Below are 113,934 nucleotides of genomic sequence, written 5' to 3'. Positions count from 1 at the left end.
CAAACGTTTCCCGTGGCTACGCCATGTCTTTGCGGATGGAGGCTATGCCGGCGACAAGCTCCGTGCAGGCCTCCTTGGATCGGGAACCTGGACGATCGAAATCATCAAGCGCTCTGACAAGGCAAAGGGCTTCCAGGTTCTCCCTCGGCGATGGGTCGTCGAACGCACCTTCGCTTGGCTTGGCCGATGCCGCCGCCTCGCCAAAGACTGGGAAGCCACCATCGCATCGTCAACGGCATGGGCCACCATCGCCTCCATCCGCATGCTCACCCGCAGAACTGCAAGGTATTGCTACGGTTGAGGAACTTCCGAGTCAGGCACTAAGGGAAAAGGGGGAGCGCCGATGGCCTCCCCCTTTTTTGTCAGATCAGTTGTCCTGCGGCTTGCAGGGCATCGAGGTCGTCCCGGGACACGCCAAGCTCCTCCGTCAAAAGCGCGCGCCCATGCTGGCCCAGGCTCGCGACGAGGTTTCGAGCCTCCACGCGCGAGCCGCTCATCCTGAACGGCGGGTTGGGAACGGCATAGGCGCCCGCAGCATCGTTGATGGTTGTAAGAGCCTGGCGGGCGGCAAGCTGCGGGTCGGAGAGAACCTCGGCCATTTCACGATAGCGGCCACATGGTACGCCGTGCCCGGAAAGAATCTCCTCAGCCTCCTCAGACGATCGCAGGCAGGTCCATTCCTCGGCGAGGGCCAGCAGGGTCGCCCAATTCGCATTGCGGTCGGCAACGGTCCGAAATCTTGGATCCTCCCGCCATTCGGGATGTCCCACTGCATCGCTGAGCTGCTCGAAGTTGCGAGGACTGGTTGGCGCGATCATGATGAAGCTGTCCCGGGTCTTGAGCGGCGTGTACAGCGGCCGGCGCGCTCCACCGGGGAATTGAGCCTCCTGCGTCTCATAGACCAGCATTCCGACCATCGCCTCCAGCATGGACAGGTCGATATACTGGCCCTTGCCGGTCTTCTCTCGTTGGTAGAGTGCGGCCTGGATGGCGCCGAAAGCGTGAACGCCCCCCAGCACGTCGGCGATGAAGATGCCGCTGGCCGCCGGGCGCGATGCGTCATCCTGATAGTGCATGTTGACCATGTCGAACCCGCTGGTCGCGTGGATGACCGGCGCATAAGCCGGATGGTGCGCCTTGGGGCCCTGCTGCCCATAGCCCGAGATCGAACAATAGATGAGCCGCGGATTAATCGCGGACAACGCCTGATAATCAAGCCCGAACCGTTGCATGACGCCAGGGCGGAAATTCTCGACCACAACGTCGAAGCGCTTGACGAGGTCAAGGATAAGGGAGCGAATCTTGGGCGACTTGAGATTGCAGGCCATGCTGCGTTTGCCTGCGTTCAGATGACCGAAATAGGCGCTGCAGCCTTCCCGAACGGGAGGGCGGGAACGCACCTGATCGCCGTCGAGCGATTCGATCTTCACGACATCCGCGCCGAGATCTGCGAGCATCCGGGTCGCGAAGGGTCCCGCCATCACGCTCGTGAAATCCAGTACACGGACCTCGTCGAGTGCGCCGTGGCTCTCATTTCCAGCAGAGTCGGTCATCACATCACCTGTCGAATAGATAGATTGAATGGTCCTACCTATCTAAGGATTGTAGGCGTCCGGTCAACGCGCCTTGCGAGAGCCGCGGGTCGCCTCGGTGGTTTCCTGATTGGGCTTCGCGGCAGCTTTGAGATTCTTTCGTACGTGACGATGTACCCGCTCAAGATGCCGCCGCATTTCGCTCGCAGCAGCCTCGGCGTCACGTTTGCGCAGATACCCGATAAGCCTGAATCGCGATTCGATCAGCGATTTCTGCAGCGTCTCATAATCAGGTCCGCGCACAAATTCGTGCAGAATGGCAGAGAGGGAATCGACGAAGATCCCGAACATGCGATTTTTCGTGGCCCGGGCGAGCACCGCATAATATTGTACGGCACACTCGTAGCGCGCATCCACCGTCGTTTCACGACGGGTCCGCTCGGCCACCGCCTCGAGCTCGATGAAATCAGCCTCTGTGGCGCGTTCGCAGACAAGCCTTATGATGATGTCCTGGATGGCGAGACGGGCTTCGGTAAGCTCATCGAGCGAGACGTTTCCCAGATGCACATAGTCCTGCATCGCCTGCACGATGCGGTCGGGCTCGGCCGACTGGATGAACGCGCCGCCCTTGACCCCTTTGACATTCCGGATGATGCCCGCCACCTCAAGACTGCGCAGCGCTTCGCGCAGCGCGCTGCGGCTCACCTGAAACTCGGCGGCAAGCTCGCGTTCGGCCGGAAGCTTGTCGCCGGATTTGAGCAGGCCGCTGGCGAGACGTGCCCGAATTTGCTCGCAGATGACCTCGAAGGCGCGCTGCGTTTTTATGGGAGCGAAGCCCAGCTCATCCGCCGAAATTTTCGATATCATCCGTTCTGAGTCCAGTTTCATGTCCAAGAGATGCCTCCTTCCGCTACCACAGCGGGCATCGAACTGCCTAAAGCTTCTTGACCTCTACCATAGTCACACATAATGGTTAGACCATTATCACTTTTTGAGGTTTCTTATGAAAATCCTCGTGCCCGTTAAGCGGGTGATTGACTACAATGTGAAACCCCGCGTGAAGGCCGACGGGACAGGCGTCGACCTCGCCAACGTCAAGATGTCGATGAACCCGTTCGACGAAATCGCGGTCGAGGAAGCCATCCGCCTCAAGGAAAAGGGCGAGGCGACGGAGATCGTCGCGGTCTCCATCGGCGTCGCCAAGGCGCAGGAAACGCTGCGCACCGCGCTCGCCATGGGCGCGGACCGCGCGATCCTCGTCCAGACCGACGATGAGGTCGAGCCGCTCGGCGTCGCCAAGCTGCTCGCCAAGATCGTCGCGGAAGAGGCCCCCGGCCTCATCATTCTGGGCAAGCAGGCGATCGATGATGACAGCAACCAGACCGGCCAGATGCTCGCCGCGCTGCTGAACCTGCCGCAGGGCACCTTCGCATCCAAGGTCGAGGTCGAGGGCGACAAGGTCAGCGTCACGCGCGAAGTCGATGGCGGTCTGGAGACGGTGAAGCTCAACGTTCCGGCGATCGTCACCACCGACCTGCGCCTCAACGAACCGCGCTATGCCTCGCTGCCCAACATCATGAAGGCGAAGAGCAAGCCGCTCGCGACCAAGACCCCTGCCGATTATGGCGTGGACATCGGCGCCCGGCTGGAAACGCTCAAGGTCACCGAACCGCCCCAGCGCACCGCCGGCATCAAGATCGCCGACGTCGACGAGCTGGTCGCCAAGCTCAAGGTCATGGGCGTCGCCGCCTGAGGCAGGTTTCAATTCCGTTCGTCCTGAGCTTGTCGAAGGACAGTCCTTTTCAAGAAGAACAGGGCTTCGACAAGGATCAGCCCGAACGGGGATAGAGGATTGAAAAGATGAAAACTCTCGTATGGGTTGAGCATGAGGCCGGCGCCGTCAAGGACGCCACCCTCTCCGCCGTCACTGCCGCGTCGAAGCTCGGCGAAGTTCACCTGATCGTCGCCGGCAAGGGCGTGGACGGCGTCGCCGCCGAAGCCGCCAGGATCGCCGGCGTAGGCAAGGTCCATGTCGCCGATGACGCGGCATTCGATCATGCGCTGCCGGAGAATGTCGCGCCGCTGATCGTTGAGTTGATGGGTAGCCACGACGCATTCGTCGCGCCCGCCACGTCGAACGGCAAAAACATCGCGCCGCGCGTTGCCGCGCTGCTCGATGTCATGCAGGTGAGCGACATCCTATCGGTCGAGAGCGACGACACCTTCACCCGCCCGACCTATGCCGGAAACGCAATCGCGACGGTCAAGTCAAGCGACGCCAGGAAGGTCATCACCGTGCGCGGCACGGCGTTTGAAAAGGCGGCCAGGGACGGCGGTTCGGGCGCGGTGGAAGCCGTGGCTTCGACCGGGGACAAGGGCCTTTCCGCCTTTGTCGGCGCCGAAATCGCCAAGCTGGAGCGCCCGGAACTGACCTCGGCGAAGATCATCGTATCGGGCGGCCGCGCGCTCAAGGACGGCGAGACGTTCGAGGCGACCATCTTCCCGCTCGCCGACAAGCTGGGCGCTGGCGTAGGCGCCAGCCGCGCGGCGGTCGATGCGGGCTATGTTCCTAACGATTATCAGGTCGGACAGACCGGCAAGATCGTCGCGCCCGAAGTCTATGTCGCGGTCGGTATCTCCGGCGCCATCCAGCATCTGGCCGGCATGAAGGACTCCAAGACCATCATTGCCATCAACAAGGACGAGGACGCGCCGATCTTCCAGGTGGCCGACATTGGTCTTGTGGGGGATCTCTTCAAGGTCGTGCCCGAACTTACAGAGAAGCTTTCGGGCTGAGGGTATACCATGTCGACACTGAACATTGTCACGAGAGACGGAAGCGCGGTGCGGGTCACCCCAGAGCCGGGTCTGTCGGTGATGGAAATAATTCGCGAGAATGGCATCGATGAACTGATGGCGCTGTGCGGCGGATGCTGCTCCTGCGCGACGTGCCATGTCTTCATTGCGGAGGATTCGTACGATCAGCTTCCCGCGATGAGCGCAGACGAAGACGACCTTCTCGACAGCTCCGAGCATCGCAGACACGTCTCCCGCCTCTCGTGCCAGATCCCCTGGTCCGACGTGCTCGACGGACTTACGATCACCATCGCCCCGGAAGATTGAGACCCAGATCATGCAAAGACGCGCTTGCGTTGAGTTAAATGGACGGCATGGGCAATGAATGAGACGGGAAGCGATCGGGAATCGATGCCCTACGACGTCGTCATCGTAGGCGGCGGGCCAGCCGGGCTGTCAGCGGCAATCCGGCTCAAGCAGCTCGCCAATGACGGGGGTATGGAGCTGGCTGTGTGCGTGCTCGAAAAAGGCTCCGAGATCGGCGCCCATATCCTCTCAGGTGCGGTGATCGATCCCAAAGCGTTGGACGAACTGCTCCCGCAGTGGCGCGACATGGGGTGTTCGCTGGCCGACGTGCCGGTGACAGACAACCAGCACTGGTTCCTGACCAGAACCGGCAAGATCGCGATGCCGCACATCATGACGCCGGCCTGGATGCACAACAAGGGCACCTATACCGGGTCGCTGGGCAACCTGTGCCGCTGGCTCGCCGAACTAGCCGAGGGCATGGGCGTCGAGATCTTCCCCGGCTTCGCGGCAGCCGAAATCCTCTACAATGACGACGGGTCAGTGAAGGGCGTTGCAACCGGCGACATGGGCATCGACCGGGAAGGCAATCGCAAGGCTGATTATCAGCCCGGCCTGGAACTGCATGCCAAATATACTTTCTTCGCCGAGGGCGCGCGCGGGCACCTTACCAAGACATTGAAGCGCCACTATGCACTCGATGCCGACAGCGAACCGCAGGTCTATGGCCTGGGGATGAAGGAATTGTGGGACATCGATCCCGCGCTGCATCAGCCGGGTCTTGTCATCCACTCGCAGGGCTGGCCGCTGACCGATGCTTATGGCGGGGGCTTCCTCTACCATCAGGCAAACGGCCAGGTGGCATTGGGTTTCGTTGTCGGTCTCGGCTACCGGAACCCGCACCTCTACCCGTTCGAAGAGTTCCAGCGCTGGAAGCAGCATCCGGCGATCCGCAAGTTCCTGGAGGGCGGCCGCCGCGTGTCTTATGGTGCGCGCGCGATCAATGAGGGCGGCTGGCAGTCGATCCCCAAGCTGGTCTTCCCCGGCGGCGCGCTGATCGGTTGTTCGGCGGGCTTCGTCAACGTGCCGCGCATCAAGGGCACGCACACCGCCATGAAATCCGGCATGTTGGCGGCCGAGGCCGCGTTCGCGGCGGTGCAAGCCGATCGAAACGGTGATGTGCTCGCCCAGTATGAGGACGCTTTGCGGTCGAGCTGGATCGCGAAGGAACTGCAACTGGTCAAAAATGCCGAACCTCTGCTCGGCAGATTCGGCGGCACGATCGGTACGCTGCTGGCGGGCATCGACATGTGGATGCGCACGCTCAGGATCGGCCTGCCCTTCACGATGAAGCACAAGCCCGACAATGAGAAAATTCGGCGTAGCGACGCCTGCGCCAGGATCGACTATCCCAAACCTGACGGCAAGATCAGCTTCGACCGGCTGTCATCTGTGTTTCTCTCGAACACCAATCATGAGGAAGACCAGCCGGTTCACCTGCAACTGAAGGATCCGTCGATCCCGATCAGTTACAACTTGCCCTTTTATGATGAACCGGCGCAGCGTTACTGCCCTGCCGGTGTCTACGAGGTGGTCGGCCAGGATGACGGCGATCCCAAATTTCAAATCAACGCGCAGAACTGTGTCCATTGCAAGACCTGCGACATCAAGGATCCGACCCAGAACATCAACTGGGTCGTGCCCGAAGGCGGCGGTGGGCCGAATTATCCCAACATGTGACGATCGCGGTCGGCGGGGCCGGCACCACTACCGGCTCGCCTGCCGTGCCTGTCCGCCGACGACAGCTTGCGGCGTCATTCATCACGTTCTCGACACAGAGAAGTCGGCAGCTTCCATCAGGGCAGTCTTCAGATCGGAAGCGGGAAAATACTGGATGGCCTTCTTTGCCGCCTCGGCATGGCATCTTGCACGGGCCAGGGTTTCTGCGATCGCGCCGCGCGTCTCCAAAAGGTGCAACGCGTGTTCGAGCGCGGCCTCATCTGCGGGCGTACGTCCGGAAATGACGTCCTGCCAGAAGCGGCGGACCTGCGGGTCGCCATCGCGGTACGAGAGGATGACCGGGAGGATCACCTTTCCCTCGCGAAAATCGTCTCCCGCCGCTTTCCCCATGGCAGCATCGCTGGAGGTATAGTCGATCGCATCGTCCACGAGCTGAAAAGCTATTCCGATGTTGCGGCCATAGCTATCCAACGCTGCTTCGCGGCGCTCATTCTCCCCGGCGATCACCGATGCCATGCGGCAGGCAACGGCGAAAAGATCGGCGGTCTTGGCGTTGATGACGCCATCGTAATCGGCCTCGTTGCTTGCCAAACGCCGTGCGGCGCCCAATTGATCAATTTCGCCGCGCACCATCTTCGTCGTCGCCCGGCTTAAAAGCTCGATGGCGCGAGAGGATTGCGTTTCGATCATCAATTCGAAGCTCTGCGACAGCAGAAAATCGCCGACAAAGATGGTCGCACGATTTCCCCAGACCAGATTGGCGGTTTTGCGACCACGGCGCAGCGAAGATCCGTCCACTACATCGTCATGCAGGAGGGGGGCGCTATGCAGAAACTCAATCGCAGCCGCCAGACTGTGGTGCAGCGTGCCTTCGTATCCGACGAGAGGCGCGCAGGCCAAAGTCAACATGGGCCTAAGGCGTTTACCTCCGCTATCGATCAGGTGTCCTGCCAATGTCGGGATCAGAGCCACCTCGCTTTGCATTCGTCTGCGGATGATGTCGTTCACAATGCGAAGATCATCGCCCATCAGTGCAGCAACGGCGTTTAGTGTAGGGCCGGCCTGACGAAATTTATTGCCTTGGATCACGGTTCTGCACCCCTAGACATAGAACCCGCCTCTATCGCGAGAGCAGAATGGGCACTTCCGCATGACGCAGGACATAGCACGTCGCGCCGCCGAATATCGCTTCACTCAGCTTGGAATGCCCATAGGCGCCCATGACCAGAAGATCGGCGTCGCGTTCGATGCAAAAGTCGAGGACGATATGGCCGGCCTCGCTCCCTTCGAGGGTGAAGAGGTCCGCGACGACGCCATGACAGCCGAGATGGCGAACGATCGCCTTACCCGGATCTATCCCGTCCGGCACCGGAAGGCCCGCCTGAGGGACAACAACGACGGAAACCTGCTTGGCGCTGTACAGAAGCGGGAGCGCGCCCGCGACCGCTCTGGATGCCTCGGCGCTCGCGTTCCACGCGATGACGATATGATCCGCCTGTCTATCAGACCGCCATGCTGAGGGAACGAGGAGAGTGGGTCTGCCCGATGCGAAGATCATGTCTTCGGACAGACTCAATGGCGTTTTGCGACGGGATGGCCCATCGGCCGGGCCTACAACCGCGAGATCGGCGTGGCGCGCATGGATCATTAGATCCTCACCCCAGACCGTCTGGAGCCAAAACGATGCCCGCTCATGCCGAAATCTTCCATACGCCCCTAACCCTTGCTTCTGGTCGAAAAATCGAGGTTAGCCCTCATCCCATATGATGGCGAACCTCGTTATGGATTGGGCTTTCAGGCTTGCGGCGCGCTCTTCTGATCGGACCTTGGCGGTGTCACGGGTCTCGCGATCGGCGTGGCAGCCGAGAACAGTCCGGACCAGGGCTGGAAAAAGCTCTGAGGCTGGAGAAGGCTCTGGAATTTATCAGTCAACTCTTTCACCGTCGAGGTGTCGGAAATGACATCCTTCCAGGTCGATTGCCAATCCTCGACGACAGTCTTGGCCCTGGATAGCGTGTTTCGCGGATTTTCTCGATCTCCGACAGAATGGAGGCGCCGGCCTTGCTCTTGAAACCGGGGCACTGGCCGGGTTTGATCTCCTGCACCTGTCCGAGAAAGCCGCTCGCAATCTTGCCGCTGAGCTGCAGATATTCCTCGCCGCTAGTCCGGGCAATTTCAGCAAGTTTCAGGGCGCGCTGGCCATTCGCCTTGAGCAGATCGACAGGGTAGATCATGGAAGATTCCTTTCGGGCAGAACTGAGAGCGTAAACGTGCAGCAATATCGTCGACCTTCAGGTACTTTCGAAATAGCGGGCCTGATGCCGCACGTTTCCCCGATGACTAATGCGAATCCAGGCATGACGACGTTCCTGCTCTGCGTTTCACTCCCTTGGCCGATGACCCGAACTCGCACGGCCTGCCATGCATATGTATACGTAGCGGTTTTGTTATCGGAAGAAATCTGGATTGACCAAGCCAAATGTCATGGAATCCGGTGAAGATGCCGCTAGGGTTTTCCTCATGACACAACAATCCCCCAAGGCGAGCAGCACGTCCCTCCCGCCGCGCGATCCCAAGGGTGGCAGGCCGCCCCAGGATATCGCGGCGCAACTCGGGGCGCATATTCTCGATGTAGCGCTTGAACAATTTATCCATCGCGGTGCCGACGGCGCAAGCATGGAAGCCATCGCCGCCGCCGCCAACGTATCGAAGCGCACACTCTATTCGCGTTTCGGCGCGAAAACCAAATTGCTGCGTGCAGCGGTCGAGCATGGCGTTTACCGGCATCTCAGGCCCATTGCGACATCGATCCCGAACGGTTCGTTGCACGACCGGCTTCTTTATGTCGGCATGAAGATGTTGGACTCTTCTCTGAAACGTGAGGTGATCGGCCTCGAGACGCTCGTTCTATGGCTGGTGGATCACGAGGTGGAATCCTTGGCGAATACCACGATGCCCGGCGCACCCGACGGCATCCGTATCATCCGCTCCATCCTTGACAACTCTGCCTTGCCCGCGACGATGGACGATGATGCGCTGCAATTCCTGGCGCGCCACATTTTTGACACGCTGGTGACGGTCCCACGCAACCTGATCCTTATACGCCGAGAATTTCCCAATACCACTGCCGCCAAAAGAGCCTATCTCATGCGGGCACTCGACGTCCTGCTCTGGAAGCGGGACATCGCCTGACAGACAGCGGGGATAATTCTTGGCTATCAGGGCTCAGCTTTTGCGGTAGCAGGTGATGGTGCCGACCAGCCCCCGCCCAGTGCTCGATAGAGGGTGATGATGTTATCGAGTTGATCCTGCCGCACGCCGATCGCATCCAGTTCGGTCGAATAGAGGTTGCGCTGGGCGTCGAGCAGTTCGAGATAGGAGGCATAGCCGCCACGGTAACGATCCCGCGCCATGGCGACGGACCGGATGAGAATCTGCCGGCGGTTATGAAGCCGCTCGATCTGCTCGGCGAAGCGCGACACGCCGCTAAGGCCTGTTTCCACTTCCCCGAATGCCTTTAGCGCCGCGCCCCGGTAAGCGAACGCCGCCTGGTCGCGCTGCGCTGTCGCCGCATCCACCTGCGCGCGCAGGCGCCCGCCTGCAAAAAGCGGTGCAAGCGCACTCGCGCCGACATCCCAGATCGTCACCGGATCATAATCGAGACCGTTCACGAAGAGCTGGCCGAGGCTCGCGGAGAGCGCCACCTGCGGCAGGAACTGGGCGCGGCGTGCGGCCAGACTGGCATCGGCGGCCGCGACCATCGCTTCGGCTGAGACGATGTCCGGACGGCGACGCAGAAGATCGGCCGGGAGCGTCGCCGGAACGGTCGGTGGAGTCGCGGCGAGCAAAGCGCCATCGCTCCGCGTCACCGGGCCCGGCATTTCACCGGTGAGGAGCCGCAAGGCGTTCTCCTGCGCACGGATCGCCTGCTCGAACTGCGGAATGGCCTGGCTCACCGCCTCATATTCGGACTGGGCCTGGGTCAATTCGAACTGCGAGGTATAGCCCACCTGGGCTTGGTCGGTGGCGAGCCGCAGCGCCTCGGCTCGGGATTTGACCGTCTCGCGGGAGACGGCAAGCTGGGCATCGAGCGCGAGCAGGCCGATATAGGCCTGCGCCGTCTGCGCAGCGACTGAAAGCGCGACCGCGTCCCGGTCGGCCTGGCTCGCGACATATTGCTGTCGCGCCGCCGCTGTCAGCCGCGACAGCCGGCCGAACATGTCCAACTGCCAGCTGAGTTGGATCTCGGGCTGCAGCGCGGTACTGGTGGCGGTCCCGGTGGTGCCGAGGCTGCGCGAGCGCTGCGCCGCCCCGACCGCATCGAGCGAGGGGAGCAGCGCGGAGCGCGCGAGCCGGATGTCGGCTGCGACTTCCTCGACGCGGGCAGTCGCAGTCAGCACGTCGGTGTTACGGACAAGCGCCGCCTCGATCAGCCGGGTCAGCGCCGGATCGCCGAACGCCTGCCACCATGCCGGATCGACCGTGCCGTTGCCACTGGATGTATCGCGCCAGGCAGTGGGCAGTGCGACCGCCGCGGATGCGGGCGACGGGCGATCAGCCGGCATGCACGCGCAGAGCGACAGGACAGGCGCCAGGAAGATGAAATATCGCGCGGGTGTCAACGCGGGTCTCCAACGCCGCTCGCCACCGACGTATCCACCCGTGTGATCACCGACATTCCCGGACGCAGGTTGCGCGCCGCCGGCTGGTCCGGATCAATTGTGATGCGGATCGGCAGGCGTTGGACAACCTTGGTGAAGTTGCCGCTGGCATTGTCCGGACGAAGGACACTGAACTCCGAGCCCGTCGCGGGCGCGAAGCCCTCGACGTGGCCTTTCAGCCGCTCGCCGCCCAGCGCGTCCACCGTGAAGGTCACCGGCTGTCCGGGGCGGATGCTGGCTGTCTGGGTTTCCTTATAGTTGGCGACGATCCAGAGGGCGTCCGGCACAAGGAACAGCAGTTGCGAGCCGGCGGAGACATATTGGCCCTGGCGCACGCTCGCCTCGCTCAACTGGCCGTTCCTGGGCGCATAGATCACGGTATTGGCAAGGTTGATCCGCGCCAGATCCACGGCGGCCTGCGACGTCTTGACCTGAGCCTGCAGCCCTTCACGCGACACCGATGTCGCCTTGCGAGTCTCGGTCGCGATGCGCAGCGCCGCTTTGGCCTTGAGCACATTGGCGACGGCCGCGCGGGCCGTCGCCCGGATCTGGTCTCGTTCGCGCAGCGATACCGACCCGCGCGAGGCGAGTTCATCGACGCGGTCCTCGTCTGCCTTGGCGCGATCGCGTTCCGCCTCTGCGGCAAAAATGTCGGCCCGGCGCGAATCCAGTTCCGCGTCATTCTGGGCGATCGTCTGCTCGGCATTGTCAAGATTGGCCTTAGCCGCGTCAAGCTGGCCGAGTGATTGATCGAGCTGCTGGCGATAGATGCGGTCGTCGATCCGGATCAGGGCCTGCCCCGCCTTTACACGCTGGAAATCGCGGACTAGCACCTCCTTCACGTAGCCGTTCACCTGCGGCGCCAGCACCGTGATCTGGCCGCGGACATAGCTGTTCTCGGTGGTCACGACGGCGCTCGTGAACGGCCAGATCTGCCAAGCGGCCAGAACGATAAGAACGCCCGCGCTCGCCACCGCGGCCATGACGATGACCGTTCGCCGTTTGGGTTTGATGATCTTGGGCGGCTCCCCCTCCTTGGACGCGTCCTGCGCCACTCCGCCGATTGGGCGGCCCTGAGCATCCACAAGGTCGGGCCTGGGTTGATCGGGTGCGGCCGGCTTGGGGTCGGAACGGATGATCTGATTGTCTGCCATGATACTCTTTTACGATGCTGCCTGGAACCCGGCCGCTTCATCGGGCGTCGGCTTGTGGGACTTGTCCTTGAGTGCAAGGCGCAGGACATGAAACAGAGACCAACTGAGCAGCACCAGCGAAAGCATGCCGTTCAGCAGGAAGATGTCGTTGAAGGCCCGTACATTTGCCTCACGCGTGGCGATCTGCGCAAGCTGCGCCGTTCCCTGTGCCTGCCGCAGGATAGGATCGGTCATCACCCGGCCATAGACCTGACCCTGGACCTGAAGGCGTTGTGCCACCACCGGGTCCGTCGGATCTAAGTCGGCATTGATCAGCGCCGAATATTCATGCTCGCGAAACTGCTGAATGGTTCCGAGCACCGCCGGCCCCGCCAGCCCGCCGAAGCTCTGGCTGATTGAAAATAGCACCACGAAGCTGACGATGTAATTAGGCCCGTTCTTGAGCGCCTGCATAATGCCGACGAGCAGCAGCGGTCCCATAAACATCGCGCCCGCCACCGAAATCAGGAACTGGCTGACGAACATGTCGTGCGGACGCGTCAGGCTGGTGGAATCCCTGTCGAGAAAGCTCGCGATCGCGATCAGCACGATCGACAGAAGTATCTGCGGGATCACTGTCTTCTGGTTGAAAGTGAGCGCACTTGCTGCAATGCCAAAGATGATACCCGCCAGGATCACGGCATAGAATGGCTGTAACTGGTCCGGCCCCATACCCAGCGTCCGCAGAAACCCAGTCGCGCCATAGGTCTGCTCCGAAAGTATGAAGCGGATACCCATGGCACCGATCGCGAAGCGGATCGTCGATTTCGTGCCCAGCCAACGGGTCTGTATTAAGGGATTGGTGCGATGATGTTCGACCATGAAGGCCGCCGCCGTCAGCACGACCGCGCCGATCCAGGCATAGCCGATCCAGGGTTGGGCAGTCCACCATTGCACCCGGCCCTGGGCGAGTACGGCGCCGAACAATGCAAGCGCCGGCGCCAGCAGCAGGAAGGTCAGGAAATCGAGGCCCTCGAACACCTTGATCCGGATGCCGGGCGGCAGTTTCAACACCACCACCGCGGCGAGACAGCAAAGCGAAAGGCCGGATTCGAACAGGTAGAGCGTTCGCCATTCGCCCAGATCGAGCAGCGCGGGCGAGAGCAGCCATGCCAGCGGCGCGGAAATCTGCGACAGGCCGAGTCCGACGACGAGCCCTTGCCCCATATGTGCCTTTCCGAATGCCTGCAGCATGTACATCGTAGCGAGCGTACTGACGGTCGCGCCGGCGAAACCGCTGACGGCGCGCACGAACAGCGCCATAGGATAGCTGTCTGCGAACAGATGGAGGAAGGTGACGAGTGCATAGATCGGCAGCCCGATCTCGGCGAAGAGCCGTAGCCCATATTGTTGCCGCACCTTGAACAGCAGCAGGTTAGCCGAGATGTTGACCATCAGGTAGATCGCCGGCAGCCACGCGCCTTCGACCGGCGTGAGGCCGAGATGGCCCTGAATATTGGGAAGATTGGTGCTGACCAATGCGGTGCCAAGGCCTGCTGTCAGCGAAAGAAGAACTGCAACACCTGCATAGGCGAAGCGGACCGGCCAGCTGTGCCGGGGGGTCGATGGCGACCCCGGCATGGAGGGCTTTTCATGCTCCTCCCAGCGTGGGATCGGCTCAAGGGGTTCAGGCGCAATGACCATCACGCCTTCACCGCGACGCTGTAGGTGAATGCAAGAGACTGGTCGCCGGCAGTCCCCGCGTACCAACATCCTTGTCCCGGCCACCGGCTGCCCCCGAGAACGACGTTCCAACCGGTCGATAGAGGGAGCTTCCTCGCTCAGAAGGGTCCCCCTTGCCCAGGTCTCATACGGCAACTCATTATTCTTCAGGCCCCATTTAACGATACCGACCGTTGCACTTATTGCGCGACGCGCCAAAAAATGCCAGCAGTATGATGAAGGGATAGGCTGGCCCTTTTAGCGCGGCCTATATCGCGATGATCCGTTTCAGCTCTGGCCGCCCGGTGCGATACCGGCCGCCCCGCAGACCGCCGGATTGCCAAAGGGCACCCCTCGGTGTCGTGCAGGGCAGCGATGGCGTAATCTTAAGGAAAGGTCGCAATGATCGAAGACCATAAGCTTGTGGTGGTGGGCGGCGGCGTCGCGGGCCTGGAGATAGCCACGCGTCTCGCCGGGAAAAAGGCCAATAGCAAGCGCCTCTCCGTCACCCTGATCGATCGCGAAGCCGCCTATGTGTGGAAACCGATGCTTCATACGATCGCAGCCGGTACCGCAGACGCGGGTTTGCAGGAAACGGTCTTTGCAGCCCAGGCGCTGACGCACGGTTTTCGCTATGAATTCGGGGAAGCGATCGCGATCGATCGGAAACACCGCACCGTGTCTTTGGATGCCTTGCGGATCGAGGGAGAGATTATCGCACCCGAACGGCAGGTTTCCTATGACACGCTGGTTCTCTCGGTCGGCAGTCGGGCAAATGATTTCGGCACCCCAGGCGTCAGCGACCATTGCATGCGGATCGACACCCGGTCTGACGCCATAGGCTTCAACGATCGGCTGCGGGTCCACTTGATCAGGAGCATAGTGCTCGGCAAGAAGCTCAGGGTGGGCATCGTCGGCGGCGGGGCGACCGGCGTGGAACTGGCGGCGGAACTCATTCAGGTCGCGACGGTCGCTGAACGGTACGGCATGTCGGGCGCTTCGGCGCATCTCGAGGTCATCCTGGTGGAATCCGGGCCGAGGCTGCTCGGGCCATTTCCCGAGCGGGTCGCCGATGCGGCGCTTGAGAAGTTGAAACAGCTGGGCGTCATCGTGCGTGTGGGAAAGCGCGTATCGTCGGTGAACGAAAACGCCTTCATGTTGAACGGCAACGAGGCCGTGGACGTGGACCTGAAGATATGGGCCGCAGGCGTGAAGGCGCCCCCACTGATGGATACGCTGACCGATCTTGAACGAACGCGCAGCGGTCAATTGGTCGTGGGACCAACCCTGCGGACGCTGGCGGACGACCACATCTACGCCCTTGGCGATTGCGCGAGCCCTCAGCTACCGGGTCGTGACATGCCCGTGCCCACCACCGCGCAGGCAGCAAGCCAGCACGCCCGATTTCTTTCACGCCATCTGCCCGGCCTCATAGCCGGCAAGACCGGGCCCGTTGCAAGCTATAAGGACTTTGGGAGTCTCGTCGCGTTGGGGGGCTATGACGCCTATGGGACGCTCGGCCGCTTCGGCTTTTACGAGGGCGGCTTTATCGAGGGGCGGATCGCCCAGCTCGGACATGCGATGCTCTATCGAAGATATCAGGCCAGTCTACATGGAATCTGGCGCGGCACGCTTCTCTGGTTGCTCGACACGGTCGGCCGGAAAGTGAGGCCGCGCGCCAGGCTGTCCTAGCCTGTAAAACTCATCGGCTTGGTCGGTGCATGCCAAGGCTTGGATTCTACAGACTAGCGACCTCACAAATTTGGCCACCTCCAGTGACTAGGGGCTTGCCACATATCTCTCCTACGCAGTACCTTTATGCGATTGGGGTGAGACTCGACCACGTGACGTGGGGCGTGAGCCTGCGTCCAATGGTTCGGGATGTCCATCAAGGCCGCAGTGCTGACCGCAAGTCGACCGGGCGGATAATTACGTACAGCAGGGATCGCTGCAACGCAGCATTGGGAGCTCGTTTCAACTGGAGTAAGCACGCATAGCCGCATTCGATGCTCAGTCATCGCCCGATCCTCTTGATGGCATCGCCGAAACCCTCGATCGTGCGGCCGTCGCGGCGATCGCGCAGGCCACCTCTCCGGCCTCTCCCTGGCCACGTTAGCCCAGGCGTTTTTGGACTCGGCACTTCACCTCGCCAGTTCGCCCGGCAAGCAGTTGCAGCTGAGCGCGAAAATGACGCGAAAATATGTGCGCCTGTTCGACTATGCGCTGCGCAGTGCCGGCGACGGCGATACCGCCCCCGCCATCGAACCTCTGCCCCAGGACCGCAGCTTTGCTGACCTGGCGTGGAAGCAGCCTCCGTTCAACATCCTGTCTCAGACATTCCTTCTCAACCAGCAATGGTGGCACGCGGCGACCACGGGAGTCGGCGGCGTCACGAAACATCATCAAGACATGGTCGAATTTGGCGCGCGGCAATTGCTCGACACGCTGGCGCCCACCAATTCCCTGGCGACCAACCCCGTTCTCCAGCGCAAGATCATGGAAACCGGCGGCACATGCCTTGTCGACGGTTTCCAGCATCTGCTCGAAGACATGCAGCATATGGTGCGCGGCCTGCCGCCGGTGGGGACCGAGGAGTTCACGGTTGGCGAAAATGTCGCCACCGGCAAGGGGAAGGTCGTCTTCCGCAACCGGTATTGGGAATTTGTCGTACGGTTTGGAGCGAATATCGTAATTCCGAAACGCCTTCGCATGTGCCCGGCTACAGAAGCAGTGTATCGTCGTTGTCTCCACATTATAGGACTATGATACAGGCCCACCGCTTTCCAATAATCATCTGTGGCCCGCAAAGCCGACAGGAACACCCAGCGAGCCGCCTCCGCGTTGAAGCAGGCATCAAATTGCAGCCAATGCCGCACATGGGCTGTAGGCTTCCCGACCTGAGCTGCGATTCTTGGAACCCACCAACTGTTTACCTGCATCGGCCCGAGATCGTGGCTCCCATTGGTGTTTGCGACCTCTGCGCCGATCCAGCCCGCCTCCTGGTCGCGCAGTCCCCAGAGGGTCTTTTCCAGCCAGGGCCGCCCGAGTGATGCACGGTGGATACATGCTGCAATGACACGCTCGTCCTGCGCGTCGCTCGTTTTCGCCCAGGCGAGTTGCGGTACAAGCGTCCCTACAACTATGGCTGGCCACAAGAGTTTGGTTATGCCCCACATCATATCCATCTCCCACTCTGCGATATTGGTCGGGGTAATTGGCGAGGGGTTACCAGATCAGGCAGTGGACCACCGGTCAGGAGAGACAGCAGCGCACGGCCGGAGACGATTGCGACCCGGTCGCTGCCGGCCGCCATGACGCGGCTTTGCGGGCCTGTACGGCCGGTATGGATGAACAGGCCCCGCCGGCCTTTCGCACGACACAGCGCATCGAAAGCAGCGACATGCTCGGGACGGATAGCGTCGGCATAGCGTTTGGCCTGGATCAGCCAGATCTCGCCTTCGATCATGACCTGCCCATCAATTCCGCCATCACCAGTGTAGCGGCGGTTTCGAACAACCCCATGCCCGCGCCGCTCGAAACATTCGAGCAGCAGTTCCTCGAACGCCAAAGGATCCATGGCCCGCAGACGCGCATAGAGAAGCTGGGGTGGCTGCAGACGGTCTCGGCCGCTTAGCTGAAGCGCCATGGCCCTCGCCTGTCGGCGGCGCCAGCGATGGCGTATCGGCACCCGGGCGCGGTGGAGCAACAGAGCTACGACAATAACGCAGAGGGCAAGCAGCATGGCGGCGACCTTATCGTTCGGGCCCATGGCCAGGTTCGGAATGAGGCTGTGGTGATCGCGGCTGCTCTGCCACCGGGGGCGGCGCCTCGATGTGAGGGGCATCGCGCTGCGCGCGCGCATGATCGAGAATACCGCCCAGAAAGTGGTCGAGAACCTGCGCGATGCTTCGGGCGCCTTCGGCGAGATGTTCGGCTGCCCCTCGCGGCGGCGCATCACGGCGATTGAGGTAATGTTCAAGCGCACGATCGCGACGCTGCGTGCGCATCTGTTCCTGTTCGGCCTTGAGCGTTGCAAGGCGGTATTCGTGGCGCGTTCCGAAGGCAACGACCTGATTTTGCTTCATGCGCCCCAGCCCTTCGGCGGAAGAGGTCTTCTCCCCGGACTGGCGTTCCAGCTTGGCGATCAATTCCTTGACGTCATTGGTCCATAACCGCACGCCGTACATCGCGCGGGTAATGGCGGTGTAGAAATTCTGGGCGTTGACCAACGGCGACTCGACGGGTGCCAGAACGAAAACGCGCGGATAGGTCTTCGACTGAGAGGAATAGACGGTCTCGGCATAGCCATGATCCCAGGTTCGGTGTTCGGACAGGTTGATTTGCTGGACACGCCCGCCGCGATCCCAGCGGATTGTGGCCATGTCTCCGTCCAGCTTCTCCACCGTGCCGCGCTCGGCGTTGCGCAGATCGAGATCGCGATTGACGAGACGCCATTGGATGCGGTCGCCTTGTGCCAGTTCCCGTTCTTCGGGATTGAACACATTGATATGCCGCGCCTTGGTGGTCTGCGGATCCCATCTGATGGTGCGTCCCTGCTCATCGACAAGACGGACGACCTGGCGGCCATTACCGTCCCGCCCTAGTCCGACCACACGATAGTCCGCGCTGCGCGCTACACCCAGGCTGGCAATGTCGCGGTCGAACCGCACGACCTGCCCCGCTCCGTAGAAGCGGGCCATATGCTTCTCGATGTCGGTAAGGCCGGCAGGGGCGAGGATGGAGAGCCGGCTATCCTCGGCAGCGAGCGCGCTTTCATTTCTCAGCGCCTCGCGGATCCTGCTGTTGACGATCAGCCGCGTGGCGTTGTCGAGAACCAGGATGTTCGTTCCGGTCCGTGTTTCCGCCTTGAGGCGGACCCAGGCGTTAACGACCTGGGTGGCCATCTCCTCATTGTCGCGAGCCGTGCTGACGCTGTCGAGTTTGCCCAGGGCGGCTGCGAAATTGCCTGCGCGGGCCGCGGTCACGGCGGATTTGATGGTCCTGGTTTCCTGTCGCATCGCCTCCGTGAGTTCGACGGTCGGGAGACCGAGGCGACGCATCAGCCAGAAGGGTTTGCCCTGCTCGATGGCTCCGGTCTGCTTCTCGTCTCCCAGCAGCAACAGCCGCGCACCTGTCGACCTGCTAATCTCCAGCAGACGGCGGGCCTGACGGTTACCCAATTGGCCCGCCTCGTCGAGGACCAGCACATGACTGTCGGTGATCCCCTGCCCGCCACGGGCAACGAAACTCGCGACGGTATGGGAAGCGATGTTCGCCTTGGTCCCCAGTTCCGCCGCCGCTGAGGATGTGGGCGCGAGCGCGATCAGGGTCGTGCCGGGTTCGGCCGCCTCGCCGAGAATCTTCACCAGCGTCGATTTGCCGGAACCCGCGACGCCGTGGATACCAGTGATCCGGTCACGCGTCAGCGCCGTTTCGACAAGCGCGCGTTGCTGTTCCTGATTCAATATGGCGTCCTCGAGGGCACGCAGAACACGGTCGCTCGATGCGATGGGCCGGGCATCGCCAAGGCCAAGGGCGATATGCTGGGTCAGGGCCAGTTCAAGCCGCCAGGACTTGCGGCTGGTCCGCCCGCGCGTCAGGATCTTGTCGCCAGTTTGCTCGTGCGTCGGCAGCAGTTTGCGGATCGCTTCGTGGTTTTCGATCCGCGGCCGCACATCCTCCAGCCGAACCTCTCCGACATGGGCGGCAAGACCGGTGCGCAAGATATCGCCCAGGTTGTTGACCGCTTCGGTGGTTTCCAGTTGCCGCAGCCCGAAGAGCGCTGCGCGGGACGCTTCCCTGTCCGTGGGAGACAGGTGCTCTCCTTCGCGCTCCCTGCCGGCGGCAACGATCTTCTCCAGCACGTCGAGCAATGCGCCGGTACGCTGGTGCCACTGTGCGAAGAGTTCGTCATGACCGATCTTCACCTTGGCCTTGCGCGTCGCATAGAAGGAGGCGCGCTGCGCCTTCTGGCCGACCAGGCCATGCTCGCGTGCATGCTCCTCGATCTCCTCGGCGCGCTGTGAGAATTTTTCGATCAGGGATTGGGGAACGCCGCGTATCTCGAACAGGCCGGTGCGCGGATCAAAATCGATCTGGTGCCCCGCTTCGCGCAAGGCGAAGGCCAGCGCATTGCGGTAGATCTGTCCGGCAACGCGCTGCTCGCCATACATGACCCTGCTTTCCAGGCTCGCCATCGGATCGCCATCCTGGCGGTTGGTTATGTTGAGGACGACGACATGGGTGTGGAGATGCGGGTCGAGTTCGCGGCTGCCATGTTCGGTGAACCGGGCTACGAGGATGCGCCCGGTCGTTTCATGGACGATCTTGCCCTCCTCACGGCGGCGCAGTTGCGCCTGGCCCTCCAGATAGCCGATCGCTGCCGTCACCGCCTGTTCATGAGCTGCCAGCACACGCTCATCGCCGGCGACCAGTGCCATGATAGAAACGGACTTGGGCGCATTGACCGCGAAGTCCCAGCCTGGATGATGCTGGATTGTTCCGTCGGCGCGGTAACGGCCCAGTTGTTGGTCGCCGACGTTGCCGGCCAAGAGCTCGCGGAACATTTTGGGATCGACCGGCCCGGAGAGACCGAGATCGGCGGCGAGTTTTCCGCCCCATTCGGAAGGCTCATCGCCGCCCTTGGTGTAATAGTCCCCGACCGTATAGTAGCGGGCGATATTAGCAGGCTTGCCGTACAGACGCTGAGGCTGGATCATGCCGGCTTCGCGGGTTCACGTGGCCCATCATCGCGGCCATGCTGGACAAGATCGGAGCGAATACCCCCCTGTCTACCGGCGAGGATGGTCCAGGCCTCGCGTGGCGGGACGGGCAAGTCATCACCTTCCCTGGCGTGCAGGATGTCTTCCACGAGCTTCGGATCGACCTTCGCCTGCGGCGGATTGAACAGGTCGGGTTGCCGTGGTGGCGTTCGGGGAGCCTTCGACGACGGCGCCGACTTCTCCGGCACGTCTGCAGCCGCTTGCGGATGTGTCGGAGGTGGCGGATTCTGTGCACTTTCTCGCTCGATGGCTTCCCTCACCCGGGCTTCGGCATGGGCGATACGAACCAGGTCCCTGGCTTTGTCGACCAGCACCGGTGGATCGGTGCGTTCGAGAAAGGCCGGTCCGAGCGACGGAACAGCGTTGAAGGCGCTGTCGAAACGCACCACCGGAAGATTGCGGCCAAAGCGAAGGAAGCCGACAAGATTGGGAAGGTTGGTGACCTCGGTCGGCATGACCAGCGGCCGGGTCACCTGCATGCGTGACAGGTTGACGCCGTCCCGCATGTCGTTGACGCCATAGGACATGCCCTCGTTCGCCTCGACCTGTTCGACCTGGCCGAGATTTTCCGAGACATGTTTTGCCGTCGCTGTATCGTTGGCTCGCAGCGCGACCCAGGTCGAGCAATAGCCGGTGATGGCGGCGGCATCCTGGATGCCATAGGTCGCTTCGAGTTGCGGATAGGACTGGAAGCCCAATATGCCGCACCCGCCATATTTACGGGCACGGGCAAGGAAGTCCGAGAGCGATGGCAGCTTCTGCAGCGTCGGCAATTCATCGATCACGCAATAGAGGCGGCGGTCGCGATCGGGGGTCAGGCTCATGATCGCGCTGATCGCGATATCGAGCCAGACGGTGATGAGCGGGCGCAGCGAGGGAAGCTGGTCGGCTTTCACCGTAATGAAGAGCCAGCTTCCCTCCTCGCCCTTCTCGACCCAGTCGCGGATCGAGAAGCCGTCGTCAGTATCGTCAAGATAGCCGAAACTGCGCATCACCGAGGCGAGCTCGGCCTGGATGCCCGCGGATGTGCGCTCGCCCTCAGTGCTGATGAAGGCGGCGGCATCGGTACCGCTGACAAAGGCCGCAAGGTCCTTGAGCTTCGAGCGGAGCAGCCTGTCGAGCAGGACGGAGACATAGGTGTGTTTCTGGCGGGCGAGCTTGCGCATCACCGCTACCAGCGTGCCTCTAGCCGCCTTCGCCCAGAAGGGATCGCCATGCTTGTCAGGAATGGTGGATTCGGCGATCTGGTCGTAATGATAGTCGCGCGGCACATCGACCCAGGGCGACCAGCGCGCCGTACGCTGATCAAGCGGGTTGAGGAGCATATCGGTGCCCTGCCGGTAGAATTTCTCGACGAAGGTGCCGGCGGTGTCATAGACGATGGCGCGCCGGCCCGATTTGCGGATGCCCTCGAGCATGCCGACGATGAGGTTGGTCTTTCCCGTGCCCGGCGCGCCGCACAGGAGAATATGTTCGGGCTCATAGGCTTCCGGCACCGGCACTTTGCCGATCAGGAGCGGTCCTTTGGTCTGCCGCCAGAGTGCGCGCTTGACCTGCCGGATCGTGCCGAAGCGCGCCCCGCGCAGATATTCATTGGAGCCAAGCCCCCTTCCCGTTCGGGTGAAATAGAACCAGGCCCAGGCGAGCATGACGAGGCTGAACAGTCCCGAGATCAGCGCTCCGTGGAGCAGATAGACCTCGAACGCATGCAAGGTCTTTTTGGCCAGGTTGGAGGCGACGAGCCAGTCCGCCGAAGTCCAGTAGGACTGGCCTTCGGGCTTGCGGAACTGCACAAGATCGTTGGTACCGGCTGCCGCGTCGACCTTGATCATGGCCTCGGCGAGTTTGAGCAGGACGAAGCGTTCATACTCCGTCGATTTCTCGAAGGCGTACCAGAAGGTGCCGATGATCCAGATGATGAAGCCGGCCAACAGCGTCTGGTAGAAGACCTGCGTCGTCATTCGGACGTTATGGACGATCGCTTGTCCGCCGCGGGTCCATGAGCCCAGCGTATCGTTGCGGAAAATGCTCACCGGCCATCCTCCCCGCCCAGCAGCCCACGCTCGGCGAGAATGGCGCGCGCCTGCGCCATGCCCTGCTCAAGTGCTGCGGGAGATTGCTGACCGACGGATGTGGCGACGATCGAGAGGATCTGGATCGTGGTGGCGAGTATCTCGTCCTGAGAGGAAAAGACATAGCGCTTGCGCTCATCGACGGCCTGCTCGAGCACCTGGCGGATGAAGACCGACAAGGGCAGGTTCGCACCGCGCGCGCGGCGCATCAGAGCATGATGGAGCGCCTCATCGAGACGGAAATTGAGCTTGGGCAAACGAAGGGTCTCCCCGTGTGGAGACCTTCCCAACTGTCATAAAGCGCAGCTACATTACTGGAAGGGCGACTGCCGCGCAAGTAGTGTTCATACTTGCAATTTCAGGTCGCTCGATTCGATGATAAGCGGTCGATTCTTACAGCGTGATGCGTGAAAATTGAATCTGTCGATTCCCAAGGTGCGAGATTTATGATTCTCTCGGGCTGGAGGTGGCCGATGGGAAAATCGCATTCGATGGATCTTCGCAAGCGCGTGTATGGAGGCATCGAGACGGAAGGGTCGGCACGCGCTGCGGTGCGCCGTTTTGGCGTCAGCGCGAGCACGGGTGTGCGTCTGGCCCAACGCATGGCGAGGACAGGGTCGCTGGAGCCGGGTCGGCAAGGCCGTCCTGCGGGCGGGGGCAAGCTTGCGGCCTGGCGTGACCGGCTGAGTGGCTGGTCAAAGTGGAACCGGACATCACCATGCCTGAACTGGTTGCGAAACTGCAGGCGAACGGTGGCCCTGCAGTCCACCCCAGCACGCTGTCGCGTTTGCAGTGCGCGGCGGGCTATTCTTACAAAAAACGGCGCTGATAGCGACAGAGGCCACCCGCCAGGAGGTGGCTACGAAACGGCGGGACGGGCGTCAGCCGCGCTGCGCGAACAAGCGCACAAGCTGGTGTTTATCGACGAGACGGCAACCGCGACCAATATGACGCGACAACGTGGTCGCGCCCCGAAGGGGAAGAGGTTGCGCGCGCATGCCCCCTTTGGAAATCGCAACACCCGCACTTTCATCGCGGCTCTGCGGCACGATGGGTTGACTGCACCGTGGGTCATCAACGGCGCCGTGAACCGCGATCTGTTCGAAGCCTATGTCGAAACGCAGCTCGCCCCCACGCTGGAACCCGGTGACGTGGTGATCCTCGACAATCTCTCGAGCCACAAGAGTGAAAAGGCCAAGGCAATCGTCAAGGAGCGCGGCGCGTGGTTCGTCTTCTTGCCGCCCTACAGCCCTGACCTCAATCCAATCGAATTGGCGTTCTCAAAACTCAAGGCGCATCTGCGCCGGATCAAGGCCCGCACCATCGACGACCTCGTCCGCGCCGTGGGCGATATATGCTCCTTGTACACATCCGAGGAATGCATGAACTATTTCAAGCATGCCGGATATGCTTCAGATTAAATGCACGGTGCTGTAAAGCCCGCCCCGAGAGTTGTTGAGCAATACCTGCATGTTGTAATGTAAGCGAGGTCTGACGGCCGCCTTGCACGGCGCCCATTCGCGGGGATGATTGCCGCTCTTTGAGCGGGGTGGCCGGTGTCGGACGAGATTGAGGATTCAGCGAGCGGCGCAGCGACTGCTCATACGAGCGGTCGTATGAGTAGTCGGATAGAGATCGTTAGCCGTGTGTCAGGCCGGCGGCGGTGGACGGTAGAGCAGAAGCTGGCCGTGCTGCGGGATGCATTCGGGCCGGAGGGCTGCGTGCGCGCGGCCTGTGAACGCCATGATGTCGGCAGCGGCTCGATCTACACTTGGCGGCGCCAGGCGATGTCCGGTGAGCTTGCCGGGGTTCGCAAGTTGGCCGAGCCGGCATTTGCGGAGGTGCAGATCAGCGAGCAGCCAGCCTTGCCTGCCCCGACAGTTGCAGCGAGCAGCGGCGGCGTGATTAGCATCGAACTGCCGTCTGGTATCAGGGTGAGCGTGGATGCCACGGTCGATGCCAATGCCCTGTCACGGGTGATCGGTATCCTGACGCGATGATCCCGCTGCCGCCATCGACGCGGATCTTCCTGGCCTGCGGTGCGACCGACAGGCGTAAGGGTTTCGACGGCCTGGCGGTGATGACGCAGCAGGTTCTGGAGCAGAGCCCCCATTCCGGTGCGCTGTTCGCTTTCCGGGGCAAGCGCGGCGATCTGGTGAAGCTGCTTTGGTACGACGGCCAGGGCATGTGTCTGTTTTCCAAGCGGATGGACCGGGAGCGCTTCGTGTGGCCGTCGACCAAGACGGGGTCGGTGGTGATGACGGCGGCGCAGCTTTCGATGCTCTTGGAAGGCATCGACTGGCGGCGACCTGAACGCACTTTCACTCCTTCATTGGCGGGGTAAAACGCCCATTTTCTGGTGCTTTTATTAGCGTTTCGACCATCGATCTGCTATGTGACCGTGGTGTTGGACGCAGGCCTTTCCACCCCTGATAAAGACGCTCGGATCGCCGAGCTTGAAGCTGCATTGGCAGCTGCCCACGCCGATATTTCCGCCCGCGACATCCTGATCGATACGCTGCGCGTGCAGATTCCGCGCCTCAAGCGGATGCAGTTCGGCAAGTCGTCCGAGAAGCTCGATACCCAGATCGCTCAGCTTGAGCTGGCGCTCGAAGAACTCGAAGGCGAGGCCATCGTCGCTGCCGCGCGTCGAGCCGATCTGGCAGAGGCTGATCGGCCGTCGCCTGTTCGGGCGCTGCCCGCCCATCTGCCACGCGAAGAGCAGCGGATAGAACCCGAGCAGGGCACCTGCACCTGTTCCGAGTGCGGCGGTGCGCTGCGGCCGCTGGGGCAGGATAGCGACGAGATGCTCGATGCCGTGCCGGTGCAGTGGCGCGTCGTTCGGACCATCCGCCCCAAGTATAGCTGCCGCGCCTGCGAGAAGATCGTGCAGGCGCCCGCACCGGTAAAGGCGATAGCGCGCGGCAAGGCGACCTTCGGCACGCTGGCCCACGTCGTCGTCTCCAAGTTCGATCATCATCTGCCGCTTTACCGCCAGGCCGAGATCATGGCTGCGCAGGGGGTCGAGATCGACCGCTCGACGCTGGCAGGCTGGGTGGGACAGGCATCCGTGCTGCTCGACCCGATCGTCAGTCGCATTCGCGAGGTCGGCTTGACCGCCTCGAAGATCCATACCGACGATACGCCGGTTCCCATGCTTGATCCGGGACGCGGCAAGACGGCGACTGGCAGGCTCTGGGCTTACGCCGTCGATGATCGTGGCTCCGGTGCCACGACCCCGTCGCTGGTCTGGTATGAGTTCACCACCGACCGCACCGGCGCGCATCCTCAGCGGCAGCTGGCCAACTTCACCGGCTATCTCCAGGCCGACGGCTATGCCGGTTATGACAAGCTCTACGACACGAACCGCGTCACCGAGGTTGCTTGCTGGGCGCATTTCCGGCGAAAGATATTCGACATTCACGCCACCAAGCCGACGTCGCTCACCACTGATCTGCTGGAACGCATCGGCCAGATCTATGAGATCGAGGCAGAGGTTCGAGGCCAGCAACCCGATATCCGACGACGAAGCCGGCAGGACCGCACCCAGCCATTGATCGACGAGCTGCGCCAGGCACTCGACGATGCCCTGCGCCGTCTCTCGCCCAAGTCCGAGATGGCCAAGGCGATCGCCTATGGCCGCAAGCGCTGGGTCGCGCTGACGCGCTTCCTCGACGATGGGCGCCTGGAAATCGACAACAACATCGCGGAGCGCGCCATGCGGTGCGTGGCCATCTTGCAGACATTCTGCCCATGTCGGGCACGACGTTGTCGTGTGGTATCGGTGGCACCCCTATTTCGAGCGTACGGTCCGGTGCGAGTATACCGAGGAGCGGGCGAACGGCAGAGTCGCCCACATTGTGGTGAGCCCCGGCGAAGTCATCGTAGTTCCGGCATGGATGTTGGATCGCGAGGTGTGCGCTGCATTCAGCTTGGGTAGCCCTCAGGTTGCCGTTGATGCGTTGATCGATCTCCATAGCCTCTTGATCGACGCTGACCTTCGTAATGCCCTGCTGAGCGGTTTGAACGCTCAGGAGGTAGACGATGAAGACCTTGCCCCCACCAACGCGGCTGCCGGCGCTGTGAAGCACCCCGGCTTTTCAGGAGGCTCCAACTTGTGAGAAGGAGCATCCGTGATGAGCAAGACGACGAACAAATTTTCTCCTGAGGTCCGGGAGCGGGCGGTCCGTATGGTGGCGGAGCAGCGAGCTGAATATGGCTCGGAATGGGAAGTGATGAAGTCGATCGCGGCGAAGATCGGCTGCTCGCTGGAGACGCTGCGCCGCTGGTGCCGTGAGGAGGCGAGCCGACGAGCGGGGCCAGCGGCGCCTGCCGCCGATGACCGGGAACGGCTGAGGCTCCTTGAGCGCGAAGTGAAGGAACTGCTCCGAGCCAACGAGATTTTGCGCAAGGCATCAGCATATTTTGCGATGGCGGAGCTCGACCGCCCCGGCAGATGATGATGGCGTTTATCGACGCCCATCGCGAGGATTTGGGGATCGAGCCGATCTGCCGCGAGCTGGCAATGGCCCCTTCCTCTTACCGCGAACATGCCGCGCGCCGTGCCGATCCCGGGAGGCGTCCGGCATGTGCCCGGCGCGATGAGGAGATCAGGGAGCAGATCAAGCGGGTCCATGAGGCCAGCTTCGGCCTCTATGGCGCACGCAAGGTCTGGCACCAGATGCGGCGTGAAGGCATCATGGTGGCGAAATGTACGGTGGAACGGCTGATGCGCGCCATGGGGCTGGCGGGCGTCCGGCGTGGAAAGAAGACAATCACCACCATCAGCAACCCGAAGGCGCCGTGTCCGCTGGACAAGGTCAATCGGGAGTTTCGGGTCAGCCGGCCCAACGCTCTGTGGGTTGTCGATTTCACCTACGTGCATACCTGGGCGGGCTTCGTCTACGTCGCCTTCGTGATCGACGCTTTTGCTCGGCGGATTGTGGGGTGGAAGGTCAGCACATCAGCCACTGCAGGCTTCGTTCTGGATGCCCTGGAGCAGGCGATTCATGCCCGCAGGCCACGTCCCGATGACCGGCTGATCCATCATAGCGACAGGGGAGTCCAATACCTTGCCATGAACTACACTCAGCGCCTGGCTGAAGCTAAACTCGTTCCCTCGGTTGGGAGCGTCGGCGATTCCTATGACAACGCCTTGGCCGAGACGATCAACGGCCTTTACAAGGCCGAGGTCATCTGGCGGCAGCGGTCATGGCCAACTGCATCGGCGGTCGAAATGGCAACGCTGCGCTGGGTCGATTGGTATAACAATCACCGGCTATTCGGCCCTATCGGGCACATCCCGCCCGCTGAGGCCGAAGACAATTACTATGCAGCCCTCGAGAACCTCGATATGGCTGCATAGCCCAATGAAAACTGCCTCCTGAAAAGCCGGGGCGCTTCAATTTGCAGCAAGCCCGTTACGAGGCCTCGCTTGCCGAGCGACGCTATGCCGCCTGCGACCCCGATAACCGGTTGATCGCCGCTCAACTGAAGAAAAGCTGGGAAGCGACGCTGCGCCGTGTCGAGGCCTGCGAGGCGCGGCTCAACGAACGACAAGTGCGCGATGACGCCGCCATGCCTGATTTCGCCGGCCTGGCTCACGATCTCAAAGCTGCTTGGAATGCCCCAGACGTTGATATGCGGTTCCGGCAACGGCTGTTGCGAGCGCTGGTGAAGGATATCGTCGCCACCGTCGACAACGATGGGCAGGAAGTCGAGCTTACCATTCACTGGCAAGGCGGGCAGCATTCCCAGGTTCGCATCCGCAAGCCCAAGACCGGCGAACATACCAAGCGCACGCCCGAAGAAGCGATGGCGATCATCCGGTCGATGGCGGCGCGGTGGTCCGATGCCGATGTCGCCGCGACCCTTAACCGTATGGGCATGCGGACGGGTCAGGGCAAGACATGGACCGGGCATCGCGTCAGCTCGCTGCGCCGTGTCCATAAGATTGAAGGCTATCGTTCCGCCGGAACCACGGGTGGTGAATGGCTCACCATGTCGGAGGCGGCAGCCAAGTTCGGCGTCACAAACCACAAAATCCGCCGTGTCGTCGACGCTGGCTTACTCCCGACCGAGCAGGTTATGCCCGGTGCACCGCATCAAATCCGCGCCGCGGACCTGGCACAGCCCGAAATCCAAGCCGCGATCTCGCGAAAAGGCCCGTGTCGCACTCAAGACGAGAACCAAGAATCCCTGTTTTCCGCAATTTGAAGAGGAGCAGCACAATGAATCAGGCATCGCCCTGGGCCGCAAAAACTGGCTGTTTGCCGGGTCAAAGGCCGGCGGTGATCGCGCCGCTGCCGTCTATTCCGTCATCGAGAGCGCCAAACTCAATGGCCTCGAACCACAGGCATATATCGCCGACGTCATCGCCAAGATCGCGGACGAATGGCCTGCTGCCCGCTGGGATGAACTCATGCCGTGGAACTGGCGGCCCGATCAGCAACCGATCGCCGCAGCCGCCTGATCTGCGGTCTCCAGCCCACGCTTACGTTGTAATTCACGCCGTACTGCGAGAGATGGAGTGATGATGGCATGGACTGGTATTGCCCGACAGGAGCATAGCCGAAATGGATTGCGCTATTCCAGCGATATGACGAACCCGAGATCTGGCGCACCGTCGACATGCAGCTCACCGGCAGCCTCAGGATGCTGCACGATGTAATCCAGGCTGCGATGGGCTGGCAGGAATGTCACCTGTGGCAGTTCGAGGCCGGCGATCGGCTCTACGACGCTACCGATCCCCATTGGCTCGACTATGATCTCGCCGCCGTCCAGCGACGTCAGGTTTGGTGCACTGATCGAGCGCGGGATCCGCGACCTGACCTACACCTATGTAATGGGGGACGACCGGCGCCGCACCGTCACTGTCGAGAACGTCGGCCCAGGCAATCCCGACATCCATTACCCGCGTTTCGTGACGGGCGAACACCCCCGCCCGCCCGAAGATATTGACGGCTTCCCGGGCTTCGAGATGTTCCTCGACGCTATGGTGGACCCGTCGCACGAAGAGCATATGCCCTTCCGCTTGGCCTCGCCCATGCTTAGCGGAGCTTTTCCATGCCAGTTCGCGCCACGCGCAAAACACGCCCCGAGAAGACCGGGCGATGGTGCATGACCATTCCACACCTTGGCGTTGTGGAGGCGTCCAATAATCAGTCGATTAAAATCGTACGTCGTTTCTCTTCTTCCTTTGCACGATCGGATGCTGAACACGTGCCGGGCGAACGCTTCGAAGCCCCCATCAGTCCGGTGGTGTGTCGCGCGCAGACCGCCGCAATATCTGTGAGCCCAAAATGCGCGAGCGACCGCCTGCCGGCTCCGGGCAGCACGTGTTGGAATTGATGAAAATACTGGTCGAAATTGATCCCGCCCGACTGAATTTGCGCATAAACTAGCGAAACCACTGCGGCAGCAAGCAGGATGGGCGAGAGAATCCAGCCGAAGGCCAGCGAGACAAGCAAAAAGACGACGAGAAAGCTCCTGTCCTCATAAACATCCGTCCTACGTCCGTGGCGGGACAGGTTCATCGGACATGAGCGGGTTATCCGGCAGTCGCCCAGGCGGAAACGGATGGGCCGATGAGGGTGAGCGCCGATCACTGCCCTTCCTCACTGGAAATCACGGTCAACTGCTCGCCCGCGCTACCGCTTGCGAGGCTGTCGGGAGTTACGATTGCCACAGTACCAGGCGTCAGGATTGCGCGCATCTTCTGCTGGAAGGCTGCGGGCAACCTGAGGCGCGCCCGCTCCTCCTGGCTCACCGCGCTTTGCGCTCCGGCTGGCTGATTGGGCAGCGCCAGGCGGACCCAGCGAAACTGGTCGCCCTCAATGCCCGTGAGCGAATAAGCGGCGGGCTCGGTCACAGCCCCCTCTATCCGCACCCGCGCCGCGCCGATCCGCACGCCGTTGCGCAAGACAAGGATGCGCTGGTCTGCAGCACTGATGACGATCGAAAGAGGTCCGCTCGGCGCTGCCTGCGGAGTCCATATCTCGCCAGCGTCTTCCTCCCTGCCGGCGGCATCGCCGCGCAGAAAGTCCGGCGTTGGCGCCAGTCGCGGAACGGGCTGATCCTGGGCGATGAACACGGTCATGCCCAGCCGGCTCACGCCGAACAGAAGGCGCGCAAACGCCAGCGGGAGCCGGATGCAGCCATGCGAGGCGGGATAACCTGGGACATTGCCCGCATGGAGCGCCACTCCGTCCCAGGTAAGGCGCTGCATGAACGGCATGGGTGCGTCGTCGTAAAGATTGGACTTGTGATCGACATGCTTCTGCAGGATCGTAAAAATCCCTGTCGGCGTCTCGTAGCCTGCCTTTCCCGATGAAATGGTCGTCACCCCGATCGGCACGCCGTTGCGATAAACATATGCGCGCTGCGCCTTGAGGCTCACGACTAGAAGGACGGGCCCAGCGGGCGCGACCTCTGGGAACCAGAGATATTTCCCTGGCTTCAGTTCCTGGATCGCCTGCGCCATCGACGGTGCTTCGATGTCCTGTGCCAGAGCGCGCGCCGCTCCGAACAAAATCGGCGTTCCCAGCAAAAGGATCCTGCATAAGGTCGAGCGGCGGCTGACCAGCCGGGCTGCAAAATGGCGTGTTGGTCCTGCGGTGCGGTGGTTTGGTGTCATGCCATCGCCCCGATGGTCTTGCGGAACCGCGAGAGCGCAATGGCGAAGAAGGTCGCACCGATGGCGATGATCGCCAGGAACTGGGGCCAGACGACATCCAGGCCGGCGCCACGATACAGGATCGCCTGGGCCATCTTGACGAAGTGCGTCGTCGGTGCCGCCAGCATCAGCGTCTGGACGATCTCGGGCATACTCTCGCGGGGGGTCATGCCGCCCGACAGCAGTTGGAGCGGCAGCAGGACCAACATCAGCAGCAGACCAAATTGCGGCATCGAGCGCGCGATTGTTCCCATGAATATACCGATCGACGTCGTCGCGAACAGATGGAGGGCGGCCCCCAGCAAGAACAGCGAGACTGACCCTTCGATCGGCACTTTGAGGATGCCCTGGATCATTATGAGCAACGCGAAGGCACAAGAGGCCAGCACGACAAGGCCCATCGCCCAGACTTTGCTGGCCATGATCTCGAACGGGGTGACCGGCATCACCAGCAGATGCTCGATCGTGCCGTGCTCGCGCTCGCGGATCAGCGCTGCGCCGGTCAGCACGATCGAGAGCATCGTCACATTGTTGATGATCTCCATCACCGACCCGAACCAGCTTTGGGCGAGCGTCGGATTGAAACGCGCTCGCAGGGCCAGATCGACGGGCGCGGCGGCTGTCGCGCGGGTGCCCTTCATGAACTCGGATACCTCTCCCTGGACGATCTGCTGGATATAGCCGCCCCCGGTGAAGGCCTGGCTCATCCGCGTCGCGTCGATGTTGAGTTGCACCCCGGGCTTTCGTCCCGCCAGTACGTCGCGCTGGAAATCGGGCGGGATGTTGAGCGCGAAGGTATAGCGGCCAGCATCCATGCCCTTGTCGACCTCATCGAGCCCGACGATCGAGGGCTGGGAAAAATGGGGCGGGTAGAAGGCCCCGGTGATCCGGTTCGAGAGGGGTGACTGATCCTCGTCGATGATCGCGATCGGCGCCATGTGAAGCGATTCGGGCATTGCGCTCGCGGCGACATAGATGCCGAGCGAAAAGGCGTAGACGATCAGCACCAGCATCATCGGATCGCGCCACAGGCTGCGCAGTTCCTTGATGCCGAGGCGATAGATGTTGGCAGCGTGCTGCATGGCTCAGTTTTCCTGCTTCTTGAGCAACACGACGCACAGGCCCAGAATCACCGGGAAGGCCACGGCCAGCGCTAGCAGCGGTTGGGCAAGGTCGCCGAAGCCGAGGCCCTTCGAGAACACACCGCGACAGATCGTCACGAATTGGGTAGTCGGGAAGAGATTGCCGATGAAGGCTCCCGCTCCTTCGAGCGACGAAACCGGATTGATCAGACCGGAGAACTGCACCGCCGGCAGGATCGTGCCGATGGCGGTCGAGAACAAAGCTGCGATCTGGCTGCGCATGAAGATGGAGAAAAGTAAGCCGATCGCGGTGGCGGAGAGGGTGTAGAGGAAGGCGCCCAGCGTCATTGCCAGGATATTGCCGGTGATGGGCACCCGGAAGACCAGCCATGCCAGGAGCACCAGGAGCACATAGTTCGCCATAGCCAGGGCCACATAGGGTAGCTGTTTGCCCAGCAGAAACTCAAAGCGGCCGATCGGCGTCACATAGAAATTGATGATCGATCCCAACTCCTTCTCGCGCACGACGCTGAGCGCGGTCAGCATCGCGGGGAACAGCAGGAGAAGCACAGGGATGACGGCCGGCGCGATTGCGACAAGACTCTTGACGTCGGGATTGTAGCGATAGCGCATCTCGACATCGATCAGGCCGCTCGACGGCCGCGCGCCCAGTTCCTGCACGGCCATTTCGCTCAGCCACTGCGCGTGCATCGCCTGGATATAGCCCTGCACGGTCTCGGCCCGCTGCGGCATCGCGCCATCCATCCACACACCGATCTGAACGGGGGTGCCACGCCGGATATCGCGCGCGAAATTGGGCGGGATCTCGATGGCGAGACTGAGCTCTCCGGAGCGCATGCGCCGGTCGAGCTGGGCATAGTCGCTGATTTGCGGCCGCTCGATAAAATAACGGGAACCCGCAAGGTTGAGCGCGTAATTCTCGCTCGTTGTTGTCGCATCCCGGTCGAGCACCGCGAACGGCAAATTCTCGACATCCATGCTGATGCCATAGCCCATAATGAACATGAGCAGCACGCTCCCGAGCAGAGCCAGCGTTGCGCGGATCGGATCGCGGTTCAACTCCAGCGCCTCGCGGCGGGCATAGCTCATCACCCGGCGGCGACTGAAGACGCGCGAAGAGGAGCCGGGTGCGCGATCGTGAGTATCCGCCTGCGGTGCAGCGACGGCGCCAGTCGGTGCATCGCTCCCTGTCCCTGCGGCGTCCTCCAGATAAGCTATAAATGCGTCTTCGAGATTGGCGCTGCCGCGCTTTTCGATGATGGCTGTCGGTGTGTCGCTGATCAGCACCTTGCCCGCGTGCATCAGCGAGATGCGGTCGCAGCGCTCGGCCTCGTTCATGAAGTGGGTCGAGATGAAGATCGTTACCTTGTCGTTCCGCGACAGGTCGATCATCATCTGCCAGAACTGGTCGCGCGCGATCGGATCGACGCCCGAGGTCGGCTCGTCGAGGATCAGCATCTCAGGCTTGTGGATCATCGCAACGGCGAGGCTGAGCCGCTGCCGCTGCCCGAGCGGCAGCGCATCGGGCAGTGCCTCCATGATATCGCGTAGACCGAAGCGGTCGGCGATCTCTGTCACCCGCCCGGGAATCTCGGCCGATGGTACATGGAAAAGCTCGGCGTGGAGCACGAGATTCTGGCGGACGGAGAGTTCTGAATAAAGCGAGAAGGCCTGACTCATATAGCCGACCCTTTTGCGCGTCGCCATGTCGTCACTCTCGACCTCGCGGCCAAACAGCCAGGCCTGCCCTTCGGTCGCCTTGAGCAGGCCGGTCAGCATCTTCATCGTCGTCGACTTGCCGCAGCCGTTCGAGCCCAGGAAGCCGAATATCTCACCGCGCTCGATCCGAAAATCGACATGATCGACGGCGGTGAATTCGCCAAAGCGCATCGTCAGGCCCTTCGCCTCGATCGCGACGTCCTCGGCGCCGGTATCGCGCGGCGGGATCGTCACGGGCTTGTGGCCGCGCCGGCGCTCCTCGGGCAGCAGTGCGATGAACGCTTCCTCAAGGGCCTTCGTGCCGGTGCGCTCGTAGAATTCCTCCGCCGTACCGGTGGCGAGGACCTTTCCCGCGTCCATCGCGATCAGCCAGTCGAAGCGAGCGGCTTCCTCCATATAGGCGGTGGCGACCAGCACGCTCATCTGTGGCCGGTCGGCGCGGATACTATCGATCAGATCCCAGAATTGCGCGCGCGACAGCGGATCGACGCCCGTGGTCGGCTCATCGAGCAGCAGAAAATCGGGATCGTGGATGAGCGCGCAGCACAGGCCCAGCTTCTGCTTCATGCCGCCCGACAGCTTGCCTGCGGGACGCTTGCGAAATGGTTCAAGGCCGGTGCTTTGGGTCAGCTGTGCTATCCGCCGCTCCCGCTCCCGCGCGCCCTGACCGAACAGTCGCCCAAAAAATTCGAGATTCTCGTCGATCGAGAGCGTCGGGTAGAGATTCTTGCCCAGGCCCTGCGGCATATAGGCGATGCGCGGGCAGACGGCTTCGCGATGATGCCCGTCGGCCATGTTGCCGCCCAGCACCTCCACCAGACCGTCCTGAATCGCGCGGGCACCGGCGATCAGCGAGAACAGGCTGGATTTGCCGACGCCATCGGGACCGATGAGCGCAACCATCTTGCCGGGCGGAATCTCGATATCCACGCCATCGAGCGCCAATGTCTTGCCATAGCGCAGGCTGACACCGGCGAGACGTGCCGCTGGCCCGGCGTCCAGGCTCGGCTCGTTTGCGTTGCCCGTCACCGGATCGCTCAACGAACGGTCCGGATCGCGAGCTTCTCCGGCCACGCCACGCCTGGATCGATGCGCACATAAGCCATGCCCGGCAGCCCCGTCTTGACCTGGCTGATGTGTTTTTCGAGCAGCGCGGGATCAATCCGCGCCTTGACCCGGAACATCAGCTTCTGGCGCTCGCTCTCCGTCTCGACCGTCTTGGGCGTGAACTGCGCCACGTCGGCGACGAACGAGACCTTGGCCGGGATCACGAAGTCGGACGCGGCATCGAGCACGATGCGGACGTCGGTGCCAAGCGCGACCCGGCCTGCAACCGTTTCGGGCAGGAAGAAGGTCATGTAGACGTCGCCCAGATTGACGAGGTTGAGCACCCGCCCGCCGCCGGCGACGATCTCGCCCGGCTGGGCCACGCGATACTGAACGCGCCCGCCGGTGGGCGCGCGCAGGTCGCTGTCGCGGATATCGGCATCGATCCGCTCGATCGTCGCCTTCACCGCATCGACATTGGAGCGTGCGCCGATGACCTGACTGCGCGCCGTACCGATCGCGGCATCGACCGCGGCAAGCTGGGCCCTGGCCGCTTCGACCGCCGCAGCGGCGCCGTCTACCCGCGCCTGATCATCGTCGCGCTCCTGCACCGCGGTCGCGCCTTCGCGCGCCAGCGTCTCTGAACGCCCGAACCGCTTGCGCGCGGCATTGAGTTCAGCCTCACGCTGGCGGACGCTGGCAAGGGCTGCCGCGCGCTCACTCTGCCGCTGCGACACCTGGCTTTGTGCTGTCTGAATGGCGTTGAGCGCCTGGGCGAGTTGCGCCTGCGCTTCGGACCGCTGAGCGCTCAGGACATCGACGTCCATATGCGCAACCACTTGCCCCGCCTTCACGAAGTCGCCTTCATCGGCAACGATGTCGCGGATCCGGCCGGGCGACTTTGCCGCGACGTCGATCTCGATCGCCTCGATCCGGCCATTGCCGCTGACGATGCCTTCCGGCAACCCCGCGGGCTTGAGCATTTGCCAGAGCAACAGACCGGCGGCGACCACCGCCACGAGGATGCCGCCCCGGATAATCCATGTTTTTTTCGGGGTCGTCATCGTGCCAGGTTCCCGGTTTGAGGTGCGTTGATATCGAAGGCGGGGTTCGCGACGAACCCGCCGCCCAGTGCAGCGTAGAGGGCGATCGCGCTCGCAAGCTCGGCGCGACGCAGTTGTACCAGCGCCTGCTCGGTATCGAACAGGTCGCGCTGCGCATCGAGCACCTCGAGATAGGCCGATCGACCACTGTCGAAGCGCAATTGCGCCAGCCGGGCCCGCTCCCGCAGCGCGTCGAGCATCGTCCGCATGCTGTCGATCTGCAGCCCCAGCTGGCGACGGCGGACAAGCGCGTCGGAGACGTCACGGAACGCTGACTGGACAGTGCGCTCATAATCGGCGACCGCAATGTCTCGCCGCGCCCTGGCGACGTCGAGATTGCCCTTCAACTGACCGGCGTTGAAGATCGGCAGGCTGATCGTCGGGGTGAAGCTCCACGCGCGGCTGCCGTCCTTGAACAGGCCATCGAGTTCGCTGCTGGCCGTGCCGAATGCGCCCGTGAGGCTGATATTGGGCAGGAAGGCCGCCCGCGCCGCACCGATATTCGCGTTGGCGGCGCGCAGCGCATATTCGGCGGCGACGATATCGGGCCGGTTGACCAGCATATCGGAAGGCAGGCCGGCAGGCAGCACGACATCGGGCGCTGCCTGGATCAGGCCCAGGGGACCGGGCACAATCTCGACCGGATGCCCGACCAGCAGCGCCAGCGCGTTGCGGTTGATTTCGCGATCCTGATCGAGTGCCTGCAACGTCGTTCGTGCCTGGGCTAGCAATGTCTGCGCTTGCGTCATCTCGAGTTTGGAGCCCGAGCCGACCTCGTAGCGCCGCCGCATGATCCGCAGCGACTCTTCACGCGTCGTAATGGTGCGGGTCGCGATGGCGACGCGCTCTTCATATTCGCGCTCGAGCAGATAGCCGTTGGCGACCTGCGCGATGAGATCGGTCGCAACCGCGCGCCGCGCCTCCTCGGTCGCCAGATATTGCGCTCGCGCCGCCTCGCGCAGGTTGCGCAGGCGACCCCAGAAATCGATCTCCCAGCCCGCGCTCAACTGGGCGTAGATCTGATTGCCTGTGATCGGCCGCCCGATGAGGGACAGATCGGCCGGCGTCCGGCTCCGGGTTCCCGTCGCCACCGCGTCGAGCTGGGGATAGAGCGCCGATCCCTCAATTCGCCAAGCCGCCCGCGCCTCCGCGACACGCCCCGTCGCGATGCGGATGTCGCGATTATGAACCAGCGCCTCGCCGATCAACGCCTGAAGTTGCGGCTCCCTGAAAAAGTCGTGCCAGCCGATGCGCGCGATCACGGGGGCCTCGCTCTCCTGCGCGGCATAAGTGTCGGGCACAGGCAAGGCCGGGCGGACATGCTCTGGCGCGAACGAACAGCCGCTGACGAGGAGGAGAAGCGATGCCGAGAATATTGGCACGCATCTGGAGCAAAAATGATGCCCGCTTATGCCGGAATCTTCCATACGCCCCATATGCACCCTGCTGCTTTTCGAAAAGGTTGGGGTTCACCTTCACTCGCATGTGAAGGTGAACCTCGTTGTGCGTAAGGCTTTCAGGCTTGCGGCGGCGCTTTCTGGGCAGGCTTGGGCGGTGTCACGGGTGCCGGAGCCGGCGTCGCCGCGGAGAACAGGCCGGACCAGGACTGAAACAGGCTCTGGGGCTGAAACAGGCTCTGGAACTTATCGGTCAGTTCCTTCGGCGCCGAAGTGTCGGAGACGACATCCTTCCAGGTGGATTGCCACTCCTCGACCGCGCCCTTGACCTTGGAGAGCGTTTCCTCGCGGCTCTTCTCAAGATCCGACAGAATGGCGGTGCCTGCCTCGCTCTTGAACCCAGGGAACTGCCCGGGCTTGATATCCTGGATCTGGCCGGCAAAGCCGCTGGCCGCCTTGCCGCCGATCTGCAGATATTCCTCGCCGCTGGTTCGTGCGATTTCGGCGAGCTTGAATGCGAGCTGGCCATTGGCCTTTAGCAAATTGACGATCTGATCAACCGGATAGGTCATGAGAAGAAACTTTCTGACAAAGTGGGGGGAGAGAAATTTGCCGGTGTTTGTTGCGGCGCAATATCGGGGATTTCCGAAAGGCCCGCAGCGAGTGCCACGACGTTTCACCCGTTGGCGATATATTGGCCGCCGTTGATGGAGAGGACTGCGCCGGTACAGAAGCCGGCTTTTCGCGAGGCCAGATAACAGACGGCTTCGGCAATCTCATCGGGTGCACCGAGACGCCCGACCGGAATACCCGCGATAATCCCGTCGCGGACCTCCTGCTTGACGGAGGCGACCATCTCGGTGTCGACATAGCCAGGACATACCGCGTTGACGGTGATGCCACGCGACGCATTTTCCTGGGCCAACGCCTTCGTGAAGCCGATCACGCCGGCCTTGGCAGCGGAATAATTGACCTGTCCCACCTGACCCTTCTGCCCGTTGATCGAGGAAATATTGACGATCCGGCCATAGCGCCTCTCGCGCATGCCCTCGATGATCGCGCGGGTCATGGTGAACATCGAGTCGAGATTGGTGCCAAGCACCGCACGCCATTGCTCCCAGCTCATCCGGTGAAACATGCCGTCGCGCGTGATCCCGGCATTGTTGACCAGCAGATTGACCGTTCCAAGCTCGGCCTCGACGCGGCGCACACCTTCCAGACATTCTGCCTCGTCCGCGACATCCCATTTAAAGACAGAAATACCCGTCTCCTGCATGAACCGCTCTGCCGCCTGGTCGTTTCCATGATAGATCGCAGCAACTGCATAGCCCTCGGCTTTCAGGCTTTTCGATATGGCTGCGCCGATGCCACGCGTTCCACCAGTGACCAGTGCGAGTCCAGACATTGTCCTATGTTTCCCGTTCCTGTTTTCCGTCCTCTCCCGCAATGATGAACGATCCCCCGGATCGCCATTCGTATGTATACTTAGTAGTTTTATTATCGGCTCGTTCTCCGGCCCTGACAAGTCAAATATCATGGAATTTGACGCAGACGTCGCTAGGGTTGGCATCATGAAGCAACAAACGCCGAAGGGTCGCGATATTCCGCTTCCACCGCGCAACCCAAAAGGCGGCCGGCCGACGCAGGAGGTCGCTGCGCAACTTGGCGCCCATATTCTTGATGTGGCGCTCGAGGAGTTCATCAACCGTGGCGCTGACGGCGCGAGCATGGAATCCATCGCCGCCAGCGCCAACGTCTCCAAGCGCACTCTCTATTCGCGCTTTGGCTCCAAGACAGAACTTTTGCGCGCGGCTGTAGAGCACGGCTTGTGCCGCCATCTCCGACCGATCGCCTCCACGATCCCGAAGGGGCTACTTCGCGACCGGCTGTTGTTTGTCGGCAGGAAGATGCTTGATTTGTCGCTGAAGCGGGAGGTGATCGGCCTGGAAGCACTGATCCTCTGGCTGTTGGACCATGAATCTTCTCCAACGGCTGCACCAACGCTTGGTGCGTCCGAAGGCATCAGAATTGTTCGATCGATCCTGGAAAGCTCTGAGTGGAACCACAGCATGGACGAGGACGCGCTGCAGTTCTTTGCGCGCCATATATTCGACACACTCGTTATGGTACCCCGCCACCTTATCCTCGTCCGGCGCGAGTTTCCAAATACACCCACTGCCAAGCGCGCATACCTTACTCAGGCGCTCGACATCCTGCTCTGGAAACGAGACACCACCTGATCGGACTGCCAAGCGGGACGTCACGGGAGGAAGTTCTCGCCTAAATATAGGCGCCTGACTTCAGGATCACGCAGCACGGCCTGCGGAACACCCTCGAAGAGAACCTTGCCCTCATGGATGACATAAACACGGTCGATCAGTTCGAGCATTTCATGGACGTTGTGGTCGGTGATCAGGACCCCGACATCGCGATGCTTGAGGTCGCGCACCATGAGTTTGATATCGACGATCGACAGCGGGTCGATGCCGGCGAACGGTTCATCAAGCGACATGATCGCGGGTCCGGCCGCCATCGCCGGGGCGATCTCGCAGCGCCGACGCTCGCCGCCCGACAGCGCCATGGCAGGGGTGTCGCGAACATGGACAATGTTGAACTCGGCCAGAAGCTGTTCGAGATTCTCGTGGGCAGAGGCGCCATCTTCGGTAGTCGCCTCCAGCACCGCCATGATGTTCTGCGCCACGGTCATGCCCCGGAAGATCGATGCTTCCTGAGGAAGATATCCAAGCCCCCGCCGCGCACGGCGATCCATCGTCATGGCGGTTATATCTTCCCCGTTCAGCAGCACGCTGCCCGCGTCGATCGGCGTCAGACCGACAATGGCGTAGAAGCACACGGTCTTGCCAGCGCCATTGGGGCCCAGGAGGCCGACGATCTCGCCAGCACCCACCGTCAGCGAAATGCCCTGGATGACCTTGCGTTTGCCATAGGACTTCTCGATGCCAACGATGGCCAGGCGTTGATGCGCGGAGGGACCGGCGCCTGGATTATCCATCGCGCCGGACACCTGCGCCGACATTGTCATCGCATGCGAATCGGCGTAGTTCAGGACACGCTCTCGAGGAGAAGCGCAACCCCCTGCCCGCCGCCGATGCAGAGCGTCACCAGGCCACGCTTCAGTCCGTCGCGACGCATCGACTGCAGCAGGCGCGTCGTCAGCACCGTGCCCGTCGCGCCGATCGGATGGCCATGGGCGATGGCGCCGCCTTCGACATTGACGATGTCCTCGGGGAGGCCAAGTTCCCGGGTGACGGCGATCGCAATGGCCGCAAACGCCTCATTGATCTCGACCCGCTCGAGATCGGCCACCGCCCAACCCGCACGATCGAGCGCCTGACGGACAGCCGGCACCGGGCCAAGGCCGAACATCCCAGGTTCGACAGCGCCGACACCAAAGGCGACCAGACGCCCGAGCGGCGTGACCCCATGCTGCTGCGCCCATTGCTCGCTGGCGACGACCATCGCCGCCGCGCCGCTGTTGAGACCGGGCGCATTACCCGCGGTAATGCTGCCTTCAGGGCGGAAGGCCGGTTTCAGCCGTGCGAGGCTCTCCAACGTCGTGTCCGCGCGGTTCTGCTCGTCGCGCGCGAAGATCGTCGGTCCTTTGCGACCAGCTATCTCCACCGCCACAATCTCGGCGTCGAATTTACCTTCGGCCTGGGCAACGCTAAAGCGCTGCTGGGACCGCATCGCCCAGGCATCCTGCGCCTCGCGCGTGATCTGGAACCTGTCGACAAGATCTTCGGTGACCCAGCCGGAATGCTGGTTGCAGAAGGCGTCGTTGAGACCGTCGTGTAGCATCGCGTCATGGAGCTTGCCATCGCCCATGCGGTAGCCCCAGCGGCCCTTCTCGATCAGGTAGGGCGCTTGGTCCATATTCTCCATCCCGCCGGCAATCGCAGCACTGGACAGCCCGAGCATGATTTCCTGCGCGGCAGTCGCGATGGCCTGGGCGCCCGAGCCGCAGACCCGGTTGACGGTCATCGCCGGCACATTGTCCGGAATGCCGGCACCGATGGCCGCCTGCCTAGCCGGGTTCATCTTTGCGCCAGCTTGCACGACCTGTCCCAGAACGACAGTATCGATGGTGTCACCGCCCACGCCCGCGCGTGCCAGTGTCTCGCGAACGGCTATGCTCCCAAGGGCAGGCGCAGCCATATCCTTAAGGGTGCCACCATAGGCGCCGATCGCGGTACGGACCGGCGCACAAAGAACGATATTGGATGCCATGATTAGTGTCCTTCCAGTGCAGGCCGTTCAGGCCATATATTTGCCGCCATTGATCGAAAGGGTGGCGCCGGTGATGAACCCCGCCTCGTCCGCCACCAGGTAGAGAACCCCGCGCGCGATCTCCTCGGGATGGCCGAGCCGACCGATCGGCACGCCCGAGAGAATGCCCTGCATTGCCTGCTCGGGCACTGCGGCGACCATTTCGGTATCGGTATAGCCTGGCGCGATCGCGTTGACCGTGATGTTTCGCGCGGCGCCCTCAAGCGCCAGCGCCTTGGAGAAGCCGATAACGCCGGCCTTGGCTGCGGCATAGTTGGTCTGTCCAAACTGTCCGGAGAGACCGTTGACCGAGCTGATGTTGACGATACGGCCAAAGCGGCGCTCGCGCATCCCCTCGATAACTGCCCGGCACATGTTGAAACAGCCACTCAGGTCGACATCGATGACGCTGCGCCATTGTTCCTCGGTCATCTTGTGCAGCGTGCCGTCGCGGGTGATACCGGCATTGTTGATGAGCACATCGACCGGACCGAAATCGGCGACGACCTGCGCGACACCGGCCTGGCTGGCGGCGAAGTCGGCAACGTTCCAGCTGTAGACAGGGATACCGGTTTCTTTTGAAAAGGCTTTCGCCTCTTCGTCATTGCCGAAATAATTGGCGGCGACGGTAAAACCCGACTTTTGAAGCAGCGTCGATGTAGCGGCGCCGATGCCGCTGACGCCACCGGTGACAAGAGCGATGCGAGACATGAGTATTCCTTTCTGACATCAGAATTCGTTCTGAGCGAAAACGCGCGCGGGCGCGGTCTTGGGCGCGCCGCCACCCGATCAGGCGAAGACCCTATTGGGCCAGATAGCCTCCATCGACGGGGTAGTAGCCACCAGTCATGAACGACGCCCGGCCGGACAGCAGAAAAGCGACGAGAGCTGCCACTTCCTCGGGCTGCCCGAGCCGTCCGAGCGGATGCCGCTCGACGAGTTCGGCCGCGGGTTCGCCCTGCGCGCGGATCAGGGGGGTATCGATCACGGCAGGGCCGACAGCGTTGATCCGGATGCCCTGCCGCGCATAGTCCATCGCGGCGGTCCGGGTCATGCCGACCACTGCGTGCTTGGCCGCGGTATAGGCGATCGTGCCCGGCAGGCCGATCATCCCGCAGATCGAACTCATGTTGACAATGGCGCCGCCGCCCGAGCGCAGCATCGCAGGGATCTGGTAGCGCATGCCGAAAAAGACACTGTCGAGATCCACGCTCATCACGCGCCGCCACTCGTCGAGAGCATATTCCCCGGCAGGCGCAGAGGCGCCGCCCACGCCGGCATTGTTTACGGCGAAGTCCAGCTTGCCGAAGTTTTCCAGAGCGAAGGCAACCATGGCTTCGACCGCCGCCGCGTCCGAGACATCGACCCTGATGGCGATTGCCTGTTCGCGACCGATTTCCGCCGCGAGAGCATCTGCACGGTCCATGTCGAGATCACCCAGCACCAGCCTAACGCCGGATACGGCAAGCTCGCGAGCAATTGCCGCGCCCAAACCCATCGCGGCCCCGGTTACGATTGCCACCCCTCCTTCGAAGTCTGTCATGCGTCCTCCTTGTCCGATCAAGAATGCTGAACGTGCCAACGTCCGCCAGAACGATGCTGCCGACGATCGGCCGGAAGCTGTAGACGGGCCTGCTCCCCGAGGGCCAACGCCGCCATTGGTAACTATACCTATGCGTTTCGTATTGGCGCAGGGTTCGGAGCTGTGCTTCTGAGCGAAACTTGGACCAAAGCGGCCATACCGCACCGGCTCGTCCAACGAGTCGGCCCTTATGCCGCGCCAATGTTTACGCCATCGGAATCCGCCTGCGGCGGTTCAGCTGCATTGCTAAAACCGGTTCTGGCCTAAATGGCACTTGCCAATATCTATCCTACACAGTACCGTTATCCAGCCGGGCGGGAGACTGGGTTTGGGGTGGGCGCGAGCTTTCGCTCTCGAACCAGTTGATGGCGGCCAGGCGAAGCAACGCAGTTTGGCAAAAAGGTAAACCGGAGGGGATAATTACGTAATGCGAGCTTTCGTGTGACGCCTCACAGGGGAGATCATCCCCAACTGGAGTACAAGTTCATGGTCGCTGCGGATGCTCACCCATCGCCAGATCCCCTTGATGGCATCGCCGAAACCCTGGATCGCGCGGCTGTCGCCGCGATCGCGCAAGCCACCTTCGGCCTTTCACCGGCCACGCTCATCCAGGCTTTCTCAGAATGGGCGCTCCATCTCTCCATCTCTCCCGGCAAGCAGCTGCAACTGGGCGCCAAGGTGGCGCGCAAATATGCCCGGCTGTTCGACTATGCCTTGCGCAGCGCCAGCGATGCCGATGCCGCGCCCGCCATCGAACCGCTGCCGCAGGACCGGCGCTTCCGGGACCCGGCATGGAAGCAGCCGCCGTTCAACATCCTCTCGCAGGCTTTCCTGCTGAACCAGCAATGGTGGTACGCGGCGACGACCGGGATCGGCGGCGTCTCGAAGCATCATCAGGAGATGGTGGAATTCGGCGCACGACAGATGCTCGACATGCTGGCGCCGACCAACTTCCTGGCGACCAACCCGGTCCTGCAGCGCAAGATCGTCGAGACCGGCGGGAAATGCCTCATCGAGGGTTTCCAGCATCTGCTGGAGGACATGCAGCATAGCGTGCGCGGCCTGCCGCCGGTCGGAACCGAGAATTTCAAGGTGGGCGAAAATGTCGCCACTGCGAAGGGCAAAATCGTCTTCCGCAACCGGCTGATGGAACTGATCCAGTATGAGCCGACGACCGAGACGGTGCGTCCCGAGCCGATCCTGATCGTGCCCGCCTGGATCATGAAATATTACATCCTCGACCTGTCGCCTGAGAACTCGCTGGTCAAATGGCTGACCGGCCAAGGCTATACCGTGTTCATGGTGTCCTGGCACAATCCGGGCAGCGAAGATCGCGATCTCGATATGGAGGCCTATCGCCAGTTGGGGCCAATGGCGGCGCTCGACGCGGTGAACGCCATCACCGGCGCGCCCACCGTTCACGCGGTCGGCTATTGCCTGGGCGGCACGTTGCTCTCGATCGCGGCGGCTGCGATGGCGCGCGATGGCGACGATCGGATGGCCAGTATCACGATGTTCGCAGCCCAGACCGAATTCAGCGAGCCCGGCGAGCTCGGCCTGTTCATCGACGAGTCGCAATTGAACGTGCTCGAGAACATGATGTGGAGCCGTGGCTATCTCGACAGCAGCCAGATGGGCGGCGCGTTCCAGATCCTCAAGTCCAACGATCTTGTCTGGTCGCGCATCCTGGGCGAATATCTGATGGGCGAGCGCCCGCCGATGAACGATCTGATGGCCTGGAATGCCGACGGCACCCGTATGCCCTATGCGATGCACAGCCAGTATCTGCGTCGCCTGTTCCTCGACGACGATCTCGCCGAGGGCCGATACAAGGTCGATAGCAAGACCATCAGCCTGTCGGCCATCCGCACACCATTGTTCGTAGTCGGCACCGAACGCGATCATGTGGCACCCTGGCATTCGGTCCACAAAATCCATTTGCTCAGCAGCGCCGAGACTACCTTCGTGCTGACCAGCGGCGGGCATAATGCCGGGATCGTCTCGGAACCGGGCCATCGCGGCCGTCGCTACCATGTGATGACCCGCGAACTCGACGGTCCTTCCTATGATCCCGAGGACTGGCTGGCACGCGCAACGCCGAAGGACGGCTCCTGGTGGCTCGAATGGGGCGCCTGGCTGGATGCGCGCTCGGGTAAAGCTATTGCCCCGCCGCCGATGGGCAATGCCGACAAGGGCTATGCGCCGATCGGCGATGCTCCGGGCCATTATGTGCTGGAGCATTGAGCGATGAGCGACGAACCGATGATTGAAAACTACACCTATGACGAGATCGAGGTCGGGCAGACGGCGAGCGTCACGCGCACGCTGTGCGAACAGGATATACAGCTCTTCGCGCTTGTCTCGGGCGATGTGAACCCGGCGCACCTCGATACCAGCTATGCCGCAACCGACATATTTCACCGCGTGATCGCGCATGGCATGTGGGGCGGCGGCCTGATCTCGGCGGTGCTGGGCACCGAACTTCCGGGACCCGGCGCCATTTATCTCAACCAGTCGCTTCGCTTCACGCGGCCGGTCGGTCTGGGCGACACGATCACGACATCGGTGACTGTCGCGGAGAAGCGCGATCACCACAATATCCTGTTCGATTGCCGCTGCGTCAATCAGGACGGCGACGACGTGATCACCGGCCAGGCCGAGGTCAGGGCACCGACCGAGAAGGTCCGCCGGCCGCGTATCGCCCTGCCCGACGTGCACCTTCGCGACCACGACGGCTATCGCCGGCTGATCGAGCGCACGGAAGGCCAGGGGGCGGTGGCTACCGCTGTGGCGCATCCATGTAGCGCGGCGGCAATTACCGCCGCAATCGAAGCCGCCGAAGCCGGATTGATCGTTCCGATCCTGATCGGTCCCGAAACCAGGGTCCGCAAGGCTGCCGAGGAAGCTGGCAAGGATATCTCGGGCTTCCAGCTGATCGACGCCGCCCACAGCCATGATGCCGCGGCCAAAGCCGTCGCGCTCATTCGCTCCGGCGAGGCGAAACTGCTGATGAAAGGATCGCTTCACACCGACGAACTCATGGGCGCGGTGGTGGCATCCGCCACCGGCCTGCGAACCGAGCGCAGGATCAGCCACGCCTATGTGATGGACGTGCCCGATCACCCGACGCCGTTGATCATCACGGACGCCGCGATCAACATCGCGCCGACGCTGGAAGGAAAAGCGGACATCATCCGCAACGCGATCGACCTCGCGCATGTCATCGGCATCGAACAACCTCGCGTCGCGATCCTCGCGGCCGTCGAGACCGTCAATCCTGCCATGCAGTCAACGCTGGACGCCGCCGCGCTGTGCAAGATGGCCGATCGCGGACAGATTACAGGCGGGGTCCTCGATGGCCCCCTCGCCTTCGACAATGCGATCAGCGAGGCCGCAGCGAAAGAAAAAGGCATTATCTCATCCGTCGCCGGCAAAGCCGAGATCCTCGTCGTGCCCAATCTGGAAGCGGGCAATATGCTCGCCAAGCAGCTCACCTTCCTCGGCGACGCCGATGCGGCCGGAGTGGTGCTGGGCGCCCGCGTGCCGATCATCCTCACCAGCCGGGCAGACAGCCTGCGCACCCGGCTCGCTTCCTGCGCGGTCGCGGTTCTGCTCGCTCGTGCCGCGACGAAGGCTGCCCCGGGGTTGCTGGAGTCGCAAGGCGCATGAAGGCAGTCGTCAGCCTCAATTCGGGATCGTCGAGTATAAAATTCTCGCTGTTCGTGCTCGAAGGCGATGGTGCGCTGCAGCTATCCGCCGGCGGCAAGATCGAGAAGATCGGCATCGCTCCGACAATAATTGTGCGTTCCGTCGAAGGCGGCGTGCTGCTCGAACGCGACTGGCAGGATGGCGCAGCGCTCACCCATGCGCACCTGCTCGCTCATTTGTTCGCCTGGGCGGCCGATCATCCGCTGAAAGGGCGCGAGATCATCGCGATCGGTCACCGGGTGGTGCATGGCGGAACCGAATTCGCGGCTCCGCGCCTGATCGATGCGGCGCTGCTCGACAAGCTGGAGGCGTTGTGCCCGCTGGCCCCGCTCCACCAACCCCACAACCTCGCGGCCATCCGCGCAATTGCAGCACTACGGCCCAACCTGCCGCAGGTGGCCTGCTTCGACACCGCTTTCCATCATGACAAGCCGGAGATCGCTTCGCGCTTCGCGATCCCCCGTGCGCTGCATGACCAGGGCATCCGCCGCTACGGGTTCCATGGCCTGTCCTACGAATATATCGCCCGGCGCCTCGCGCAAATCGATCCCGTGCTGGCCGGGGCCCGGGTGATCGCCGCGCATCTGGGCAATGGCGCGAGCCTATGCGCGATGCAGGCCGGCAAGAGCATCGACACCACCATGGGCTTCACTGCGCTCGACGGCCTGATGATGGGTACGCGCTGCGGCAGCATCGATCCAGGTGTCGTCCTCCACCTCCAGACCCAGCTTGGCATGAGCCCGGCTGAGATCGAGGATCTATTCTACAAGAAATCCGGGCTGCTCGGTGTCTCGGGTATTTCCAGCGATATGCGCACGCTCGCGGCCAGCAAGGCGCCTGAAGCGACCGAAGCGATCGACTTGTTCGCCTGGCGTGTCGCCCGCGAAATCGCTGCCCTCGCCGCCTCGCTCGGCGGGATCGACGGTCTCATCTTTACGGCCGGGATCGGCGAGAATGACGCCGATATCCGCAGCAATATCTGCCGCCGGCTCGCATGGCTCGGCGTGCAGATCGATGAATTGGCAAATGCGGGCAATGGCCCCCGGATCAGCATGCCAGACAGTCCGGTCGCCGTGCTGGTCATTCCAACCGATGAGGAACGTATGATCGCTCACCATAGCCTCAATGTCATCGGCACCGGCATATGAGCCCGCTCGTCGATCTCACCGGCAAGCGCGGCCTCGTCGTCGGCATCGCCAATGACAAGAGCATCGCGGCCGGGTGCGCCAATGCGTTCGTGCGATGTGGCGCCAGACTCGCGGCGACCTATCTGAACGAAAAGGGCAAGGCCTGGGTCGAACCGGTCGCCGAGCAGCTGGGCGTGGAATGGATGGCCCCTTGCGATGTGCGCGTGCCGGGCCAACTCGAAACGCTGTTCGCGCAGGTCAAAGAACAATGGGGCGGCCTCGACTTCCTGCTGCACTCGATCGCCTTCGCGCCCAAGGAGGATTTGCACGGCCGGGTGGTCGATAGCTCGGCCGAAGGTTTTGCCATGGCGATGGACGTGTCCTGCCACAGCTTCCTGCGAATGGCCAAGCTCGCCGAGCCACTGATGAGCGAGGGAGGCTGCCTGCTTTGCGTCACCTTTTACGGCTCTGAGCGTGTGGTTGAGCATTATAATCTGATGGGGCCGGTGAAGGCGGCGCTGGAAAGCGCCACTCGCTATGTTGCCGCCGAGCTGGCTCCCAAAGGCATCCGCGCCCATGCCATTTCGCCTGGTCCTATCGCGACGCGCGCCGCCAGCGGCATCGACCGGTTCGACGAACTGCTCGCCCGCGCAGCAGCCGAAATACCAGGGCATCAGCCGGTCGACATCGAGGATGTCGGGGCGCTGGCGGCCTTTCTGGTCAGTGACGCGGCGAAGCGGATCACCGGCACGATCATCCCCGTCGATAGCGGCCAGCATCTACGCGCATGATGGGGCGCTCCCTCCCTTGGCTGCTGGCGGGCGCTGCCACCGCTCTGGCACCGGCTGCACATGCAACCTCTCCGGTGGAAATCCTGATCGGCGACGCGGGACAGCGAGATGCCGATGGGGCAGTGCTGGTCGAAGTGCGCTTTCTCAATGGAGGAACCGAACCGCAGACGGTCCCCCTGCCCGACCGGATCGAAGCGCAGCTTACAGCCAACGGCGCACGCCGTACCCTCTGGCTGGAGCGGACGGCGGACATGCCGGCCGATCTGATTGTCCCGCCCGATGGTTTCAGGCGCGCCCGCTATCGCCTGCCGGATGCGGACGAACTTCCGCTGGATGGCGCGGTCTTTTCCATACCGGCCTGGAGCGCGCAGCAGACCGCCATCGCCTTGCGGCCCGCGCCGATGACGCAATCGGCGCAGGCCGAACTCGCCCCCGCGCAGGCTGCAGCCCGCGCAGCATCCGAGCCGGCGGCGCCCCCATCGGACCGATCGGCGGGCAATCCTTTTCTCGCCAACCTTTCCGCCTATGAGCCGATCTATGCCGTCTATGGCCCCGGCACGAACAGCGAGGCGCGGATCCAGATCAGCTTCAAATATCAATTGTTCGGCACAAGGCGCGCCGAGGGCCTACCGCGTTCCTGGCGTGATGGTCTCCATTTCGCCTTCTCGCAGCGCATGTTCTGGGACCTGGGCGGCGACTCCTCCCCGTTTCGGAATATCGATTATCAGCCCGAGCTGTTCTACCTGACACCGTCGGCGACGCTGTCGAGCGGCGTTTCGCTCAGCGCGCAGGGCGGCATCCGCCACGAATCCAACGGCCGCGACGGGACAGCCTCACGCAGCATCAATAGTGTCTATATCGCGCCGATGGCGGCGATCCCACTGGGGGGCGGCTATCGTTTCTCGGTCGCGCCTCGCCTGTCGCTGTTTGTCGGCGACAAGTCCGACAATCCCGATATCCGCCGGTATCGCGGCAATACCGCTCTGTTTATGGAGGTCGGGGAGGATAAAGGATTGCGCCTCTCCACCTCCACCCGGTTTAATTTCGGCAGCGGCAAGGGTGCCTTCAGCGCCGATATCTCCTATCCCCTCCCCCGCCTGCTGGGTGGCGGACCAGACTTCTATCTCTTCGGCCAGAGCTTTGTCGGTTATGGCGAAAATCTGCTCGACTATGATCGGCGGATGACCCGCTTCCGGATCGGCGTGGCGCTCGTGCGATGAACGAGCAATCCGTCAGCCCGGCCGCGGTCGCCCTATATCCCTATGATCTGGACGGCGAGCGAAGGGAACACATTGCCGAGCGCGATGGCGACAAGATTTGGAACGTGGTCTGCGACCATGCGCCCAACATGAACGACAAGCCAATCGACCGCTATATCGAGCCGCCGCTCGAGATCGAGCGCCTGACCGGGCTGTTTCAAGGCGATGGGACCCATCTCGAGTTTGGCATGGCCCAGATGTTTACGTTCCGGCCGCCGCCAGAGATTTCGGGCAATAAGGGTCCGGTGGACGGCACCTGCCTCACGGGCGCCAGCACCGACCCGGGCGGAGGCGTCTGGAGTGCCGGCGGGCGTGGTGCTGCCAAGGTCATGCTGAAGGTGCTGCGATGAGCGCCGGATCCATGACCTTGGCACAATATAGCCTTGAGGACCCCGAGGATGGGGTTGCGCTACATCTCCAGGGCGACTGGACCGCATTAGCCCTGGGTGATGCGTCGCGCCGCCTCGATGTGGATCTCGACGGGCGCAAGGCCAGGACGGTGGATATCACGGCGCTTGGCCGCCTCGACACGGCCGGGGCCCTGGTTCTGCTGCGGGCCATGGAAGAGAACGCGACTGTCGCCGGCGGTGAGCGCGAGGACTTCGCGCAATTGACGACGCTGGTACGGCCCGCACTCGAGCAACCATCACCCGAAAAGGTGCGCCGCACCGGTCTGCCGGCCTTCTTCGACCGGTTCGGGCGGCAAATCGTCGGGATTGCGCGCGATGGCTACGAAATGCTCGTGTTCACCGGCGAAATGATGACAGCGCTCGGGCGCAGCCTCATCCACCCGTCGCGCCTGCGCGTGACGCCGCTGGTCGCGACGATGCAGGAGGCCGGGATCAACTCGCTTCCCATCGTCTTCATGATGACCTTCTTCATCGGCGCCGTAATTGCCCTGGTCGGCACCAATCTTCTGACGACGCTCGGAGTCGGGGTCTTCACCGTGCAACTGGTCGGTGTGGCGATCCTTCGCGAATTCGGTGTGGTCATCGCCGCCATCCTGCTTGCCGGTCGATCCGCCTCGTCGTTCGCCGCCCAGATCGGCTCGATGCGGATGAACCAGGAAACCGATGCGATGCAGGTCATGGGGGTCGACCGGTTCGACGCGCTGGTCGTGCCCCGCATTCTCGCCGCCTTGCTGATGATACCGCTGATGACTTTTGCCGCCGATATCGGCGGCATCATTGGTGGTCTGCTGGTCAGTTGGGTGACGATGGATATCCATCCGATCTTCTTCGTGCAGCGCATGCTCGATACGGTCAGCATTACCCACTTCTGGATCGGCATGAGCAAGGCCCCGTTCCTGGCGCTGGTGATCGCCGCCGCTGGTTGCCGACATGGCCTGATGGTCGGCGGCGACGTCCAGAGCCTTGGGCGGCAGGTCACGTCCGCCGTGGTGCAGTCGGTATTCCTCGTCATCATGTTCGATGCGATCTTCGCGGTGATTTTCATGGCGCTCGATCTGTGAGCCGCCCGGGCACCGAACCGGAGACGCCGCCGATCCGCGTGACGGGGCTCCACACTGCCTTTGGAGATAAGGTCATCCACGAAGGTCTGCACCTTGAGGTCCGACCTGGCGAGATTCTGGGTGTCGTGGGCGGTTCAGGCTCAGGAAAATCTGTTCTGCTCAACTCGATTCTCGGCCTTAGGCAACCCGATGGCGGCTCGGTCGAGCTCTTCGGCCGCGACATCGGCGAGCCATCCGCGCTTTCCGAGGCGGAACGGCGCATCGGCGTAATGTTCCAGCAGGGTGCGCTTTTCTCGTTCCTGACCGTCCAGGAAAATGTCGAAGCGCCGTTCCTGGAGCATAGCAGGCTGCCCCCGCAACTTATCGGGGACCTTGCCAGGCTCAAGATCAAGCTCGCCGGTCTGCCCGACAATGCCGGTGCGCTGCGCCCATCGGAATTGTCGGGCGGCATGCGCAAGCGCGCTGGCGTAGCCCGCGCGATCGCGCTCGATCCAGACATCCTGTTTCTCGACGAACCCACAGCTGGCCTAGACCCGATCGGCGCCAGCGAGTTCGACGATCTCATCCGCAGCTTGCGCGATGCGCTCGGCCTTACCGTGTTCATGATCACCCATGATCTCGACACGCTTTACGCCATCTGTGACCGAGTCGCTGTAATTGCCGACCGCAAGGTCGTCGCCGTGGCCCCGGTCGCCGAACTCGAAAAGTCGGACCACCCCTGGATCAAAAGCTATTTCCTGGGGCCGCGCGGACGCGCCGCCGCCGGGGCGAAGGACCGCTGATGGAACGCCATGCCAATTATGCCCTCGTCGGGATCATCTCGATCATTCTCCTGATCGCCGGACTCGTATTCGTGGTGTGGCTTGGCGGCACGCGGTTCGGGCAGGAAAATGATGAGTATCGCGTTATTTTCCGCGGGCCCGTACGCGGGCTCAGTGTCGGCGGCGAAGTCCAGTTCAACGGCATCAAGATGGGCCAGATCCAGCGGATCACACTCGACGAGAACGACCCCAACCGGGTCCTGACTGATATAGAGATCACGCACAAGACACCGGTGCGGATCGATTCGGTCGCCTCGACCGAAACGCAGGGCATATCGGGTGTGAGCGTCGTGCAGATCAGCGCCGGGACACCGAGCAAGGAACTGCTTCGGAGGGCCAATCGGGGCAGGCGTCCAGTCATTTCCAGCAAACCCAATGCCCTGTCATCGCTCCTTCAAGGCGGCGGCCAGATGGTGGAGAGCGCGACATCGGCGCTGCAACGGGTCAACAAGGCTTTGTCGGATCAGAACATCCAGAATCTCGGCGCCACTCTTCGCGATATCCGGCTGACCACCGGGGCGATCGCCGACAACCGGGCGATGTTCGCCAATGCGGCGTCCGCGCTCGGTAAGCTGGATCGGGCAGCCGAGGATATCCAGCATGCGGCCGCCTCGGTGCGTGACATCGCCGACACCGATGGCCGCAAGGCCTTTGCCGACATCTCGGACACGGCGGCCGAACTCAAACTCGCTATCGGCGAGGCGCGCGGCGCTTTGGCCAACGTCAACAAGCAAAGCGCGACGATCGGCGCGACAACATTGCCGGCAATCAACGCCAGTATGAGCAGCCTGCGTGAAACTGCCGATTCACTCGACGGGCTGATCCGCCAGATCCGTCAGAATCCCCGGCAGGCCTTGGGTAAAGACAGCGGTCTGGAACTGGAGCTCCCCGAATGACTCTCGTTAAGCCTTACAGATACCTTCTGACCGTTTCCGCGCTGCTCCTGCTTGGTGGCTGCGGCGGCCTTTTAGGGAGCAGCGGCAAGCGCGACACCTTGTTTCGCTTCGGGATTGCCGAACAAAATAACGCGACGGTCGCGGAACGCCCTGCCGCGGGCCGACCGCTCACCCTGGCCCGTATCCGCTTCGCGCCCGAGATCGAGGGCGACCGCATATTGACCGCCCGTGGCTCCAGCGTTTTGTACGTCAAAGACGCACGCTGGGTCGCACCGGCACCGGATTTGTTCGCCCAGGCCATGACCCGCCAGTTCGATCAGCGGGCTTCCAATATCCGGATGGTATCCTGGCGGGGCGGGGGCGCCGGAGCGGTCGCGCTCCAACTGAACCTCGACCGCTTCGAGGCCCGTTATGCGCCCGAAAGCGACAAGCAAAGTCCACCGACGATCCTCATATCGGGCGATGCCACCCTCACCGCGCTAACCGATCGGCAGATGAAGGCTTCTCACCGCTTCCTTGAAGAAGAACCCGCCCGCCAAAACAGCAAGGCCGAAATCGCGGCGGCATTCGATCGTGCGACAGCGCGCTTCACGGCCGCCGTGGTCGACTGGACGAGCCAGACGCTAACAGACTAGTCGGTTCCACTCGAATGCATCAGATCGGCTGCTCCAGTTCTTTGTTTTGCCGCATTTTCTTCGACGGCAGGCTTTCTACCTGCTGACCGAGAAGACTCTCTGGCCGGCCCCACAAGCCAAAGCAGGGTGAATGATAATCGATGAAAATGAACGATGATGCTGTACATTGATGCCCTGACCACCTCGACCATTGCGATCCTTTTGCTATTCGCGGGAAAGGCCCTCGTCAGCCGTTTCGATCTTTTCAAGCGCTACAGCATTCCCGAACCGGTCATAGGGGGAATAGTCTGCGCTGCTGTGGTCAGCGGCATTTATCTTCTGCACGGCAGCAAGATAGAGTTTGACATCGGTATCCGCGACACCTTGCTGCTCTATTTCTTCGCAGCCATCGGGCTCAATTCCGACGTCCGGACGATCCGAAGCGGCGGATGGGCGCTCATAATCCTCACCGCGCTCGCAAGTCTCTTCATTTTGCTGCAGAATTTGCTTGCCATGACGATCGCCAGCGCGTTCGGTCTGGATCCGCGCGCCGGACTGATGGTCGGGTCGATTTCGTTGACCGGCGGGATCGGCACTACGCTGGCTTGGGCACCGCATTTCGTGGAAACGCTGGGGATCGCCAACGCCGCGGAAATCGGAACAGCGGGCAATATGTTCGGCCTGATAGCCGCCTGCCTGATCGGTGGCCCTGTAGCCGGCTATCTCATTCGCGCACGCAATATCCCAGTTTCAGGGGCCTCTATGCTCGAGATCGGTACGCTGCACGAGCCGCAGCGGACGCTCCTCGACTATTATGGTGCCCTCCTCGCGCTCTTCTGGCTCAATGTCACGCTCCTGCTTGGTCAATCCTTGACTTTGGCAATCAAGAGCAGTGGCCTCAATCTTCCTGATTTTGTCGGCTGCCTCCTGGCGGGCATTATCCTTCGCGGCGTCACCCCTCATCTAACCACGCGAAAACGCAGGTTATGGGATTGGCCACGCATGCAACGCGGCGTCGCGTTGATCTCTGAGATCAGCCTGGGCATCTTCATCACCATGGCATTGATGAGCCTGCAGCTATGGGCTCTCGATGGCATGGTCGCATTTCTCGCCGTTGCCCTGTGCTTGCAGATAACAATGGCCATCGCTTTCATGATCTTCATTCTCTTCCCCTGCCTTGGGCGCGACTATGAAGCAGCCGTCATGAGCGCAGGGTTCGGGGGAATAGGGCTTGGATCGACCGCGACAGCGATTGCGAATATGAGCGCCGTCACACGGCAATATGGTGCGGCACCCAAGGCTTTTATCGTCGTGCCCCTGGTCTGCGGCTTCTTCATCGATCTCGCCAATGCCATCCTGGTGGGCATCATGATCTAAAAACACACGCAATCATCATCATGTGAGCGTTCACTCCAGGTCAAACGTCGCGAAAAACATCAAGGGGCTAGCGGCTGACCGGGATATCGCAAAAAATGGCACGAACTTCCCATTCCTGGGCAGTCCTAGGCGGCCGTCTGATCCAGCCCCAAATGTGAGGAAGACTATTGGAAACCATCACGATCATCCTGCTGCTGCTGCTTGCCGTCATCCTGAGCGGCATTTTCTCGCGCATGGTTCCCCTGCCCCTGCCACGACCTCTGTTTCAGATCGCCCTGGGCGCAATGATCGGGCTGGCCGCTGACTGGCGCGTCACGCTCGATCCGGAGATTTTCTTTCTCCTGCTCCTGCCGCCGTTGCTGTTCCTCGATGGCTGGCGCATTCCCCGCGAAGAGCTGTTCAAGGACGGCAAGACCATCGTCGAGCTCGCCCTTGGCCTGGTCGTCGCTACGGTCGTCGGCATGGGCTTTTTCATCCACTGGATGGTCCCGGCGATGCCGTTGGCTGTCGCGTTCGGTCTCGCCGCCGTCGTCTCCCCCACCGACCCGATCGCGGTGTCCGCGATCGCCCAGCGCGTCTCCATCCCCAAGCGCATGATGCATATTCTCGAAGGGGAATCGCTCTTGAACGATGCCTCCGGACTCGTCTGCCTGCGCTTTGCAATCGCCGCAGCGTTAACCGGAGCATTCTCAGTCCAGGACGCAGCGCTCAATTTCCTGTGGGTCGCGTTCGGGGGCATCGCGATCGGTGCCGGCTTCACCTGGATTGTGTCGCGCGCGAAAAGCTGGGTCTCACGGCATTATGGAGAGGAGGGCGGCGCGCAGATTCTCATAAGCCTGCTCATCCCATTTGGCGCCTATCTCCTTGCCGAGCATCTCCATTGCTCCGGCATTCTGGCCGCAGTCGCCGCCGGCCTCACCATGGGCTTTGTCGAAAGCACTGGCGAACTGGAGGGCTCCACACGCATACGCCGCAACACAGTGTGGGATATGATCCAGTTCAGCGCCAACGGGGTCATCTTCGTGCTGCTCGGCGAGCAGCTGCCCGCCATTCTCGCCAGCTCGGCCGAAACCGTTCGCGCGACCGGCCATCAGGAACCTTGGTGGCTGGCAATATATGTCATCGCAATCAACCTTGGGCTCGCCGCCCTTCGCTTCCTGTGGGTCTGGGCATCCCTTCGTCTCACCTTCTTTCGCGAAGGGGACTGGCGTTCCACGCCCAATTGGCGGATCGTCGCCGCGATCTCCTTTGCCGGCGTTCGCGGCGCCATCACGCTCGCCGGTGTCTTGACACTGCCTCTGGCAATGAACGATGGCTCGCCCTTTCCGGCAAGAGATCTGGCTATTTTTCTGGCGATGGGCGTCATCATCGTGTCGTTGCTAGCTGCCAGCCTGGGGCTACCCCTTCTGCTCAAAGGTCTCGAGATGCCGGCCGAACATGACCATAAGGCGGCCGAGGATGCGGCCCGCGTCAAGGCGGCAGAAGCTGCGATCGCGGAGATCGAGAAGGTCCAGCATGCGCTGGCAGAGGGCCGAAGCGACGCGGATCTCTATGTCTCGACCGCATCCCGCATTATGGATGGTTACCGGCAAAGGATCGAGAGCCGGGTTGGTAGCCCGGAAAACAATGCGCTGGGGCGGCGAGCAGAAGAGATTGAGCGCCGCCTTCGTCTGGCAGCGCTGAAGGCCGAACGCGCGCAAATTTTCCGGATGGTGCGCAAGCGCGAACTGGACAGCGAGCCCGCACGCAAGCTTATCCGAGAGCTTGATCTGCTCGAAGCACGCTATACCGTCGCGGCTTAACCCAGGAGAAAAGCGATCAGAGAGGTTGGCAAGCTGTACCGGCTTGAAGGCGTACTTGCCGGCAATGGTCATGGACTCGCATTCAGGCGCCCCTACCAGCCGGGGTCCGGCAGTGCGAAGGCGCCCATCATTGATGACATTCCCCAGTGAGCCCGAGCACCCGACCGTTCAATGCCGATTTCATCAGCCACTTGGAAAAGGGTCATTTGCTCAAGCGCGTGAGCCTTCGCAAGCGCTCCGGATATGTGATCGTTGCGTTGCTACTGCCGCGTGCGACGTGGCCAGAGGCGAAAGGCCGGTACGTAGATAGCAATGCAGCATGAAAGCGCGATGAACACCAGCGCGATTACCATCGCCACCACCCAGTATCGGGGGTCCTCTTTAGAGACGAACCATCCGGCGATCAGCGCCGGCACAAACAGCATTATCCTCGCGAGCCACGCCATATTCCGACCTTCATCGTAAGAGAGCAACTGCCATCACTCCCGACCGTCGTGATGCCATAGCGCCTTCATTACGATTATCTGTCCCGACACATAGCAAGTATACGTAACAGTACCAATCACGGTCGGGGGAAGGCGCATGTTCCAGTCTCCCCCGTCGCCGTTACTGCTGAAGCGCAATCAGATGTCGTCAAAGGCTCGCATGGACCGTACTTGGGATCCGGACACGTGCGCGTAACGCCAATGCGTCGAACTATCTCAGCTTTCGCGGCAACTCTTCTCGCCTTCCAGCACGACAAAAAGCGGCAAGCCGAGGCCGGTGATCTCGGCGCCAACAGGCATGTTTATGACCATTGCCCGGACTGTCTGGGCATCGCCCCATGCCCAGAGCATGCAAAAAGTCGCCGAGGACAAGGCCCACCTACAAGCCGGACGCGAGCAGAATCAGTTATAAAAGAAAATGGACAGCAGCGGCGCATTGGCCGCGCGTGGCCGCCGCACCATGATGCTGACCCCGATGGCTCAAATACGAGCACGAAACGCAGGATCGCTATCAAGCGGTCAGTCGAGACCACATAAGCAATGTGCGAGTTGGGCCAGTTAGCGGATACGCAACAGCGTCGTAACCGCCGGATCGAAATGGATGCAGCGTATCGCGGGCGCTCCCGCTTCGGCTGGCACCACATGGCCTGTTCGACGCCCGGGCGTCTTTCGAGCGAGCCGATGAGCCTGTCGACACAAGCATCTGCCGCGTCCGGCACGTCAGGGAGAAGAACGGGAATGTCGAGACGGAGTTTTGGATCATGGCTTGTACCTTCGCGGTGCAAGATCTCATAGTGAAGTCGGAAGCGCCCTTCAGGAAGGCAGCTGCGACGATCAACCCTCAGCCAGTCGATCGATGATCGGGCAATCCGACCGTTCGTCTCCGGTACAGCTGTTGGCTAGTTCCATCAGCGCCCGGCGCATACCGTCCAGCGCAGCCGCCTTGCGGCCAAGCTCGTCGGCTCGGGAAGTGCCAGCGCCTTCACCTCAGCGCTCGATCGGCAACGGTCCTGCCAGAGGTCCAGAAGCGAACGGATTTCCTCGATCGGGAAACCAAGGTCGCGCGCGTTTGCGACGAACCGGAGGCGGTGAACATCGGCGTCCGAATAGTCCCGATAGCCGCTGCCGCGCCTTGACGGTGTCGGGATCAGCGTGATCTTCTCATAGTGGCGGATCATACGCTGCGACACGCTGCTTGCAGCGGCGGCCTGACCGATATTCATGGCTTGCGCGCTTCCAGTCGTACAGCGTTCAAGCGGAGCGCGTTGACGACGACGGTGAATGACGACAGCGCCATCGCGGCCCCTGCGAACATGGGCGACAGCAGGATGCCGGTCACCGGATAGAGCACACCCGCCGCAATAGGTATGCCCACGCCGTTGAACAGGAAGGAGAAGAACAGGTTCTGCCGTATGTTGGCCATAGTGGCACGCGCTAGCCGCCGCGCACGTACCATCGCCGAAAGGTCGCCCTTTGTGAGCGTCAGCCCAGCACTCTCGATCGCCACGTCCGTCCCCGTTCCCATCGCCACGCCGACATCGGCGGCCGCGAGCGCCGGGGCATCGTTGATACCGTCGCCCGCCATAGCGACCCGAGCGCCGTTCGCCTTGAGGTCGACGACGATCCGCGCCTTGTCCTCCGGCTTGAGATCGGAATGGACCTCGTCGATCCCGCCGATCGCCCGAGCGACGGCCTCTGCCGTGCCGCGGCTGTCGCCGGTCAGCATGACGATGCGCAGCCCCTCGGCGTGAAGCGCAGCGATCGCGCCGCGCGATGACGCCTTGACAGGGTCGGCGACGGCGATCAGCCCGGCCGCTTCACCATCAACGGCAACCAGCATGACGCCGCCGCCTTCAGCGCGATGCCGCGAGGCCGATGCCTCTAGCGCTGTGGCATCCGCTCCGGCACTCCGCATCTGCGCGGCATTGCCGATCACGACCCTCCGACCGTCGACCCGGCCGCTTATGCCCATGCCGGTCTGCGAGTCGAAGTCCTCGACCGCCGAGACGGTCAGCCCGCGTTCTCTGGCGCCGGTAACAATCGCGACCGCCAGCGGATGCTCGGAGCGAGCCTCGACCGCTGCCGCCAGCGCCAGCACCCGATCAGCGTTGAACCCTTCAGTTGGCTCGACCGCCACGAGCTTGGGCTTGCCTTCGGTCAGCGTCCCGGTCTTGTCGATCACCAGTGTATCGACCTTGTCGAGCGCCTGCAGCGCCTCGGCATTCTTGACGAGCACGCCGGCCTGAGCCCCGCGTCCCGTCCCGACCATGATCGACATCGGTGTGGCAAGCCCGAGCGCGCACGGACAGGCGATGATCAGGACCGCGATGGCGTTGAGCAAGGCATGGCCGAAGCGCGGCTCGGGGCCGACAAGGTTCCAGACGGCAAAGGTCAGCAGTGCGATCAGCACCACCAACGGCACGAACCAGCCGGAAATACGATCCGCCACGGCCTGGATCGGCGCACGGCTGCGCTGCGCCTCCGCGACCATCGCGACGATGCGCGCCAGCATCGTGTCGGCGCCAACCGCCTGCGCCTCAATGACCAGGCTACCAGTGCCGTTGACGGTGCCGCCGGTAAGCGCGGCGCCCGGCACCTTGAGCACCGGCGCCGGCTCGCCGGTCAGCATCGACTCGTCGACCGACGAGCGGCCGTCGATCACGGTCCCGTCGACCGGGACCGCCTCGCCGGGACGCACGCGCAGACGATCGCCGGCCGTGACCTTGCCGAGATCGACTTCCTGCTCCTCGCCGTCCGGACCGATCCGCCGCGCGGTCTTGGGCGCAAGGTTCAGGAGAGCGCGGATCGCACGTCCGGTCGCGGCGCGCGCGCGCAGTTCCAGCACCTGCCCGAGTAGCACCAGCGCAACGACCACGCCGGCCGCCTCGTAATAGACGGGCACCATGGCGCCATGGTCGCGGAAGCTTGCCGGAAACACCCCGGGCGCGACTGTCGCCACCACGCTGTAGAGGAAGGCCGCGCCGACCCCGATCGCGATCAGCGTAAACATGTTATAGTGGCGCGACTTGAGCGACGCCCAGCCTCGCTCGAAAAACGGCCAGCCTGCCCACAGCACGATCGGCGCAGTCAGCGCGAATTGCACCCAGGGCGACCAGCGCATCGGCACGAGGTGCAGACCCGCCATCTCGGCGCCCATCGAAATCAGCAGCAGGGGCACGGCAAGCATCGCGCTCACCCAGAAGCGGCGAGTGAAATCGACCAGTTCCGGGTTTGCTCCCTCGTCGGCGCTCGGCTCCGCCGGCTCCAGCGCCATGCCGCAAATCGGGCAGATGCCCGGGCTAGGGCGCCGGATCTCGGGATGCATCGGGCAAGTCCACACCGATAGCGAGGACGGGGGCGCTGCCGTTAAAGTATCGGCCTCGCCATTTGTGAACCTGGCCGGATCTACGACGAACTTTGCACGGCAGCCGACGCTGCAGAAGTGATATGTCACACCGCCATGCTCGGCATGATGCGCGCTCGTCGCCGGATCTACCGTCATCCCGCACACGGGGTCCTTGATGGCGGCGGGCGCAGTGGACGGTTTCGAACAGCAATGGCCGCCATGTGCATGAGGATCGTTCATCGTCTTGCTCCTTCGCACTGGCAGATAGGGTCTGACATCATGTCAGGGTCAAGGTCTTTCGACTTTGACCGGTATCAAGGCGCTGAGACCGCTCGACCCTGACATGATGTCAAGCGACAGGCCCGCCCTGACTCGCGCTGTTGCGATCGAAATTGGACAGGTGAGACACGTCGATCGACCGTCGTGGCGTGTTGCGCGGTGCTGCGGTCGTCGGCCGCGGCACGCCTGGCCTGGCACCGCTGCCGGCGCTCGCGGGTGAGACATTACCCTCACCATCGCTCGGCAGATATCGGAAGCGGGGCGGCGATTGTCGGAGCCGTCGTGCTCGCGCGCGATCGACGGCTCCGCATTTTGAATGCATTACCAGTGAGTCCAGAGCAAACAACTGTGCCTACCCGCCGAAGTTGGATCACAGGGATGCACTGGATACGTATTGTTCCCGATAGCCCGAATATATCCGTCTTATAACTTGGTTGCGACCTGCTATCGAGGAGCCGGAAAATGCAATTTCTCAATCGCCTGCGCGGCAACGTGGATGTGGCTTTCCTGACTGCTCTGACCTTCGGACTTTTGGCTTTGATTCTCTGGATGATTGACGCAAAGCTTCCATGACGGGACTGGCTCAATGCCAGTCAGCGATGTTTTGCCAGTCCAGTCGTTTTAAAATCCCAGGTCCATCATGCCAGTTCGCGCTCCAATCGCCTGATCTCGGCATTCTTGGTTACATCGTCTGACGCGGCCCTTGCCAGCGGTTGCCCAAGAACAGAGCGAATGCTGGCTGACCCTGAGCCGCTATGAAATTTCCGCTATCGGGTAACACCGCTACCCGATCCGCGACACAGCATTGCGCTTGAACTCGTCGCTGCAATTCCCCTCACCCATCATCGCCTCCTATCCTCAAAATTAGGATCGAAGGCGTCCAGAAGCCCGAGGGCTATTCACTGGCCCTTGCCCGGCCGATAGTGAACGACGAGCAGGTCACCCTCGAGACTCTCGATCAGGCTCTGTGCGGTGCTGCCGATCAGCGCGTCGAACAGCACGCCGCGGCCATGGCTGCCGATTACGGTGAGGTCGGCATGCTCGTTTTCGACATAGTCAGCAAGAAGCCGTCCGGGCGTTCCATGCTCGATGATGACATCAGCGCTAGGCGTCGTGGACAAAGGGTAGCCAGAGCAGTGATGAAGCGAGGCTGACGAAGCCGAGGTATGATCCTCTGGTTTTGTCGTAGCGGGTTGCGATCCGCCGCCAGGTCTTGAGCTTGCTGAAGAGTTGCTCGATCCGACTGCGCAGGCGGTATTTGTCTCGGTCATGGGCGGCAGGGTTGCGGCGTCCGCGCTTGGCAGGGATCACCGCTTGTATGCCGTGGAAGGCGATCTCGGCGCGGATGGCATCGGCGTCGTAGCCGCGATCGGCCAGCAGCGCCTTCACCTTGCCGCTGATCATGCGGAACAGCGGGCCGAAGCCGTGTACGTCGTGCGCCTCGCCAGGCGTCAGCACGAAGCCGAGCGGTCGCCCCTTGCCGTCACATCGGACGTGCAATTTGGTGGTGAAGCCACCGCGCGAGCGGCCGAGGCCCTCGGCCGGGCCAGTTCCTTTTTTATACCTACCGCGCAGTGGTGTGCCCGAACGATGGTGCTGTCGATCATATCGGCAGAGCGATCCCGCCCGGCCATCTCCGTCAGCGTCTCCAGCATGGCATCGAACACGCCGGTCTCAATCCAACGCCGATAGCGGCGGAAGACACTGTTCCACTTGCCATATTCATCCGGCAGATGCCGCCACTGCGACCCCGTCCGTGCCATCCACATCATGCCTTCGAAGAACGGCCGGTTATCACCTGCGGGACGGCAGCCTCGGCCCCGCTCCGGCGGCAGCAGCGGCGCAATCAGCGCCCATTCCCCATCCGACAGACCAATCCGCTCACCCAACGCTGCCTCCAAATGGCAGCCTTGAATCAACCTCGCTTCAGCACGTCAAGCTTTGTCCACGCGGCCTAGCACTACTTTGGCAGAAGTTTGAAATGCGTTACTGATAGGCTCCCGCCGCAATGTGGGCATTGGTCTGGCGGAGGTCTCGATATTCTGTCAATGATGGCCTGTCGGATGGCGGGCATGCTCGGCTGAGGCGGAGGTCCGGAGACTCTTTTTTTTCCGGCCCGCCTTCGCGAGCCTTCGTGTTTGCAGGAAGGCATAGGCCATCATTGTCATGAGAAGATGGCGATGCAGCCCCGTCCACGATCGTCCTTCGAAGTGGTCGAGGCCGAGTTCCTCCTTGAGCTGCTGGTGCGCCTGTTCGCAGATCCAGCGCGCCTTGATGGCGCCAGCGACGTCCTTGATCGCGGTGTCGGCGGGGAGGTTGGAGAGATAGTATTTTCGCTCGCCGTTCGAGCGGTGCTCACCTACCAGCCAAGCCTCTTCGCCTGGCATATGCTGAGCGCCAGCAGCTCCGATCCGCTGTGGCGCGCCATCGGCGATACGCACACGCATGGCGGCAAAGCGAGCCGTCAGGCGGCCTTTGGTCCCTCGGCGCCAACTGACCTGCCGCCATTTCGCATCTTCGAGCATGGCATGGGCTGCTCGGGATTTGACGTCGGGCACATGCCGAACCCGTGGTCGCCCACGTCCTGCCACCGGGAAGATCAACTGCACGTCGGCAGGATAGACCTTCTGGTGCCGGGGAATACCAACGGCCCAGCGCAAGCCTCGTGCACTTAGCGCCTGCCGGAACGGCGCTGACAAGCCATAGCCGGCGTCGGCCAGGACGCAGCCGAAACGCACACCGGCAGCAATGACCCGATCGATCTCCTCGATGGCGATGTCGGGCTTCGTGCGATAGGCTTGGAAATCTTTGGGCACGCCAGCCCTCTCCATCCGGGCCGTGTCGCTGGTCCAGCTTTCCGGCAGGTATAGCCGCAAACCCAGCATGATCGGCACCTCCCCCGAAGCCAAGGTCACCGACACGAGCGTTTGGCAGTTCGCGTTCTTGCCCAGTACCGTAGCATATTGGGGCGCGACCCCGACCGAGGCCTTGCCCTTCTTGGGAAGAGCTGTGTCGTCGATGATCAGCCAGGCTTTGTCGTCACCGACCAACTCATCCGCTTGCCGCCACAACGTCGCTTCCAGCGGCGTGCTATCCCAGATCCCGGCACCGATGAAATGATGCAGCCGGTCATAGCTGAGCGCGTCTGCGCGGGCCGCGATGGGTTGGATGCTCTTGCGATCGCCGGGGCCAATCAAGCCGGCGATGTAGGCTGGGCACATCCGACGCCGTGTCTTGTTACCCAACTTCTGCAGATACGGCTCAAGCCAATGCTCGAGATCCCGCTGCCAATCCTCTTCCATCGCCAGCCTCCATCAAAGCTGGCTTCCTATGAAGCACGCATTTCCCCAGCAGGGAATCCCAAAAATCACACTTCTGCCAAAGTAGCGCTAGCCCTCACGGCTGTATCGACGCGCTCGTCGCTGAGGAATTTCGCACCCAATTCCTTCTCCATTGTGCGCAGGTTACGGACATAGTCCCTTTCATCGAGCAGGCCCGAGAACGGGACGTCATAGGCATGGAACAGCGTCAGGTCGCGCCCTGGAAACAGCGCAGAGGTCGTCAGGAGTGCCTGCAGCGAGGCTTCGGAAAAATCCGTCGCCACGACAATGCTCCTGTAGGCGCCAAGGGCGCGATCATGGACGATGAGGACGGGCACCGGTGAACCGCGTACAAGCCGGTTGACGGTATTGCCCAGGATCATCCGTCCCAGCGTCTCGTCGCGCGCGATCCCGGTCACGATAAGATCACAGCCTTCTCGCGCCGCGATCGAGAGGAGAGTCTCGCCAGGCGGCCCCTCCTCGACGATCACCCGGATGAACTCGGCCGAGGTGCCGAGATCGCGCTTGAGGCGCCAGCGCATCCGTTCAACGGGGCTCGGCAACCGCCTCCAGGAGGCAGGCGTCCGATCGAACCGGTATTGACGGCTTTGATCGGGATCGACGACATAGGCTGCGATCAGCTCCGCCTGCCACTCCTTGGCAAGCTGGACCGCCCGGTCGAGCGCGCGGTCACAGCGGCAGCTGAGGTCCGTGGCGAGCAGGATCTTGTGGGGCGGCGCCAGGCGGGGATGGGTCATCGGATGTCCTTTCACATTTTCCTGAAGAAGATCGGCACTGGTCACGCGAGTTCCTCAAACCAGCCCAGGCGCCGCATCAGCAGCTTTTCCGCCTCGAGGCAGAGGAAGAGGAGGACTCCCAGGCCCACGATCAGCATGGCGTCGGCAAGCGCGAGCGGCCGGCTCTCGAAGATCGCGTGCATGACGGGCGCGTAGGTGTAGAAAAGCTGCGCGCCGATCACGACCGCGATCGCGGCAAGCACGGCTGGTGTTCCCAGCACGCCGCGCCAGGTGAGCGAGCGCATATGCAGATAGCGCACGTTGAAGAGATAGAAGATCTCGGCGACAACGAGCATGTTGACGACCAGGGTACGCGCCGTCTCCAGATCGCGCCCCTGCCCCTTGGCGTGAAAGAATATCCCGAGCGCCAGCGCGGCCATCAGCCCGGAGACCAGGAACACGCGCCACAGCAGGAACGGCGAGAGGAGCGGCGCATCGACGTGCCGAGGCTGCCGCGCCATGGTTCCAGGTTCGCTCGGCTCGAAAGCCAGGACAAGACCCAGCGTCACGGCGAGGACCAGATTGATCCAGAGGATCTGCGTCGCCGTCATCGGCAGCGTGAAACCCACCAGGATTGCCAGAACGACCGCGACCGTCTCGCCGCCATTGGTCGGCAGGGTCCAGGCGATCACCTTGCGGATATTATCGTAAACCGTGCGGCCTTCGCGCACCGCCGCCACGATCGACGCGAAATTGTCATCCAGCAGCACCATCTCGGCGGCCTCCTTAGCCGCCTCGGTGCCCTTGTGTCCCATGGCCGTGCCGACGTCGGCCTGCTTGAGCGAGGGCGCGTCATTGACGCCATCACCGGTCATGGCGACGATCAGGCGATGCGCCTGCAGCGCACGGACGATCCGAAGCTTGTGCTCCGGACTGGAGCGCGCGAAGACATCGACCTCCAGCACTTTGTCAAACAGCTCCCGGTCGGATATCCGTTCGAGCTCGGCTCCGGTCATTCCGCGAGGCGCATCGCTCAGCGCAAGCTGGCGCGCGATGCTGAGCGCTGTGGCCAGATGGTCTCCAGTGATCATCTTGACCGCGATCCCGGCGGAGCGACACTCGGCGATCGCTGCCTTCGCCTCCTCGCGCGGCGGGTCGATGAACCCCATCAGTCCAAGAAATTCTATTCCGTGATCCAGATCAGAGAAGGTGAGCCGATCGTCACGAGCCTGGAGCCGCTTGATGGCGAACCCGAGCAGCCGTTCGCCCTGATCGGCAGCAACAGCGAGGCGCGGCTCCCAACTCCGGGGATCGGCGCCTGCCATGGCGATGACGGCCTCCGGCGCGCCCTTGATGAAGATCAAGCCTTCCCCGCCTGGGCCATGATGGAGCGTCGCCATAAAGCGATAGGCCGCGTCGAACGGGATCTCGTCGATCCGCTTCCATTCGCCGCGCAGATGGTCGGGATTGAGACCTGATTTCATCGCGAGCGCGACTAGCGCCCCCTCCATGGGGTCGCCGTCTACATGCCAGCGGCCTGCGTCACTGCGCAGCGCCGCATCATTGCACAGCAATCCGCATCGGATGATCGCCGCCGACGCCGCGATGGCGGCCGCGTCGTCATCCGCGCCCTCGCTGGTGAGCCCGCCCTCCGGCGCATAGCCAGATCCGCCGACCATCAGTTCTTCGCTCGGCAGAAGGATACGGCGCACCATCATCTCGTTGCGCGTGAGCGTACCGGTCTTGTCCGAACAGATGACCGAGGTCGCGCCGAGCGTCTCGACGGCCGGCAGGCGACGGATAACGGCATTGCGCGCCGCCATGCGCTGGACGCCAATCGCCAGCGTGATCGTGATGACGGCGGGAAGGCCTTCGGGAATGATGCCGACGGCGAGTGCCACCACGGCGATCAACGCGTCGATCCAGTGGAACTCGCGAGCGAGCACGGCAAAAGCAAACAGCGCGATCGCACCAACGAGAACGAAGGCGGTGAAGCGCGTGCCGAAGGCGTTGATCTGGCGCAGTAATGGCGTGCTGACCGTCTCCACAGCCTGCATGAGCTTGCTGATCCGGCCGATCTGGGTGCGCGTTCCTGTTTCTACGGCCATGCCGCTGGCCTGACCAGATGCGACCAGCGTTCCGGAGAAGAGCATGCACTGGCGATCAGCGATGGCCGCGTCTTCACCGACCGCCGCCTCCTGCTTCTCCGCTGCGACGGATTCCCCGGTCAGCGCGGCTTCATCGACAAGCAGGCCGCGGGCGCGCAGGATGCGCATATCCGCTGGCACGCGGTCCCCCGCCTCGATCAGCACGATATCGCCGGGGACGATGTCCGGAACTTCTATGGTGCGCCGCGCGCCATCGCGCAGAACCGTTGCATGGGGCGCTATCATATCGCGAATGGCGCCCAGCGCCCTCTCCGCCTTACCCTCCTGGAGAAATCCTACGATGGCGTTGATGAGGACGACGACCGTGATGACCGACGCATCGACGAGATGCCCCAGCAGTGCGGCGGCGAAGGCAGCGGCAAGCAGAAAATAGATCAGAGCGCTATTGAACTGCGCCAGAAACCGGAGAATCGGATGGACTGTCGTCCCGACCGGCAAGGCATTGACGCCGTATACAGCGAGACGACGCTCCGCTTCTACCTGGCTCAGGCCGGCACTGGAGCATTGAAGCACGCCCAGCACCTCTTCGATAGGCATCGCGTGCCACTCGAGCACGACCGGTGTCTCTGCCATTGCCACTCCTCATAGTTGCATCGATCGAGCCTAGGTGGCGGGCGGCCGGACCTGTATAAGGGATGCTACTAAGGCGGGCAGTAACACACCCCATCGGATGGGCTGACGGGCCGTCTGCATCGCGAATCGGCTCGAACAAGGCTACGCACGCTCAAGCCGCAGCGATGACGTCAAGAGCCGTTACGGGACATCCCGTAGAGCAGTTGTCGCCTATCGGCGATATTTCGGCCCGCAACTGTCGTGAGAAATCTGAGGGAGCGGACGTATGGCCCAGAAAATGAAGGCTGCCATTTTCATCGAGCCTGGGCGGATCATCCTGGGCGAAAAGCCAGTCCCCGAAATAGGCCCGCTCGACGCGCTGATCCGGGTGACCCTGACGACGATCTGTGGCACCGACGTCCATATCCTCAAGGGCGAGTATCCCGTCGCGGCGGGGCTGACGATCGGTCATGAACCGGTCGGCATCATTGAGAAGCTCGGTTCGGCCGTTCAGGGGTATCGCGAAGGCCAGCGCGTGGTCGCCGGCGCGATCACGCCGTCAGGCACGTCCTATGCGTGCCTGTCCGGACTGCATTCCCAGTGCGGTGCCGCCCATGGCCATGGCTGGAAGTCGATGGGGGGATGGCGGTTCGGCAACACGATCGACGGCGCGCAGGCTGAATATCTGCTTGTGCCCGATGCGATGGCCAATCTCGCGCCGGTCCCCGAGGGCCTGAGCGATGAGCAGGTTCTCATGTGCCCCGACATTCTTTCTACCGGGATCAGCGGCGCGGAAGCGGGCAAGGTGAAGATCGGCGATACAGTCGCCATCTTCGCTCAGGGGCCGATCGGCCTGTGCGCGACCATCGGCGCCAGAATGATGGGCGCGACCTCGATCATCGCGGTCGATGCCCTATCCGAACGGCTCGAGATCGCGCAACGCATGGGCGCCGATCACCTGGTCGATATGGGCAAGGTCGATCCGGTGGACGAGATCCGGCGCATCACGGACGGGCGCGGCGTCGACGTCGCGATCGAGGCTCTGGGTCGACAGACGACCTTCGAGGCGGCGCTTCGGGTGCTGCGACCGGGCGGGACATTGTCATCGCTGGGGGTCTATTCCGAAGACCTCAGGATTCCGCTGGATGCATTCGCCGCGGGGCTTGGCGATCATCGCATCGTCACAACGCTGTGCCCCGGCGGCAAGGAGCGCATGCGGCGATTGATGGATGTGATCGGGTCAGGACGCGCCGATACCGCTCCGCTCGTCACGCACAGATATGGGCTCGACGATATCGAGACCGCTTACGAGCTCTTCTCGCATCAGCGCGACGGCGTTCTGAAGGTAGCGATCCGGCCCTAACCCCATGTGTTTTCTGGTGTGGGAGAGGCAATTCCTGTCTCGCGCAGATCCAACAGCCTAAGACGGACTTGTGGGGACAGACGGCGACCGGCCACAAGGGAGATTCTGCGTTTAATGCGCGAACAGGATCGGAACCGGCGCGCCGTCGAGCAGATCGTGGGTGACGCCGCCCAGGAACAACTCGCGTAATTTCGAATGCGCCGACGCGCCCAGGACGAGCATGTCGGCCTGCTGGCGGCGGGCCATGCCCTCGAGCACTTCAGCCTCACTGTTTCCATCGGACGCCAGCGCGTGAACCGTCACGGCAAAGCCGTGTCGAGAGAGGTTTCGCGCGATATCCGCACCGGGATCGGAGCCATGGCCTCGGGTCGAAGGGTCGCCATCGACGATCACGATCTCGATCCGTGCGCCAGGAGACGCGAGCATCTGTGCCTCGCTCACGGCCCGGGTCGCTTCGCGGGTCGCGTTCCAGCCAACCAGCAGATGCTTGAACGCGCGCGGCTGCCAGGCATCTGGCAGGACCAGCAACGGCCGTCCCGAGGACAGAGCCACATTTTCAACGAGCCGCCGCCGCAGCCGCTGATTGGCATAGGCAGCGGCCGGGCCGAACAGCACCAGATCGGCATAGCGCGCCTGAACCGGCGCCTTGTCCAGCAGGATCGCCGGATCGTCGCTCAATATACGGACCTCGACACCCTCGCCCCCGACCAGCTTTTCCACGCGCGCCTGCTTCTCTTCCGACGCCTTCAGGAAATCGGCGAGTACGATATAGGGCGGCCCGAAGGCGATGGCGTAATCGGGCGTCGGGATGGCTGACAGGATCGCGATCGAGAGATGGGCTTCATGAAGGCGAGCGAAGGCGAGCACGTCCTTGAGGAACTGTTCGTCGGCTTCGCCTGTATCTACGATCGCCAGAATATCCTTGAGCATGTCCCACTTCCTCCCGATAGGACGAAGGTCGCTGAAAGGGCTGCACCAGGCATTTCGGGAATATACGTAGCTGCGGTGTCAGGTGCGGCCGGTCGCCCGATCCACGGACGCGATCAGGCGCCGCTCGATCGCGGGCTTCTCGAATATGTCGATGAATATCTCCTCGCCCTTAGCCGCGACGAGATAGTCATCGCGATAGGCCGTGACGAGGATAGCCGGGCGGGTCCAGCCTCCCGCGCGCAGGCCGCGCACCAGCGCGATCCCGTCCATGCCCTGCATGAGAAACTCCGTGACCAGGCAAAGGGCATCCCCGATGGCAGGGTCCCTGAGTGCGTGCAGGGGGCTCGAATGCGCACGCACGTCGTAGCCGCATGCCTCAAGCGCCAGCAAGCTCGCGCGGCGCACTGCCGCGTCATCATCGACCACACATATCCTGGGACGCGCGGACAGCGCCGGATCAACCATATCGTGCATCCTCGCACCTGCCGGATCATGCCGACCTGTTTCTGCTATGTGTCTTTATAAGGACGCGCGTCGCTACGTAAGTTCCCGAAGTCAGGCGAGACCAGGGTTGGGTGAGGCGCCATCCCTTATCGAGGCAGGAGGACTCATGTGCCGCACGATCTTGAGGGTGCGTCCGCCGAGCTGCTCCATCTGCAACAGATCGAGGGCAACCTCGACCTCACCGAGCATCTGCAGCTTCCAGGCCAGCGAATGCGAACGAGAATACCCCAACCGCAGGGGGCTCATGAAAGTCTCGTCGTCCGAGGGATGGTAGCCCACCGGAAGTTCACCGAGCGTTGGTCATGCCATGTCCCTTGCCCGCTTTTGCGCTTCATTGATCGCTGTGCGTCGCTCGGTTTCTTCGGCGGCGCGGGCCATCTCTTCCCAGCGTTCTGCGGACCGTTCGCGCTGTTGCCGGCGCTTCGGCAGGCTCTCCTGTCGCGCCGCGCTCCGTTCGCTCAACGTTGCGCTGCGCAGCGGCGAACAAGCACAAGTGCCAACCGTCCCGTGCCAAAGGACCGCAACTCACCATCCTTCGCGCCAGGAAGAACTTGCCGACATCCCGCGCACCAGCAACGATGACGGAATGACTTATCTAGAGGAACATTGGGGCGCATTCTATCTGGCGATCGAGTGGATCATCCGGCTGGCGATGGTCCTGCTCGTTCCGCTCCGCCGGTCTCCCGAAGCGGCCCGGAGCTGGTTGTTGCTCCTCTTCTTCCTGCCGATTCCCGGCCTCATCCTTTATATCGCTATCGGCCGCCCCCGATTTCCCAAATGGCGAAGGCAGCGTTTTGCCGGCAACCCAAGATCCGGACAGGCCGATGCGGCACTCGTTGCGGCAGCGACAGGATTTCCCGCCAACATTGACTGGGGGCGTCGTCCTGTCGCGCAACTCGTCACGAACCTGGGCGGAATGAAAGCGGTTGGTGGCAATGACCTTCAACTGCTTTACGAATATGATGACACCGTCGAGAGCCTTTGCCGGGACATTGGCGACGCGCGCGATCATGTTCATCTGCTGGTCTATATCTTCGCCGACGACGAGGTCGGAACGCAGGTCGTCGAAGCGCTGGGCCGCGCGGCCGGGCGCGGCGTCTCCTGCAGGGTAATGATCGATGCGCTGGGCTCGCGGCCCTGGCGCTCACGCGTGATTGCAGCCATGCAGGCACGGGGCATCGATGCAAGGGAGGTCCTGCCGGTCAGGCCATTACGATGGCGGCCGGCGCGAGCCGACCTTCGCAATCACCGCAAACTCACTATCATCGACGGACAGATCGGCTATATCGGCTCCCAGAATATCGTCGCCGCCGATTTCCGGCCCGGCATCCGCAATCAGGAACTGGTGGCGCGCGCGACGGGGCCGATCGTCGCGCAATTGCAGTCGGTATTCCTGTCGGACTGGTATCTCGAAACCGAACAGCAATTGGCAGGCGATGCTCTGTTCTCCGCTGCGAGGCAAGGCGGAGACGTACCACTGCAGCTGCTGCCCAGCGGACCCGATTATCCGGTGTCTGGAAGCGAACGCCTCACCGTCGAGCTCATTTATGGCGCGCGCGAGCGTGTCGTTATCACCACCCCCTATTTCATTCCCGACGAAGGATTGATCGAAGCCATCCAGTCCGCCGTCCTGCGCGGTGTGGATGTGCGCCTCATCGTCTCACTCGTGCAGGATCAGCTGCTGGTTGGCCTCGCTCAGCGCTCCTTCTACGCGGAAATGCTGCGTGCTGGCGTGCGTCTGTTCCTTTATGAGGACAGGCTGCTCCACGCCAAGCACATCACCGTCGACGATGACCTCGCCACAGTCGGCTCGAGCAACGTCGATATCCGGTCGTTCACACTCAATGCAGAGGCCAATCTGGTCATATACGCCCCCGGCGAAGTCCGCCGCATTCGAGCCGTGGAGGAGCGCTATTTCGCCGGCAGCAGGGAACTGACGCCCGAGGATTGGGCCGGTCGACCGTTCATGCGGAAAATCGCCGAGAATCTGGCGCGCCTGATTAGTCCTCTCCTCTGATGGGGCTGTAAGACGGATTGGCATCCACGTTCGAGCCTTGTGCGCAGAGGCGATTCCGCCGCCGTTGACGGAGTTGCTGCCACGTTGGGATGGCCCTGAAGTTCGTTCCTGCTGGAGTTCCCCGCTAAACGATCCGTACCAACCCTGAACGCAGGCGCTTGGTTATCAAGGGTTCATCGGAGGAGGCTAGGGGAAGTCCAATCCGGCCTCAAAGACATGGGAATTGTGACAGGCATCCAGATCAGGGCATTTGCGTAGTGCGCTCGGCCGGGATGACAGCCACAGCGATTTCGCCAGTGCAGAAGACTCTTGTTCGCCTCCCGTTTCGACAGAATGCCCACGCCGAGATTGGCGGCAAGATCATTCTCCCGGCAGCAACCAAAGGCCGCCTGCACAAACGAATGGGACCTGTCATGAAGATCAATGAAAAACCCGTCCAACTGACGACCCGATCGGGTCTGGAACTGAAGGTCAGACGGGCACGCCCGGACGACGCAGCGGCGCTCACCGACCTGTTCCGCTCGATCACGCAGGAAGATTTGCGTTTCCGCTTCCTCAGCGGGTTGAACGTCATCGGGGCAGATCAAATCAAGGCCATGACTTCGAGCGATAGCAGCAATATCGAGAGTTATCTGGTATTTCTGGCGCATGGGACGGTCGTTGCTACGGGCATGCTCGCCTGCGATGCGGCGGGTGAGCGCGGTGAAGTCGCGATTTCGGTCCATGGCGAACATCATGATGAAGGGATCGGCTGGACCCTGTTGGCCTTCCTTGCCAAGCGCGCCACAGACCGGGGACTTTCCGTGATCGAATCCATCGAGAACCGTGGCAACCGCGCTGCGATCCAGGTCGAGAGGGATTCGGGATTTGTGGTGCAGCCCCTGCCCGGTGACGCCACGCTGGTTCTGGTTCGCAAGATGCTCAAGCCGGCTTAGGTGATCCATTCTAAAATCGCTGCGTATAATTACGAATGCGGCGAGCCCGATCCTGGTTCTAGCCTGGCTCCCGGTTTCATAATGAAAGTAACATCGATGCCGTATTCCCCGTTGGCTCCCCAGACCGGCAGCAGTTTCTGCACGCCGACTTTGCCATCGAGCACATCCCGGTCCGAGCGCGATGAACAGAGGTTGCGGATCACGATCGGTATCAGCTTGCTCGTTGGTATCATGACAGTCCCGCTCGCCATGACGGCAATCGCGGGCTGACGTGTCCGGCCATGTAGCACGACTGGCCCGCTCGACCGTACGGAATTCATATTTGGCGCCGGCTCATCGCTTTGGGCATCGACACCGCGGTCGGCATCTTCTGTCTCGCCGCCGTTTACGGCGCCGCGCTTGTCTTTGGGGTGATAGCGCGGGCATCGCCCGGCAGTCCTGTCGGGAACCTGCAGGCGACGGCGCTGGCCTCATTGGTTGAAATTTTACGATGGCGCGCGTCACAGAGCGAAAGTGTCGATTGTCCCTATCGATCAATCCTCCGGCGGGACCGATTGTTCGGCTTTTGAAATGGCCAGCATTTCCGTCATGCGCCGCAGTGCCGCCTCGCGACCTTGCGCGGTTGGGATTTCCCGAAGTTTGGCCTGAAGATTGACGAGGAGATCAGCGTAGCTATTGCGCCAGTCCGAACCGATCGCAGCGCCGGCCTCGGGAAGGGCCGCGCCCTCGAGGCTCGCCGGCACCGCTGGAGCCAGGGCATAGCGCTCACCCATCTGCGGAATTATGATCGAACGCGCCAAGCCACCCTCGGTAATCCGGGCGCTGAGCATATCGAGTGCTTTCGCTTCCCCGTGGGTAAGGAACAGGCTTCCAGAAATAGGCGCCCGATCCGCGAGCTAGGCGATAAGCCCATCTTGATCCGCATGGGCCGCATAGCTTTCGAGCCGCCGGATCGATGCCTGGACCGGTATCGTGCGGCCCGACATTCGCACGCGTTTGGCACCCTCCAGGATCGCGCGGCCCAGCGTGCCCGCCGACTGGAACCCCACGAACAGGATCGTTGAGTCCGGGCGGGGCAGATTGTGCCGAAGATGATGACGAATGCGCCCGCCCTCGCACATTCCGGACGCAGCAAGGATGATCCCACCCGACACGTCGTTGAGCGCCATCGACTCATCTGCGGTCTCGACAAAATGAAAAGCCGGGTGATCGAAAACCCTGCCCCGCCCCAAATCTTCCAGCGCTTCGGCATGTCTGGCAAATATCTGTGTGGTCTGACCCGCCAGAGGTGAATCGATGTAAACCGGCACCCTGGCGATCCTGCCGGCATTGATCAGGCTGGCAATGTCGAGCAGCAACTCCTGTGTGCGTTCGAGCGCGAACACCGGAATGACGAGATTGCCGCCCCGTGCGAGTGCCTGCCTGATCTCCTGCTGGAGCAGCGTACGGCGTTGCCGGATCGTGGGCTGCGCAAATGTCCGATCACCATAGGTGCTCTCGCACATCACATGATCGAACCCGGCGGGTGCTTCGGGATCGGGATAGAAAGCGTTGTTTTCCGGACCCAGATCGCCGGAAAAGAGCAGGCGCAGACCACCGATGGAAAGCTCGATAGAGGCGGATCCGAGAATATGCGCCGCGTTCCAGAGCCGTGCCCGGATACCGGGTGCGGGCTCAAACCATTGCTGCAAAGCAATGCCGCGCGCCAGGCGTGCTGCGCGCTCACCGTCGCTAACGGTGTAGATGGGCTGTAACGGCCGCTCGGTCGCCCGGTCGGCGCGCCGATTTCGGCGCGCGATATCGCTCTCCTGAAGTCGGCCTGCGTCGGGCAGCACGACGTCGAGAAGATCTCGCGTCTGCGGCGTGCACCAGACCGGACCGTCATAGCCGGCGGCAACAAGCGTCGGTAGCAAACCGCAATGATCGATATGCGCATGGGTCATAAGCACCGCATCGATCCTGTCCGGGTCGAAAGCGAAGGTGCGATAGTTCAAGGTCTCCAGGCTTCGCGATCCCTGGAAGAGCCCGCAATCGATCAGGATGCGACTTTCACCGGAGGCGATTTCCATGCAGGATCCGGTCACTGTGCGGCCCGCGCCGTGGAAAGTAATCGTGACCGGCAGCTGTTCGTCCATGCCTATTCTTCCGACTCCTCGCGAAGGCCTTTCGCGGCAGGGTATTCGTCATGGCCCCGACATTGAAGACCGTACAGGGCAAGCTGGAGACGAGGAACACATGGACTGACTTCAGGGCAACGAAACAGCAGCCTTTTCACCCTTGCCGATGAGCCGGGAGACGGTCTCGCTGAGGAGATGTTCTCGCAGCGGCTTTTCCAGGACGCTCGCAAATCCCTGCCGTTTCGCCTGTTCGATGAGGCGCGGGGAATAATAGGCCGAAACCAGGATAGCAGGCCCGTTCCAGCCGCGCTCGCGCAGCGCGTCGAGCACTGCGATCCCGTCGATCTCGGGCATGAGATAGTCGGTGACAAGACAGGCGGCATCCAGCACCTGCGCGTCTGCCAGCATGGCCGCGCTCGAGGCGTAGGAGCGGACGTCATAGCCGCGTGAGCGGAGAAGGAGCTGAACCGAACGGCGGACACCCGGATCGTCGTCTACAAGGGCGATGACCGGGTGAGGCGCCGGGTCTGCTGCAGTGTTCGTGTTCATATCCATCCTGAAATACCCGCCAATGGGGGCCGGGTCGGACAGATGACACGCTCGCAAGACAATCGTCCTTACGTATTGGTCCGCAGTCACGCGAACCTGCAATGTGGAAGATACTCGGCCACGGGAAGTGGTTCGCTTAGTCGAGTGGAATTTGGACGACCCAATCCGCCTGTGAAACACCAGGATGATGTATGGTCAGCATGACGATCTTCGGATCATTCGAGATTTCCGGGGCGCGCTTTGCGAAGCACCGCGACGAGTTCGCGAACCTGTCCGCGTAGCGCGGCGATGGCCGCCTCGTCGATGGCCAGCCCAGCCGACAACATCGCCGGTACCTTCTCTGCATCCGAACGAAGGGAGCGGCCCTTTCCTGTAAGGCCGATCAATACGCGACGTTCGTCCTCAACGTCACGGATACGGCTGATCAGCCCGGCGAGTTCCATGCGCTTTAGGAGCGGCGTCAACGTCCCGCTGTCCAGGTGCAGCATATCCCCGAGCGATCCCACCGTTTGGGGCGTGTGCTTCCAGAGCACAAGCATCACCAGATATTGCGGATAGGTGAGCCCCAGTTCCCCAAGGATTGGACGGTACAGCCGATTGAGCAAGTTGGAGGCCGCATAGAGCGGGAAGCAGACCTGCCGATCGAGGTCCAACGGATCTTCGTAATGCGGCAGGTCCACCATTCTCATCCTCAGTTGACCGACACCGCGATCGCGACGTCGATATTCCCCTTTACCGCATTCGAATAAGGGCAGACCGCATGGGCCTTGGCAACGATGTCTTCGGCGGCGGCCTGATCGAGACCCGTAATCGCGACGTTGAGTGCCACGGTCAGCGCAAAACCGCCCGCGCCGTTCGGTAGCAACCCGACGTCGGCCACGACGATGATGTCATCGTCCCTGACTTTGTCGGCCGCTGTGCGGGCCACGTGGATCACGGCATTCTCGAAGCACGCCGCATAGCCAGCGGCGAACAGCTGCTCCGGATTGGTGGCGCCTCCCTTTCCGCCAAGTGCCTTGGGAAGTGCCAAGGAGAGATCGAGCAGGCCGTCATCGCTCTTCACCGTTCCTGCACGGCCACCGACTGCTGTGACCTTCGTATTATATAGCGCGCTCATCGTCAGCTCCATCCAATTAACATGGCACAATTATATTGTGCACAATGTTACATGTCAAGGCGGTGCGGGCACTATCAAGCTGAGCCGCGGAACTTGGTGATATCCTGTCTTCGCGCGACCGTTCGGATACGATCTGGGGGAGGCCTGCGCAGGCTATCGCTCCACCCAAGCGCGTCGCGCAGTTCGCCCAAGCCTGGCGGCCTATCGATTCGGCGCAACACTTGATCGGTGGTAAGACCGTTCCAGCGCGGACCGGATCTGGCCCGGGATGTGACCAGTGCACCGGAAAAGCCCCGCTTGGGATCACGAAGATCGTCTGTTCAAGCGGCTTAAGACTGCGCGTCTCCGAGATTGGCTGCAAAGGCAATGCGCAAGGCATCGGACAGGCTCCTCACGCCCAGCTTGGTCATGAGGTTTGCGCGGTGGACCTCAACGGTCCGCGGCGAAATCCCAAGATCAAAGGCAATCGTCTTGTTGGGCAGGCCATCGGCCAGCCCCTTGAGAACATCCTGCTCACGGCTTGTGAGACCGGCAATAAGCACTGCGGCTTCCAAGGCTTTCTCAGAGCGGCGTCCCAGCCCATCGAGCCTGTCGAACCCGGCGGTTATCGCCGCGAGCAGCGTCGCCTTCTCGAACGGCTTCTCGATGAATTCGACGGCGCCCGCCTTCATCGCGCGCACGGCGATCGAAATATCGCCATGGCCGGTAAGGATGATGACCGGCATAGCGATCCCCCGCTCCAGCAGCGTCTGCTGGACTTCGAGGCCGTCCATCTCGGGCATGCGCACGTCGAGCAGGATGCAGCCCTCCTCGACGTGGCGCACTTCCCGCAGGAAGGCGACCCCCGAAGCATAGGTCGCGACGGCATATCCGGAAGTCTTGAGCATGAAACCGGCCGAGCGCCGAATCGCGTCCTCATCGTCGACAATATGGATCATCCGTCTATCCGTCATCGATCGTCTCCGGGTCGGTTGCGACCACCGTGAAGTGAAATTGCGATCCGCCCCCCTCGCGCGGCTCCAGATAAATGCGCCCGCCATTGGCCTCGACGATCGTCCGGCAGATCGAAAGCCCCAACCCCATGCCTTCGCTTTTGGTCGTGACGAACGCGGTGAAAAGCTGGTCGGCGACATGCGCCGGGACGCCAGGCCCCGTGTCGGCGACGGTCACCCGGATCATTCCCTTACCATCGCGGCGCGTCGAGACCCAGATCCGGCGCTCCACTTCACTCGCCATCGCCTCGACGGCGTTGCGAATGAGATTGATCAGAACCTGCTGAATCTGGACTTTATCGACGAGGACCTGGCTCGCGCCGGGGTCGAACTCGAAATGGGACTGAATCCCTCTTTCCCTAGCGCCGATCAGGCCTAGAGCCGCCGCCTCGGTGATCAGCTCGGGCAGATTCTCGACCGTCTTCTCGACTTCGCCCCGCTCCACGAAATCGCGCAATCGCCGCACGATCTGACCGGCACGGATCGCCTCTCCCGCCGCATCATTCAGCGCCTCGGTAATCATCGGCATATCATCGGGATTGCCTTCGGCGAGCAGGTCCCTGACCGCTTCGACATAGTTGGCGACGGCCGTGATCGGCTGGTTGAGCTCGTGCGCCAGTGTGGAGGCCATCGTCCCCATGGCGCTGACCCGGGCCACGTGAATGAGGTCGGACTGAAGCTCCTCCAAGCGCTCCTGCGTCGCATGCTGCTCAGAGAGGTCACGAATGAACCCGGTGAATACCCGTTGCTTGCCGCTAACCGCCTCGCCGACGGACAGTTCCATTGGAAAGGTCGAGCCGTCCCGGCGACAGGCGAGTACCATCCGGCCGATGCCGATGATCCGCCGCTCGCCGGTCTCAAGATAGCGCCTAAGATAGCCATCATGCCGGTCCTTGTCGGGTGACGGCATCAACCGGCTGACGTTGGAGCCCGTAACTTCGGCTTCGGCATATCCGAACAGCTTCTCGGCGGCGGCGCTGAAGGAGATGATGCTGCCTTCTTCATCGATGACGATCATGGCGTCCGGGACCGTCGCCAGAATCGAACGAAGATGCATGGCATTGGCCTTGAGCGCGCTCTCGGCTGCGCGCTCCTCGGTTGCGTCGCGCACGACCTTGCCGAACCCGCGGAGTGTTCCATCCTCGTTGCGCAGAGCCGTGATCGAAACATGGGCAAGGAACTCCGAGCCGTCCTTGCGCACGCGCCAGTCGTCCTCCTCGAACTTGCCGAGATCCTGCGCCCGAGCCAGATCCTGCGCCGGCTTGCCGGCATCGACAGCGTCCGTTGGATAAAAGATCGCGCAATGCACGCCCACCACCTCAACCTCGCTCCAGCCCTTCAGGCGCTCGGCTCCCTCGTTCCAGATCGTAACAACGCCTTCCGGATCGAGCATGTAGATCGCATATCCCTGCGCGCCGTCGATCAGCAGGCCGAGTTCCTCAGCGGCTGCTGCCCCCGCTTGCAAGCGGGTAGCCACACGCTCATTCTCCTTACGGGATTTGCGCTGCCAGGGAGCATTGCCGGCAGCGAAAAGGATGATCCCTCCAGCCAGGACGAGCGCGGTCGCTACACTGATCGGATCGAATATCGTCGAGGGCTCCGTGATTTCGAAGCCAATCCCCGCAACGATCGATAGCAGCGCCGCGATCAGCGCCTGGCGCGGCCCGCCGGCAATCGCAGCGACCAGAACAGCAAGGCAGAACAGGAAATAGGGCTCTCCCGCGACGAGCCAGGGCTTGAGCGTATAGCGGGCGAGAATTGCGACTAGGACGATCGCCACCGTGATCGAGGCGAGGAGCCAGGCGCGCTGGGCCTGTGTCGGGCGCCTGACCATCATCCCCGTGCCAACTCCCCAGGAGTTGGCATGCAGAATCGCTTAAGGGTGGTGAAGCCGCATACGACTTCATTGCCGTGTCGTCGGCACGTCATGACCTTTGCGGAAGATTCCGCGGATAGCTTGTTCGGTCGCCAGATCATGACGCACTCCGATGGCCCGCCCCGCCAGCCGGGACGGTTGATCGCGCGCAAACATAGGAAAACGCGCCCTGCGTATTTCCCGAAGGTATTGCATTCCGCAGGCCGCCCGACCGAAAGTCGAGAGCCTATGTTCAACGCGCCAATTGCGTGCCTTTCCTCACGATCAAGATCGGAAAATGCACGCCTTGGCTAGGATATTTGGCGGCGCGTGTCCACAGGATACGGTGAAACCAGTCGAGATCAAATGAACCCGGACGACTCACGATAGCCGGAGCCGTACGAGCACGAACTACGTAACCTTACAGATATTCCAGTCCCAAGCGGCATGCGAGCCTGGCGTTACGCAAAGGAGCGACACCGTTGGCCGAACCCTTTCTCGAAATCCGGAATCTCCATGCCGCAGTTGGGACCACTCGCGTGCTGCATGGCGTGAATCTCGTGATCCCGGCAGGGGCAACCCATATATTATTCGGACCCAATGGATCGGGCAAATCCTCACTGCTCGCCACAATCATGGGTTTGCCGCCGTACCGGGTCACAAGCGGCCATATCTTGTTCAAGGGACGGCCGGTCGAGGCTGTGCCCGTCGATGAACGCGCGCGACTTGGTTTCGGCATGACCTTCCAGCGCCCGCCGGGCCTCGACGGCGTCACCGTCGAGGCGTTCACCGCCGCGATCGGATCGGCCGACATGCTGAAAGAGGAGGCGGCAGCGCTCGACTTCCGGGGGTTCGAGGAGCGGGACGTCATTGTCGGCTTCTCGGGCGGCGAGATCAAACGCTGGGAAATCCTGAAGCTCTTTCTCAAGCGGTCGGCCTTGTGCTTGTTCGATGAACCGGAAAGCGGCGTCGATCTCGAGCATATCGCGGCCGTAGGCGGGGCAATCGACCCGCTGCTGGGCGCGAACGCGCCTAAGAGCCTTCTCTGATTGGGGCCTTTTGGGTCAAGCTGCTTCCTCGATTACGTGATCGTTCCCATGGATCACTCGCTTCTCTCCGCGGTCGGCGCAAGGCCGCCGCATAATGGGGTCATGGAGAGCAAGGCGTCTCAATCTGTTTCGCGACCTTCAGCTGGGCTGAGGTTCCGGACTCTAAGCGAGATCGTCTTGCCCTTCGTCCCCATGGGAACGACGCTACCCGTCTTCTCAGGCGGGATCTTGTTCGGGCCTCCTCATGCGATCTGGCCTGCTGGAACCTTCCCCCAGCGAAACTCAGTCTGATCGCTCCACATGCGATGCAAAATCACCGCGAGCTTGCGGGCGACAGCGACGCGGGCCTTTGCCATCCCCCGCCGCTTGGCAATGCCCATGCCCCAGGCTTTGAGCGCCGACCATTTCTTGCTTCGGGTCAGTAACGTATGGGCCGCCTCGTAAAGCAATGTGCGCGCGAGTTCGTCTCCGCACCGGCTGACGCGTCCCTGCACATCTGTTTCACCCGATTGATATCGCCTTGGAGTCAGGCCCAGATGAGCGCCGACATCGCGAGATCGTCGGAAGCGTTCAGGTCGATCCACGGTCGCGCGAAAGGCGAGCGCCGTCAGCGGCCCCACGCCGGGCACAGTCATCAACTGTCGGCAGATCGGTTCAACTCGAACGGCCTCAAGAACACGGCGTGTCAGCCGTTCAAGTTGGCAGTGCATGGCGGCGATGATGGCCAGCAAGGGCTCTGTAATATCCGCCAGCGAAGGGTCGGTTTCAGCGAGTTCGCGCACCCGCGTGGCGAACAGCTTGCGCCCTGGAGCTCCAACTTTGAGTCCACTTTCGCGTAGTACGGCGCGCACCGCATTTTCCATGTCCCGCACTTTACAGAGCACCGTTCGGCGCGCCACAAGTAATGAACGAGACATCCGTGACGGGGCACTCTTGACGTGAACCTGCCGATACCAGCCCGTGCGGATGATTTGCGCTAATCCTCGCGCGTCATTGCGGTCAGTCTTGTTCGGCATTGCTCCCATGGCCGCTTTTGCCTGTCGTGTTTCAATGCACAACACCGGCAAGCCGGATCGAGCCATGCCCTGATGAAGCCACGCCGATTGCGAACAGGCCTCCAGTCCGATCCGCACCATCGGCAAAGCAACCCCGTTGAACGCCGATATCAAGCTTTCAGGATCGCTGGGCGCGCGTAGCTCGCGTACGATCGCGCCCGTCTCATCGACAATACAGATGGCCGTCTCTTCCAACGAAACATCCAATCCGGCATAGTAGTTCACGGTTGCTTCTCCTCATGGTTGTGGCCGCTCAATACGGACCACGTTCTACCATTTGCGAGGAGCAGCCACCTCTCCGACTCGGTGGCGAGCCCCAATCACCCCATCTGCCCCGAACGTTGTTGGGCAATACCAGCACGTTGTGATTCACGCCTCTTTGCAAAGAGATGGAGTGAACCATGGCATGGACTGGTATTGCCCGGGAGGAGCATAGGCGAAAAGGATTGCGCTATTCCAGCGATATGACCGACCGGGAGTGGGCGCTGGCGGCGCCGTTCATCCCTGTTGCCAAGCGGGGCGGTCGGCGCCGAACAACGGACATGCGCGAAGTGCTGAACGCCTTGCTTTACATCGCGGCGAGCGGTTGCGCCTGGCGGCTTCTGCCCCAAATGCTTCCCGCCGGTCTCGACGGTCCAGCGCTATTTCTACGCCTGGCGCAACGCTGGGCTGCTCGAGGCGATGAACACAGTGCTGGTCATGAACCTGCGCGAGATCGAGGGAAGCGAAGCAAGTCCAAGTGCCGGTGTGATCGACAGTCAGTCGGTCAAAACGACCGAAAGCGGCAGCCCTTGGGGCTATGATGCGGGCAAAAAGATCAAAGGCCGCAAGCGCCACATCCTGACGGACACCTGCGGTTTCCTCATCTTCATCCTCGTGCACACCGCCGATATTCAGGACCGCGATGGTGCGGTCGATGTCCTCAAGGCCGCGCGGCCGCGCTTCCCTTGGCTGCGCCATGTCTTTGCCGATGGCGGCTATGCTGGCGACAAACTCCGCGATGCCATCGCCGGTGCAGGACATTGGACGATCGAGATCATCAAGCGGTCGGACAAGGCCTATGATGCGCGCGGGCGGGCAGGTTCCACATGATGGCTTCCAAGGTTGGTGTCGCAACCGCTCGGAATCACATCAAAACTCGATTGCCCACCGTTACGATAGCGTTCTGACACATGGGGTAATCGCGGGAGCGAGTCGCCGAGATGCCTGTGCAAAGGAATTGAACAGGAGGTGGCTGCTCTCCGATAAGATGAAAGTACGGGCTCACGACTGGACGCCGGGCCCAAGCATTTAACGGAGAACAGCCATGGAACAGTATATCGGACTCGACGTTTCGATGAAAGAGACCGCCGTTTCTATCCGTCGTGAGGGCAAGCGGATTTGGCGCGGCAAGTGCGCGTCAAATCCCGCAGCTTTGGCAAAACTTGTTCGCAAGCGGGCGCCCCATGCGAAGCGAGTTGTATTTGAGACCGGGCCGCTGTCGGTTTGGTTTTTCCATGCCTTAAAGTCCGAAGGGCTGCCGGCGATCTGCATCGATGCACGGCACGCCAAGGCGGCCCTCGACATGGCGCCGAACAAGACCGATGCAAATGATGCCGACGGACTGGCACATCTGGCCGAAATCGGTTTCTTCCGAGAAGTGCGTGTGAAGGGCTTCGAGAGTATGATTTCACGCACGCGTGTGGCCGCACGCAACAGGCTGGTAAGGATTTCGGTGGAGCTTTCCAACCAGATCCGAGGGCTGATGAAGACCTTTGGCTTGATCATCCCTTCAGCAAAGGGAGGCAAGTTCGATGAACATGTCTGCCGTTCACTGGATGGACGCAATGATCTTGCGCCCATTATGATGCCGATCCTCGAGGCGTGGCGCAGCATCCGGATACGAGCAGCAGAACTGGGACGTCAGCTTCTTGCTGATGCGCGGCAAAGCCAAGCGTGCCAACTCCTTATGTCGATACCAGGCGTCGGCGCTATCACAGCGACAGCGTTCACAAGCGCCATTGAGGATCCCGCTAACCTCAAAAAATCACGATCGGTTGGTGCCTGGATCGGTCTTACGACCAGACGTTACCAATCGGGCGAAATCGATTACGATGGCCATATCTCCCGACGCGGTGATGCTCACCTGCGCGGCCTACTCTATGAAGAGGCAACGGTCATCATGACTAGAGCTGCGGCAGAAAGTGATCTGCGATCTTGGGGACTCAAATTGCGCGAGAAAATCGGCTTCAAACGTGCTGCTGTCGCCGTCGCGCGTAAACTCGCTGTTATCATGCACGCCATGCTCGTGTCGGGCGAGTTTTTTGAAAGGAAAGCGACCGCTACGGCATAAACCTTGCCAGCTCACACGCCCCTGAGTGTGTAGAGGCGTCCTTGCCAGGACGTGGCCGAACCATTCCGCCGAGGCTGTTGCACTTCCGTTATTGGATCGTGCGTCTGACACATTGGAAGGTTCTCCCGCGAAGCCCCATCATGCGGCAACATCTGTTGACCGCGAAGACGACCGTGCTCCTGGCAAGTTCATCCCTACTACGCTTTAGGCTCAGGACCTATTAAATCGCTTGCGGTGATAGCGAAGGGTTGATTCAATGATGGCGTGAGGAGACGTCGTGATGAGTGACCTGCTCTGGTTGTCGGAAGCGCAGATGCGCCGGATCGAGCCATATTTTCCGCTATCGCACGGGGTGCCACGGGTGGACGACCGTCGGATCATCAGCGGGATCATCTTCGTGATCAGGAACGGCCTGCGGTGGCGCGATGCGCCTGCCGATTATGGCCCGCCGAAGACGATCTACAACCGCTTCATCCGGTGGAGCCGGCTCGGCGTGTTCAACAAGATCTTCGCGGCCCTCGCGGCGAAGGGCGGCAAGCCCGACCAGTTGATGATAGATGCAACCCACCTGAAAGCACACCGGACGGCGGCAAGCCTGCTCAAAAAGGGGATGTTCCCAGACGTATCGGACGCACCAAGGGCGGCCTGAACTCGAAGCTCCACACCGTCTGCGACGGCAAGGGCCGGCCGCTGGTCATGCTGCTGAGCGAGGGCCAGATGAGCGACTACAAGGGCGCTGCCCTGATGCTCGACGCCTTGCCTCCCGCCAAAGCCTTGCTCGGCGATCGAGGCTATGACGCCGACTGGTTCCGCAAGGCGCTTGCGGAGCGCAACATCACCGCCTGTATTCCCTCAAAGAAGAACCGGAAGGTGCCAATCCCGCACGACGCTGCGCTCTATCGTCAGCGCCACAAGATCGAAAACATGTTCTGCAAGCTCAAGGACTGGCGGCGCATCCACACCCGATACGACCGTTGCGCCCACACCTTCATGTCCGCCATCTGTATCGCCGCCGCCGTCATCTTCTGGCTCAATCAATGAGTCCTGAGCCTAGGTCTTGCAATCTGGGCCGCTATTAGACGACAGCCTCTCAGACAGCAAAAGCGTGAGCATCTGGCAGACTTCGGCCGAGCCGATATAGAGGATGTCACCCTCCCCCACGAAGGGGATTGTTGCCTTCCCGCCGACACTTCACAGATGGCTTTGACGACCGCCCGACGAAGGTCGTTGATATACTCCTGGTTCAGCTCAGCCACGGGTGTTCTCCTTCGTCCAAAAGCGAAGAGACCATGATCTCGGTCAAGATTCCACCGTTTCCGCCGAGCCGGTAGTCGGTATGATCCCGATCTGGAATCTGGAGCAGCGTAGGACGTGTCTCACGAAATTACCGGTTTAGTTGCAATGAGATATGCCGCACGATAGACGTCTGGTGGTTCGCGTACTACAGCCGACCGGTGTGGCGTGAGACGTGCAGTACAGCCTCATCTCTTTGTTTTCAGAACAGAATGGTGTCGCAGCACCCGTGCGTAGGGTCCATTACAAAACGGCCTTGCGCCGTGCGTCCCGCCTTACGCAGCGCGCTCGCGCTGCGCAGCCTCGCACCGGCAGGCGCGGGGCACTCTTGCTGCAGATTTACAGAACACATCGGAATGATGGTTTGAGGGATGTCGATCATGGGTGGGGGCTCCTCCAATACAAAAAAAGGGACCGGGCGTCAGGCCCGGTCCCGATGTCCAATTAGCCTCGCTGGGCGATCAACCTATGCGCTTCATGGATGAGCATGGCCGCCTCGTCGTCCCGGCCCTGCGCCCGAATGATCCAGTACGCATTGGAGCGGGCGGCCATGCGGGCGAGGTCGCAAGCCTTGTTCCATTCGGCTTCATATTCCTCGTCACACTCGCCGGTGATCACGACATCGCCGGTCTCGTGATCGGTGTAGCCATAATATCGGCCAGCGTAGGAATTGGCGCTTTTGAGGTATCGCTCGATCTTGCGGATGAGCGCGAAGCCCCTCGCCTGCGCATGGAAGTAATGGGGTTCATGGGTTTCGACGAAACGGTCGTAATCGGGTTCGATGGCAAGCATGAAAGCCTCCCTGAAAGGGGCCGCAGGCGACAGGCTCTGCGGGCCGATGGATGGGATGGATCGGTGAAGGATCGACAGGAGCGGCCAGGCGCGACGCCCCGCCGGTTCCGCAGGAAGCGGCAATCCCCGCTTGCGCTGGTCCGTCGATGTGGCACAGTTACAGGTGACGGGCAGGCCATCGGGGAAGGACGATGGAAATGCCGAAGATGACGGAAAGGGATCGGCTCGCCGATCTGGAAGCGCGTCAGCGCAAGATGAACGATGAACTGGAAAGCGCGCGCCGTTCCCTGCGCGACAAATATGCCGCGATGATAGCGGAGGTGCCGGTGGAGAAGCTCACGGAAAAGGATTTCCGGGAGCTTCTGACACAGGCGATCCGGGTAGGTGGCAGTGCTGCGCTGACGGCACTGAAGGGATTGCCGGCAGCAACCTGATCGCGCCGCAGGCAATCAGAGGTTCCGGCAGGGATGCGCCTTGAGAAAGCTGCCCCTGTCGGAATCCGATCGGAGCGTGATGAACCGCTCTTCCGGATCCAGCCAGATCGCAATGAAACATCCCCGCGCCGCCAATCGGTGGATATTGGCGAGACTTCCCCGGCTGCGACCGTCCCAGATCACGAACCCGCAGGACGCATCTTGCGCCATCGCCTTGTCCTTGGGCGTGTGATAGGCGGCGGTGCCCTTCGCTCCGGAAGACGGGATGTTTCGGGTGGACCATTTCCCGAGGTTATTGCGTGGTCCATCGCCCGAACAATAGACCATGACGACATCGATATGGCGATCGGAAAGGAAGCGCTGGACGGCACGGTCCGCACCGCGCGCATCCCCGATCAGGACAGGAAGCGCGCGCTCGATGATACCGCCGATACGCTCGATGACAGGTTCGGGAAGCGCGGTAATGGACAGCGATCCTGAAATGAAGACCGCCGGGTTGGTGGATGATGGAAGGACATGGTCGGACATGGCTTTAATCTCCTCGAATGAACCAATCGTCTCTGCCCTCCTCTCCTCTGTGCGGCGAAACCGGACCTTGCCGCCTCAACCCACCCCGCCAAAACCGCACCCGAAGGGTGTCCCTGCGACGAGCACGGCGGAGCCGCGCGCAGGAGGCCGGGACCGCCCTGGCGGTTCCGCATCGGCCCCGCGACGGGCCCGCCTGTGGGTCCCTGAGCGGGGGCGAGTGCTACGCTCGAAAAAAGAAATGAGGACCGGCCCGGTGAACCGGACCGATCCTCTTGCGGAAGCTCACTGCGCCTCCCATCCCTGATCGCTGAGCCTGACGAACCGCGCCGGGATACGCTTCTCCTTCACGAGACGCGCGAGGTGCGATTGCAGTCCCGATCCTTCGCAGACCAGCGCTTCGACGGGTCGGAGGCCCACCATCTGCTCGTTGCGCACGAACCCCGCCCGCTTGCCCAGCTTTGCGCTGAGGCGGAACGTGATGAGCTTCACCTTGCGGGAGGCTGCCCACGCTGCGGCCATGGCATCGCACCCCTTGTCCTGTGCGGTCGTCGCCAACACCATCAACGGATTGCGGGTTTTCGCTTCGTCGAGTTTCGCCCAGATGAGGCGGTCATCGAACCATGTGTCCGCCCCGCCTGAGAAGATCACGATGGGCCCTTGCGGGTTGTGTGCGTCGGTGCGGCGCTGGCGGCGGGCGGCAAGGAAATCGGTGGCCGCTATGACCGAGGCGGTGCGCTTGCTCGACACCAGCGACCCCTTCGGCGCGGACCACGGTCGTCCGGTTTCGGTGTGGAAGACGTCGGCGGCATGGTCGCGCATGCACCGCAGGGCGTCGGTGGCTTCGTCGAGAAATTCGAGAGTGTCGCGTGCCTGCTCGAGTTCGACGCCGTGGATTTCGCTGCCGTCGGCGCACCGCAGCAGGTTCTGAACATCGCGGGTCGCCTTGTCGGCCTGACCCTCCCATTGCTGGGCGACGTGATGGAAACTGTTGACGATGCCCCATGCGAGGCGTTCGGCAGCAGGCTGCAGCCGCGTGTCCCGCAGCACGTCGAAGAGCGTCGTGACAATGAGTTCGACGGCGAGCTGCGCTTCCCTCGGATCGGGCATGTCGGTCGCCATCTCCTCCTCATCGCGCCCGATGCGGATGCCCTCGAGATTGGAGGCGAAGGCGGCGTGGAAATCGTCGGCGGTGGCCGCTGTTTCCTGCGCGATGAATTCGGCGATATCGCAGAACGGGCGGACGGAGCGGTTGATAGTCGTCATTGGAACCTCCTGTTGAAACGAAAGAGGTTCCCCCTCAGGCACGGGCTCCGAGCGGCGGGGTCAAGGATCGCGGAGCGACCGGCGTAGCCGGCGATGGGGGTCACGATTTTTTTGGGCGGTCACCATCGTCGCAGGCCAGGCGCAACGCCCGACCCGCCCAAAAAAATGGTGGGGCCCCGTCGTCCTTGAGGCCGACGCGGTCCCGTGCCACCATTGGAATTCTTGAGAGAGAGAAGAGGCTTTGCGAATCTGGGGCTCGATGCCCCTGATTCGCAAATGGGTGCCTCCAGGTGCCTCCCTCAAATCCATGGACGGTGAGGGCCGGGGTCAAGGACCGCGGCACGCGGCCGCGAAGCGGCGGTGGGGGCAACGATTTTGCGGAGCAAAATGGTGGGGCCCCGCCGTCCTTGACGCCAACCGACGCCTCCATGACGATCATGGGGATTGAAGGGTATTGCGAGCTTGCTCGCGGTGCCCGCATTCTCCTTTCTGCCTGCTTGAGAGCGCGGATCCTGTTCAGGGCACCGGCGGCACATAGGCAGCGAAAGGATCGCCATCATGCAAGTGCCCGAACGGCGTGAAAAGATATTCCTCCCCGCTCCGGCCGACGGCGCATACCACAAAGCGCGGTTCACCCGAAACCGCATCGGCGCATTCCATCAGGGCAAGATTGCCGCTCAGGGCGGCATGGAGCAATGTTTGAAAGTTGGTTCGATGATGATCGGGTATCGCCATGACATATTCCCATGAAAATGGGGACAGCGCGAAGCGCCGTCCCCAAGAGGATGAATGAGATTTGCTGGTGTCACGCCGCCCGACGCAGCCGACCCCGCACTGGCGGCGCGATCTTCTCGGCCGGAGCCTGATCCGCCTTGCGGAAGGCATGGATAGGGACTCCTGCCTTGCGCAGGGCCTGATAGAGGTTAGCCTGAATGCCCGACCCCTCCCCCAGCAAGGCTTCGACGGGCTTGAGATCCACCAGCTTGCGATTGCGCGCGAAGGGCGCACCGCGTCCCGAGCCCGTCAGCGAATAGGTCACGAGCTGGACCTCGCGGTTGCCGGCCCATGAGGCGACGATCGCGTCGAAGCCCTTGCGCTGCGCGGTCGTCACCAGCGTCATGTGCGGGATGCGCTCGAGGATGGTATCGAGCCGGTCCCAGAGCTGCTGCCAGTCATGCCATTCGGCATGGCCAGAGGCGACCACGATAGGACCACGCGGGCGGTAGCGCTCGCGTTCGGCCAGTTCACGGGCGCGCAGGAAATCCTGTATCGACACCTGCGTGGCAGTCGCGGCCTTCGAGACGCGCGAGCCGCGCGCGGGCGACCATGGACGGCCCGAAAGCACGCGAAAGGCTTCGGCGGCATAGTCGCGCATGCACTCGACCGCCTCGCGCTGTTCGCTCAGCGACTGGCACAGGAGCTGCTTCTCCTCCAGTTCGGTGTTGAACACCTCGGACGGTTCGATGCGGCGGATCATGTCGCGCAGTTCGTCGGCCAGCCCATCCTCCTGTCGCTCAAGCTTACCGGCGACGAAGTGGAAGCTGTTAACCATGCCCCATGTAATCTCGGGCGCAAGCGCATCGAGACGGGTGTCGGTCAGCAAGTCGAAGATGGTCGCGATGATGCCGGCACAGTCGGCTTGCGCGTGGAGCGGCTCGGGCATGTCATGTTCGCCCGGTTCGTCTCCCGGGCTGATGATCGAAAGCGGGATAGGGTCGCCGAAGGCGCGCTTGAATTCCGGCGTTGCCGTGATCTCGGCGAACAGCGCCGGAAGGTCTGCGAAGCGGCTGATGCTGCGCGAATGTTCTCTGGTCATGGAAGTTCTCCGTGGACGTGAAAAGAAAAAGGGGCGCGGACGCCTTGGCGTCCCGCCCCCGTGTCGGATCAGTGCAGGCTCGCCCGGATGCCGGCGAAGGCGGCCGAGCGCGTCAGCACGGCTCCAACGATTTCGGCGGCATACGGGGCAAAGGGCGTGCCCTCGAGCAGGTCGTAAATGGCAGCAATGATCTCGCCGCAGGTAATCCCCATCGGAATCTCCGGGATGTGGGCTGTTGGAAGCGGCGGCAAAAGCATGTCCCGGATGGCGGGACTGGCCATGATCGCGGCGCACAGCGCGGAGAGATCGGCCAACGGGGCGAGGTCGTGCAACGAAGGGAGCGGCATGGGCTGCCTCCTCAGACGGGAGAAAAGGGCCGGGGAAGCCTCACGCCTCCCCGGCCCGGAACCTGTTCCGATCAACCGGCGATCAGAACGGATCCTCCTCGCCGAACGGCGCGCGCGCGCCGGTCAGTTCGCCGCCTGCACCCACGGTGCTGTCGCCGAAGCCGCCTTGATCGCGCGCGCCGCGATCGTCATAGTTGGTGCGGCTGGCGCCCATGCCGCCGCCGAAGTCGGAGCGCATGGTGTCGCGCCGCCATGCGACCATGTAACCGCCATGATCGGCCGGGAAGAGCGCGATCGGCATCGGTTCGGGCAGGCTGGGATCGTCGATGTTCCCGGCGAGGAAGACCTCGCCCGTGCGCTTCGACACAGCTTCCCACAGCGCGCCGATCTGGACCCAGCGGCGTGCGACGTTGAGGGCGAGGATCTCGTAGACCGGGGCCTTCTCGTTCTCGCTCATCACCTTGCGCAGCCCGATGCGGGGGAGATCGATCGTGCGGGTGGCGATCGAGCCCGTCAGGCGGTTGTTCACATTGAAGATTTCACCGATGTTCATCGTCTTGACCTTTCGAATGTCGCTCGAACCCATTCTCGGCGACACCCTCCCCGGTCCTTCTCTCCTCTCTGTCCCGCCCTCTCCCCCCGCGTCGTCCGCCCGAGGACCAGCGCTCCGCTGCCTCCCGCGCGACGCCGCCCCGCCTGCCCCAAGCACAACGCCACGACCCGCCCACAACTCTGCGCGACCACCGCGACATGGTGCGAGGCCGGGGCGAAGGTGCGGGGCCGGAGAGGGGCTGGGGAGCGAGGCTGGAGACGCGGCGGTAGCCGCGCTGGCGTTACGCCAGCGGACGTAGCGGTAGCGGCGCGGGCAGCATAATCAGGCGGTCCCTGCAGGCAGTACCGGCGGGCCCATGCTGGAACGGCACCAGCCGGTGCGTTTCCGGTATCGGGAGCGATCGGGGTATGGTGGCGGGCCGCGCGGCGGGATCGCCATAGACTTCTGTTATATTGGAGACAAGGTGCAGCACCAACGGCAAGGCGTACTGAACCGCATTGGCTACGCGGCGGCGGAGCACGCCTTTGGGCGGACTATGCTGATCTTGTCGGCCATCGTCCCAAATGGCCGTATGGCTTCCGCCATCAGGGATATCCAATGGTGGACAACGCCCTGAAATCAGGCTGCCCGGGAGAGGTCATCAGGATTATTGATTGATAGGGAAACGCAGGCCCGCCCGGCATTGAAACGCTCGATCCATGTGCTGATATGGTCTCGTTGCTCGATCGGAACGGCCGCGGCGGCACGCTGGAATGCGAGAAGGTCGGGCGGCGCGGTCGCGATGATCTCATCGATCTCATCGGGATCAAGCAAGCCTTCGGCACGGATGAACGCGGTCATTGACCCGGGACGTTTCTTCGTCGATTTGCGCCACAGTCCTTCAACGGTTCGAAGCCTCGGAGCGGCGCGCGCTTCGAGCAGAACGATGAGGCGCAATTCCTCGCGCGGCAGCGCTCGGACCTCTGAAATCTGCATGGCCGTGTAGAAAAAACATGAGCTTTTACAGAAACTTGGAAGGCCGGCGTCCGCGATAATGCGTTCGCAATCCTCACGCGTGAAGCCCCATTCCCGAAGAGGATATCTGTATTCATAGAGATCCGAAACATGCCCTTCGCGATGGGCGTAGCGCTGATTGTCCCGGCTAGAGCAGTCGTAGCCGATCAGGCGGACGACCTTGCGCCCATTCGCCCAGGCATGCTGCGCCGGAGGCCATGCCTTGACCCATTTGTCCTGCGGGGAGATTTTATGACGGGCACTGCAGCTATGCCGCCCAAAGGCTATCGACGGCAATGTGCCATTCGTCAGGCAAGCATCGAGCAGCGAGGTGTAGGGCGGCCAATGCTTGAAGAACCGGGCCTGATATTCAACGATCTCGTTGGGAACGCCATGATCGTCCATCCATTGCCGGAAGACAGGGATAAGCCTGCGCGTGTGCGGCTGCTCGGGCATCGCGGCCAGCAACGTCATCTCGGGGATTTCGCCGCGCCGAACGAGTTCGATGATCATCGCGGTCGAATTGGTGCCCGCGCCCGATGCCGCGACGACGGGCGCACGCCTGCCCGCGCTCATGCGACCATCGCCAGCCAACGATCGGGCCATGGCGGCGGACGGGTCGTGACGCGATAGGCCTGGAAAGGCGCGAGACCGCGCACGACATAATGGGGGACGCCGGTGGCTCGCCGCAGGTTCAGCGCAATGCGATAGGCGCGATCGAAGGAGGATAACTGGCTTCTGAGCGGTGAAAGGCAGGCGGGCGGGACTGGCAGAGCCATGGGAACCTCCGAAACGAGCTGACCGGGAATGGAAATCGATCAGGCCGCAATCGGCAGATCGGGTGGATCGAGAGCGAGGAGACTTTCCAGCGTCACTGGCGCGCGGCTTGCCCGGCGCGTTCGCGGTCCCCGGCATGGCCTTGCCGGATCATTGAACCGGTAGCCGATGCGCGCCGCATGCTTGCCGATCACCGCCGGATCGCGGCCGAGCGCCTCTGCGACATCGACCATCGAGACGCCATGGGTCCAGGCGCTGCGGATAGCCCGGTCTTCATCGCTGCTGAACGGGCGCATGAACCCGTGGACGAGGCCCAGATAGTTGGCGCGGTAGAGCACGGCGCGAAGCCCGCGCCCCAATGCCTTGGCGATCTCGCGCGTCGGGATTTTGCCATAATCGGCGCGCAGACGCGCTTCATCCTCAGCGGTCCAGACCGGCCCCTGCCGAAATCCGTCACGGCGGACATGGGTGCCGCGCAACTTCAGCGCTTCGGCGCGCCATCGGATGGAATGGGACGAACGGCCCAGCCTTTCCCGCAGCGGCGTGAGACTCGCGCCTGTCGCATAGGCATGGCGCAGGAGATCATCCTCTTCCGCGATCCACGCACGTCCCCAGCCCCGTCCATAGCCGAGCAGGCGCAGGCGTTGCCCCAGGCTGCGGCTGTTGCGCTCGGGAAAACCTTCTTCGACCAACATCCGGGCAATGGCCATATATCGCGCACCTGTAGCGGCGAGTGTGAGCGCACGCGTCATTTCCGCGTCGCTCCAGTCGTCCGGCTGGCAGGCATGACGCAGGCCCAGCACCGATGCGCGCGCGATGACACCGCTGAGCGGCCGCCCGATGAGGCTGGAAATCTGCGCGACCGGAACGCCCTGTTGGTAGCCGGCGCGAAGTTGCGCATCTTCCCATCCACTATAGGGAGGAGACCCTGGCTCGGACAGGCCCAGCAAACGTGCGCGGGCATAGAGGGCGCTCACGCCCCGGCCGAGCCGGGCAGCCAGTGTTGCCGTCGGGACGTGTGCGTAGCAGCGTGCCATTTCCTCGTCGTCCCAGTCGCTCCATGATCGCCGGGAGTTGCGGCGCAGGCCGAGGTCATGGATACGCGTGGCGACACCGGCCCGGGGCCTGCCGAGCATGGCGGCGATCTCGTCGATCGTGCGATCTTCGGCAAAGGCGGCGCGCAGGCGGCTCGTCTCATCGGGGAGCCATGCGTCCGCGCGGAAAGCCAGTTCGGAGAGCGGCGCGGTTGGAACGGTTTCCGCTTCGGGGACAAAGGGTGTCAGTTCGACGATATCGGCGTCGAGATCGAAGCTGTTCCGGGTCATGGTGCGCACCTCTCAGACCAGGCCGACGACGGGTGTATCGACGACGCGCAGGCGCAACCGGGCCGACAGACGCGCAATACGCGTATCCCCCCGCGGCATCGTGTCGGACGCGCCGATGGCAGCGAGCAAATCGAGCCCGGCGTCCACATCGTTTGCGGGCAGCGCGAGATGGCGCGCAAGATCGTCGGCCGTGGTGGCATTGGGCGCTATGTTGCCCAAGGCCCCAACAATGCGCGCGGCAGCGGGAGCGGCAGGGTCGAGCAGAAAGGCGTCGAGCGCACGCTGCCCCCGCATCGCGGCATGGCTGGTCCTGGCCGGCGCGACCTCGCGCAGATTTTCAAGGTCGAGCAGAGTGCGGCTCTCGTCCGGGCCGAGGTCGGCTGCGGCCACCAGATCAGGCGTGCGGCCGATATGCGGTGTGATCGTCGGATCAATTTTGGCGAGCACAGGCGTGGCGGCCAGCGCGGGACCGAAGGCGAAGAACTCACCAGGTGGAAGCAGGCGCAGCAACGCTGCCTGATCGCTTCCGAACCCGAGCAGGTCGGCGGCACGCGCCACATCGCGGTCGAAGACGTTGAGGCCGATCAGATGATTATGCAGTTCCGAGACCACCGAACTGGCGAGTTTCGCGAGGCGCTGCGTGGCAATGATCGTGCCGATGCCGCGCTTGCGCCCCCGTGCACACATATCGGTCAGCGTGGCGACACCCAGGCGGCGCGTTTCGGCATCGCGTGCGGACGCTGCCATATGCGGTGCGAGAAGATGCGCTTCGTCGATGCAAACCAGCACCGTGTGCGCCCAATGTTCGCGTTGGGCGGAGAGGAGTCCTGCGAAAAAGGCGGCGGCCTTCTCGATGCGGTGATCGGGCTCAAGATCGGCGAGATCAAGGTGCAGCGCAATGCGGTGCTGGCGCGTGCGCAGCGCAAGGGCGGTAAGACCGTCATTGGCATAATCGCGTGCGACAACCGTCGTGGCGCCGATATGCGCGGCGAGATTGGCGAACTCTCCCTCCGGGTCTACGATGATGGTCGTGAGATAGTCGAAGGCTTCCTCGATGATCCGGCGAAGGGTCTGGCTTTTGCCCGCGCCCGATGATCCCTGGATGAGACAGCGGCCCGACATCAGTTTGCCGAGATCCAGTTCCAGGGGGCCGGTCGAGCAATGGCCGAGCGGGACGCGGGCGTCGCGTGTGAAATTGCTGATGGGAATGTTCATCGAGCATACTCCTTCACCGGCCGCCAAAGGCGGTCGTTCGCGTTGAATGTGGCGGGGGAATTCAGGCGGCGATCGCTGCCGGAAGAATGATGGGTCCAGCATTGCGCCAGTCATGACCGGCCGCTTCCAGGGCATCGGTCACGACAGCGAACTGGCGATCGTCGTCATCGTGGAGGATTCCCAGCGCGCAGGCGTCGGCCATCACCTGGCTGAACAGGCCGGCTCGATAGGCGTCGAAATCCTGCCCGGCGCCGAAAGGCGCATCGCATGCTATCCAGAGCGAAGCCTCGATTTCCCGGATCAGTGCAGCCGCGCGGTCCAGTTTCGGATCGTGGAACAGCGAGCGGCGGCGCAGCAGGAGCTCAGGCGCCCAGCAAGGGCCTTCCGGCTGGTCGATCTGCTGTGCGGCAGCCTGCCATCCGCTTTGCGACAGCGTGCCGGGTGGCAGGAAGGCGACGATATCGTTGAGCCAGCGCAACTGATGCATGCAATGGATGCGCGCGCCGATGGCGTCGCGCCGGTCCAGCGCATCAGGATAGTCGGCCTCGAGCGCCGCTTCCGGTTCGACGGGTGTCAGCGCGATGAAGCAGGCACGCTGTTGCGGATCGGGAACGGCGCGGGACGCGTAGAGATTGGCCAGAGTGACCGGTGCAGATGTGGGAGCCGGAGCGTCGACAAGCGTGGGCGCCACTGCGCGCCAGAGCGCATCGGGATAATCGTCCAGTGCGACGACATGTTTGAGCGTGCCGCTGTCGTCAGCATCGATCAGGTTGAGCCGCGCCCCGCCCCGGATCGATGCAACGGCTGCCGGATCGAAAAGAGCGACCTGCAAGCCTGAGCGTTCGAGGCTGCTGAGCGCGACATGGGTGACAGGATGGTCAGTGGGGCCCGATGGCAGGATCATGCTGCGATCTCCGTGATTTCAAGTGTATTCACGACCAGTGTCGTGTCGTTCTCGCAGGTCTCGCAAAAGGCTGCGTCGAACACCGAGCCGAGCACCCAGTCCTGGGTGTCATCGTCCCAGCAGGCCCAGGCGTCGCGCATCACATCAGCGCTGCCGCAAGAGGCGCATCGAACGGTGGTCTTCCCGGCCACACGGTTCGCGGTGGCCACCGGTGCGGCAGGATCGCCGGATTCCTTTGGCGCGACTTCCGTTATTTCGGGAAACACCGGAAATCGCTCGCAAGGCGGTTCGTCGCGGTCGAAGCCGATCCAGTTGGCGCCGGTCTTGCGGGCGTGGGTCAGCAGCGCCCAAATCTCGGGGGAAAGTTCGTCGGGACGCTCGGGCCAGTCATCGAGCAGGCCAAGATGGATCCAGAAGCCATATTGATGTGGCTCGATGGACAAGAGCGGATGATCGACCATGATGCGGCCACCTTTTCGGGGCGCGTTGCGGATCAGACCTTCAATGGTGTCGCGCTCGGCAAGGGGGAGATGTGCCGTCGAACAGGCGCAGACGGGGAAGCGGCGCATGGCCGGTCTCCTTTACAGGTGGTGGATAGGAATAGCGGGAGAGCCGGGCACTCCCGGCGGTGGTTCAGTTCGACATGAAGTCGACGGTGATGCCGCCACGCTCCGCGTGGATGACGACCTTGCGATCCTGCGGGATCAACCAGACCAGATGATCCCACGCGCTCATATTGATGGCTTCAAGGATAGCGGCATCGTCTCCAAGAAGGATCCGGGTCGCTTCGTGCTGCGCATCGCGCTCGAAGGCGCGGGATTGGGTTTCCCAACTGTCACAGTCGCTGTCGTCAACCGAACAGAAGAGGCTCGCATAGATCATGCGGCCTAGCCGAGCGGGTTTGATGCCACCGTCCTGCGTCGCGAAGATGAGCGCCTCCTCCATATCCCAGCCGCCGTTACGGCACACAAGAGCCGGGATTTCGACGGCATGGACACTTCGCGATGCACCCTCGTGCCCAACTTGGGCGACAATCAGTTCTACGACGATCCTGTCGCTGATGCCTGAAGCCATATCAGCGGGAAGGTAGGTCTCGTCATCATAGCGATATTCTGCGCCATCACGGTGAATGCGAAAGGATATCTGCTCAATGATCGGCAGTGCGTCATACCAGGCGTAGCCTTGCAGGGGGCTTTCTGCTTCGACCAGTTGAAAGTCCCGTAGGGGCGTCCTGTCCTGAGCGAGCGCCAGAGCCTGCGCGATGTCGGACTCCAGCGTGGGAACAATCAGCATGGCGCCCTCGGGAGCCATCGTTGCGCTAGCGCGTCCATGGCAATCATCGGCAGTTTCCGGGCGCCACGTTGAAAGTCCGGAGCGCGCCTCAGGCAGTGCCACGCCAAGGTCGCCTGCCCGTTGCCAATTGGCAAACGCGAGACGATGATCTGCCTTGCTCCCGGTGGCTTTGTAGATGGCGCGCTCTGCAGCGTCGCGAAGGGCCCGCAGCGCTGTGCTTTCGATGACCTCCTTGCGGGCAGGCAATAGCAAATGGATATCGGGCGCGTCGACAATATCGATTCGGACGGCCCAGTGGTCGAAACTGTCCTTGACCTCGCCAATTGTGGGCAAGGTGCATTTGACACGCAAACCGTGAAAGTTGATGCGGCGGCCATGTTGCCAGTCTGGGTCCAGATTATAGACGCCAATACGGCATCCACACGCTTCCTTGACGAACAGAGCTTCCCGCAGAAAATCCTCTCGCGGCTGCAACACTCCGTTCATCGTTATCGGCAGGGGAAAGTGGAGCGCGACATCCGCGACAATGCTATTCAAACCCAACTGCCAGTCATCGGGCATTTCGATTGAGATCAGCGTGCCCCAGCCAATAGTGCCTTGTTCAAGCGCCAGCGGTGTGCCGCTGTCCCATGCCTGCGCCGGGATGCGCACTTTCCATGCCGTGCCAGCCGATGGTGAGAAGGACTGGATGTCGACGGTGCGACCGGCAAGGCTGAACATGCCCATGCCGGCGGGATCTTCGGATCGCGCGATGTCATGGTCCCAGCCCGAATGTCCCAACAGCAGCAGGGCAGCCGGATCGTCAATGCCGCAACCATCGTCCCGGATGTGCAGGAAGGAGCGACCATCCTGCTGGCTGAGATCGATGGCGATTCGCGTGGCGCCGGCGCGCCTCGCATTCTGGCACATTTCGAGGAGGCAATCCCGGCTGTCACCCGAGAAGAGACGCGATGCGCGGCGGATCGCGTCCTGGCTGACGGCGGTCTGAATGGTGGCGGGAAGAGGCATGATCATCTCCGGTCTCGGCGACGGACCCTCTGTCCGCCTCTCTTGCGCCGCCCCCCTCCCCCTTTCATCCCCGGTTTGCAGATGCGAGGCGGGCAAGACGGTTGCCGCCAGGATGCCCCTCCTGCAAAGAGAGGGCGATGAGCCATTCAAACGATGTAAAATTGCGCGACCTTCTGCGGCGATTGCCCGACTGGATGAGAAAGGATCTGGCCTCGAGCGATGTGACAAGACGGGAGCGCGCCGAAGAGGCCCTCCAGGTCATGCTGCTGCCGTTGCTGGAGCGCGGGGCCGGCGGCCCCCATGGGGCAAGGGCAGGATAGGCTAGCGAGCGGCCTGATCGTCGGCGAGGAAAGTCGACCAATCCCCATATAGCATGCCGCCATATTCGATGAGATCGTCGATCACGTTGAATTGCCAGTCGCAAAGGGGTCCGTGAGCGTTGCTGACGCCGTCGGCGCGCCACTGTGCCATGGTCTCAGGGAAAAAGCGTTCCATCACGTCCGGCGCCGCGGCGAATTGCAGTTGGCTCATGTAAGTCACATGGATCGACGCCAGCGGTCCGATCACGGGGCCATCGCTGCCCCAGTCCTCCATATGCTCGCCGGCCGTGGCGCGGCCATGATAGAGCCGAAGATAAAGCTTGCCCGATTCCAGCGGCAGGGCCGCTAGTGTCGGCGGGGTGCGTGCGCTGTCCGAACGGCAGGGTGCAGTAGCGTGCTCAAGCGTTCCAATCATCGGGATTCCTTTCGACTATGGGATCACCAGTCGTGGACCGGCAGATCATCCGAGCGGTCACCGTCGCAATCGAGGAGCAGGAACTGGAAGCCCCGGCTGCGACCGAACGCCATCAGGCGCAGCAGGTCTGCCGGCAGTTGCGCCTGGCGCTCTTTGTCGAGCGAACGGGTGGGAATGAACCAGCCGTAGACGGAGGCGGCGATGTCGATCGGCCGCTCGGTCGGTGGCCAGGATGCCCAGCCGTCGAGAAGGCCGGCGGTCTGGACCGTCAGATGCGCGGTTGAGAGCACGCAATAGCGTCCCGTTTCCCCAGATTTCGAAGCGAAGCTTGTATGGAGAAGCGGCGGCATGACCTGCAGTAGGTCTTTGGCCCATCCGTCCGATGGGTGCCCGTCGAAATAGACGGCGATCACGGTCTCATCGTCCAGCGTGGCGGGATCGCGCTCGTCGCCAGTTTCTTTCCACCACTCCCGGCACCAGGCGGCGATTTCCGCGTCCAGCGTGGCCTCATCGATCGCGGCATGGATATTGGTGCCGTAGCGGTGCTCGATAGCGGCGGCATGAAGCTGGACCGGCCAGGGCAAGGGCGATCGTTCGATGTGGTCCTCGGCGCCGCGGATTGCCGCGATCAGTTCGCTGCGCGCATGGTTTGCGAGGTTCTCGGGATATTCGATGGCCGAGCGTGCCCGCGCCAGCAGGGCGAGATGATCCCCGCGGCCGCCAATATCTGTCGGTCCCGACGATGGCTCTTTCCCAATGCTCGTTACCCAAGCCTGTGCAGCATCCTGTCCGGCCGCATCGGAATGCAGGACCGGGTGATGTGGCGAGGACCAGTCGACGCTTTCGGCCAGCCATCGGCCGATATAGGCCCAGTCGAGACCGAAGGGGCAATCGTCATCAAGCTGCTGCCATGCCCGTTCGATGGTAGCGGTCCAGCTGAGTATGATGGGACGCAGGGTCTCTGCCCCAAGCCTGTCGAACGTCCTGCGGATCGCCAGGGCACGTTCGAGCGCATCGGGATCGGCGGCAGGCCGGTCACGCAAGGCCAGGACCGCCTCCCACAGGCAGGCGGCGATTTCGAGATGGAAGGGGGCATAGCGGGTCATGGGCTCAATCCTGCTTCAGGCTGCGCGGCGGTGATTGTTGCCACAAAGGCCAAGATCGGTGGCTGTCAGCGTTTCGATCCTGGGCGCGAGGCTATCGAAGGCAGCATTGAGATCGATGCCGGAGATGCGATGGCGGGCCTCGCCGGGCTCATGGTCGAGTAGAAGCATCGGCGGAACGAGACGAGTAGTCATTTCAGGGAAAATAGCCTGCAGGATGATGGCCTCGACACGGCGCGACACAAGGTTGAGCCGCGCGGCCAGGCCGCAATGCATGGCGAGATAGCGCTCGAACCAGCGGCCTGGCGCCAGCACGTCGGCGAGCCGGGTACAGGGCAGCCGTCCAGCCGGTGTCGGGACATGAAGAATGACGACACGATGCCGACGGTGGGCGGCAAGCTGGTCCAGCGGGACCAGGACCCGATAGCTGTACAGCGGAGCCTGCCCGCTGATGCGGGTTCTGCAGGTGATCATATCCATCGGGCATTTCCTTCATATGCGTGCGCAATGCTGCTCGCGGTTTCACGCACGACCCCTCCCCCTTCTCTCCTCGGCCCGGTCGTGAAGGTGATCTGGAGGTTCTGTAAAAATGAGCCGGAATCTGCTGAAGCGGTTACAAGCCCTCGGCGCCGTCGCCATGAGAGGCGGCGTTGTCGTACATTGGTTTGTCGCCCGGTCGCCAAGGGACGGGATGTCAGATACGGCCATTGTAGCTGATGCGGCCGACGACGATGCCCTCGCGGATGAGTGTGGCTTCCGGGAAGGTGCTGGCGCCAAGGCCGGTCTGGTCGCGGCGTTCGCAATAGCGGCGCGATGCATCTGCGAGCGTTTCCACCATGATATCGGGATATCCGGCTTGCCTGACGATCAGGGGCAACCGGTTTTGCTGGGCTGGCTCCATATCTGGGCCTTTCGCGTTTGGGCGCATGGCCGCGTTCCTCAAGGGCAGGACATTATGGGCGGGGAACGTCGTAACGAGGATCGCATCCTGCCTCGCCCGAATACAGGCCCATCGGATCGGGCAGCAGGAGCTGGACGACGGCATATTCCTCATGGCCAAGAACGCGCTCGACCTGGATGGTGAAGGCGCTGCGCGCCGCCGCGCCGGCAAGGCGAGGCCGGATCGGGAAGGCCCCGCCGATATCGATATCCCTGTCAGGCACCTGCTCCGTCTGGCGCATGCGTCGACCGACTTCGTTGAGAACCGATGCCATCAGGATCGGCGCGAAATTGCCGATGATCAGAAGTTCGGGCAGGCCAAGGCGGGCGTTGCCAATCGTGTAGGCGAAGCCCGCCGTGTCGGCGTCGGGGAAGATTGCGAAAATATGCTGGCCCGCCCTGTCGATGTTGGATTGAATGATGGCCATGCTGGTCGTGGGGATGGTCATGATGGGTTTCCAGTTTCGCGATGCGAGCCGGCGTCGCTTCATTCGGGACAGGTCAGTAGTGCGGAACCGCTGATGCGAAGCGGCGCAGCATTGCCGCCATATGTTTGCGTAAATGCGCCTTGTTGGAGATGATCGTTTCAGGCTTGAGCGGTTCGCCCTGCGGGGTCATGAAGCCCGTTGCGGATGTGCCCTCATTGAGCTCGACGACGATGTGGTGGCCGCGCGGCCGGGCGGGACCGGCATAGCGGGCCGTGAATTCGCCAAGACGACCGGAGAGACCCCGGGCGATCTTCGTCCAGCAGATATGGCCGCCGGCCATGGTCTCGCCGGCATCCAACCCACGATCGAGCCACATGCGCAGCTGACCGCGCTGCTGGATCACGGAGTTTCGCGTTCTCTCCATGGTACGGCATAGCGGAAGCAGGTCGGCGTGGCGGTCGATCCAGTCGAGATCCGCGCCATGCGCAACAACCAGAAGATCATCAGGATCGATATCGGCGAGCAGGACAGGCAATGGGCTGAGCGCACGCGCCGTTCCGGCGTTGCAGACACTATTCCATAGGCGAAAACCCTGTCCGGGAAGGGCCAGAATGGCTGTCATCGCCTGGTGACCTGGGCGGGACTGGAGCATCGCGGGAAGGTCGAGGCCAGGGTCCGCCGCGGTGGCCTCGCCTACGATCAGCAGGCGCCTCGACCATCGCGTGGGGCGCGGCGCGTCGGTGGGAAGAGGCCAACGGCTCGGAGGCGGCCGGGACACCGGCTGGCCAGGGGCGCTTCGTGCTTCACATGGCATCGCGGCCGCAGCGGCATAGGCACGCCTTGCCGCATCGAACGGGTCGTCGAAACAGCCTCCCGCGTCGCGAAAGCCCTGGGCGTAGGCACGCTCGAGAGGATCAGCGTTCGTGCCACCCGGGGTACGGCAGGATCGGCGCGGTTCCCAGCCTGAAAGTGCCGCGACAGTGCCATCGGCACATTGAACGGCCTCGTCCCAGTCATATCCATGGCGGGTCCGGGCCTGCAGGATGACATGATCGCGCGTGTCGGCGGCGCCGGCGGCCGCACGGCGCTCGATGAAGGCGAAATTCCTGCGTTTCCTCTCGCGTTCGCGTTCCTCCTGGATGGCGTCGTTGAGAGGACGTAGCGCCGCGACCCGTTCACGAATGCGGGCCATCCGGTCCCGCGCTGGCGCCTCAATCGGGAGATCCGGGAAGTCAGCCCATGCGCGAGCCAGCTGCTCTGCATGATGCTCAGGGCGGCCGCGCGTGATCCAGCACTTCTTATCGGCGGGATCGAAGACTGTCGGGGCTTCAGTCATGACGTTTGCAGCCGGTCGCGTCATAGTGATCGGGATCGGCTGCCTGGACATGCCATCCGAACATCGCGCCGGCCTGCATGGCTGCGATCGCGGCAGGCGCCGCGTTGAAACTGGCATTGAACGCATCGACGGCGATGAGCGAGGGCATTGGCCAATATCCGGTCTCGCCGCGCTTGATGACGATGGTCTCGCCGGTTTCGGGATGTGGGCAGGCGCACATGTCTGGAAGCTTTTCCAGATTGGCAAGGCGGCGCCCTGCGTTGTCGAGGCGGAGCTTCGGCAGGTCCCATAGCCAGGATGGCCCGAACTGGTTGCGGATCGTACGAAGCGATGCGCTATCTGGCTCCCGCTCGTCATCGCCGTTCATCCATTTGAGATTGAGCGCGTCCTTCCAGCGCCTGCCATGGCGCGCGCGGAAATCGAGCAGCGCACGCCACATGCGATCGTCGGGTTCCTGCATGATGATTTCCTTGGTCGGCACCGGCCACTGCGACACATGCTGCAGCGCAGTGGCCGGCGTGATCGCAGACCCGTGTCAGGCTGGCCTGACGGTGGCGGTGCGACGCAGATCGGGAATGCGCGCATTGTCGTAGACGCTGTTCACCGACATATGCAGCGCCTGCTGCTGCGCGCTGAACCATGTCGCGGCCGGGATTCGATATGTCTCGGTGGCGAAAGGGTCCGACCCACTGAAAAAGGCGACGTCGACGGTGAACTCCTGGAGAGGGGCGGATTTGTGGGGACGCATGAGGGCATCCTTTCATGGGAAAGGGCATCCTGGCGCGGGACCAGGATGCCGGACTGGAAAGGGAAGAAGCGGACGAAGGCTGGACGTCAGAGCGCCTGTTCGAGGAGCTTTCGGGCCTTGGTTTCCAGTTCGAGGCGGCTGTCCTGATGGGGCTTTGTCCGGGCGAGCGCGGTTATGCCCTGCACGAAATCATAGATGGATTCAGGCGGCCGGCCTTCCTCGGCAAGCACGGTCTGGATGATCTTTGTGGTTTCCGCCTTCGAGAAGCCGCGCCTGCGCAGGAAAGGCTCGCGATCTTCCTCCTTGCGCGCGACGATCCGTTCGCGCGCCGCCTTGATGCCGGAGATGAAATGCGACGGCGAAGAGTTCGCAAAATGCTCGAGCGCTGGCGCCGCCTGATGGGCAAACCGGGCGGCGGCGAATTTCGAGTGGCGGATGTTGACCTCCTCGAAATTCTCGACACCCCAAAGGCATCGGTTGGCGCACACGCCCCTCAAGTAGAAGGTCGCGATGCCGAGGGTTTTCGAGCCGACCTCGCTGTTCCAGGCATAGAAGCCGCGGAAATACAGGTCCGGATCACCATTGGGAAGCTTTCCTGCCTCGATCGGATGGGTATCATCGACGAGGAACAGGAAAATATCTCTGTCCGAGGCGTAAAGTGTCGTCGTCTCCTTGGTGATATCCACATAGGGGTTGTAGGTCATACTACCCCATCGGATTGTGCCTGGGACCTTCCATCGCGTGTCGCCGACGCCATCACCGGCAAAGGCCATCACCGCCTCGACAAGTTCCCAGTCGAAAATACGACCATATTCGGAACCGGTAGCAGCCCGCAGTTCGGCTCTGCCGTTGTCCGTCTGCAGCAGTTTGACCTGCTCCCCACGGTGGGTCATGAGCCCATGCTGCAGGTTGATGCCCGCAAGGGCGGCCGGAAGCTGGCGCAGATAGGAAGCCGGCGCCCCAACAAGGCTCGCCACCTGGCCGAAGGACCAGTTGGTCGGCGCCAGGGGGCGATCGTCGCCGGGCGCCATCAGCATCAGGCGTTCGGGATTGTCGCTTTTCGCCTCGACCCGGATCGCGCGGCTTTCGACGATGCGCGTGGTCGCCCGGTCCGCGCGGCCCCGAACAGCATCATAGAGGCTGGTCAGCGAGAGATATTTCTCGTCGTCGGGGCGTGAAAACCATTCCGACGACACGCGGCTGTTCATTCGGCCGCGCGAGACATCGATGCGATAGGGGGCGGATATGGGGGGCGCTTCGTTCATGCGGGCAAGGGTCGCCATGGGAACCATCTCCTTGAGAGTGAGGGACGACGGGACGATCCACGTCTCCCGTCACATTCCCGCCCCTCCCTTCCCTTTCGTGCGTCTCGCGATCCTGGCTTCGCAACGCCCTGATTTGACGCTAGGATAGAGGCCGCGTTCCAAATCCTCCTTCTGGCTCATCCATCGATCGCCAGGAGGTCCATACAGTGACGACGTTCGGTATATTGGTGCGGCTGATCCGGCTGATGCTGTCGGCGGACCTTGGCGCCAGGCGGAGCCTGATAGAGGCTTTTGCCCTGGAAGCCCTTGTGATCGCTATGGGTGTTGCCGGGCCCTATGCGCTCAAGCTGCTGATCGACACGCTGGCCGGACCAGTGGGATCGCCCGTGCAAACATTGTTGTACATCCTGCTGTTCGTGGGATGCTGGGCGGGCGGCTCCATTCTGGAAACGGCCAGGCTCTCCTGCACTGCCAAGATGGTCGATGCACTGGGCCGACAACTCGCCACCGATGCGCTTGCCGCCGCCCTGCCTCAAATCACCGCGGCGCGCGACAGCCGGAGCGGACGCGTTCCCGGCATGCTGGAGCGATTGCCCTATAGCCTGACGCTGGTCATGGAAGGATTGATCTGGCGGCTGGGGCCCGTGTTTCTGCAGGCTGTCGCCAGTCTCGCGGTGATCGCCAGCCTGATCGAACCGCGTTATGTCCTGATCCTTGGGCTTACGCTTCTGGGATTTCTCGGGGCGACCTGGATGGGTGCGGCACGCCACCGTGTGCATGCCGATGCGACCAATGCGGCTGCATCGCATGTGTCCCGCACGATCGGCGACATCGTCCGCAATGCCCGCCGCGTTATCCTCAACGGCGCCCTCGATCGCGAACTCCTCTATGTGGGCAGGACATTGAGCGCCAGGCAGCGCGCCACTGCGGGCATGTACCGTTCGCTGACCGTCATGGCATCGCTGCAATTCTGCATTGTCGGCGCCGGGCTTGTGGCGCTGCTGATGCTGGCCGGTCTCGACGTAGGCAAAGGCCGAATGACGGCAGGCGAATTCGTGCTGCTGCAAACCTACGCCTTTCGACTGACGGTTCCGCTGAGCGCGCTGGGCTATATCCTGGCGCAGGCCGGCGTCGCGATCGCCAACATCCGCGACGTGCTGGCATTGACGAATATCGATGGCGAGCGGGGTCTCTGGCAGCCCGACCGCTTTGCCGACACCGATCTCGCCGCCGAAAACCTCAGCTTCAGCTATGGTGATGGCCTGCCCGCTCTCACCGGGATTTCGCTGCACATCGCATCAGGGCGCTTCGTCGCGATTGTTGGCCCAAATGGTTCGGGCAAATCCACGCTTGCACAAATTCTGGCCGGCGTGCTCGCACCTGCTTCGGGAAAAGTCGAGATTGCAGGGGTCGATCTGGCGACCATCCCCTGGGGAGAGCGTCACCGCTATATACTGTATGCGCCGCAGTTCATCGGCTTGTTCAACCGGTCGCTGCGGGAGAACATCCTCTATCCCCCGGCGAACCAGCCGATCAGCGACGTCGAGGAACTGCTTCATGTCTGGCGCTTCCACGAGCCTGGCAGATCGATCGACTTCGATATGGAATTGGGAGAACAGGGCGAGCGCCTGTCGGGAGGCCAGATCCAGAAGCTGGAGCTTGCCCGGTTGGCGGGGGTCGACGTGCCGGTCCTGATACTGGATGAAAGCACGTCCGCGCTCGATCCGCGCAGCGAGGCAGATGTGATCGCAAGGCTGCGGCGCAGGACCCATGGCGCGACGACGCTCATCATGATCACCCATCGCCTGGCGACAGCAAAGGGCGCCGACCAGGTTCTCTTCATGCAAGGCGGGAAACTGGTCGGAAACGGATCGCATGCAGAATTGATGCGGCGATGCGCGCCTTACTCGGCTCTCTGGCATGGGTTGCAAGAGTGAGGTTGGAAGACAGCACCCCGGCAAGGTTTCCCCGCTTCTGCACATAGGCGTATATGTTTAATCGAAGGGGCTCCCGATGCTGGCGGTTCAATATCGGCCCCTCGCGCAGATGCGGCAGGCCTATGATGCTCTCGATCGCCATGGGGCTCAGGCGACGCGCCAGCGGCACCAGCGCTCCGCGGCTTGCCGAGCGCTGAGCAGGCCATGATTTGCGCCGCACCATTTTCGGAAAGAGGGATCGAGAGCAAGAGCGGGGTCGCCGAGCTGCGCGATGACATCCTGGACGAAGGCGTCGGCCGGATCCGTGCCGAGCCCGGCGCGCGCGGCGCTGATCGCAGTCTGAAGCCGCGCCGCCATTTTCTCGGCTTCTTCGAGCGAAATATCCTCGACGGCGCGCGTGCCGCCGCGCGGTCCACAGATGGCCAGCGTTATGACTGTCATCCCCGCCGGCGTCCGGCTGAGCGCGGTGATATGGACATGATGGAACAAGCCGGTCTCCTGTAATGCGGAATCCTGGATGATCAGAAAAGGGTCAGCTGTTGCGGCATGGCCGGCGTCGAGGCGCGCGGTTCGCGCGACGGTGGAACCGGCTGGCGCATCGAGACTGGGGCGGGTGGCGCTTCGACAGCATACAGACGCGTTTCGCCAGTGGGCTCATGGCGTCGTCGACAGGCGAGCCGGGCGTTCCATCCACCCAGAATATGGGCCGGCGTGTACCAATGCTCGGCTGTCTCGCCCGAAAGGGAGTTTCCGACCATGAGATGCGCCGGCACATGCAGCAGCGAGAGCTGGACATAGGCCATGTGGATCGCGCGCGGGTCGATATCGATCGCGGTGACGTGAAGATGGCGCTGATAGTTTATGCCGAGATCATGCATGGCTTCGGCGAGCGCAATAACCATCGACCCAGCGCCGCATGCCGGCTCCATGGCGGTCACGAAGCCATGATCGCCGATGATGGCCTTTACGCTTTCCGGATTTCCGATAGTCACCTCGGCCATGAAACGACTGAGCGTATGGGGCGTGAAGAATTGCCCTCGCGCCTTGTTGTGAAGCTCGAGGTCGTGAAACAGGGCGCCCAGAACATCGCCAGGGCCGGCTTCGAGAGCCCGCACCAGTTCGGCGAGAACTCGCGGAAACAGATCGAGCACATCTGGCCGGTAGCTGCCGACAATGTCGAGATAGCGCGCTTCGCGTGGCTCGCGCTGACGCAGATCGACGCTGTTGGCCATGGCGAGCGCCATCGCCTCCATGCAGTGACCGTAAACGGTGTAGAGATCGTGGCGCGGCTGGCTGCGGCGCAGCAGCGCCGCCATCACCTTGAGATAGGGCTCATGCATCGGAGCCTCCGGGTCGGAGATGAGGCAGGTTCGGGCCCGCGTGGGCGGATAGCCCCACTGCAGCGGGTTCTTCTGCGAGGCGCTTTGTGCGAGCGCCCGGGATTTCGCGCGGAGTACGAGGCGCAGGCGCGGATGATAGGGCCCTGCTCAGGCGGCCTGTGGGCGAATCCACTCGTACAGCAAATGATCATCCGGACCATATTCCGAGCCGATGGCGATCCGGATCAGACGGCCGTCACAGGCAAAGGCCGATGCCCGCGGAAAGCTAAGATAGGAGCGTCCTTCGAGGATCAGGTCGCCCGAGCGCACCTTCGTGATCTCGCGGGTCGTGCCAAGCAGGCGATGACCGGCCGGCGCGTCGATCAGTTTCAACTTGTCCCCGGCCTTGATCCGCTTCTTGAACGCCGCCAACGATATCACCGTATCGACCGGATTGCGGTTACCCTCGCGCTTTGCCAACGCCGCCCAATAGGCCTGGCCTATGCGCACGTCGCAATAGAAACTGCATGACCAGAAATCTTGCAGCGGATTCGTCCTCGTGAATCCGAACCGTTCCATCTGATCGCGTATCTCGACGATGAAGGCGTTCTGCGCGTCGCGGCCAGTCAGGTCGTTCGGGGTATCGAGGATCTCCGCGATGACCTTGCGCCCCCCGGCAAATTTCTCGGTACGGATCGCGAAGGTGGTTGTGGCGAAATGCCCGGCCAGATGGCGTTCGATCCGCGAGGCAAGTGACGGCAGCGCTTCGCCGGCACGATAAAGGTCCCCTTCATAGTGGAAGTTCCCGCGTTCATCATGTTCGGTCTGGCTATACAGGCGCGCGGGTGCGCCCGGCGCGATGGCGTCGGTCATGATCATGTCCTTGTGCTTCGAGAAAATTTGCTGGGTGGGCCGGTCAGGCCGGCGGCGGTACAGTCAGGGCGTGGCCGTTATCGCCTGCGTCAGCGCGAGCGAGCGCCCAGTCGAGATAGCCAAGACGCGTGTCTCCATTCAGAACCTCGGCTGCCCAGTCGACGGACGGGTGGTCGGGGTCGTCGATCCATGGATCGGGCGTGTCCGGCATTGGCGGGGTAACGGAATTGGCCAGTCGTCGCGCCAGTTGCTCCTGCGTGGTCTCGAACTCGACATGGTCGGCGAATATCGCGCACCATCCTCCCCCGAAGCTGTCGCGACGGGGACGGGAGCAGCTATAGCTCCAGTCGAAACCCATCGGTCTGGCCTTCAAACTCTCCTGGCAGCAATGGCGGATCAGTTCGGCGATCGGACCTAGCTGGAAGTCCGTGGTTCCATAGATCGAGACGACACAGTCTGCGCCGCCCTCGATGTCGATTTCGGCGCCGAAATCGGGAAAGGCGGGATCATCGAAGATCGCGAGCAGGCCGTTGAACGGATTGGCGAGGTCCGTCGGCATGAAGGCGGCCAGAAACGCTGCGCTCGGTTCACCGGGCGCGAAGTCCCCCAGCAGGTCGGCAGCATGCTGCCATGCCTCCTCGATCAGCGCGCTTTCGGCCGCCGTGCAGGTAAAAGCGAAGGATCCCTGGACATGATGATCAGCCAAGGACTGTCTCCGAAACAGCGGGATCGCCCGCATCGTCGTCGATCAGGACCAGCGGGGGCGGGTTCATGCGAGCAAGCCGATAGTCCGCTTCGATCGCCCCGATGCTTCCCAGTTCCCTGATGCGCTCGATGGGGAAGACTTGTTCGTCCTCTTCGGTTGTCAGAACCTGTTTTGGTTCGCCATGGCCCAGGTAGAGAACCCGAACAGACGGAAAGCTGCCGGGATAGCCACCGGACCAGCGAACATAGTGAAGACGATGGCGGCGACAGACAGCTTCGATCTCTTCGAAACGACCATTGGCGACGTCATGATCCATCAGTGCAAGGGGCGTATCGATGGGTAAATCTGCGGGATTGAACGGCGTGCCATCCCAATCGATAGCGGGATTATCCTTCTCGATAGCCTGGATGAACCCGGGATATCCGGAGCGGGCAAGCATGCCCCCGATCATGATGTGGGCGGATACGCGGTCGGCCATGGTTCGCCTTTCCTGGAAACAAGACCTTCAATCGGTCCTGATCTTTCCCTCTTCCTCCCCTTCCCGTTTTCGGACCCATGCGAGCGCGATGCACAGGGCGCTTGCATGAGCGGCGCATTCCCGTTTAGCTGTCTGCCCCAATTTGTTCTCCACAATCACCGCCATTCATGGCCTTCCAGTTCAGGGAGTTTACCGTGGCCGACACCGAGCAGCCCGATTTCACCGCCATGACGGTGCAGTTATTGAGCGCCTATTTCGCGAACAATCAGGTGCCGGCGGGCGATATTGCCGGGATCATCGAAGCGACCCGTGACGCCCTGGAACGGAAAGCCACGGTTGAGACACCAGCGGCGCCCGAATATGTTCCGGCTGTGTCGATCCGCAAAAGCCTGGGTTCGCGTGAGCACATCATCAGCATGCTCGACGGCAAGCCGTACAAGACGCTGAAGCGGCACCTGGCGACAAACGGACTGACCCCGGCGGAATATCGCGAACGCTATAATCTTCCCAAGGATTATCCGATGATCGCGCCGGCCTATTCGGAGCATCGACGCGCCGTCGCTGCACAGATCGGTCTTGGAAGGCGTGTTGGCGCTAAGTCGGCGACCGAAGCGGCGCCTGTCCCTGAGAAAAAATCCCGGCGCGTCCGTGCCCGGACTGCTCCTGTCGAGCTGGGCGGTGAGGCCGGGACCGCTGCACCCGAACCGACGCCGGAGCCGGCAGCCGCGCCCGTGCAGGTCGAAGCGGCCACTGCGAAGGCAAAGCCTGTGGCCAGGAAAGACGCCGTAAAGAAATCTCCCGCGAAGAAGCCGTCGGTGAAGAAGGCTACGTTGAAGAAGGCGCCGGCGAAGACGAAGTCCCCGCCGCCAGCCCCTGTGGAGGAAGCTCCGACCGCACCGGCAGCGGCGGAAGCTGCAAAACCGGTAGCCAGGAAGAAGGCCGTCGCGAAAGCCGCAGCCGTGGAGGCCGCTCCATCCACGAAGCCGAAAGCGCCCCGGCGTCGTGTTGCAGTAGTCAAACAGGATGGCGCTGCGTCGAAGGCGCCGGCGCCGGCACCGGCACCGGCGGAATGATGATCTTTTCGCGAAGCGGCGAGGAAACAGGCCGCACTTCGCCTACTGCCGCTTCGCAGACCGGGAGAAGCCGGGATCAGCGGCGCTCGGCGATGATCCTGGCAAGTATATCTTGTGCGCGTTCCGGCGACAGGAACAATCTTGTCTTGAATTGCACCACCTCGCTGAAGGCGCCGCTTGCCTTCAGCCAGTTGCGGTCTTCCGGGCGATAGTCGCGGATCTCGAAACGGGGACTGTCGTTGACATGAACGCGCACAAGCCTTGCGGGCCCAAGTCCGGGGATCGGAACGCCGCTGCCCGCACGCGCGCCGGCGATGATTTCTTCAGGACCAAGGGCAATGCCGCCATCGAGTCCGAATTCCCTTTCGATCCGTTCGATGGCGGCCGGATGGATGATACGTCCCAGGATCGACGTGCCGGCGCCATCGTCGATCCGCCACACGCGCACATCATCCTCGGGCAGCTTGTTCCAGACGGGCAACAGGAGACCGGTCGCGAGGGTAATCCTCTCGACCAGAAGATTCCTGCCGGCTTCGGCGGCCTCCTGCTCCCAGAGGAGCTGGAATGTGTCGCGGTCGATCTCGCTCCAGTAGCTGGCCGCCAGAGCTGCTACCTCCATGCGGGACTGGCCGGTGGGACGAATAAGATAGCATCGCTCGATCCAGTTGCCCTCTTCGTCCTGGCCCGGCCATGTCGGCACGCGCAGCGCCACGCGACCGGAGCGGGCATTGCGAAGCCAGGCGATATCGTCCGCATCCTTGCATTCGAGCTGAAGCATGGGCCAGCTGGTGATCGGCGGCCGGCGGTGCAGTTCCAGGCGCAATAGCCGCGTTTCGGCGCCGGTCACGGGATCAGTGCGCAAGAGTTGATCGGACAGCAGGTCCATGCGGTCAGCGCGGATGGTCTCGATACCCAGATCCAGCGTGCCCGCCGTGCGCGCCGCTTCGACGCGATCCTCGACCAGCCCCAGAAACTCCTCGAATATACTATTCTGGGTGGCGATCCGCAGCGCCAGGATGCGGTTGAGCCAGCGATGGATGGGAGGCAGGCGTTCCAGCAGTTCCCCGCCCTCGCCGCACAGTTCAAGTCCCGTCATCTCCTGAAAGGCCTCGAGGGTAACACTGCGCAGCTTGCCCTCATAGAGGAGATGGAACCATTGCGTGAGCGCGTCGCGCGCATAGCCCGACTCCAGATTGTCGGACGGGTCGAAGAGATTCTGCGATCCGGTC

At 62.4% G+C, this 113,934-nt stretch carries 108 protein-coding genes, 7 pseudogenes and 1 other annotated feature (2 of these 116 running past the window's edge); of the genes and pseudogenes, 40 read left to right on the top strand and 75 right to left on the bottom strand.

Annotation, left to right across the window (positions count from 1 at the left end):
* Window positions 1-301, top strand: partial view of an IS5 family transposase gene (locus A7Q26_RS03625; protein ID WP_054434066.1) — the 3' portion only. 533 nt of this gene lie to the left of the window's left edge; the window shows 301 of its 834 coding nt (coding positions 534-834); its start codon lies off the left edge, out of view; the stop codon is at window positions 299-301.
* Between the two features lie 61 nt (window positions 302-362).
* Here A7Q26_RS03625 and A7Q26_RS03620 read toward each other — a convergent pair whose 3' ends face one another.
* Together A7Q26_RS03620 and A7Q26_RS03615 are read right to left on the bottom strand one after the other, a co-directional pair.
* Window positions 363-1,553: a CaiB/BaiF CoA transferase family protein gene (locus A7Q26_RS03620; RefSeq protein ID WP_066856640.1), complete on the bottom strand. Its 1,191-nt coding sequence runs from the start codon at window positions 1,551-1,553 to the stop codon at window positions 363-365.
* A 63-nt stretch (window positions 1,554-1,616) separates the two neighbouring features.
* Window positions 1,617-2,420: a FadR/GntR family transcriptional regulator gene (locus A7Q26_RS03615; RefSeq protein ID WP_231746463.1), complete on the bottom strand. Its 804-nt coding sequence runs from the start codon at window positions 2,418-2,420 to the stop codon at window positions 1,617-1,619.
* Window positions 2,421-2,535: 115 nt separating this feature from the next.
* On the opposite strand from A7Q26_RS03615, the gene A7Q26_RS03610 reads away from it, so the two are divergent.
* The 4 genes from A7Q26_RS03610 to A7Q26_RS03595 all read left to right on the top strand — a co-directional run bounded on the left by A7Q26_RS03610 (window position 2,536) and on the right by A7Q26_RS03595 (window position 6,374).
* Window positions 2,536-3,285: an electron transfer flavoprotein subunit beta/FixA family protein gene (locus tag A7Q26_RS03610; protein ID WP_066856637.1), complete on the top strand. Its 750-nt coding sequence runs from the start codon at window positions 2,536-2,538 to the stop codon at window positions 3,283-3,285.
* 107 nt (window positions 3,286-3,392) lie between these two features.
* Window positions 3,393-4,328 carry an electron transfer flavoprotein subunit alpha/FixB family protein gene (locus tag A7Q26_RS03605; RefSeq protein ID WP_066856634.1) on the top strand — a complete coding sequence of 312 codons (936 nt, stop codon included), beginning with the start codon at window positions 3,393-3,395 and terminating at the stop codon, window positions 4,326-4,328.
* Between the two features lie 9 nt (window positions 4,329-4,337).
* Entirely contained in the window at window positions 4,338-4,655 is a 318-nt protein-coding gene (locus A7Q26_RS03600; RefSeq protein ID WP_066856631.1) for a 2Fe-2S iron-sulfur cluster-binding protein, read from the top strand.
* 54 nt (window positions 4,656-4,709) lie between these two features.
* On the top strand, window positions 4,710-6,374 hold the full coding sequence (locus A7Q26_RS03595) for an electron transfer flavoprotein-ubiquinone oxidoreductase (RefSeq protein ID WP_066856628.1): 1,665 nt from the start codon (window positions 4,710-4,712) through the stop codon (window positions 6,372-6,374).
* Between the two features lie 81 nt (window positions 6,375-6,455).
* On the opposite strand, the gene A7Q26_RS03590 is transcribed toward A7Q26_RS03595, so the two are convergent.
* The 3 genes from A7Q26_RS03590 to A7Q26_RS03580 form a co-directional block, all read right to left on the bottom strand.
* Window positions 6,456-7,403: a polyprenyl synthetase family protein gene (locus A7Q26_RS03590; RefSeq protein ID WP_084438973.1), complete on the bottom strand. Its 948-nt coding sequence runs from the start codon at window positions 7,401-7,403 to the stop codon at window positions 6,456-6,458.
* A gap of 91 nt (window positions 7,404-7,494) precedes the next feature.
* Window positions 7,495-8,022, bottom strand: coding sequence for a universal stress protein (locus A7Q26_RS03585; protein ID WP_066856622.1), 528 nt, complete (start codon window positions 8,020-8,022; stop codon window positions 7,495-7,497).
* A 289-nt stretch (window positions 8,023-8,311) separates the two neighbouring features.
* On the bottom strand, window positions 8,312-8,608 hold the full coding sequence (locus A7Q26_RS03580) for a hypothetical protein (RefSeq protein WP_066856619.1): 297 nt from the start codon (window positions 8,606-8,608) through the stop codon (window positions 8,312-8,314).
* Between the two features lie 232 nt (window positions 8,609-8,840).
* Between A7Q26_RS03580 and A7Q26_RS03575 the strand changes: the two genes are divergently transcribed.
* The gene (locus A7Q26_RS03575; RefSeq protein ID WP_198162822.1) at window positions 8,841-9,566 is read left to right on the top strand and encodes a TetR/AcrR family transcriptional regulator; all 726 of its coding nucleotides are present in this window, start codon (window positions 8,841-8,843) and stop codon (window positions 9,564-9,566) included.
* A gap of 26 nt (window positions 9,567-9,592) precedes the next feature.
* Here the strand turns inward: A7Q26_RS03575 and A7Q26_RS03570 are convergent, their stop codons facing one another.
* The 3 genes from A7Q26_RS03570 to A7Q26_RS03560 are packed head-to-tail and all read right to left on the bottom strand — an operon-like array spanning window position 9,593 to window position 13,872.
* The gene (locus tag A7Q26_RS03570) at window positions 9,593-10,996 is read right to left on the bottom strand and encodes an efflux transporter outer membrane subunit (protein ID WP_157102440.1); all 1,404 of its coding nucleotides are present in this window, start codon (window positions 10,994-10,996) and stop codon (window positions 9,593-9,595) included.
* Window positions 10,993-12,189, bottom strand: coding sequence for an HlyD family secretion protein (locus A7Q26_RS03565; protein WP_066856612.1), 1,197 nt, complete (start codon window positions 12,187-12,189; stop codon window positions 10,993-10,995). The genes A7Q26_RS03570 and A7Q26_RS03565 overlap by 4 nt, the downstream gene beginning before the upstream one ends.
* A gap of 9 nt (window positions 12,190-12,198) precedes the next feature.
* The gene (locus A7Q26_RS03560; protein ID WP_198162821.1) at window positions 12,199-13,872 is read right to left on the bottom strand and encodes an MFS transporter; all 1,674 of its coding nucleotides are present in this window, start codon (window positions 13,870-13,872) and stop codon (window positions 12,199-12,201) included.
* A 441-nt stretch (window positions 13,873-14,313) separates the two neighbouring features.
* Between A7Q26_RS03560 and A7Q26_RS03555 the strand changes: the two genes are divergently transcribed.
* Complete coding sequence (locus tag A7Q26_RS03555; RefSeq protein ID WP_232313663.1) at window positions 14,314-15,582, top strand: NAD(P)/FAD-dependent oxidoreductase; 1,269 nt, start codon at window positions 14,314-14,316, stop codon at window positions 15,580-15,582.
* Window positions 15,583-16,092: 510 nt separating this feature from the next.
* The gene (locus tag A7Q26_RS03550) at window positions 16,093-16,656 is read left to right on the top strand and encodes a hypothetical protein (protein WP_332308755.1); all 564 of its coding nucleotides are present in this window, start codon (window positions 16,093-16,095) and stop codon (window positions 16,654-16,656) included.
* 409 nt (window positions 16,657-17,065) lie between these two features.
* Here A7Q26_RS03550 and A7Q26_RS24470 read toward each other — a convergent pair whose 3' ends face one another.
* Genes A7Q26_RS24470 through A7Q26_RS03530 form a run of 4 tightly spaced genes read right to left on the bottom strand, consistent with a single transcriptional unit; the run spans window position 17,066 to window position 23,001 of the window.
* Window positions 17,066-17,632: a restriction endonuclease gene (locus tag A7Q26_RS24470; protein WP_232313662.1), complete on the bottom strand. Its 567-nt coding sequence runs from the start codon at window positions 17,630-17,632 to the stop codon at window positions 17,066-17,068.
* A 10-nt stretch (window positions 17,633-17,642) separates the two neighbouring features.
* The gene (gene mobF, locus A7Q26_RS03540) at window positions 17,643-20,609 is read right to left on the bottom strand and encodes a MobF family relaxase (protein ID WP_066856603.1); all 2,967 of its coding nucleotides are present in this window, start codon (window positions 20,607-20,609) and stop codon (window positions 17,643-17,645) included.
* Window positions 20,606-22,705 carry a type IV secretion system DNA-binding domain-containing protein gene (locus A7Q26_RS03535; protein ID WP_066856600.1) on the bottom strand — a complete coding sequence of 700 codons (2,100 nt, stop codon included), beginning with the start codon at window positions 22,703-22,705 and terminating at the stop codon, window positions 20,606-20,608. The genes mobF and A7Q26_RS03535 overlap by 4 nt, the downstream gene beginning before the upstream one ends.
* Entirely contained in the window at window positions 22,702-23,001 is a 300-nt protein-coding gene (locus A7Q26_RS03530; RefSeq protein WP_066856597.1) for a CopG family transcriptional regulator, read from the bottom strand. The genes A7Q26_RS03535 and A7Q26_RS03530 overlap by 4 nt, the downstream gene beginning before the upstream one ends.
* Before the next feature lie 216 nt (window positions 23,002-23,217).
* On the opposite strand from A7Q26_RS03530, the pseudogene A7Q26_RS24465 reads away from it, so the two are divergent.
* The 8 genes and pseudogenes from A7Q26_RS24465 (at window position 23,218) to A7Q26_RS03490 (ending at window position 29,867) form a co-directional block, all read left to right on the top strand.
* Window positions 23,218-24,165, top strand: a pseudogene (locus tag A7Q26_RS24465) (IS630 family transposase).
* Window positions 24,166-24,360: 195 nt separating this feature from the next.
* Window positions 24,361-24,744 (top strand): IS66-like element accessory protein TnpA, encoded by a 384-nt coding sequence (gene tnpA, locus A7Q26_RS03520; RefSeq protein WP_066856757.1) that lies wholly within the window; start codon window positions 24,361-24,363, stop codon window positions 24,742-24,744.
* The gene (gene tnpB, locus A7Q26_RS03515) at window positions 24,741-25,088 is read left to right on the top strand and encodes an IS66 family insertion sequence element accessory protein TnpB (protein WP_066856594.1); all 348 of its coding nucleotides are present in this window, start codon (window positions 24,741-24,743) and stop codon (window positions 25,086-25,088) included. Before tnpA ends, tnpB begins: the two co-directional genes overlap by 4 nt.
* Window positions 25,089-25,139: 51 nt before the next feature.
* Entirely contained in the window at window positions 25,140-26,684 is a 1,545-nt protein-coding gene (gene tnpC / locus A7Q26_RS03510; RefSeq protein ID WP_232313661.1) for an IS66 family transposase, read from the top strand.
* Between the two features lie 196 nt (window positions 26,685-26,880).
* Window positions 26,881-28,109 (top strand): IS3 family transposase gene (locus A7Q26_RS03500; protein ID WP_157102439.1). Its coding sequence is split into 2 segments (ribosomal slippage): window positions 26,881-27,169 and window positions 27,169-28,109, totalling 1,230 coding nucleotides; the frame shifts between segments, so codons are not numbered across the junction.
* Window positions 27,162-27,278: a sequence feature (AL1L pseudoknot), on the top strand. It overlaps the preceding gene by 117 nt.
* A gap of 41 nt (window positions 28,110-28,150) precedes the next feature.
* Window positions 28,151-28,960 (top strand): hypothetical protein, encoded by an 810-nt coding sequence (locus tag A7Q26_RS03495; protein WP_066856588.1) that lies wholly within the window; start codon window positions 28,151-28,153, stop codon window positions 28,958-28,960.
* 25 nt (window positions 28,961-28,985) lie between these two features.
* Window positions 28,986-29,216, top strand: a pseudogene (locus A7Q26_RS25020) (transposase domain-containing protein); the annotation flags it as partial.
* A 158-nt stretch (window positions 29,217-29,374) separates the two neighbouring features.
* Window positions 29,375-29,867, top strand: a pseudogene (locus A7Q26_RS03490) (plasmid pRiA4b ORF-3 family protein).
* A gap of 37 nt (window positions 29,868-29,904) precedes the next feature.
* Here A7Q26_RS03490 and A7Q26_RS03485 read toward each other — a convergent pair.
* From A7Q26_RS03485 to phbB (A7Q26_RS03450), 8 genes are all read right to left on the bottom strand, one after another.
* The gene (locus A7Q26_RS03485; protein ID WP_066856582.1) at window positions 29,905-30,279 is read right to left on the bottom strand and encodes a hypothetical protein; all 375 of its coding nucleotides are present in this window, start codon (window positions 30,277-30,279) and stop codon (window positions 29,905-29,907) included.
* Between the two features lie 68 nt (window positions 30,280-30,347).
* A complete protein-coding gene (locus tag A7Q26_RS03480) occupies window positions 30,348-31,379 on the bottom strand; it encodes a L,D-transpeptidase (protein ID WP_235682062.1) in 1,032 nt (343 codons plus the stop codon).
* Window positions 31,376-32,500: an ABC transporter permease gene (locus A7Q26_RS03475; RefSeq protein ID WP_010338730.1), complete on the bottom strand. Its 1,125-nt coding sequence runs from the start codon at window positions 32,498-32,500 to the stop codon at window positions 31,376-31,378. The genes A7Q26_RS03480 and A7Q26_RS03475 overlap by 4 nt, the downstream gene beginning before the upstream one ends.
* A 3-nt stretch (window positions 32,501-32,503) precedes the next feature.
* Window positions 32,504-35,281 carry a ribosome-associated ATPase/putative transporter RbbA gene (rbbA, locus tag A7Q26_RS03470; protein ID WP_010338729.1) on the bottom strand — a complete coding sequence of 926 codons (2,778 nt, stop codon included), beginning with the start codon at window positions 35,279-35,281 and terminating at the stop codon, window positions 32,504-32,506.
* Complete coding sequence (locus A7Q26_RS03465; protein WP_010338728.1) at window positions 35,278-36,351, bottom strand: HlyD family secretion protein; 1,074 nt, start codon at window positions 36,349-36,351, stop codon at window positions 35,278-35,280. Before A7Q26_RS03465 ends, rbbA begins: the two co-directional genes overlap by 4 nt.
* Window positions 36,348-37,772: an efflux transporter outer membrane subunit gene (locus A7Q26_RS03460; protein ID WP_232313660.1), complete on the bottom strand. Its 1,425-nt coding sequence runs from the start codon at window positions 37,770-37,772 to the stop codon at window positions 36,348-36,350. Before A7Q26_RS03460 ends, A7Q26_RS03465 begins: the two co-directional genes overlap by 4 nt.
* A gap of 134 nt (window positions 37,773-37,906) precedes the next feature.
* Window positions 37,907-38,359: a hypothetical protein gene (locus A7Q26_RS03455; RefSeq protein WP_010338725.1), complete on the bottom strand. Its 453-nt coding sequence runs from the start codon at window positions 38,357-38,359 to the stop codon at window positions 37,907-37,909.
* Window positions 38,360-38,463: 104 nt separating this feature from the next.
* Window positions 38,464-39,192 (bottom strand): acetoacetyl-CoA reductase, encoded by a 729-nt coding sequence (phbB, locus tag A7Q26_RS03450; protein WP_010338723.1) that lies wholly within the window; start codon window positions 39,190-39,192, stop codon window positions 38,464-38,466.
* A 166-nt stretch (window positions 39,193-39,358) separates the two neighbouring features.
* Here phbB (A7Q26_RS03450) and A7Q26_RS03445 point away from each other — a divergent pair, with 166 nt between their 5' ends.
* The gene (locus A7Q26_RS03445) at window positions 39,359-40,027 is read left to right on the top strand and encodes a TetR/AcrR family transcriptional regulator (RefSeq protein WP_169860763.1); all 669 of its coding nucleotides are present in this window, start codon (window positions 39,359-39,361) and stop codon (window positions 40,025-40,027) included.
* A 20-nt stretch (window positions 40,028-40,047) separates the two neighbouring features.
* On the opposite strand, the gene lptB is transcribed toward A7Q26_RS03445, so the two are convergent.
* From lptB to A7Q26_RS03425, 4 genes are all read right to left on the bottom strand, one after another.
* The gene (gene lptB / locus A7Q26_RS03440) at window positions 40,048-40,830 is read right to left on the bottom strand and encodes an LPS export ABC transporter ATP-binding protein (protein WP_010338721.1); all 783 of its coding nucleotides are present in this window, start codon (window positions 40,828-40,830) and stop codon (window positions 40,048-40,050) included.
* 20 nt (window positions 40,831-40,850) lie between these two features.
* A complete protein-coding gene (locus A7Q26_RS03435; protein WP_010338720.1) occupies window positions 40,851-42,035 on the bottom strand; it encodes an acetyl-CoA C-acetyltransferase in 1,185 nt (394 codons plus the stop codon).
* A gap of 27 nt (window positions 42,036-42,062) precedes the next feature.
* On the bottom strand, window positions 42,063-42,785 hold the full coding sequence (gene phbB, locus A7Q26_RS03430) for an acetoacetyl-CoA reductase (RefSeq protein WP_010338719.1): 723 nt from the start codon (window positions 42,783-42,785) through the stop codon (window positions 42,063-42,065).
* A gap of 91 nt (window positions 42,786-42,876) precedes the next feature.
* Window positions 42,877-43,617 (bottom strand): SDR family NAD(P)-dependent oxidoreductase, encoded by a 741-nt coding sequence (locus tag A7Q26_RS03425; protein ID WP_029547887.1) that lies wholly within the window; start codon window positions 43,615-43,617, stop codon window positions 42,877-42,879.
* A 525-nt stretch (window positions 43,618-44,142) separates the two neighbouring features.
* Between A7Q26_RS03425 and A7Q26_RS03420 the strand changes: the two genes are divergently transcribed.
* The 12 genes from A7Q26_RS03420 to A7Q26_RS03365 all read left to right on the top strand — a co-directional run bounded on the left by A7Q26_RS03420 (window position 44,143) and on the right by A7Q26_RS03365 (window position 57,522).
* On the top strand, window positions 44,143-45,900 hold the full coding sequence (locus tag A7Q26_RS03420) for a PHA/PHB synthase family protein (protein ID WP_066856579.1): 1,758 nt from the start codon (window positions 44,143-44,145) through the stop codon (window positions 45,898-45,900).
* Window positions 45,901-45,903: 3 nt separating this feature from the next.
* Window positions 45,904-47,325, top strand: a complete 1,422-nt coding sequence (locus A7Q26_RS03415) for a bifunctional enoyl-CoA hydratase/phosphate acetyltransferase (RefSeq protein WP_010338716.1) — start codon at window positions 45,904-45,906, stop codon at window positions 47,323-47,325.
* Complete coding sequence (locus A7Q26_RS03410; protein ID WP_066856577.1) at window positions 47,322-48,512, top strand: acetate/propionate family kinase; 1,191 nt, start codon at window positions 47,322-47,324, stop codon at window positions 48,510-48,512. The genes A7Q26_RS03415 and A7Q26_RS03410 overlap by 4 nt, the downstream gene beginning before the upstream one ends.
* Window positions 48,509-49,282: an enoyl-ACP reductase FabI gene (gene fabI / locus A7Q26_RS03405; protein WP_010338714.1), complete on the top strand. Its 774-nt coding sequence runs from the start codon at window positions 48,509-48,511 to the stop codon at window positions 49,280-49,282. Before A7Q26_RS03410 ends, fabI begins: the two co-directional genes overlap by 4 nt.
* Window positions 49,279-50,502, top strand: coding sequence for a phospholipase A (locus A7Q26_RS03400; protein WP_066856573.1), 1,224 nt, complete (start codon window positions 49,279-49,281; stop codon window positions 50,500-50,502). Before fabI ends, A7Q26_RS03400 begins: the two co-directional genes overlap by 4 nt.
* The gene (locus A7Q26_RS03395) at window positions 50,499-50,891 is read left to right on the top strand and encodes a hypothetical protein (protein WP_010338712.1); all 393 of its coding nucleotides are present in this window, start codon (window positions 50,499-50,501) and stop codon (window positions 50,889-50,891) included. Before A7Q26_RS03400 ends, A7Q26_RS03395 begins: the two co-directional genes overlap by 4 nt.
* Window positions 50,888-52,012 (top strand): MlaE family ABC transporter permease, encoded by a 1,125-nt coding sequence (locus A7Q26_RS03390; protein ID WP_232313658.1) that lies wholly within the window; start codon window positions 50,888-50,890, stop codon window positions 52,010-52,012. Before A7Q26_RS03395 ends, A7Q26_RS03390 begins: the two co-directional genes overlap by 4 nt.
* On the top strand, window positions 52,009-52,794 hold the full coding sequence (locus tag A7Q26_RS03385) for an ABC transporter ATP-binding protein (protein WP_010338710.1): 786 nt from the start codon (window positions 52,009-52,011) through the stop codon (window positions 52,792-52,794). Before A7Q26_RS03390 ends, A7Q26_RS03385 begins: the two co-directional genes overlap by 4 nt.
* Window positions 52,794-53,729 (top strand): MlaD family protein, encoded by a 936-nt coding sequence (locus A7Q26_RS03380; RefSeq protein ID WP_010338709.1) that lies wholly within the window; start codon window positions 52,794-52,796, stop codon window positions 53,727-53,729. Before A7Q26_RS03385 ends, A7Q26_RS03380 begins: the two co-directional genes overlap by 1 nt.
* A complete protein-coding gene (locus A7Q26_RS03375) occupies window positions 53,726-54,364 on the top strand; it encodes an ABC-type transport auxiliary lipoprotein family protein (RefSeq protein WP_080572854.1) in 639 nt (212 codons plus the stop codon). Before A7Q26_RS03380 ends, A7Q26_RS03375 begins: the two co-directional genes overlap by 4 nt.
* A 153-nt stretch (window positions 54,365-54,517) precedes the next feature.
* Window positions 54,518-55,720, top strand: coding sequence for a sodium/glutamate symporter (gene gltS, locus A7Q26_RS03370; protein ID WP_010338707.1), 1,203 nt, complete (start codon window positions 54,518-54,520; stop codon window positions 55,718-55,720).
* A gap of 167 nt (window positions 55,721-55,887) precedes the next feature.
* Entirely contained in the window at window positions 55,888-57,522 is a 1,635-nt protein-coding gene (locus A7Q26_RS03365; protein WP_066856570.1) for a Na+/H+ antiporter, read from the top strand.
* 260 nt (window positions 57,523-57,782) lie between these two features.
* Here A7Q26_RS03365 and A7Q26_RS03360 read toward each other — a convergent pair whose 3' ends face one another.
* From A7Q26_RS03360 to A7Q26_RS03320, 9 genes and pseudogenes are all read right to left on the bottom strand, one after another.
* Window positions 57,783-57,968 (bottom strand): hypothetical protein, encoded by a 186-nt coding sequence (locus A7Q26_RS03360; protein WP_010335682.1) that lies wholly within the window; start codon window positions 57,966-57,968, stop codon window positions 57,783-57,785.
* A 600-nt stretch (window positions 57,969-58,568) separates the two neighbouring features.
* Window positions 58,569-58,792 (bottom strand): annotated as a pseudogene (locus A7Q26_RS26295) (hypothetical protein); the annotation flags it as partial.
* Between the two features lie 49 nt (window positions 58,793-58,841).
* Window positions 58,842-59,230, bottom strand: a pseudogene (cueR, locus tag A7Q26_RS03355) (Cu(I)-responsive transcriptional regulator).
* Entirely contained in the window at window positions 59,227-61,593 is a 2,367-nt protein-coding gene (locus A7Q26_RS03350; protein WP_084438969.1) for a heavy metal translocating P-type ATPase, read from the bottom strand. Before A7Q26_RS03350 ends, cueR begins: the two are co-directional and overlap by 4 nt.
* Window positions 61,594-62,531: 938 nt before the next feature.
* Window positions 62,532-62,753, bottom strand: coding sequence for a universal stress protein (locus A7Q26_RS03345; RefSeq protein WP_066856564.1), 222 nt, complete (start codon window positions 62,751-62,753; stop codon window positions 62,532-62,534).
* Window positions 62,737-63,521: pseudogene (locus A7Q26_RS25015) on the bottom strand (IS5 family transposase). The gene A7Q26_RS03345 and the pseudogene A7Q26_RS25015 overlap by 17 nt, the downstream one beginning before the upstream one ends.
* Before the next feature lie 156 nt (window positions 63,522-63,677).
* Complete coding sequence (locus A7Q26_RS03330) at window positions 63,678-64,934, bottom strand: IS701 family transposase (RefSeq protein ID WP_066856557.1); 1,257 nt, start codon at window positions 64,932-64,934, stop codon at window positions 63,678-63,680.
* Window positions 64,935-64,999: 65 nt separating this feature from the next.
* Window positions 65,000-65,710, bottom strand: coding sequence for a universal stress protein (locus tag A7Q26_RS03325; RefSeq protein WP_157102438.1), 711 nt, complete (start codon window positions 65,708-65,710; stop codon window positions 65,000-65,002).
* A gap of 41 nt (window positions 65,711-65,751) precedes the next feature.
* Window positions 65,752-68,430 carry an HAD-IC family P-type ATPase gene (locus A7Q26_RS03320; RefSeq protein ID WP_066856552.1) on the bottom strand — a complete coding sequence of 893 codons (2,679 nt, stop codon included), beginning with the start codon at window positions 68,428-68,430 and terminating at the stop codon, window positions 65,752-65,754.
* Between the two features lie 265 nt (window positions 68,431-68,695).
* Between A7Q26_RS03320 and A7Q26_RS03315 the strand changes: the two genes are divergently transcribed.
* Window positions 68,696-69,772, top strand: coding sequence for an NAD(P)-dependent alcohol dehydrogenase (locus A7Q26_RS03315; protein WP_010335677.1), 1,077 nt, complete (start codon window positions 68,696-68,698; stop codon window positions 69,770-69,772).
* Window positions 69,773-69,883: 111 nt separating this feature from the next.
* Here the strand turns inward: A7Q26_RS03315 and A7Q26_RS03310 are convergent, their stop codons facing one another.
* The 4 genes from A7Q26_RS03310 to A7Q26_RS25490 form a co-directional block, all read right to left on the bottom strand.
* The gene (locus tag A7Q26_RS03310; RefSeq protein ID WP_066856549.1) at window positions 69,884-70,702 is read right to left on the bottom strand and encodes a universal stress protein; all 819 of its coding nucleotides are present in this window, start codon (window positions 70,700-70,702) and stop codon (window positions 69,884-69,886) included.
* Between the two features lie 78 nt (window positions 70,703-70,780).
* Complete coding sequence (locus A7Q26_RS03305; protein ID WP_066856547.1) at window positions 70,781-71,167, bottom strand: response regulator; 387 nt, start codon at window positions 71,165-71,167, stop codon at window positions 70,781-70,783.
* Window positions 71,168-71,257: 90 nt separating this feature from the next.
* A complete protein-coding gene (locus A7Q26_RS03300) occupies window positions 71,258-71,452 on the bottom strand; it encodes a hypothetical protein (RefSeq protein WP_138984402.1) in 195 nt (64 codons plus the stop codon).
* Between the two features lie 54 nt (window positions 71,453-71,506).
* Window positions 71,507-71,668, bottom strand: a complete 162-nt coding sequence (locus A7Q26_RS25490) for a hypothetical protein (RefSeq protein WP_198162820.1) — start codon at window positions 71,666-71,668, stop codon at window positions 71,507-71,509.
* A 124-nt stretch (window positions 71,669-71,792) separates the two neighbouring features.
* Between A7Q26_RS25490 and cls the strand changes: the two genes are divergently transcribed.
* Together cls and A7Q26_RS03290 are read left to right on the top strand one after the other, a co-directional pair.
* Window positions 71,793-73,223 carry a cardiolipin synthase gene (gene cls, locus A7Q26_RS03295; protein ID WP_066856544.1) on the top strand — a complete coding sequence of 477 codons (1,431 nt, stop codon included), beginning with the start codon at window positions 71,793-71,795 and terminating at the stop codon, window positions 73,221-73,223.
* Window positions 73,224-73,519: 296 nt separating this feature from the next.
* On the top strand, window positions 73,520-74,158 hold the full coding sequence (locus A7Q26_RS03290) for a GNAT family N-acetyltransferase (RefSeq protein WP_232313657.1): 639 nt from the start codon (window positions 73,520-73,522) through the stop codon (window positions 74,156-74,158).
* 533 nt (window positions 74,159-74,691) lie between these two features.
* Here A7Q26_RS03290 and A7Q26_RS25805 read toward each other — a convergent pair.
* The 7 genes from A7Q26_RS25805 to A7Q26_RS03255 form a co-directional block, all read right to left on the bottom strand.
* Window positions 74,692-74,958 (bottom strand): hypothetical protein, encoded by a 267-nt coding sequence (locus tag A7Q26_RS25805; RefSeq protein ID WP_232313656.1) that lies wholly within the window; start codon window positions 74,956-74,958, stop codon window positions 74,692-74,694.
* 96 nt (window positions 74,959-75,054) lie between these two features.
* Entirely contained in the window at window positions 75,055-76,293 is a 1,239-nt protein-coding gene (locus A7Q26_RS03280) for an MBL fold metallo-hydrolase (RefSeq protein WP_232313655.1), read from the bottom strand.
* 111 nt (window positions 76,294-76,404) lie between these two features.
* Window positions 76,405-76,824 (bottom strand): response regulator transcription factor, encoded by a 420-nt coding sequence (locus A7Q26_RS03275; RefSeq protein ID WP_010335973.1) that lies wholly within the window; start codon window positions 76,822-76,824, stop codon window positions 76,405-76,407.
* Between the two features lie 215 nt (window positions 76,825-77,039).
* Entirely contained in the window at window positions 77,040-77,507 is a 468-nt protein-coding gene (locus tag A7Q26_RS03270) for a MarR family winged helix-turn-helix transcriptional regulator (RefSeq protein ID WP_010335974.1), read from the bottom strand.
* An 8-nt stretch (window positions 77,508-77,515) separates the two neighbouring features.
* Window positions 77,516-77,941, bottom strand: coding sequence for an organic hydroperoxide resistance protein (locus tag A7Q26_RS03265; protein ID WP_010335975.1), 426 nt, complete (start codon window positions 77,939-77,941; stop codon window positions 77,516-77,518).
* A 329-nt stretch (window positions 77,942-78,270) separates the two neighbouring features.
* Window positions 78,271-78,894, bottom strand: a complete 624-nt coding sequence (locus A7Q26_RS03260) for a response regulator transcription factor (protein ID WP_010335976.1) — start codon at window positions 78,892-78,894, stop codon at window positions 78,271-78,273.
* The gene (locus tag A7Q26_RS03255) at window positions 78,884-80,770 is read right to left on the bottom strand and encodes a PAS domain S-box protein (protein ID WP_066856538.1); all 1,887 of its coding nucleotides are present in this window, start codon (window positions 80,768-80,770) and stop codon (window positions 78,884-78,886) included. Before A7Q26_RS03255 ends, A7Q26_RS03260 begins: the two co-directional genes overlap by 11 nt.
* 500 nt (window positions 80,771-81,270) lie before the next feature.
* Here A7Q26_RS03255 and A7Q26_RS03250 point away from each other — a divergent pair, with 500 nt between their 5' ends.
* Complete coding sequence (locus tag A7Q26_RS03250; protein ID WP_066856534.1) at window positions 81,271-81,837, top strand: ATP-binding cassette domain-containing protein; 567 nt, start codon at window positions 81,271-81,273, stop codon at window positions 81,835-81,837.
* A 242-nt stretch (window positions 81,838-82,079) separates the two neighbouring features.
* On the opposite strand, the gene A7Q26_RS03245 is transcribed toward A7Q26_RS03250, so the two are convergent.
* On the bottom strand, window positions 82,080-83,117 hold the full coding sequence (locus A7Q26_RS03245; RefSeq protein ID WP_066856531.1) for an IS110 family transposase: 1,038 nt from the start codon (window positions 83,115-83,117) through the stop codon (window positions 82,080-82,082).
* Between the two features lie 176 nt (window positions 83,118-83,293).
* Between A7Q26_RS03245 and A7Q26_RS03240 the strand changes: the two are divergent.
* The 3 genes and pseudogenes from A7Q26_RS03240 to A7Q26_RS24445 form a co-directional block, all read left to right on the top strand.
* A pseudogene (locus tag A7Q26_RS03240) lies at window positions 83,294-83,951 on the top strand (IS5 family transposase); the annotation flags it as partial.
* Window positions 83,952-84,198: 247 nt separating this feature from the next.
* On the top strand, window positions 84,199-85,224 hold the full coding sequence (locus A7Q26_RS03235; RefSeq protein ID WP_066856527.1) for an IS110 family transposase: 1,026 nt from the start codon (window positions 84,199-84,201) through the stop codon (window positions 85,222-85,224).
* Window positions 85,225-85,504: 280 nt separating this feature from the next.
* Window positions 85,505-86,265, top strand: a protein-coding gene (locus A7Q26_RS24445) for an IS5 family transposase (protein ID WP_086012830.1) whose coding sequence is annotated in 2 segments (ribosomal slippage) — window positions 85,505-85,838 and window positions 85,838-86,265 — 762 coding nt in all. Because the reading frame shifts where the segments join, the coding sequence is not laid out codon by codon here.
* Window positions 86,266-86,719: 454 nt separating this feature from the next.
* On the opposite strand, the gene A7Q26_RS25010 is transcribed toward A7Q26_RS24445, so the two are convergent.
* Together A7Q26_RS25010 and A7Q26_RS03220 are read right to left on the bottom strand one after the other, a co-directional pair.
* On the bottom strand, window positions 86,720-86,899 hold the full coding sequence (locus tag A7Q26_RS25010; RefSeq protein ID WP_157102436.1) for a hypothetical protein: 180 nt from the start codon (window positions 86,897-86,899) through the stop codon (window positions 86,720-86,722).
* Window positions 86,900-86,961: 62 nt separating this feature from the next.
* Window positions 86,962-87,309 carry a hypothetical protein gene (locus A7Q26_RS03220; RefSeq protein ID WP_157102435.1) on the bottom strand — a complete coding sequence of 116 codons (348 nt, stop codon included), beginning with the start codon at window positions 87,307-87,309 and terminating at the stop codon, window positions 86,962-86,964.
* A gap of 197 nt (window positions 87,310-87,506) precedes the next feature.
* Between A7Q26_RS03220 and A7Q26_RS03215 the strand changes: the two genes are divergently transcribed.
* On the top strand, window positions 87,507-87,743 hold the full coding sequence (locus A7Q26_RS03215; RefSeq protein WP_066856742.1) for a hypothetical protein: 237 nt from the start codon (window positions 87,507-87,509) through the stop codon (window positions 87,741-87,743).
* 15 nt (window positions 87,744-87,758) lie between these two features.
* Here the strand turns inward: A7Q26_RS03215 and A7Q26_RS03210 are convergent, their stop codons facing one another.
* The 13 genes from A7Q26_RS03210 to A7Q26_RS03145 all read right to left on the bottom strand — a co-directional run bounded on the left by A7Q26_RS03210 (window position 87,759) and on the right by A7Q26_RS03145 (window position 99,765).
* Window positions 87,759-88,271 (bottom strand): hypothetical protein, encoded by a 513-nt coding sequence (locus tag A7Q26_RS03210; protein ID WP_066856520.1) that lies wholly within the window; start codon window positions 88,269-88,271, stop codon window positions 87,759-87,761.
* Window positions 88,272-88,553: 282 nt separating this feature from the next.
* Complete coding sequence (locus tag A7Q26_RS03205) at window positions 88,554-89,534, bottom strand: DUF2493 domain-containing protein (RefSeq protein ID WP_066856517.1); 981 nt, start codon at window positions 89,532-89,534, stop codon at window positions 88,554-88,556.
* A gap of 516 nt (window positions 89,535-90,050) precedes the next feature.
* Window positions 90,051-90,269 carry a DUF6117 family protein gene (locus tag A7Q26_RS25800; RefSeq protein ID WP_066856514.1) on the bottom strand — a complete coding sequence of 73 codons (219 nt, stop codon included), beginning with the start codon at window positions 90,267-90,269 and terminating at the stop codon, window positions 90,051-90,053.
* A 70-nt stretch (window positions 90,270-90,339) separates the two neighbouring features.
* Window positions 90,340-91,350 carry a DUF2493 domain-containing protein gene (locus A7Q26_RS03195; RefSeq protein WP_066856511.1) on the bottom strand — a complete coding sequence of 337 codons (1,011 nt, stop codon included), beginning with the start codon at window positions 91,348-91,350 and terminating at the stop codon, window positions 90,340-90,342.
* Between the two features lie 68 nt (window positions 91,351-91,418).
* Entirely contained in the window at window positions 91,419-91,697 is a 279-nt protein-coding gene (locus A7Q26_RS03190) for a hypothetical protein (protein ID WP_066856507.1), read from the bottom strand.
* An 82-nt stretch (window positions 91,698-91,779) separates the two neighbouring features.
* Window positions 91,780-92,250, bottom strand: a complete 471-nt coding sequence (locus A7Q26_RS03185; protein ID WP_066856739.1) for a DUF736 domain-containing protein — start codon at window positions 92,248-92,250, stop codon at window positions 91,780-91,782.
* Window positions 92,251-92,868: 618 nt separating this feature from the next.
* A complete protein-coding gene (locus A7Q26_RS03175; protein ID WP_066856501.1) occupies window positions 92,869-93,819 on the bottom strand; it encodes a hypothetical protein in 951 nt (316 codons plus the stop codon).
* On the bottom strand, window positions 93,816-94,022 hold the full coding sequence (locus tag A7Q26_RS03170; protein WP_062063574.1) for a hypothetical protein: 207 nt from the start codon (window positions 94,020-94,022) through the stop codon (window positions 93,816-93,818). The genes A7Q26_RS03175 and A7Q26_RS03170 overlap by 4 nt, the downstream gene beginning before the upstream one ends.
* A 39-nt stretch (window positions 94,023-94,061) precedes the next feature.
* Complete coding sequence (locus A7Q26_RS03165) at window positions 94,062-95,345, bottom strand: hypothetical protein (protein ID WP_066856498.1); 1,284 nt, start codon at window positions 95,343-95,345, stop codon at window positions 94,062-94,064.
* A gap of 12 nt (window positions 95,346-95,357) precedes the next feature.
* Window positions 95,358-96,560, bottom strand: a complete 1,203-nt coding sequence (locus A7Q26_RS03160) for an ATP-binding protein (RefSeq protein ID WP_066856496.1) — start codon at window positions 96,558-96,560, stop codon at window positions 95,358-95,360.
* A gap of 61 nt (window positions 96,561-96,621) precedes the next feature.
* A complete protein-coding gene (locus A7Q26_RS03155) occupies window positions 96,622-97,464 on the bottom strand; it encodes a hypothetical protein (protein WP_066856492.1) in 843 nt (280 codons plus the stop codon).
* Complete coding sequence (locus tag A7Q26_RS03150; protein WP_066856489.1) at window positions 97,461-98,033, bottom strand: DUF5983 family protein; 573 nt, start codon at window positions 98,031-98,033, stop codon at window positions 97,461-97,463. Before A7Q26_RS03150 ends, A7Q26_RS03155 begins: the two co-directional genes overlap by 4 nt.
* 64 nt (window positions 98,034-98,097) lie before the next feature.
* On the bottom strand, window positions 98,098-99,765 hold the full coding sequence (locus tag A7Q26_RS03145) for an ATP-binding protein (protein ID WP_066856736.1): 1,668 nt from the start codon (window positions 99,763-99,765) through the stop codon (window positions 98,098-98,100).
* Between the two features lie 137 nt (window positions 99,766-99,902).
* On the opposite strand from A7Q26_RS03145, the gene A7Q26_RS25485 reads away from it, so the two are divergent.
* Window positions 99,903-100,085: a hypothetical protein gene (locus A7Q26_RS25485; RefSeq protein WP_084438966.1), complete on the top strand. Its 183-nt coding sequence runs from the start codon at window positions 99,903-99,905 to the stop codon at window positions 100,083-100,085.
* Window position 100,086: 1 nt separating this feature from the next.
* On the opposite strand, the gene A7Q26_RS03140 is transcribed toward A7Q26_RS25485, so the two are convergent.
* From A7Q26_RS03140 to A7Q26_RS03100, 9 genes are all read right to left on the bottom strand, one after another.
* Window positions 100,087-100,500 (bottom strand): hypothetical protein, encoded by a 414-nt coding sequence (locus A7Q26_RS03140; RefSeq protein WP_066856485.1) that lies wholly within the window; start codon window positions 100,498-100,500, stop codon window positions 100,087-100,089.
* Between the two features lie 23 nt (window positions 100,501-100,523).
* Complete coding sequence (locus A7Q26_RS03135; protein ID WP_066856482.1) at window positions 100,524-101,606, bottom strand: DUF5983 family protein; 1,083 nt, start codon at window positions 101,604-101,606, stop codon at window positions 100,524-100,526.
* 15 nt (window positions 101,607-101,621) lie between these two features.
* Window positions 101,622-102,083, bottom strand: coding sequence for a hypothetical protein (locus tag A7Q26_RS03130; RefSeq protein WP_066856479.1), 462 nt, complete (start codon window positions 102,081-102,083; stop codon window positions 101,622-101,624).
* Between the two features lie 214 nt (window positions 102,084-102,297).
* Window positions 102,298-102,504, bottom strand: coding sequence for a hypothetical protein (locus A7Q26_RS03125; RefSeq protein ID WP_198162818.1), 207 nt, complete (start codon window positions 102,502-102,504; stop codon window positions 102,298-102,300).
* Between the two features lie 52 nt (window positions 102,505-102,556).
* Window positions 102,557-102,991 (bottom strand): DUF4262 domain-containing protein, encoded by a 435-nt coding sequence (locus tag A7Q26_RS03120; RefSeq protein ID WP_066856475.1) that lies wholly within the window; start codon window positions 102,989-102,991, stop codon window positions 102,557-102,559.
* Between the two features lie 52 nt (window positions 102,992-103,043).
* Window positions 103,044-104,306, bottom strand: a complete 1,263-nt coding sequence (locus A7Q26_RS03115) for a hypothetical protein (protein ID WP_066856473.1) — start codon at window positions 104,304-104,306, stop codon at window positions 103,044-103,046.
* Entirely contained in the window at window positions 104,299-104,766 is a 468-nt protein-coding gene (locus A7Q26_RS24435) for a hypothetical protein (RefSeq protein WP_198162817.1), read from the bottom strand. Before A7Q26_RS24435 ends, A7Q26_RS03115 begins: the two co-directional genes overlap by 8 nt.
* A 75-nt stretch (window positions 104,767-104,841) precedes the next feature.
* Window positions 104,842-105,054, bottom strand: a complete 213-nt coding sequence (locus A7Q26_RS03105) for a hypothetical protein (protein WP_066856471.1) — start codon at window positions 105,052-105,054, stop codon at window positions 104,842-104,844.
* Window positions 105,055-105,140: 86 nt separating this feature from the next.
* Complete coding sequence (locus A7Q26_RS03100) at window positions 105,141-106,337, bottom strand: DUF932 domain-containing protein (RefSeq protein WP_066856468.1); 1,197 nt, start codon at window positions 106,335-106,337, stop codon at window positions 105,141-105,143.
* A gap of 188 nt (window positions 106,338-106,525) precedes the next feature.
* Here A7Q26_RS03100 and A7Q26_RS03095 point away from each other — a divergent pair, with 188 nt between their 5' ends.
* Window positions 106,526-108,256 carry an ABC transporter ATP-binding protein gene (locus A7Q26_RS03095; RefSeq protein ID WP_084438964.1) on the top strand — a complete coding sequence of 577 codons (1,731 nt, stop codon included), beginning with the start codon at window positions 106,526-106,528 and terminating at the stop codon, window positions 108,254-108,256.
* Window positions 108,257-108,403: 147 nt separating this feature from the next.
* Here A7Q26_RS03095 and A7Q26_RS03090 read toward each other — a convergent pair whose 3' ends face one another.
* The 5 genes from A7Q26_RS03090 to A7Q26_RS03070 form a co-directional block, all read right to left on the bottom strand.
* The gene (locus A7Q26_RS03090; protein WP_066856465.1) at window positions 108,404-108,745 is read right to left on the bottom strand and encodes a hypothetical protein; all 342 of its coding nucleotides are present in this window, start codon (window positions 108,743-108,745) and stop codon (window positions 108,404-108,406) included.
* A 32-nt stretch (window positions 108,746-108,777) separates the two neighbouring features.
* Window positions 108,778-109,572 carry an N-6 DNA methylase gene (locus tag A7Q26_RS03085; RefSeq protein ID WP_232313654.1) on the bottom strand — a complete coding sequence of 265 codons (795 nt, stop codon included), beginning with the start codon at window positions 109,570-109,572 and terminating at the stop codon, window positions 108,778-108,780.
* A gap of 171 nt (window positions 109,573-109,743) precedes the next feature.
* Complete coding sequence (locus tag A7Q26_RS03080) at window positions 109,744-110,448, bottom strand: hypothetical protein (protein ID WP_066856727.1); 705 nt, start codon at window positions 110,446-110,448, stop codon at window positions 109,744-109,746.
* 43 nt (window positions 110,449-110,491) lie between these two features.
* Entirely contained in the window at window positions 110,492-111,154 is a 663-nt protein-coding gene (locus A7Q26_RS03075; protein WP_066856459.1) for a hypothetical protein, read from the bottom strand.
* A complete protein-coding gene (locus A7Q26_RS03070; protein WP_066856456.1) occupies window positions 111,147-111,632 on the bottom strand; it encodes a hypothetical protein in 486 nt (161 codons plus the stop codon). Before A7Q26_RS03070 ends, A7Q26_RS03075 begins: the two co-directional genes overlap by 8 nt.
* 167 nt (window positions 111,633-111,799) lie before the next feature.
* Here A7Q26_RS03070 and A7Q26_RS03065 point away from each other — a divergent pair, with 167 nt between their 5' ends.
* Window positions 111,800-112,705, top strand: a complete 906-nt coding sequence (locus A7Q26_RS03065) for a MucR family transcriptional regulator (RefSeq protein WP_084438963.1) — start codon at window positions 111,800-111,802, stop codon at window positions 112,703-112,705.
* Window positions 112,706-112,781: 76 nt separating this feature from the next.
* Here the strand turns inward: A7Q26_RS03065 and A7Q26_RS03060 are convergent, their stop codons facing one another.
* Window positions 112,782-113,934, bottom strand: the end of a protein-coding gene (locus A7Q26_RS03060) for a strawberry notch family protein (RefSeq protein WP_066856453.1). Its footprint extends 3,128 nt past the window's final position; the window shows 1,153 of its 4,281 coding nt (coding positions 3,129-4,281); its start codon lies beyond the right edge, outside the window; the stop codon is at window positions 112,782-112,784.

This window comes from Sphingobium sp. TCM1, from assembly GCF_001650725.1.
GTDB lineage: Bacteria > Pseudomonadota > Alphaproteobacteria > Sphingomonadales > Sphingomonadaceae > Sphingobium.
The sequence above is the reverse complement of the archived record's forward strand: the minus strand, read 5'-3'. Positions and strand labels throughout refer to the sequence as shown.

Coding starts and splice junctions, on each gene's coding strand:
- A7Q26_RS03435 (WP_010338720.1), bottom strand. CDS start 42,035: ATGGCATCCAATATCGTTCTTTGTGCGCCGGTCCGTACCGCGATCGGC.
- A7Q26_RS03125 (WP_198162818.1), bottom strand. CDS start 102,504: ATGGAGCCAGCCCAGCAAAACCGGTTGCCCCTGATCGTCAGGCAAGCC.
- A7Q26_RS03560 (WP_198162821.1), bottom strand. CDS start 13,872: ATGGTCATTGCGCCTGAACCCCTTGAGCCGATCCCACGCTGGGAGGAG.
- lptB (WP_010338721.1), bottom strand. CDS start 40,830: ATGACAATGTCGGCGCAGGTGTCCGGCGCGATGGATAATCCAGGCGCC.
- A7Q26_RS03105 (WP_066856471.1), bottom strand. CDS start 105,054: ATGCGTCCCCACAAATCCGCCCCTCTCCAGGAGTTCACCGTCGACGTC.
- tnpB (WP_066856594.1), top strand. CDS start 24,741: ATGATCCCGCTGCCGCCATCGACGCGGATCTTCCTGGCCTGCGGTGCG.
- A7Q26_RS03585 (WP_066856622.1), bottom strand. CDS start 8,022: ATGATCCATGCGCGCCACGCCGATCTCGCGGTTGTAGGCCCGGCCGAT.
- A7Q26_RS03265 (WP_010335975.1), bottom strand. CDS start 77,941: ATGAGCGCGCTATATAATACGAAGGTCACAGCAGTCGGTGGCCGTGCA.
- A7Q26_RS03480 (WP_235682062.1), bottom strand. CDS start 31,379: ATGACACCAAACCACCGCACCGCAGGACCAACACGCCATTTTGCAGCC.
- A7Q26_RS03475 (WP_010338730.1), bottom strand. CDS start 32,500: ATGCAGCACGCTGCCAACATCTATCGCCTCGGCATCAAGGAACTGCGC.
- A7Q26_RS03190 (WP_066856507.1), bottom strand. CDS start 91,697: ATGCCGCTCCCTTCGTTGCACGACCTCGCCCCGTTGGCCGATCTCTCC.
- A7Q26_RS03485 (WP_066856582.1), bottom strand. CDS start 30,279: ATGAACCTGTCCCGCCACGGACGTAGGACGGATGTTTATGAGGACAGG.
- A7Q26_RS03275 (WP_010335973.1), bottom strand. CDS start 76,824: ATGAACACGAACACTGCAGCAGACCCGGCGCCTCACCCGGTCATCGCC.
- A7Q26_RS03255 (WP_066856538.1), bottom strand. CDS start 80,770: ATGATGGTCAGGCGCCCGACACAGGCCCAGCGCGCCTGGCTCCTCGCC.
- A7Q26_RS25010 (WP_157102436.1), bottom strand. CDS start 86,899: ATGATCGACATCCCTCAAACCATCATTCCGATGTGTTCTGTAAATCTG.
- A7Q26_RS03175 (WP_066856501.1), bottom strand. CDS start 93,819: ATGAGCGCGGGCAGGCGTGCGCCCGTCGTCGCGGCATCGGGCGCGGGC.
- A7Q26_RS03415 (WP_010338716.1), top strand. CDS start 45,904: ATGAGCGACGAACCGATGATTGAAAACTACACCTATGACGAGATCGAG.
- A7Q26_RS03455 (WP_010338725.1), bottom strand. CDS start 38,359: ATGACCTATCCGGTTGATCAGATCGTCAATTTGCTAAAGGCCAATGGC.
- A7Q26_RS24435 (WP_198162817.1), bottom strand. CDS start 104,766: ATGCAGGAACCCGACGATCGCATGTGGCGTGCGCTGCTCGATTTCCGC.
- A7Q26_RS03135 (WP_066856482.1), bottom strand. CDS start 101,606: ATGACCCGCTATGCCCCCTTCCATCTCGAAATCGCCGCCTGCCTGTGG.
- A7Q26_RS03360 (WP_010335682.1), bottom strand. CDS start 57,968: ATGGCGTGGCTCGCGAGGATAATGCTGTTTGTGCCGGCGCTGATCGCC.
- A7Q26_RS03425 (WP_029547887.1), bottom strand. CDS start 43,617: ATGACAGACTTCGAAGGAGGGGTGGCAATCGTAACCGGGGCCGCGATG.
- A7Q26_RS03380 (WP_010338709.1), top strand. CDS start 52,794: ATGGAACGCCATGCCAATTATGCCCTCGTCGGGATCATCTCGATCATT.
- A7Q26_RS03080 (WP_066856727.1), bottom strand. CDS start 110,448: ATGACCGACGCCATCGCGCCGGGCGCACCCGCGCGCCTGTATAGCCAG.
- A7Q26_RS03195 (WP_066856511.1), bottom strand. CDS start 91,350: ATGACCAGAGAACATTCGCGCAGCATCAGCCGCTTCGCAGACCTTCCG.
- phbB (WP_010338719.1), bottom strand. CDS start 42,785: ATGTCTCGCATCGCTCTTGTCACCGGTGGCGTCAGCGGCATCGGCGCC.
- cls (WP_066856544.1), top strand. CDS start 71,793: ATGACTTATCTAGAGGAACATTGGGGCGCATTCTATCTGGCGATCGAG.
- A7Q26_RS03590 (WP_084438973.1), bottom strand. CDS start 7,403: ATGGGCGATGATCTTCGCATTGTGAACGACATCATCCGCAGACGAATG.
- A7Q26_RS03400 (WP_066856573.1), top strand. CDS start 49,279: ATGATGGGGCGCTCCCTCCCTTGGCTGCTGGCGGGCGCTGCCACCGCT.
- A7Q26_RS03315 (WP_010335677.1), top strand. CDS start 68,696: ATGGCCCAGAAAATGAAGGCTGCCATTTTCATCGAGCCTGGGCGGATC.
- A7Q26_RS03420 (WP_066856579.1), top strand. CDS start 44,143: ATGGTCGCTGCGGATGCTCACCCATCGCCAGATCCCCTTGATGGCATC.
- tnpA (WP_066856757.1), top strand. CDS start 24,361: ATGAGTAGTCGGATAGAGATCGTTAGCCGTGTGTCAGGCCGGCGGCGG.
- A7Q26_RS03185 (WP_066856739.1), bottom strand. CDS start 92,250: ATGAACATCGGTGAAATCTTCAATGTGAACAACCGCCTGACGGGCTCG.
- A7Q26_RS03620 (WP_066856640.1), bottom strand. CDS start 1,553: ATGACCGACTCTGCTGGAAATGAGAGCCACGGCGCACTCGACGAGGTC.
- A7Q26_RS03320 (WP_066856552.1), bottom strand. CDS start 68,430: ATGGCAGAGACACCGGTCGTGCTCGAGTGGCACGCGATGCCTATCGAA.
- A7Q26_RS03215 (WP_066856742.1), top strand. CDS start 87,507: ATGCCGAAGATGACGGAAAGGGATCGGCTCGCCGATCTGGAAGCGCGT.
- A7Q26_RS03305 (WP_066856547.1), bottom strand. CDS start 71,167: ATGGTTGATCCGGCGCTGTCCGCGCGTCCCAGGATATGTGTGGTCGAT.
- A7Q26_RS03375 (WP_080572854.1), top strand. CDS start 53,726: ATGACTCTCGTTAAGCCTTACAGATACCTTCTGACCGTTTCCGCGCTG.
- A7Q26_RS03115 (WP_066856473.1), bottom strand. CDS start 104,306: ATGACTGAAGCCCCGACAGTCTTCGATCCCGCCGATAAGAAGTGCTGG.
- A7Q26_RS03150 (WP_066856489.1), bottom strand. CDS start 98,033: ATGCGCCGCTTCCCCGTCTGCGCCTGTTCGACGGCACATCTCCCCCTT.
- A7Q26_RS03130 (WP_066856479.1), bottom strand. CDS start 102,083: ATGGATATGATCACCTGCAGAACCCGCATCAGCGGGCAGGCTCCGCTG.
- A7Q26_RS03595 (WP_066856628.1), top strand. CDS start 4,710: ATGAATGAGACGGGAAGCGATCGGGAATCGATGCCCTACGACGTCGTC.
- A7Q26_RS03325 (WP_157102438.1), bottom strand. CDS start 65,710: ATGACCCATCCCCGCCTGGCGCCGCCCCACAAGATCCTGCTCGCCACG.
- phbB (WP_010338723.1), bottom strand. CDS start 39,192: ATGTCTGGACTCGCACTGGTCACTGGTGGAACGCGTGGCATCGGCGCA.
- A7Q26_RS03410 (WP_066856577.1), top strand. CDS start 47,322: ATGAAGGCAGTCGTCAGCCTCAATTCGGGATCGTCGAGTATAAAATTC.
- fabI (WP_010338714.1), top strand. CDS start 48,509: ATGAGCCCGCTCGTCGATCTCACCGGCAAGCGCGGCCTCGTCGTCGGC.
- A7Q26_RS03155 (WP_066856492.1), bottom strand. CDS start 97,464: ATGATCCTGCCATCGGGCCCCACTGACCATCCTGTCACCCATGTCGCG.
- A7Q26_RS03070 (WP_066856456.1), bottom strand. CDS start 111,632: ATGGCCGACCGCGTATCCGCCCACATCATGATCGGGGGCATGCTTGCC.
- A7Q26_RS03145 (WP_066856736.1), bottom strand. CDS start 99,765: ATGCCTCTTCCCGCCACCATTCAGACCGCCGTCAGCCAGGACGCGATC.
- mobF (WP_066856603.1), bottom strand. CDS start 20,609: ATGATCCAGCCTCAGCGTCTGTACGGCAAGCCTGCTAATATCGCCCGC.
- A7Q26_RS03235 (WP_066856527.1), top strand. CDS start 84,199: ATGGAACAGTATATCGGACTCGACGTTTCGATGAAAGAGACCGCCGTT.
- A7Q26_RS03300 (WP_138984402.1), bottom strand. CDS start 71,452: ATGAGCCCCCTGCGGTTGGGGTATTCTCGTTCGCATTCGCTGGCCTGG.
- A7Q26_RS03465 (WP_010338728.1), bottom strand. CDS start 36,351: ATGACGACCCCGAAAAAAACATGGATTATCCGGGGCGGCATCCTCGTG.
- A7Q26_RS03165 (WP_066856498.1), bottom strand. CDS start 95,345: ATGACCCGGAACAGCTTCGATCTCGACGCCGATATCGTCGAACTGACA.
- A7Q26_RS03210 (WP_066856520.1), bottom strand. CDS start 88,271: ATGTCCGACCATGTCCTTCCATCATCCACCAACCCGGCGGTCTTCATT.
- A7Q26_RS03100 (WP_066856468.1), bottom strand. CDS start 106,337: ATGGCGACCCTTGCCCGCATGAACGAAGCGCCCCCCATATCCGCCCCC.
- A7Q26_RS03350 (WP_084438969.1), bottom strand. CDS start 61,593: ATGAACGATCCTCATGCACATGGCGGCCATTGCTGTTCGAAACCGTCC.
- A7Q26_RS03605 (WP_066856634.1), top strand. CDS start 3,393: ATGAAAACTCTCGTATGGGTTGAGCATGAGGCCGGCGCCGTCAAGGAC.
- A7Q26_RS03270 (WP_010335974.1), bottom strand. CDS start 77,507: ATGGTGGACCTGCCGCATTACGAAGATCCGTTGGACCTCGATCGGCAG.
- A7Q26_RS03170 (WP_062063574.1), bottom strand. CDS start 94,022: ATGGCTCTGCCAGTCCCGCCCGCCTGCCTTTCACCGCTCAGAAGCCAG.
- A7Q26_RS03445 (WP_169860763.1), top strand. CDS start 39,359: ATGAAGCAACAAACGCCGAAGGGTCGCGATATTCCGCTTCCACCGCGC.
- A7Q26_RS03140 (WP_066856485.1), bottom strand. CDS start 100,500: ATGATTGGAACGCTTGAGCACGCTACTGCACCCTGCCGTTCGGACAGC.
- A7Q26_RS03205 (WP_066856517.1), bottom strand. CDS start 89,534: ATGACGACTATCAACCGCTCCGTCCGCCCGTTCTGCGATATCGCCGAA.
- A7Q26_RS03065 (WP_084438963.1), top strand. CDS start 111,800: ATGGCCTTCCAGTTCAGGGAGTTTACCGTGGCCGACACCGAGCAGCCC.
- gltS (WP_010338707.1), top strand. CDS start 54,518: ATGATGCTGTACATTGATGCCCTGACCACCTCGACCATTGCGATCCTT.
- A7Q26_RS25485 (WP_084438966.1), top strand. CDS start 99,903: ATGAGCCATTCAAACGATGTAAAATTGCGCGACCTTCTGCGGCGATTG.
- A7Q26_RS03310 (WP_066856549.1), bottom strand. CDS start 70,702: ATGCTCAAGGATATTCTGGCGATCGTAGATACAGGCGAAGCCGACGAA.
- A7Q26_RS03280 (WP_232313655.1), bottom strand. CDS start 76,293: ATGGACGAACAGCTGCCGGTCACGATTACTTTCCACGGCGCGGGCCGC.
- A7Q26_RS03395 (WP_010338712.1), top strand. CDS start 50,499: ATGAACGAGCAATCCGTCAGCCCGGCCGCGGTCGCCCTATATCCCTAT.
- A7Q26_RS03565 (WP_066856612.1), bottom strand. CDS start 12,189: ATGGCAGACAATCAGATCATCCGTTCCGACCCCAAGCCGGCCGCACCC.
- A7Q26_RS03600 (WP_066856631.1), top strand. CDS start 4,338: ATGTCGACACTGAACATTGTCACGAGAGACGGAAGCGCGGTGCGGGTC.
- A7Q26_RS03160 (WP_066856496.1), bottom strand. CDS start 96,560: ATGAACATTCCCATCAGCAATTTCACACGCGACGCCCGCGTCCCGCTC.
- A7Q26_RS03260 (WP_010335976.1), bottom strand. CDS start 78,894: ATGACGGATAGACGGATGATCCATATTGTCGACGATGAGGACGCGATT.
- A7Q26_RS03615 (WP_231746463.1), bottom strand. CDS start 2,420: ATGAAACTGGACTCAGAACGGATGATATCGAAAATTTCGGCGGATGAG.
- A7Q26_RS03390 (WP_232313658.1), top strand. CDS start 50,888: ATGAGCGCCGGATCCATGACCTTGGCACAATATAGCCTTGAGGACCCC.
- A7Q26_RS03085 (WP_232313654.1), bottom strand. CDS start 109,572: ATGGCGGCGCTGCTGCGCCGCAGCCAGCCGCGCCACGATCTCTACACC.
- A7Q26_RS03220 (WP_157102435.1), bottom strand. CDS start 87,309: ATGCTTGCCATCGAACCCGATTACGACCGTTTCGTCGAAACCCATGAA.
- A7Q26_RS03330 (WP_066856557.1), bottom strand. CDS start 64,934: ATGGAAGAGGATTGGCAGCGGGATCTCGAGCATTGGCTTGAGCCGTAT.
- A7Q26_RS25800 (WP_066856514.1), bottom strand. CDS start 90,269: ATGGCGATACCCGATCATCATCGAACCAACTTTCAAACATTGCTCCAT.
- A7Q26_RS24470 (WP_232313662.1), bottom strand. CDS start 17,632: ATGCTGCTTGCCCTCTGCGTTATTGTCGTAGCTCTGTTGCTCCACCGC.
- A7Q26_RS03580 (WP_066856619.1), bottom strand. CDS start 8,608: ATGATCTACCCTGTCGATCTGCTCAAGGCGAATGGCCAGCGCGCCCTG.
- A7Q26_RS03120 (WP_066856475.1), bottom strand. CDS start 102,991: ATGACCATCCCCACGACCAGCATGGCCATCATTCAATCCAACATCGAC.
- A7Q26_RS03610 (WP_066856637.1), top strand. CDS start 2,536: ATGAAAATCCTCGTGCCCGTTAAGCGGGTGATTGACTACAATGTGAAA.